General features: G+C 66.1%; 104 protein-coding genes, 1 tRNA gene, 2 pseudogenes and 1 riboswitch (1 of these 108 running past the window's edge). Of the genes and pseudogenes, 68 read left to right on the top strand and 39 right to left on the bottom strand.

The window, feature by feature from the left end; translation table 11 throughout:
* From AB4Y35_RS38745 to msrQ, 4 genes are all read left to right on the top strand, one after another.
* Nucleotides 1-1,499: the 3' portion of a cytochrome c biogenesis protein ResB gene (locus tag AB4Y35_RS38745; RefSeq protein ID WP_368708572.1), read on the top strand. The gene continues 739 nt to the left of window position 1, outside the view; 1,499 of the gene's 2,238 nt are visible here — the last part of the coding sequence; the start codon falls outside the window, past its left edge; the stop codon is at nt 1,497-1,499.
* A 46-nt stretch (nt 1,500-1,545) separates the two neighbouring features.
* On the top strand, nt 1,546-2,790 hold the full coding sequence (ccsB, locus tag AB4Y35_RS38740) for a c-type cytochrome biogenesis protein CcsB (RefSeq protein ID WP_368708571.1): 1,245 nt from the start codon (nt 1,546-1,548) through the stop codon (nt 2,788-2,790).
* 207 nt (nt 2,791-2,997) lie between these two features.
* Nucleotides 2,998-3,999 carry a protein-methionine-sulfoxide reductase catalytic subunit MsrP gene (msrP, locus tag AB4Y35_RS38735; RefSeq protein ID WP_368696492.1) on the top strand — a complete coding sequence of 334 codons (1,002 nt, stop codon included), beginning with the start codon at nt 2,998-3,000 and terminating at the stop codon, nt 3,997-3,999.
* A gap of 12 nt (nt 4,000-4,011) precedes the next feature.
* A complete protein-coding gene (msrQ, locus tag AB4Y35_RS38730; protein ID WP_368708570.1) occupies nt 4,012-4,731 on the top strand; it encodes a protein-methionine-sulfoxide reductase heme-binding subunit MsrQ in 720 nt (239 codons plus the stop codon).
* A gap of 77 nt (nt 4,732-4,808) precedes the next feature.
* Here msrQ and lysA read toward each other — a convergent pair whose 3' ends face one another.
* Both lysA and AB4Y35_RS38720 read right to left on the bottom strand, forming a co-directional pair.
* Nucleotides 4,809-6,080 (bottom strand): diaminopimelate decarboxylase, encoded by a 1,272-nt coding sequence (gene lysA / locus AB4Y35_RS38725; RefSeq protein WP_368696494.1) that lies wholly within the window; start codon nt 6,078-6,080, stop codon nt 4,809-4,811.
* Between the two features lie 9 nt (nt 6,081-6,089).
* Nucleotides 6,090-6,449 (bottom strand): lipoprotein, encoded by a 360-nt coding sequence (locus tag AB4Y35_RS38720; RefSeq protein ID WP_368691435.1) that lies wholly within the window; start codon nt 6,447-6,449, stop codon nt 6,090-6,092.
* Between the two features lie 35 nt (nt 6,450-6,484).
* Here AB4Y35_RS38720 and cyaY point away from each other — a divergent pair, with 35 nt between their 5' ends.
* Nucleotides 6,485-6,802 carry an iron donor protein CyaY gene (gene cyaY / locus AB4Y35_RS38715; RefSeq protein WP_028206540.1) on the top strand — a complete coding sequence of 106 codons (318 nt, stop codon included), beginning with the start codon at nt 6,485-6,487 and terminating at the stop codon, nt 6,800-6,802.
* An 84-nt stretch (nt 6,803-6,886) separates the two neighbouring features.
* On the opposite strand, the gene AB4Y35_RS38710 is transcribed toward cyaY, so the two are convergent.
* Nucleotides 6,887-9,322: a penicillin-binding protein 1A gene (locus AB4Y35_RS38710; RefSeq protein WP_368708569.1), complete on the bottom strand. Its 2,436-nt coding sequence runs from the start codon at nt 9,320-9,322 to the stop codon at nt 6,887-6,889.
* 289 nt (nt 9,323-9,611) lie between these two features.
* Between AB4Y35_RS38710 and pilM the strand changes: the two genes are divergently transcribed.
* From pilM to ugpQ, 8 genes are all read left to right on the top strand, one after another.
* Entirely contained in the window at nt 9,612-10,592 is a 981-nt protein-coding gene (gene pilM, locus AB4Y35_RS38705; RefSeq protein WP_368691437.1) for a type IV pilus biogenesis protein PilM, read from the top strand.
* A complete protein-coding gene (locus AB4Y35_RS38700; protein ID WP_368708568.1) occupies nt 10,589-11,278 on the top strand; it encodes a fimbrial assembly family protein in 690 nt (229 codons plus the stop codon). The genes pilM and AB4Y35_RS38700 overlap by 4 nt, the downstream gene beginning before the upstream one ends.
* Nucleotides 11,275-12,150: a hypothetical protein gene (locus AB4Y35_RS38695; protein WP_368708567.1), complete on the top strand. Its 876-nt coding sequence runs from the start codon at nt 11,275-11,277 to the stop codon at nt 12,148-12,150. Before AB4Y35_RS38700 ends, AB4Y35_RS38695 begins: the two co-directional genes overlap by 4 nt.
* Nucleotides 12,147-13,772: a type IV pilus secretin PilQ gene (locus tag AB4Y35_RS38690; protein ID WP_368708566.1), complete on the top strand. Its 1,626-nt coding sequence runs from the start codon at nt 12,147-12,149 to the stop codon at nt 13,770-13,772. The genes AB4Y35_RS38695 and AB4Y35_RS38690 overlap by 4 nt, the downstream gene beginning before the upstream one ends.
* A 131-nt stretch (nt 13,773-13,903) precedes the next feature.
* A complete protein-coding gene (gene aroK / locus AB4Y35_RS38685; protein ID WP_069268233.1) occupies nt 13,904-14,458 on the top strand; it encodes a shikimate kinase AroK in 555 nt (184 codons plus the stop codon).
* Between the two features lie 75 nt (nt 14,459-14,533).
* Nucleotides 14,534-15,616 carry a 3-dehydroquinate synthase gene (gene aroB / locus AB4Y35_RS38680; protein ID WP_368708565.1) on the top strand — a complete coding sequence of 361 codons (1,083 nt, stop codon included), beginning with the start codon at nt 14,534-14,536 and terminating at the stop codon, nt 15,614-15,616.
* A 94-nt stretch (nt 15,617-15,710) separates the two neighbouring features.
* Nucleotides 15,711-16,877 (top strand): deoxyguanosinetriphosphate triphosphohydrolase, encoded by a 1,167-nt coding sequence (locus AB4Y35_RS38675; RefSeq protein ID WP_368708579.1) that lies wholly within the window; start codon nt 15,711-15,713, stop codon nt 16,875-16,877.
* Nucleotides 16,878-16,926: 49 nt separating this feature from the next.
* Nucleotides 16,927-17,685 (top strand): glycerophosphodiester phosphodiesterase, encoded by a 759-nt coding sequence (gene ugpQ, locus AB4Y35_RS38670; RefSeq protein WP_368708564.1) that lies wholly within the window; start codon nt 16,927-16,929, stop codon nt 17,683-17,685.
* Between the two features lie 36 nt (nt 17,686-17,721).
* Here the strand turns inward: ugpQ and AB4Y35_RS38665 are convergent, their stop codons facing one another.
* Entirely contained in the window at nt 17,722-18,096 is a 375-nt protein-coding gene (locus AB4Y35_RS38665) for a YqjD family protein (protein WP_133186266.1), read from the bottom strand.
* A 375-nt stretch (nt 18,097-18,471) separates the two neighbouring features.
* Entirely contained in the window at nt 18,472-19,191 is a 720-nt protein-coding gene (locus AB4Y35_RS38660; protein WP_342949818.1) for an OmpW family outer membrane protein, read from the bottom strand.
* Nucleotides 19,192-19,380: 189 nt separating this feature from the next.
* Between AB4Y35_RS38660 and AB4Y35_RS38655 the strand changes: the two are divergent.
* From AB4Y35_RS38655 to thpR, 4 genes and pseudogenes are all read left to right on the top strand, one after another.
* Nucleotides 19,381-20,070 (top strand): annotated as a pseudogene (locus AB4Y35_RS38655) (transposase); the annotation flags it as partial.
* Between the two features lie 652 nt (nt 20,071-20,722).
* The gene (locus AB4Y35_RS38650) at nt 20,723-25,423 is read left to right on the top strand and encodes a glutamate synthase-related protein (RefSeq protein ID WP_368708563.1); all 4,701 of its coding nucleotides are present in this window, start codon (nt 20,723-20,725) and stop codon (nt 25,421-25,423) included.
* Between the two features lie 104 nt (nt 25,424-25,527).
* Nucleotides 25,528-26,994 carry a glutamate synthase subunit beta gene (locus AB4Y35_RS38645; RefSeq protein WP_368708562.1) on the top strand — a complete coding sequence of 489 codons (1,467 nt, stop codon included), beginning with the start codon at nt 25,528-25,530 and terminating at the stop codon, nt 26,992-26,994.
* A 302-nt stretch (nt 26,995-27,296) separates the two neighbouring features.
* Nucleotides 27,297-27,857 carry an RNA 2',3'-cyclic phosphodiesterase gene (gene thpR / locus AB4Y35_RS38640; protein ID WP_368691443.1) on the top strand — a complete coding sequence of 187 codons (561 nt, stop codon included), beginning with the start codon at nt 27,297-27,299 and terminating at the stop codon, nt 27,855-27,857.
* A gap of 36 nt (nt 27,858-27,893) precedes the next feature.
* Here the strand turns inward: thpR and AB4Y35_RS38635 are convergent, their stop codons facing one another.
* The 4 genes from AB4Y35_RS38635 to AB4Y35_RS38620 all read right to left on the bottom strand — a co-directional run bounded on the left by AB4Y35_RS38635 (nt 27,894) and on the right by AB4Y35_RS38620 (nt 33,422).
* Nucleotides 27,894-29,258 carry a D-amino acid dehydrogenase gene (locus AB4Y35_RS38635; RefSeq protein ID WP_368708561.1) on the bottom strand — a complete coding sequence of 455 codons (1,365 nt, stop codon included), beginning with the start codon at nt 29,256-29,258 and terminating at the stop codon, nt 27,894-27,896.
* Between the two features lie 49 nt (nt 29,259-29,307).
* Nucleotides 29,308-30,603 (bottom strand): MFS transporter, encoded by a 1,296-nt coding sequence (locus AB4Y35_RS38630; protein ID WP_368708560.1) that lies wholly within the window; start codon nt 30,601-30,603, stop codon nt 29,308-29,310.
* Nucleotides 30,604-30,891: 288 nt separating this feature from the next.
* Nucleotides 30,892-31,668: an SDR family NAD(P)-dependent oxidoreductase gene (locus AB4Y35_RS38625; protein ID WP_368708559.1), complete on the bottom strand. Its 777-nt coding sequence runs from the start codon at nt 31,666-31,668 to the stop codon at nt 30,892-30,894.
* Entirely contained in the window at nt 31,665-33,422 is a 1,758-nt protein-coding gene (locus AB4Y35_RS38620; protein ID WP_368691446.1) for an ABC transporter ATP-binding protein/permease, read from the bottom strand. The genes AB4Y35_RS38625 and AB4Y35_RS38620 overlap by 4 nt, the downstream gene beginning before the upstream one ends.
* 309 nt (nt 33,423-33,731) lie before the next feature.
* Nucleotides 33,732-33,846, top strand: a riboswitch (TPP riboswitch).
* Nucleotides 33,847-34,095: 249 nt separating this feature from the next.
* Between AB4Y35_RS38620 and AB4Y35_RS38615 the strand changes: the two genes are divergently transcribed.
* From AB4Y35_RS38615 to tatC, 28 genes are all read left to right on the top strand, one after another.
* The gene (locus tag AB4Y35_RS38615; RefSeq protein WP_368708558.1) at nt 34,096-35,244 is read left to right on the top strand and encodes an FAD-dependent oxidoreductase; all 1,149 of its coding nucleotides are present in this window, start codon (nt 34,096-34,098) and stop codon (nt 35,242-35,244) included.
* A gap of 42 nt (nt 35,245-35,286) precedes the next feature.
* Nucleotides 35,287-35,484, top strand: coding sequence for a sulfur carrier protein ThiS (thiS, locus tag AB4Y35_RS38610; RefSeq protein WP_342949827.1), 198 nt, complete (start codon nt 35,287-35,289; stop codon nt 35,482-35,484).
* An 80-nt stretch (nt 35,485-35,564) separates the two neighbouring features.
* A complete protein-coding gene (locus AB4Y35_RS38605; protein ID WP_254317701.1) occupies nt 35,565-36,380 on the top strand; it encodes a thiazole synthase in 816 nt (271 codons plus the stop codon).
* Nucleotides 36,377-37,489, top strand: coding sequence for a thiamine phosphate synthase (thiE, locus tag AB4Y35_RS38600; protein ID WP_368708557.1), 1,113 nt, complete (start codon nt 36,377-36,379; stop codon nt 37,487-37,489). The genes AB4Y35_RS38605 and thiE overlap by 4 nt, the downstream gene beginning before the upstream one ends.
* A gap of 169 nt (nt 37,490-37,658) precedes the next feature.
* Nucleotides 37,659-38,480, top strand: a complete 822-nt coding sequence (locus AB4Y35_RS38595) for an ABC transporter ATP-binding protein (protein WP_368708556.1) — start codon at nt 37,659-37,661, stop codon at nt 38,478-38,480.
* A complete protein-coding gene (mlaE, locus tag AB4Y35_RS38590) occupies nt 38,477-39,253 on the top strand; it encodes a lipid asymmetry maintenance ABC transporter permease subunit MlaE (RefSeq protein WP_368691451.1) in 777 nt (258 codons plus the stop codon). Before AB4Y35_RS38595 ends, mlaE begins: the two co-directional genes overlap by 4 nt.
* 73 nt (nt 39,254-39,326) lie before the next feature.
* Nucleotides 39,327-39,890 carry an outer membrane lipid asymmetry maintenance protein MlaD gene (gene mlaD / locus AB4Y35_RS38585; RefSeq protein ID WP_342924264.1) on the top strand — a complete coding sequence of 188 codons (564 nt, stop codon included), beginning with the start codon at nt 39,327-39,329 and terminating at the stop codon, nt 39,888-39,890.
* A gap of 14 nt (nt 39,891-39,904) precedes the next feature.
* A complete protein-coding gene (locus AB4Y35_RS38580; protein ID WP_368691453.1) occupies nt 39,905-40,915 on the top strand; it encodes a VacJ family lipoprotein in 1,011 nt (336 codons plus the stop codon).
* A gap of 177 nt (nt 40,916-41,092) precedes the next feature.
* Nucleotides 41,093-41,725: a phospholipid-binding protein MlaC gene (locus AB4Y35_RS38575; protein WP_368691454.1), complete on the top strand. Its 633-nt coding sequence runs from the start codon at nt 41,093-41,095 to the stop codon at nt 41,723-41,725.
* The gene (locus tag AB4Y35_RS38570) at nt 41,722-41,994 is read left to right on the top strand and encodes a lipid asymmetry maintenance protein MlaB (protein ID WP_368708555.1); all 273 of its coding nucleotides are present in this window, start codon (nt 41,722-41,724) and stop codon (nt 41,992-41,994) included. Before AB4Y35_RS38575 ends, AB4Y35_RS38570 begins: the two co-directional genes overlap by 4 nt.
* A gap of 277 nt (nt 41,995-42,271) precedes the next feature.
* Entirely contained in the window at nt 42,272-43,198 is a 927-nt protein-coding gene (locus AB4Y35_RS38565; protein ID WP_342924268.1) for an ABC transporter ATP-binding protein, read from the top strand.
* The gene (locus tag AB4Y35_RS38560) at nt 43,195-43,950 is read left to right on the top strand and encodes an ABC transporter permease (RefSeq protein ID WP_042269663.1); all 756 of its coding nucleotides are present in this window, start codon (nt 43,195-43,197) and stop codon (nt 43,948-43,950) included. Before AB4Y35_RS38565 ends, AB4Y35_RS38560 begins: the two co-directional genes overlap by 4 nt.
* 15 nt (nt 43,951-43,965) lie before the next feature.
* Entirely contained in the window at nt 43,966-44,205 is a 240-nt protein-coding gene (locus AB4Y35_RS38555; protein ID WP_028206568.1) for a BolA family protein, read from the top strand.
* 108 nt (nt 44,206-44,313) lie between these two features.
* The gene (murA, locus tag AB4Y35_RS38550) at nt 44,314-45,576 is read left to right on the top strand and encodes a UDP-N-acetylglucosamine 1-carboxyvinyltransferase (RefSeq protein ID WP_368708554.1); all 1,263 of its coding nucleotides are present in this window, start codon (nt 44,314-44,316) and stop codon (nt 45,574-45,576) included.
* Entirely contained in the window at nt 45,573-46,271 is a 699-nt protein-coding gene (gene hisG / locus AB4Y35_RS38545) for an ATP phosphoribosyltransferase (RefSeq protein ID WP_069268253.1), read from the top strand. Before murA ends, hisG begins: the two co-directional genes overlap by 4 nt.
* 97 nt (nt 46,272-46,368) lie before the next feature.
* A complete protein-coding gene (gene hisD / locus AB4Y35_RS38540) occupies nt 46,369-47,688 on the top strand; it encodes a histidinol dehydrogenase (RefSeq protein ID WP_368696506.1) in 1,320 nt (439 codons plus the stop codon).
* Nucleotides 47,689-47,899: 211 nt separating this feature from the next.
* The gene (hisC, locus tag AB4Y35_RS38535) at nt 47,900-48,976 is read left to right on the top strand and encodes a histidinol-phosphate transaminase (protein ID WP_368708553.1); all 1,077 of its coding nucleotides are present in this window, start codon (nt 47,900-47,902) and stop codon (nt 48,974-48,976) included.
* Between the two features lie 54 nt (nt 48,977-49,030).
* Nucleotides 49,031-49,618, top strand: coding sequence for an imidazoleglycerol-phosphate dehydratase HisB (gene hisB, locus AB4Y35_RS38530; protein ID WP_368708552.1), 588 nt, complete (start codon nt 49,031-49,033; stop codon nt 49,616-49,618).
* Nucleotides 49,619-49,872: 254 nt separating this feature from the next.
* The gene (gene hisH, locus AB4Y35_RS38525; RefSeq protein WP_254317689.1) at nt 49,873-50,514 is read left to right on the top strand and encodes an imidazole glycerol phosphate synthase subunit HisH; all 642 of its coding nucleotides are present in this window, start codon (nt 49,873-49,875) and stop codon (nt 50,512-50,514) included.
* A 174-nt stretch (nt 50,515-50,688) separates the two neighbouring features.
* Nucleotides 50,689-51,441 carry a 1-(5-phosphoribosyl)-5-[(5-phosphoribosylamino)methylideneamino]imidazole-4-carboxamide isomerase gene (gene hisA / locus AB4Y35_RS38520; protein WP_069268257.1) on the top strand — a complete coding sequence of 251 codons (753 nt, stop codon included), beginning with the start codon at nt 50,689-50,691 and terminating at the stop codon, nt 51,439-51,441.
* A 223-nt stretch (nt 51,442-51,664) separates the two neighbouring features.
* Nucleotides 51,665-52,438 carry an imidazole glycerol phosphate synthase subunit HisF gene (hisF, locus tag AB4Y35_RS38515; RefSeq protein WP_342924273.1) on the top strand — a complete coding sequence of 258 codons (774 nt, stop codon included), beginning with the start codon at nt 51,665-51,667 and terminating at the stop codon, nt 52,436-52,438.
* Between the two features lie 4 nt (nt 52,439-52,442).
* On the top strand, nt 52,443-52,880 hold the full coding sequence (gene hisI, locus AB4Y35_RS38510) for a phosphoribosyl-AMP cyclohydrolase (RefSeq protein WP_368691460.1): 438 nt from the start codon (nt 52,443-52,445) through the stop codon (nt 52,878-52,880).
* Nucleotides 52,877-53,245, top strand: coding sequence for a phosphoribosyl-ATP diphosphatase (locus tag AB4Y35_RS38505; RefSeq protein WP_110388464.1), 369 nt, complete (start codon nt 52,877-52,879; stop codon nt 53,243-53,245). Before hisI ends, AB4Y35_RS38505 begins: the two co-directional genes overlap by 4 nt.
* A 42-nt stretch (nt 53,246-53,287) precedes the next feature.
* On the top strand, nt 53,288-53,680 hold the full coding sequence (locus tag AB4Y35_RS38500) for a membrane protein (protein WP_028206579.1): 393 nt from the start codon (nt 53,288-53,290) through the stop codon (nt 53,678-53,680).
* 41 nt (nt 53,681-53,721) lie between these two features.
* Nucleotides 53,722-54,090 carry a histidine triad nucleotide-binding protein gene (locus tag AB4Y35_RS38495; protein ID WP_368691461.1) on the top strand — a complete coding sequence of 123 codons (369 nt, stop codon included), beginning with the start codon at nt 53,722-53,724 and terminating at the stop codon, nt 54,088-54,090.
* A 160-nt stretch (nt 54,091-54,250) separates the two neighbouring features.
* A complete protein-coding gene (gene tatA / locus AB4Y35_RS38490) occupies nt 54,251-54,493 on the top strand; it encodes a Sec-independent protein translocase subunit TatA (RefSeq protein ID WP_342924276.1) in 243 nt (80 codons plus the stop codon).
* 97 nt (nt 54,494-54,590) lie between these two features.
* Nucleotides 54,591-55,148 (top strand): Sec-independent protein translocase protein TatB, encoded by a 558-nt coding sequence (gene tatB / locus AB4Y35_RS38485; protein WP_368691462.1) that lies wholly within the window; start codon nt 54,591-54,593, stop codon nt 55,146-55,148.
* A 45-nt stretch (nt 55,149-55,193) separates the two neighbouring features.
* Nucleotides 55,194-55,976 carry a twin-arginine translocase subunit TatC gene (gene tatC, locus AB4Y35_RS38480; protein ID WP_110388460.1) on the top strand — a complete coding sequence of 261 codons (783 nt, stop codon included), beginning with the start codon at nt 55,194-55,196 and terminating at the stop codon, nt 55,974-55,976.
* A gap of 133 nt (nt 55,977-56,109) precedes the next feature.
* On the opposite strand, the gene AB4Y35_RS38475 is transcribed toward tatC, so the two are convergent.
* Complete coding sequence (locus tag AB4Y35_RS38475) at nt 56,110-57,324, bottom strand: Do family serine endopeptidase (RefSeq protein ID WP_110856890.1); 1,215 nt, start codon at nt 57,322-57,324, stop codon at nt 56,110-56,112.
* A 19-nt stretch (nt 57,325-57,343) separates the two neighbouring features.
* Here AB4Y35_RS38475 and AB4Y35_RS38470 point away from each other — a divergent pair, with 19 nt between their 5' ends.
* The 7 genes from AB4Y35_RS38470 (at nt 57,344) to AB4Y35_RS38440 (ending at nt 62,561) form a co-directional block, all read left to right on the top strand.
* On the top strand, nt 57,344-58,090 hold the full coding sequence (locus AB4Y35_RS38470) for a Nif3-like dinuclear metal center hexameric protein (RefSeq protein ID WP_368691465.1): 747 nt from the start codon (nt 57,344-57,346) through the stop codon (nt 58,088-58,090).
* Nucleotides 58,091-58,327: 237 nt separating this feature from the next.
* On the top strand, nt 58,328-58,948 hold the full coding sequence (gene petA / locus AB4Y35_RS38465) for a ubiquinol-cytochrome c reductase iron-sulfur subunit (protein WP_133186206.1): 621 nt from the start codon (nt 58,328-58,330) through the stop codon (nt 58,946-58,948).
* Nucleotides 58,948-60,336 carry a cytochrome bc complex cytochrome b subunit gene (locus tag AB4Y35_RS38460; protein ID WP_368708551.1) on the top strand — a complete coding sequence of 463 codons (1,389 nt, stop codon included), beginning with the start codon at nt 58,948-58,950 and terminating at the stop codon, nt 60,334-60,336. Before petA ends, AB4Y35_RS38460 begins: the two co-directional genes overlap by 1 nt.
* Before the next feature lie 18 nt (nt 60,337-60,354).
* On the top strand, nt 60,355-61,155 hold the full coding sequence (locus tag AB4Y35_RS38455) for a cytochrome c1 (RefSeq protein ID WP_368708550.1): 801 nt from the start codon (nt 60,355-60,357) through the stop codon (nt 61,153-61,155).
* 114 nt (nt 61,156-61,269) lie between these two features.
* Entirely contained in the window at nt 61,270-61,881 is a 612-nt protein-coding gene (locus tag AB4Y35_RS38450) for a glutathione S-transferase N-terminal domain-containing protein (protein WP_027797364.1), read from the top strand.
* Nucleotides 61,882-61,960: 79 nt separating this feature from the next.
* On the top strand, nt 61,961-62,467 hold the full coding sequence (locus AB4Y35_RS38445) for a ClpXP protease specificity-enhancing factor (RefSeq protein ID WP_321927846.1): 507 nt from the start codon (nt 61,961-61,963) through the stop codon (nt 62,465-62,467).
* Nucleotides 62,468-62,485: 18 nt separating this feature from the next.
* Nucleotides 62,486-62,561: transfer RNA gene (locus tag AB4Y35_RS38440), tRNA-Thr, on the top strand.
* 85 nt (nt 62,562-62,646) lie between these two features.
* Here AB4Y35_RS38440 and AB4Y35_RS38435 read toward each other — a convergent pair.
* Entirely contained in the window at nt 62,647-63,597 is a 951-nt protein-coding gene (locus AB4Y35_RS38435; protein WP_368708549.1) for a cation diffusion facilitator family transporter, read from the bottom strand.
* Nucleotides 63,598-63,671: 74 nt separating this feature from the next.
* Nucleotides 63,672-66,452 carry an N-6 DNA methylase gene (locus AB4Y35_RS38430; protein ID WP_368708548.1) on the bottom strand — a complete coding sequence of 927 codons (2,781 nt, stop codon included), beginning with the start codon at nt 66,450-66,452 and terminating at the stop codon, nt 63,672-63,674.
* A 244-nt stretch (nt 66,453-66,696) separates the two neighbouring features.
* Between AB4Y35_RS38430 and AB4Y35_RS38425 the strand changes: the two genes are divergently transcribed.
* Nucleotides 66,697-67,845 (top strand): methyltransferase, encoded by a 1,149-nt coding sequence (locus AB4Y35_RS38425; RefSeq protein WP_368708547.1) that lies wholly within the window; start codon nt 66,697-66,699, stop codon nt 67,843-67,845.
* A 126-nt stretch (nt 67,846-67,971) separates the two neighbouring features.
* Here AB4Y35_RS38425 and AB4Y35_RS38420 read toward each other — a convergent pair whose 3' ends face one another.
* On the bottom strand, nt 67,972-68,292 hold the full coding sequence (locus AB4Y35_RS38420; protein ID WP_028206633.1) for a hypothetical protein: 321 nt from the start codon (nt 68,290-68,292) through the stop codon (nt 67,972-67,974).
* A gap of 373 nt (nt 68,293-68,665) precedes the next feature.
* On the opposite strand from AB4Y35_RS38420, the gene AB4Y35_RS38415 reads away from it, so the two are divergent.
* The gene (locus AB4Y35_RS38415; RefSeq protein WP_368708546.1) at nt 68,666-69,529 is read left to right on the top strand and encodes an SAM-dependent methyltransferase; all 864 of its coding nucleotides are present in this window, start codon (nt 68,666-68,668) and stop codon (nt 69,527-69,529) included.
* A gap of 19 nt (nt 69,530-69,548) precedes the next feature.
* Here AB4Y35_RS38415 and AB4Y35_RS38410 read toward each other — a convergent pair whose 3' ends face one another.
* Both AB4Y35_RS38410 and AB4Y35_RS38405 read right to left on the bottom strand, forming a co-directional pair.
* Nucleotides 69,549-70,118: a DUF1415 domain-containing protein gene (locus AB4Y35_RS38410; protein ID WP_368708545.1), complete on the bottom strand. Its 570-nt coding sequence runs from the start codon at nt 70,116-70,118 to the stop codon at nt 69,549-69,551.
* Nucleotides 70,119-70,137: 19 nt separating this feature from the next.
* Entirely contained in the window at nt 70,138-70,779 is a 642-nt protein-coding gene (locus AB4Y35_RS38405) for a TetR/AcrR family transcriptional regulator (protein WP_368691476.1), read from the bottom strand.
* Nucleotides 70,780-70,953: 174 nt separating this feature from the next.
* On the opposite strand from AB4Y35_RS38405, the gene AB4Y35_RS38400 reads away from it, so the two are divergent.
* The 3 genes from AB4Y35_RS38400 to AB4Y35_RS38390 all read left to right on the top strand — a co-directional run bounded on the left by AB4Y35_RS38400 (nt 70,954) and on the right by AB4Y35_RS38390 (nt 74,447).
* Nucleotides 70,954-72,237, top strand: coding sequence for an MFS transporter (locus tag AB4Y35_RS38400; RefSeq protein ID WP_368708544.1), 1,284 nt, complete (start codon nt 70,954-70,956; stop codon nt 72,235-72,237).
* 157 nt (nt 72,238-72,394) lie between these two features.
* Nucleotides 72,395-72,997 (top strand): nitroreductase family protein, encoded by a 603-nt coding sequence (locus AB4Y35_RS38395; protein WP_368708543.1) that lies wholly within the window; start codon nt 72,395-72,397, stop codon nt 72,995-72,997.
* A 190-nt stretch (nt 72,998-73,187) separates the two neighbouring features.
* Nucleotides 73,188-74,447, top strand: a complete 1,260-nt coding sequence (locus AB4Y35_RS38390) for an Hsp70 family protein (protein WP_368708542.1) — start codon at nt 73,188-73,190, stop codon at nt 74,445-74,447.
* 158 nt (nt 74,448-74,605) lie between these two features.
* Here AB4Y35_RS38390 and AB4Y35_RS38385 read toward each other — a convergent pair whose 3' ends face one another.
* Nucleotides 74,606-74,809 (bottom strand): cold-shock protein, encoded by a 204-nt coding sequence (locus AB4Y35_RS38385; RefSeq protein ID WP_027797379.1) that lies wholly within the window; start codon nt 74,807-74,809, stop codon nt 74,606-74,608.
* 421 nt (nt 74,810-75,230) lie between these two features.
* Between AB4Y35_RS38385 and AB4Y35_RS38380 the strand changes: the two genes are divergently transcribed.
* Nucleotides 75,231-76,826 carry an APC family permease gene (locus AB4Y35_RS38380; protein WP_368691480.1) on the top strand — a complete coding sequence of 532 codons (1,596 nt, stop codon included), beginning with the start codon at nt 75,231-75,233 and terminating at the stop codon, nt 76,824-76,826.
* A gap of 121 nt (nt 76,827-76,947) precedes the next feature.
* Here AB4Y35_RS38380 and AB4Y35_RS38375 read toward each other — a convergent pair whose 3' ends face one another.
* From AB4Y35_RS38375 to AB4Y35_RS38345, 7 genes and pseudogenes are all read right to left on the bottom strand, one after another.
* Nucleotides 76,948-77,742: a class III extradiol ring-cleavage dioxygenase gene (locus AB4Y35_RS38375; RefSeq protein WP_368708541.1), complete on the bottom strand. Its 795-nt coding sequence runs from the start codon at nt 77,740-77,742 to the stop codon at nt 76,948-76,950.
* Between the two features lie 150 nt (nt 77,743-77,892).
* Nucleotides 77,893-78,516, bottom strand: a complete 624-nt coding sequence (locus AB4Y35_RS38370; RefSeq protein ID WP_342925179.1) for a UbiX family flavin prenyltransferase — start codon at nt 78,514-78,516, stop codon at nt 77,893-77,895.
* A 147-nt stretch (nt 78,517-78,663) separates the two neighbouring features.
* Nucleotides 78,664-78,975, bottom strand: a complete 312-nt coding sequence (grxD, locus tag AB4Y35_RS38365; protein WP_028214777.1) for a Grx4 family monothiol glutaredoxin — start codon at nt 78,973-78,975, stop codon at nt 78,664-78,666.
* Nucleotides 78,976-79,086: 111 nt separating this feature from the next.
* Nucleotides 79,087-79,929, bottom strand: coding sequence for a peptide chain release factor N(5)-glutamine methyltransferase (gene prmC, locus AB4Y35_RS38360; RefSeq protein ID WP_368708540.1), 843 nt, complete (start codon nt 79,927-79,929; stop codon nt 79,087-79,089).
* A 13-nt stretch (nt 79,930-79,942) separates the two neighbouring features.
* On the bottom strand, nt 79,943-81,025 hold the full coding sequence (gene prfA / locus AB4Y35_RS38355) for a peptide chain release factor 1 (protein WP_368708539.1): 1,083 nt from the start codon (nt 81,023-81,025) through the stop codon (nt 79,943-79,945).
* Nucleotides 81,026-81,244: 219 nt separating this feature from the next.
* A pseudogene (gene hemA / locus AB4Y35_RS38350) lies at nt 81,245-82,510 on the bottom strand (glutamyl-tRNA reductase); the annotation flags it as partial.
* 27 nt (nt 82,511-82,537) lie between these two features.
* On the bottom strand, nt 82,538-83,284 hold the full coding sequence (locus tag AB4Y35_RS38345) for a response regulator transcription factor (RefSeq protein WP_368708538.1): 747 nt from the start codon (nt 83,282-83,284) through the stop codon (nt 82,538-82,540).
* Nucleotides 83,285-83,479: 195 nt separating this feature from the next.
* Here AB4Y35_RS38345 and AB4Y35_RS38340 point away from each other — a divergent pair, with 195 nt between their 5' ends.
* From AB4Y35_RS38340 to AB4Y35_RS38330, 3 genes are all read left to right on the top strand, one after another.
* Nucleotides 83,480-83,737, top strand: coding sequence for a hypothetical protein (locus AB4Y35_RS38340; protein WP_368708537.1), 258 nt, complete (start codon nt 83,480-83,482; stop codon nt 83,735-83,737).
* Nucleotides 83,738-83,816: 79 nt separating this feature from the next.
* On the top strand, nt 83,817-85,631 hold the full coding sequence (locus AB4Y35_RS38335) for an aminopeptidase P family protein (RefSeq protein ID WP_368708536.1): 1,815 nt from the start codon (nt 83,817-83,819) through the stop codon (nt 85,629-85,631).
* A gap of 54 nt (nt 85,632-85,685) precedes the next feature.
* Nucleotides 85,686-86,309: an HAD family hydrolase gene (locus AB4Y35_RS38330; protein ID WP_368691487.1), complete on the top strand. Its 624-nt coding sequence runs from the start codon at nt 85,686-85,688 to the stop codon at nt 86,307-86,309.
* A gap of 49 nt (nt 86,310-86,358) precedes the next feature.
* Here AB4Y35_RS38330 and AB4Y35_RS38325 read toward each other — a convergent pair whose 3' ends face one another.
* The 3 genes from AB4Y35_RS38325 to ychF all read right to left on the bottom strand — a co-directional run bounded on the left by AB4Y35_RS38325 (nt 86,359) and on the right by ychF (nt 90,470).
* Nucleotides 86,359-87,516: a DUF748 domain-containing protein gene (locus tag AB4Y35_RS38325; protein ID WP_368708535.1), complete on the bottom strand. Its 1,158-nt coding sequence runs from the start codon at nt 87,514-87,516 to the stop codon at nt 86,359-86,361.
* Between the two features lie 156 nt (nt 87,517-87,672).
* Entirely contained in the window at nt 87,673-89,337 is a 1,665-nt protein-coding gene (ettA, locus tag AB4Y35_RS38320) for an energy-dependent translational throttle protein EttA (RefSeq protein ID WP_368708534.1), read from the bottom strand.
* 38 nt (nt 89,338-89,375) lie between these two features.
* Nucleotides 89,376-90,470 (bottom strand): redox-regulated ATPase YchF, encoded by a 1,095-nt coding sequence (gene ychF / locus AB4Y35_RS38315; RefSeq protein ID WP_368708533.1) that lies wholly within the window; start codon nt 90,468-90,470, stop codon nt 89,376-89,378.
* Nucleotides 90,471-90,752: 282 nt separating this feature from the next.
* Between ychF and AB4Y35_RS38310 the strand changes: the two genes are divergently transcribed.
* The 4 genes from AB4Y35_RS38310 to AB4Y35_RS38295 all read left to right on the top strand — a co-directional run bounded on the left by AB4Y35_RS38310 (nt 90,753) and on the right by AB4Y35_RS38295 (nt 95,541).
* Entirely contained in the window at nt 90,753-91,925 is a 1,173-nt protein-coding gene (locus AB4Y35_RS38310) for a UbiH/UbiF family hydroxylase (RefSeq protein WP_368708532.1), read from the top strand.
* A gap of 163 nt (nt 91,926-92,088) precedes the next feature.
* Nucleotides 92,089-92,820 carry a DsbC family protein gene (locus tag AB4Y35_RS38305; protein ID WP_324160070.1) on the top strand — a complete coding sequence of 244 codons (732 nt, stop codon included), beginning with the start codon at nt 92,089-92,091 and terminating at the stop codon, nt 92,818-92,820.
* A 136-nt stretch (nt 92,821-92,956) separates the two neighbouring features.
* Nucleotides 92,957-94,747 carry a M61 family metallopeptidase gene (locus AB4Y35_RS38300; RefSeq protein ID WP_368708531.1) on the top strand — a complete coding sequence of 597 codons (1,791 nt, stop codon included), beginning with the start codon at nt 92,957-92,959 and terminating at the stop codon, nt 94,745-94,747.
* A 197-nt stretch (nt 94,748-94,944) separates the two neighbouring features.
* Nucleotides 94,945-95,541, top strand: a complete 597-nt coding sequence (locus AB4Y35_RS38295) for an FMN-dependent NADH-azoreductase (RefSeq protein ID WP_368708530.1) — start codon at nt 94,945-94,947, stop codon at nt 95,539-95,541.
* 116 nt (nt 95,542-95,657) lie between these two features.
* Here AB4Y35_RS38295 and AB4Y35_RS38290 read toward each other — a convergent pair whose 3' ends face one another.
* From AB4Y35_RS38290 to rpe, 8 genes are all read right to left on the bottom strand, one after another.
* Complete coding sequence (locus AB4Y35_RS38290; protein WP_368708529.1) at nt 95,658-96,617, bottom strand: uracil-DNA glycosylase; 960 nt, start codon at nt 96,615-96,617, stop codon at nt 95,658-95,660.
* Nucleotides 96,618-96,786: 169 nt separating this feature from the next.
* Nucleotides 96,787-97,413: a CYTH domain-containing protein gene (locus tag AB4Y35_RS38285; protein ID WP_368708528.1), complete on the bottom strand. Its 627-nt coding sequence runs from the start codon at nt 97,411-97,413 to the stop codon at nt 96,787-96,789.
* Nucleotides 97,414-97,424: 11 nt separating this feature from the next.
* Nucleotides 97,425-98,210 (bottom strand): indole-3-glycerol phosphate synthase TrpC, encoded by a 786-nt coding sequence (gene trpC / locus AB4Y35_RS38280; protein ID WP_368708527.1) that lies wholly within the window; start codon nt 98,208-98,210, stop codon nt 97,425-97,427.
* Between the two features lie 29 nt (nt 98,211-98,239).
* Complete coding sequence (gene trpD, locus AB4Y35_RS38275; RefSeq protein ID WP_368708578.1) at nt 98,240-99,271, bottom strand: anthranilate phosphoribosyltransferase; 1,032 nt, start codon at nt 99,269-99,271, stop codon at nt 98,240-98,242.
* Between the two features lie 14 nt (nt 99,272-99,285).
* Nucleotides 99,286-99,861, bottom strand: a complete 576-nt coding sequence (locus AB4Y35_RS38270; RefSeq protein ID WP_368708526.1) for an aminodeoxychorismate/anthranilate synthase component II — start codon at nt 99,859-99,861, stop codon at nt 99,286-99,288.
* Nucleotides 99,862-99,875: 14 nt separating this feature from the next.
* Nucleotides 99,876-101,369 carry an anthranilate synthase component I gene (gene trpE, locus AB4Y35_RS38265; RefSeq protein ID WP_368708525.1) on the bottom strand — a complete coding sequence of 498 codons (1,494 nt, stop codon included), beginning with the start codon at nt 101,367-101,369 and terminating at the stop codon, nt 99,876-99,878.
* Between the two features lie 476 nt (nt 101,370-101,845).
* Nucleotides 101,846-102,553: a phosphoglycolate phosphatase gene (locus tag AB4Y35_RS38260; protein ID WP_368708524.1), complete on the bottom strand. Its 708-nt coding sequence runs from the start codon at nt 102,551-102,553 to the stop codon at nt 101,846-101,848.
* The gene (gene rpe / locus AB4Y35_RS38255) at nt 102,550-103,248 is read right to left on the bottom strand and encodes a ribulose-phosphate 3-epimerase (RefSeq protein WP_368708523.1); all 699 of its coding nucleotides are present in this window, start codon (nt 103,246-103,248) and stop codon (nt 102,550-102,552) included. The genes AB4Y35_RS38260 and rpe overlap by 4 nt, the downstream gene beginning before the upstream one ends.
* Nucleotides 103,249-103,466: 218 nt before the next feature.
* Here rpe and apaG point away from each other — a divergent pair, with 218 nt between their 5' ends.
* Entirely contained in the window at nt 103,467-103,841 is a 375-nt protein-coding gene (gene apaG, locus AB4Y35_RS38250; protein ID WP_028208771.1) for a Co2+/Mg2+ efflux protein ApaG, read from the top strand.
* Nucleotides 103,842-103,929: 88 nt separating this feature from the next.
* Nucleotides 103,930-105,255 carry a murein transglycosylase A gene (locus AB4Y35_RS38245; RefSeq protein ID WP_368708522.1) on the top strand — a complete coding sequence of 442 codons (1,326 nt, stop codon included), beginning with the start codon at nt 103,930-103,932 and terminating at the stop codon, nt 105,253-105,255.
* A gap of 85 nt (nt 105,256-105,340) precedes the next feature.
* Here AB4Y35_RS38245 and paaK read toward each other — a convergent pair whose 3' ends face one another.
* The 5 genes from paaK to paaN form a co-directional block, all read right to left on the bottom strand.
* On the bottom strand, nt 105,341-106,639 hold the full coding sequence (gene paaK, locus AB4Y35_RS38240) for a phenylacetate--CoA ligase PaaK (RefSeq protein ID WP_368708521.1): 1,299 nt from the start codon (nt 106,637-106,639) through the stop codon (nt 105,341-105,343).
* 66 nt (nt 106,640-106,705) lie between these two features.
* On the bottom strand, nt 106,706-107,176 hold the full coding sequence (gene paaI / locus AB4Y35_RS38235; RefSeq protein ID WP_368708520.1) for a hydroxyphenylacetyl-CoA thioesterase PaaI: 471 nt from the start codon (nt 107,174-107,176) through the stop codon (nt 106,706-106,708).
* Between the two features lies 1 nt (nt 107,177).
* Nucleotides 107,178-107,969, bottom strand: coding sequence for a 2-(1,2-epoxy-1,2-dihydrophenyl)acetyl-CoA isomerase PaaG (gene paaG / locus AB4Y35_RS38230; RefSeq protein WP_368708519.1), 792 nt, complete (start codon nt 107,967-107,969; stop codon nt 107,178-107,180).
* Between the two features lie 112 nt (nt 107,970-108,081).
* A complete protein-coding gene (gene pcaF, locus AB4Y35_RS38225) occupies nt 108,082-109,290 on the bottom strand; it encodes a 3-oxoadipyl-CoA thiolase (protein ID WP_368708518.1) in 1,209 nt (402 codons plus the stop codon).
* 98 nt (nt 109,291-109,388) lie between these two features.
* Nucleotides 109,389-111,089 (bottom strand): phenylacetic acid degradation protein PaaN, encoded by a 1,701-nt coding sequence (gene paaN, locus AB4Y35_RS38220; protein ID WP_368708517.1) that lies wholly within the window; start codon nt 111,087-111,089, stop codon nt 109,389-109,391.
* 138 nt (nt 111,090-111,227) lie between these two features.
* On the opposite strand from paaN, the gene AB4Y35_RS38215 reads away from it, so the two are divergent.
* Nucleotides 111,228-112,004, top strand: a complete 777-nt coding sequence (locus AB4Y35_RS38215) for an enoyl-CoA hydratase (protein ID WP_368708516.1) — start codon at nt 111,228-111,230, stop codon at nt 112,002-112,004.
* Nucleotides 112,005-112,511 lie beyond the last annotated feature (507 nt).

Genomic DNA, 112,511 nt, shown 5'->3' with positions numbered 1-112,511 from the left:
CGGCCATCCTCAACCAGCCCGACGGCTCGCTGATCCAGGACCTGCCGTTCTCCATCCAGCTCAACAAGTTCATCGTCGATTACTACTCGACCGGCATGCCCAAGCTGTTCGCGAGCGACATCGTCGTGATCGACCACAAGACGGGCCAGCGCGTTCCGGCGCGCATCGAGGTGAACGAGCCGTTCGAGTACGACGGCGTGTCGATCTATCAGTCGAGCTTCCAGGACGGCGGCTCGCAGATGTCGATGACGGCGTGGCCCATGTCGGGTGCGAGCGCGAAGCACTTCCCGTTCGGCGGCACGATCGGCAATTCGGCGCCGCTCGCGGTGCCCGCTGGCCAGACGGTGCCGGGCGTGGACGGGCAGACGATCGAATTCGCGGACTTCCGCGCGATCAACGTCGAGAACATCTCGAACGGCAGCGGCGCGAACGACGCGCGCGGCGTGGCGCACCAGTCGCTCAAGGAAGCGTTCGACGAGCGCCTCGGCTCCGGTGCGAAGAGCTCGAAGCCGCTCGACCTGCATAACGTCGGCCCCTCGGTGCAGTACAAGGTGCGCGACAAGAACGGCCAGGCGCGCGAGTACAACAACTACATGCTGCCCGTGGACGTGGGCGGCGGCGATCGCATGTTCCTCGCGGGCATGCGCGAGAATCCCGACGATCCGTTCCGCTACCTGCGTATTCCCGCCGACAGCGGCGGCACGCCGAAGGAGTGGATGATGCTGCGCGCGGCCTTCGAGGACCCCGCATTGCGCGTGCAGGCCGCGAAGCGTTTCGCCGCGCGCTCGGTCCCCGATTCGAACCGGGAGCTGCAACAACATCTCGAGGACAGCGCCGAGCGCGTCTTGACCCTGTTCGCGGGCTTGGATGCCCCGCAGGCAGGTGCTGCGGGCGCTGCAGGCGCCGCTGGCGGCTTCCAGGCCGTGGCCGCGTTCATCGACAAGTCGGTGCCGAAGGAGCAGCAGGAAAAGGCGGCGAGCCTCCTGCTGCGCATGCTCGAGGGTGCGACATGGGACCTCTGGCAGCTCGCGCGCGAGCAGGCCGGCGAGCCCGACCTGAAGCCCGATGCCGACGCCGCGCGCTTCGTGCAGGACTCGATCAACGCAATTTCCGACAGTTTCCTGTATGGATCGCCTGTCTATCTACAGCTCGATTCATTCAAGCAGGTGCAAGCTTCGGTATTTCAGTTGACGCGCGCGCCGGGCAAGAAAGTCGTGTATCTTGGCAGCCTGTTGCTCGTGCTCGGCATCTTCTCGATGTTCTACGTGCGTGAGCGGCGTCTGTGGTTCTGGCTGAAGGACCGGAAGGGTCGGGACGGTCAGGACCACGGCGTCGACGTCATCATGGCGATGTCGACCGCCCGCCGTACCCTCGACTTCGAGAAGGAGTTCGCCCGTACCCGCGACGCGGTCGGCCGTGCGCTAGGCGCGGCGCCGCAAACCGGCACCACGAACGATGCGGGCGACACGAACGGCAGCGGCACGGACCGTGCGCCCTGATCCACGCACGCGATTACAGCCACTCACGATCAACACCGGTAAGCCCATGGACTTGTCTCAGGTTTCCTCCTCCGCGAAGGCCCGCCGCGCCGAACGTGCGCAGGTGGCCAATGCCGCTGTGGCGCACGGCGCCGCGACTGCCCGCGATCCCCTCGCCGACGTCCTGTTCGACGAACGCCCTTTCCTGCGCCGCCTGACGGTGGTGGACTGGCTGTTCGCGCTGGCGCTCGTGGCGGGCGCGGGCTTCGCGCTCTCGCGCTACCACACGCACATGAATTACTACGACAAGCTGGTGCTGTGCGGCACGACGCCGGCGCTCGTCGTGCTGGGCTGGCGCTGGAAGCCGGCGCGGCTGCTCATGGCCGGTATCGCGGTGCTCGCGCTGTTCGCGATCCAGATCTATCAGGGCGACCTCGCGCGCGCGGACCAGGCGTTCTTCCTCAAGTATTTCCTCTCCAGCCAGTCGGCCATCCTGTGGATGAGCGCGCTGTTCGTGCTCGCCACGCTGTTCTACTGGATCGGCCTGCTCTCGCGTTCGCCCTCGGGCGGCTCGATCGGCTCGAAGCTCACGTGGGCGGCAGTGCTCATGGGCTTCGTCGGCCTGATGGTGCGCTGGTACGAGTCCTACCTCATCGGCGCGGACGTCGGTCACATTCCCATCTCGAACCTCTACGAAGTGTTCGTGCTGTTCAGCCTCATCACCGCGCTCTTCTATCTGTATTACGAAAGACACTACGACACGCGTGCGCTCGGCGCGTTCGTGCTGCTCGTGATCAGCGCGGCCGTGGGCTTCCTGATGTGGTACTCGATCTCGCGCGACGCGCAGCAGATCCAGCCGCTCGTGCCCGCATTGCAGAGCTGGTGGATGAAGATCCACGTGCCCGCGAACTTCATCGGCTACGGCAGCTTCGCGCTTTCGGCCATGGTGGGCGTGGCGTACATCATGAAAGAGCGCGGCGTGCTGGCGGACCGCCTGCCCGCGCTCGAGGTGCTCGACGACGTCATGTACAAGTCGATCGCCGTGGGTTTTGCGTTCTTCACCATCGCGACCATTCTCGGCGCGCTGTGGGCCGCGCAGGCCTGGGGCGGCTACTGGAGCTGGGACCCGAAGGAAACCTGGGCGCTGATCGTGTGGCTCAACTACGCCGCCTGGCTGCACATGCGCCTCATGAAGGGCCTGCGAGGCGGCGTGGCGGCCTGGTGGGCGCTCACCGGGCTGCTCGTCACGACCTTCGCGTTCCTCGGCGTGAACATGTTCCTTTCGGGCCTGCACAGCTACGGCAAGCTGTAACCGAATCGGCCCGCAAGACGAATTAACCGTCGGATGCCTCGCGCTCCGACGGTTTTTTTTTCGTCCGCCGGGAAGTTTTCTGCGAATTGCGCGTTTGCCCGCTTGAGGTCATCCAGTCGATCCACGTCGTGCACAGCACGCCAGGACGGGTCGAGATACGATCAATGTGCTGGCGGCGCACGCCACGCAAGAAGCAGGAGCAGCGATATGTGGATCAAGCGGAGCAGCAGGATCTTGCTCAACGGCGACGACATCCCCGCGAGCGAAATCACGCCGCAAAAGGTGTACGAACAGCGCCGGCGCATTCTGCGGGCCGCGGGCGCGCTCGCGCTCGGCGGCATTGCGGGGCCGTTCGGTGCAACGCAGGCGCTTGCGGAATACGCCCCCGGCGACCCGAAGGCGCAGAAGCTCGCCGCGCAGACGAACACGAAGTTCGTCGCGCTCGACAAGGTCACGCCCTACAAGGACATCACGACCTATAACAACTTCTACGAGTTCGGCACGGACAAGGGCGATCCGGCTCAAAACGCGCACACGCTGCGGCCGCGCCCGTGGAAGCTGAGCGTCGAGGGCGAGGTGAAGAACCCGAAGGTCTACGACATCGACGAGATCCTCAAGCTCGCGCCGCTCGAAGAGCGCGTGTACCGGCATCGTTGCGTCGAGGGCTGGTCGATCGTCGTGCCGTGGATCGGTGTTTCGCTTTCCGAACTGATCCGCCGCGCGCAGCCCACGGGCAACGCACGCTACGTGCAGTTCATCACGCTCGCCGACCCCTCGCAAATGCCGGGCCTCGCCGAGCCGATTCTCGACTGGCCGTATTCCGAAGGCCTGCGCATGGATGAAGCGATGAATCCGCTCACGCTGCTCACGGTCGGCCTCTACGGCCAGGTGCTGCCGAACCAGAACGGCGCGCCCGTGCGCGTGATGGTGCCGTGGAAGTACGGCTTCAAGAGCGCGAAGTCGCTGGTGAAGATCCGCTTCGTCGAGAACCAGCCGCCCACGAGCTGGAACAAGTACGCGCCGAACGAATACGGCTTTTATTCGAACGTGAATCCGAACGTCGATCACCCGCGCTGGAGCCAGGCCACGGAGCGGCGCATCGGCGAGGACGGCTTCTTCCAGCCCAAGCGCAAGACGCTCATGTACAACGGCTACGGCGACCTCGTCGCGTCGATGTATCAGGGCATGGATCTGCGCAAGAACTTCTGAGCAACGAGCTAGATGGAGCGAGAGATGGAATCGACGACGACACCACAGGCTGCCGCGCGCGTGGGGGCGGGCCAGGCGCGTCCTGCGCGAAAAGCGGGGAGCGTGACGGGTCCGCGCTGGCTGCCGTGGGCGAAGGTGGCGGTGTTCGTCGCGGCGCTGTATCCGCTCGCGCGCCTCGTGCTGTTCGGCTTCACGGACGGGCTCGGTGCGAATCCGATCGAGTTCATCACGCGCTCCACGGGCCTGTGGACGCTGGTGTTCCTCTGCATCACGCTCGCGGTCACGCCGCTGCGACGACTCACGGGCTGGAATACGCTGGTCCGCTTTCGGCGCATGCTGGGCCTCTTCGCGTTTTTCTACGCGACGCTGCACTTCACGACCTACATCTGGTTCGACAAGTGGTTCGACGTCGCCGCGATGCTCAAGGACGTGGGCAAGCGGCCGTTCATCACGGTGGGTTTCGCGGCGTTCGTGCTGCTGATTCCACTCGCCGTGACGTCCACGCGCGCGATGGCGCGCCGGCTCGGACGCCGCTGGCAGACGCTGCATCGGCTCATCTACGCGATCGGCGTGCTGGCGATCCTGCACTTCTGGTGGATGAAGGCGGGCAAGCACGACCTCGTGCTGCCCAAGCTCTACGGCGCGATCATGCTGGCGCTGCTCGGCTGGCGCGTGGCCGTGTGGCTGCTGGCGCGCTGGCGTGCCGCGCGCGCGGGGGCGGGCGCCGCGTAGGTGCATCGCGCGCAGGCAGGCAAACAAAAAGCGACGCCGTAGCGTCGCTTTTTTTTATGGGCGTGCGAACGAAAGACTCAGTCCGGCAGCACGCGTTCACTCGCGAACAACTGCGCCACGCTTTCGCGCTCGCGCGCGAGATGCACGCGTTTGCCGTCGACCATCACCTCGGCGGCGCGTGCACGCGTGTTGTAGTTCGAGCTCATCACGAAGCCGTAGGCGCCCGCGGAGCGGATCGCGAGCACGTCGCCCGGTTCGATCGCGAGCGAGCGGGCGCGGCCCAGCCAGTCGCCGCTTTCGCACACCGGGCCGACCACGTCGTAGGTCTGCGGCGCCGACTGGCGCGCAACGACCGGCTCCATCGCGTGATACGCGTCGTACATGGCGGGACGGGCGAGGTCGTTCATCGCGGCGTCGACGATCGCGAAGTTCTTTTCCGAGCCCGGCTTGAGGAACTCGACCGTAGTGAGCAGGATGCCCGCATTGCCCACGAGCGAGCGGCCCGGCTCGAAGTACACCTCGCGCGTCTTGCCCGTTTTCGCGCCATACGCCTCGATGCGGTCGAGCACCGTGCGCACGAACTCGCCGATATCGGGCGGCGTTTCGTCGTCGTAGGTGATGCCGAGGCCGCCGCCCACGTCGATGTGGCGGATGCTCACGCCGTCGGCTTCGATCTGGTCGACGAGTTCGAGCAGCTTGTCGATGGCGTCGAGATACGGCGCGATTTCGGTGATCTGCGAGCCGATGTGGCAGTCGATGCCGACCACGTCCAGGTGTGCCATGGCCGCGGCGGTGCGATAGGTCGCGCGCGCTTCCTCGAACGCCACGCCGAACTTGTTCGCCTTGAGGCCGGTGGAAATGTACGGGTGCGTTTTCGGATCGACGTCCGGGTTCACGCGCAGCGAAACCGGCGCCTTCTTGCCGAGCTGGCCCGCCACGTCGTTGAGGCGGTCGAGTTCGGGAATCGACTCGACGTTGAAGCACTTCACGCCCGCTTCGAGCGCCTCGCGCATTTCGCCAGCGGTCTTGCCGACGCCCGAGAACACCACGTCCTCTGCCTTACCGCCTGCCGCGAGGACGCGGGCGAGCTCGCCCGCCGAAACGATGTCGAAGCCCGCGCCTTCGCGCGCGAACACGTTGAGCACGGCGAGGTTGCTGTTCGCCTTGACCGCGACGTGCACCTTGGCGCGGCGGCCGGCGCAGGCGTCGGCGTAGGCGTGCCATGCGGCGGTGAGTGCCGCGCGCGAATACACATAAAGCGGCGTGCCGTACTGTGCGGCGAGATCTGCGGCCGGGACGCCTTCTACGAAGAGCGTGCCGTTATCGCGATGAAAAGCGGACTGGGTCATGCGAGTGTTTTACTGGGTTGGCGTGGCGTCGGAAGCCGGTTGTGGGCTGCCGGTGGTCGCGGGCGGGGTGCCGAGTTCGGTGTCCGGGGACAACGACAGCGGCGTGCCGGAGGTGTCCGGAATCGTGCCAACCGGTGCCGATGCCGATTCGGGCGCACTTGCGGGCGCGCCTGCAGGCGTCGCGCCGGTTTCCGGCTGCGTGGTTTCGAAATTGGGCTTGGGCGGAAGCGGCGGCACGGTGGGCATGTAGAGCGCGCCGCGCTGGCCACAGCCTGCGAGCGCGACGGCGCCGATCGCAAAAGCCGCTAGAATCGCGCGGGGCGTCCATGCGCTGGGGGCCGCTGCGCGCGTCCGGGAAATGACACGCATAATTGTCCCTGAATGAATAACCGGTGGAGTTTAGCATGCCAGACAATGACTACCTGAGCCGCGCGGAGGCCGTGCTGGCGGCCGTAGAGCGCGCCGTGGACGAGGCCGAAGCGGACATCGAACTGGAGCGCAGCGGCAACGTTCTGACGCTCGAATTCGAGAATCGCACGAAGATCATCGTGAACTTGCAGCCGCCGATGCGCGAAATCTGGATCGCGGCGAAGGCAGGCGGTTTCCACTATCGCTTCATCGATGGCGAATGGCGCGACACGCGCACGGGCACCGAATTCTTCTCGGCGCTCACGGCGTATGCAACGGAGCAGGCGGGCGAGCCGGTACGGTTCGAGCCATAAGTTCGCAAGCGTGAGTTCGTAAAAGAAACGGGCGCCAGTCGAAAGACTGGCGCCCGTTTTTCATTGCCACCGTTGCCGCGAGCCTCAGTGCCCGCGGAACAGATTCATGATGTCTTCCTTCTCCTTCGCGTTCACGTGCTCCGGGGCGGGCGCGGCGCCCGCATCGTCCGCGCCCGATGCGCCGCTCGCCGACGCCTCGAGCGCCGCCTGACTGATGCCCACGGTCGAGACGAAGCCGTGGCCCGGCGTGGCGTCGGCGTAGTAGAGCTCGTCGCCGAGCGTGACGATGCCGTCCGGCATCGCCATTCTGTACTCGGGCACGCCGTTGAGCGCCTTCTGCATGTAGTCGATCCAGACCGGCAGCGCGAGACCGCCGCCCGTTTCCTTGTCGCCGAGGCTGCGCGGATTGTCGTAGCCGATCCACGCGATCGCGGCCAGCGTGTGCTGATAGCCCGCGAACCACGCGTCGCGCGAGTCGTTGGTCGTGCCGGTCTTGCCGCCCAGGTCGGTGCGCTTGAGGGCGTTCGACTTCGCGCCCGTGCCGCGCTGCGCGACGCTCTGCAAGAGGCTGTTCATGATGTACGCGTTGCGCGGGTCGATCGCGCGCGGCGCGTTCTGCTCGGCCACGAGCGGCTGCGCCTGGGCGACCACCATGCCGCGCTGGTCGGTGACCTCGGCGATCAGATACGGATTCACGCGATACCCGCCGTTGGCGAATACCGAGTAGCCGGCGGCCATCTGCAAGGGCGTGACGAGACCCGCGCCGAGCGCCATCGGCAGGTAGGCGGGATGCCGGTCGGCGTCGAAGCCGAAGTGCGTGATGTACTGCTGCGCGTACTTCGTGCCGATGTGGTTGAGGATGCGGATCGACACGAGGTTCTTCGACTTCATGAGCGCCGTGCGCATGCTCATCGGGCCGTCGAAGCCGCCGCCATAGTTCTTCGGCTCCCACGGCTGGCCGCCCGTTTCGGCGGCGCTGAAGAAGAGCGGCGCGTCGTTGATGACAGTCGCCGGCCCGAGCCCCTTGTCGAGCGACGCCGAGTAGATGAACGGCTTGAAGCTCGAACCCGGCTGGCGCCACGCCTGGGTGACGTGGTTGAACTTGTTCTTGTTGAAGTCGAAGCCGCCGACGAGCGCGCGGATCGCGCCGTCCTGCGGCACGATCGAGATAAACGCGCCTTCGATTTGCGGCAGCTGCGTGATCGACCACTCGCCCGCGTTGTTGCGCGCGAGGCGGATGATGGCGCCGGGCCGGATCTTCTGCGACGGCTGCGCGCGCGCGGAGAGCGCGAACTGCGCGAAGCGCAGCCCGTCGCCGGTGATGCTCGTGGTGTTGCCGTCCATGAACGTGACCCGCACTTCCTTCGGGCTCGCCGCGGTCACGACCGCCGCCACGAGTTCACCGTTGTCGGGGTGCTCCACGAGCGCGTCGTCGATGGCCTGCTCGCGCTCGTCGCTGTCCGTGGGCAGGTCGATGAACGCCTCGGGCCCGCGATAGCCGTGGCGTCGCTCGTAGTCCATCAGCCCCTTGCGCAGCGCGCGATAGGCGACGTCCTGGTCGGCGGAGTCGATGGTGGTGACGACGTTCAGTCCGCGCGTGTACGCCTCCTCGTGGTACTGCGCGTACATCATCTGGCGCACCATTTCCGCGACGTACTCGGCGTGGACGCTGAATTCCTTGCCCGCGCCCTTGACGACGAGCGGCTGCGCCGCGGCCTCGTCGTACTGCTGCTGGGTGATGTAGTGCAGCTCGAGCATGCGCTGGAGAATGTACTCCTGGCGCACTTTCGCCCGCTTCGGGTTGACGACCGGGTTGTAGGCCGACGGCGCCTTGGGCAGCCCGGCCAGCATCGCGCACTCGGCGAGCGTGAGGTCCTTCAGATCCTTGCCGAAGTACACGCGCGCGGCGCTCGCGAAGCCATACGCGCGCTGGCCCAGATAGATCTGATTCATGTACACCTCGAGAATCTGATCCTTCGAGAGCTTCGACTCGATCTTGTAGGCGAGCAGCATCTCGTAAATCTTGCGCGTGTAGGTCTTTTCGCTCGAAAGGAAGAAGTTGCGCGCCACCTGCATAGTGATCGTGCTGGCGCCCTGGGTGGCGTGGCCATTGGTGAGCGCGACGAAGCCCGCGCGCGCGATGCCGGCGAGATCGACGCCGCCGTGATCGTAGAAGCGCGCGTCTTCGATGGCCAGAATGGCCTTCTTGAGGTTGTCGGGCACGTCCCTGAAATGGACGATGTCGCGCCGCTCCTCGCCGAATTCGCCGATCAGCACGTGGTCGCGCGTGTAGATGCGCAGCGGCACCTTCGGGCGATAGTCGGTGAGCGCCTCGAGCGACGGCAGGTTGGGCGTCGCCACGACGAGCGCGTAGCCGAGCACCAGCGCGACGCACACCACGCCGGCGAAGATGAGGCCGAAAAAGGCGATCAGCAGCGTGGCCCACCACGGGCGCTTGCGCCGCCGGGGCGGCTCGGGCGGCGTGGAAGGCGGTACGGACGAAGGAAGCTGATCTTGCATACGAACACCAGAAAAACGGTCCCGCGATTATAGCCGCCGCTCGCTCACGGGCTTTCGAGATGCTTACATGGACGGCGCATGCGAGCACGCAACCCGCTGTTTCTGTCGACGCGTCTGCTGACGCTTATTGCTGATATCCGCACTGTAGACGCGCCCCTCGCGCGTGGATAGCGCTGGCGGCGATCGTTGGCCGTTCGGCCGAGTATTCGTGCGCCGCCCCGCTTCGCACAATTTCTCCATCGACGCGCTGCGAACGGTTTGCGGCGCACGGACAAACGGGAGGGATGCGATGGGTTTCGGGAATCCGCTGTTGTTGGGCGCTCGCCGCTTTGCCGCGGGTGTGGATTTAAGCGCGCGCGGGGTCACGCTGGTGGTGTTGAGCCAGCGTATTGTCGGGGCGGGGCCGGTCCGCCTCGAATGGCTGGCGGGCGCGCCGCTCGCGCGCGAGGCGCTCGCCGGCGCGGAGATCGTCGACCGGGCGGCCATCGTCGCGGCGCTTCGCGGCGTGTTTGGCGAGTTGCCGCGCGCCAGCGCCGCGGCGTCGCTGCGTTGCGCCATGGCGCTGCCCACGAGCGCGACGCTCGTCGCGACCGTGCCGCTCGCGCGTCTTGCGCCGGCGGGTGCGATGGACGAGTCGGGTATTCACGCGGCGCTCGAGCCGCTCGTGCTGGCGGAGGCGGAACGCGTGGCGGGCGTGGAGCGCGGCGAGCTGGCGGTCGACTGGAGCGTGCTGCCGGCCACGCCGCGCAGCCACGAAGCGCAGGTGACGATCGCGGCGACGGCGCGGCAGCATCTCGAAGCGCGCATCGAGTGTGCGGCCATGGCGGGCATCACGTTGTGCGCCGTGGACGGCGAAGCGCACGCCGCGTTGCGCGCCATGCGGCACGCGGCGGTGTACGAGTTGCCGCCGCACGAGCCCTGGGTGGCGATCTGGGTCGGCCCGGAAGGCGTGCATGGCTGGTTGCTCGTCGACGACTCGGTCATCCGGCACATGCGCTTTCCCGCGCTCGAACATGCCGATCTCGTGGAGGCGCTGCGCGACCTCGTCGACGGCGAGCAGGCCGGCTGCGTGCAGGTCTCGGGCGAGCTTGCCATGCTGCGCGGCGCGAACTTCACGATGGCCGACATCGGCGACGCGCTGGGCGCGCCAGTGCTGCCCTTCGAATGCGCACCGCTGGCCGACATCGAGTGGCCGCTTGCGGCGACGCTGTTGCATGATCCGGCGTGTGCGGTGGCGTTCGGACTCGCGTTGCGCGGGGTGGCGGAATGACGCTCACGCGCGCCGTGCGCGAGTTACCGCGCCGGGCCGTCGGCGGATTCAATCTGCTGCCGTGGCGGCAGCGCGCCATTCGCAGGCGGCGTTGCTGGCGCCTGCTCGAATGGGGCGCCGCGGCGCTTGGCGGGTGCGCGTGTGCGCTGGGTGTCGTGCTCTGGCAGCGCGTCGAATGCAGCGCGCTCGAGGCTCGGCGCGCGGCGCTGGAGCGGCCGCTGGCGCAGTGGCGTGCACCGCTCGCCGAGGCGCAGCGCCTCACGCTGGCGAGCGAAGCGCGGCGTGTCGGCGAGCGACTCGCCCGGCAGCACGCGCGGGCTACGGCGCGCTTTTTCGCCCTCGCGGACGCGTTGGCAAGCGACGCTCTGCCGGGCGTCGGCTTGCAGCAGCTCGCGCAGTTCGCCGATGAAACCGATCTGCAGGCGAGCGCAGCGGACGAATCGGCGGCTGCGGCGTGGCTCGGGCGGCTGCGCTCGCTGCCCGATGTCGAGGCCGTGCGCGTGCGCGAACTCAAGCGCGTCGCGCCGGCCGGCGCTGCACGCGAGCGTGCGTCCGACGGCGAACCGATTCGCGTCGCGGCTCATCTCGTCTGGCAAGGCGCGAGCACCGTGCCGCGGGCCGACACGCCGCGAGCGCAAGAGGCACCGCGAGCGTCGAGCGACGCCGCAGCGAAGGAGGCGACATGAGCACGATGGCTGCGCACGCCGGACAGGAACGGGCGCCCGTTTCGGCTCGGTCTGGCGCGGGCAAGGTATTACGCGGATGGCCGCCGCTGCACGCGTGGAGCCTGCACCGCCGCCTGGCTGTCGCGTTGACGATTGCCGTGCTGGCTCTCGCCACTGCAAGCGGCGCCTGCATCGTCGGGGATCCGCTTGGCGTCCATGCAGCGCGCGCCGCGCTGGAAGCCGCTCAAAAGCGCTACGGCGATGCCCAGCAAGTCCTGGCGCGTCTGCCCGCGCTGCGCGAAGCTGCGGCGCGAATGCCTTCGCGTGCGCCGCGTGCGGGCAATTCCGCCGACGACATTCGCCGCATCTCGCAACTCGCCGCGCAATCGGGCCTCGTGCTGCATGTGCTGGAGCCAGGCGTCGCGGGCGGCGTGCAAGCCGAGGCGTTTCGGTCGATCAGGCTGGTCGCGCAAGGCAGCTTCGCGCAACTGCGCCGACTGCTCGAAGAGTTGGCGCGCGAGGCGGCGCTCACGGTGCCATTCGAGCTTGCCGTCCGGCGCACGGGAACCGGTCTGTCGGTCTCGGCAACGTTGCGCGTATACGATGCGCTTCCCGCCGTGCCGCTGGCGGTGGCGTCCGCCGCAGCGGCGGTTCGCGATCCCTTTGCGCACGCGGCTGCGGCCGGGCGGGCGGAAGACGGGTGGCGCCTTGCCGGCATCCTGCAGGATCGGCTGCGCATCCTCGCGCTCCTGGAAACGCCCGAGGGCGTCGTGACCGCGCAGGCGGGCGAGGCGATCGGCAATGCGCGCGTGCTGGCAATCGGGCCGGCGCGGGTCGTCGTCGCGGCGGGTGGGACGACGCGCGCGCTCGGCTGGGCGGAGCCGGCGAAATGAGCGCGCTCGAGCGGAGCGTTGTTGTCCTCGCCGCGTTGATGGTGAGCGTTGCCGCGTGCGCGGCATGGGCCGCGGTGCCGCCGCCTCGACCTGGGTGGGCACGTCCGCTGGCGGCGCTCGCGCGCTACGAAGTGCCGCCGTTGCCCGACGGGGCGGGGGAGCCCGCAGCGAATCAGTGGATCGCCAATCCGTTCATGGGAGGCAGCGATGCCTTTATGACCGAAGTCGCGCCCGAAGACGTTTCGCGGGCAGACGCGGACGGCGACGCTGGCGTGTCCCAACGCGCCGCCCAGCCTTCGCGCGAACCCGGCAGCGACTTACCAGCGGCCGGGCCGCTAGAAGGGCCGCCGGTACCCATGCGCGCGCCAATGCGCCTCGGCGACGCCGCGGCGGCCAACGATGGATTGCCGCCGGACCGGCCGATCACGCTCAACTTCCAGCGCGCTGAACTCACGGCCGTTCTGCATGCGTTCGCCCAGTTCACGAAGCTCAATATCGTCGCAAGCGAACGGGCGCGCGGCCAGGTGACGTTGCGCCTCCAGCGCGTGCCGTGGCGTACCGCGTTCGACCTGCTGCTGGAAGCAAACGGCCTTGCGATGTCGCGCATCGGCGACGTGATCTGGGTCGCGCCCGCCGCGGAGGTGGCGGCGCGCGAGCGGCAGCGTTACGAGGCGCACGCCCGGGCCGCGGAGCTGGAGCCGCTCGCGAGCCGCTCGTTCGAGTTGCACTACGCGCGCGCCGAGGATTTGCGCCGCTTCCTGACCGGCACGGGCGCACAGCGCGCACTCTCGAAGCGCGGCACGGCGGTGGCGGACGCGCGCACGAATGTCCTCTTCGTCACCGACCTGCCGGCGCGACTCGACCAGATCGGCGAACTCGTGTGGCGGCTCGATGCGCCCGCGCGCCAGGTGCTGATCGAGGCGCGTATCGTCGAGGGGGACGAGGGGCTGTCGCGCGAGCTGGGCGTGCGTCTTGGCGTGACGCCGGTGAGCGTGGACGCAACGGCCCCCCGCGGCCTGATCACCAAAGCCGACGGCACGGTGTACAACCTCGCGGCGGGCCCGATCGCCGGCTTCGAGCCCGCGGGGCTTGGGCTCACGCTGCTGGCCGCGCGCGCCACGCGCATGCTCGACATCCAGTTGAGCGCGCTCGAGGCAGAAGGGCGCGGACGCGTGGTGTCGAGCCCGCGCGTGGTCACCGCCGACCGCACGAAGGCCGTCGTCGAGCAGGGTACCGAGCTGCCTTATCAGGCCAAGGTCGGGCAGGGCGTTTCGGGCGTGCAATTCCGGCGCGCCAGCCTGAAACTCGAAGTCGAGCCGCAGATCACACCCGATGGCCGCGTGATACTCGACCTCGACGTGGCGAAGGACAGTGTCGGCGAGCAAACGGCCGCCGGGCCTGCGATCAACACCAAGCACGTGCAGACGCGCGTGGAAATCGAGGACGGCGGGACGGTCTCGATTGGCGGCATCGACGCGACCGATGACCGCGATGATGTGACGCGCGTGCCACTCCTGGGCAAAATACCGGTTCTGGGCGCGCTTTTTTCGCATCGCGCGCACCGGGATAAGCGCAGCGAGCTCGTGGTGTTCATCACGCCGCGCGTCGTGGAGCCGAATTGACCCTCATTGATCGGGCAAACTGGCTGCCAGCGGGCAGCCCCATGTTTACGGGGTCTGATCAACGGGGCCGCAGGCTCGACAATGCCGCCGCTTTGCCAGTAAGCTGCGGCACCAACCTTTCGTAGGAAACGCTGCAAGTGCGGGACGCAAACGCCAATGTATTTTTCGTAGGGCTCATGGGCGCCGGCAAGACGACCGTGGGCCGGGCGGTCGCGCGCCGGCTGGAGCGTCCGTTCTTCGACTCCGATCACGAGATCGAGGCGCGCACGGGCGCGCGCATCCCGGTGATCTTCGAACTCGAAGGCGAAGCGGGCTTTCGCGACCGCGAGGCCCAGATGATCGAAGAGCTCACAGGGCGCGAAGGCATCGTCCTCGCGACCGGTGGCGGCGCGGTGCTGCGGCCCGAGAATCGCGCGGCGCTCAAGGCGCGCGGCTTCGTCGTGTATCTGCGCGCGCATCCGCACGACCTGTGGCTGCGCACGCGGCGCGACAAGAATCGCCCGCTGCTGCAAACCGAAGACCCGAAGGCGCGGCTCGAAGCGCTGTACGAAGTGCGCGACCCGCTGTATCGCGAAGTCGCGGACTTCGTGATCGAAACCGGCCGGCCTTCCGTCAACGGACTCGTCAACATGGTGCTGATGCAGCTCGACATGGCCGGCGTCGTGCGGGCCACGGCGCGCGAGTAGGGCGCAGGTCGCCCGGTGAGTCGCGCAGTGAGTCGTGCAGCAGGCAGTCCATCGGAAACCCAAAAGATTCAGAGCATGATTACCGTCAACGTCGAACTGGGCGACCGCGCCTACCCCATCCATATCGGCTCCGGCCTGATCGGTCAGACGGCGCTCTTCGCGCCCCATATCGCCGGCAAGTCGGTCACGATCGTGACGAACACCGTCGTCGATCCGCTCTACGGCGAGACGCTGCGCGCCGCGCTTGCGCCGCTCGGCAAGGACGTCAACACGGTGGTGCTGCCCGACGGCGAGGCGCACAAGAACTGGGAAACGCTCAACGAGATCTTCGACGCGCTGCTCACCTCGCGCGCCGACCGCAAGACCACGCTCATCGCGCTGGGCGGCGGCGTGACGGGTGACATGACTGGCTTCGCGGCCGCCTGCTACATGCGCGGCGTGCCGTTCATCCAGGTGCCGACCACGCTGCTTTCGCAGGTCGATTCGTCGGTGGGCGGCAAGACGGGCATCAATCATCCGCTCGGCAAGAACATGATCGGCGCGTTCTACCAGCCGCAGGCCGTGATCGCCGACATCGGCGCGCTGGCCACGCTGCCGGAGCGCGAGCTGGCAGCCGGCATTGCCGAGGTCATCAAGACCGGCGCGATTGCCGACGCCGAATTCTTCGACTGGATCGAAGCCAACGTCGAATCGCTCAACCGTTGCGAGCCCGAAGCGCTCGCGCACGCGGTCAAGCGCTCGTGCGAGATCAAGGCATCGGTCGTGGCCGCCGACGAGCGCGAGGGCGGCCTGCGCGCCATCCTCAACTTCGGCCATACGTTCGGCCACGCGATCGAGGCCGGGCTCGGCTACGGCGAGTGGCTGCACGGCGAGGCGGTGGGCTGCGGCATGGTGATGGCTGCGGACCTCTCGGTACGCGTGGGCATGCTGGACGAAGCCTCGCGCACGCGCCTCGTGCGCGTGGTCGAGGCCGCGAAGCTGCCGGTGCGTGCGCCCGCGCTCGGCGCCGACCGCTACGTCGAGTTGATGCAGGTCGACAAGAAGGCCGAGGGCGGAGCGATCAAGTTCATCCTGCTCAAGCGCTTCGGCGAGACGCACATCGGCCGCGCGCCCGACGAAGCCGTGCAGGCCACGCTCGCCGCCGCGACGCGGAACTGAGGCGGCGTCGGCGACAACCCCTTGCGGAGGAACGGTGAGCGACACCCGCAGCGATAACCGTAGTGATCCCCGTAGTGTTCAGGAACGTAGCGACGTGCATGGCGGCGACGCCAGCGCCGCGCTGGTCGCGTCATTCGAGGCGGGTCTCGCGCCTTACGCGGCGCACGCCTCGCGCTCGCGCGGGCGGCGCTATCCCGAGCCGCCGCCCGCCGCGCGCAGCGAGTTCCAGCGCGACCGCGACCGCATTGTCCATTCCACGGCGTTTCGCCGCCTCGAGTACAAGACCCAGGTGTTCGTGAATCACGAGGGCGATCTCTTTCGCACACGGCTCACGCACAGCCTGGAAGTCGCGCAGATCGCCCGCTCGGTCGCCCGCAATCTGCGCGTGAACGAGGATCTGGTCGAGGCGATCTCGCTCGCCCACGACCTCGGCCATACGCCGTTCGGCCATGCGGGCCAGGACGCGCTCAACGAGTGCATGCGCGAGCACGGTGGCTTCGAGCACAATCTCCAGAGTCTCGCGGTCGTGGACGAGCTCGAAGAGCACTACGGCGCGTTCGACGGCCTGAACCTGTGCTTCGAAACGCGCGAAGGCATTCTCAAGCACTGCTCGCGCGAGCATGCGCGGCATCTGGGCGATCTGGGCGAGCGTTTTCTGCTCGGCCGGCAGCCGTCGATCGAAGCGCAGATCGCCAACATCGCCGACGAAATTGCCTACAACAACCACGACGTCGACGACGGCTTGCGCTCGGGCCTGCTCACCATCGAGCAGCTCGCCGAGGTCGAACTCTGGCAAACGCACTACGACGCCGCGCGCGCCGAATATCCGCAGATCGAGGGCCGCCGGCTGGTTCACGAGACGGTGCGGCGCATCATCAACACGCTGATCGTCGATCTGATCGGGCAGACGCGGCGCAATCTCGCCGAGTGCGCGCCGCAGTCGCTCGACGACGTGCGCGCCGCGCCCGCGCTCGTCGCGCACAGCGAGCGCGTGGCCGCGCAGGCGGCTGCGCTCAAGCGCTTCCTCTACCGCAACCTGTATCGCCACTATCGCGTGATGCGCATGGCCAACAAGGCGCGGCGCGTGGTGAAGGGGCTGTTCGAGGCGTTCAGCGAAGACTCGCGCCTGCTGCCGCCGCCGTACCAGACGCAGGACGCCGCCGTGCAGCCGCGGCTGATCGCTCATTACATCGCAGGCATGACCGACCGCTATGCCCTGAAGGAGTACCGCCGTCTCTTCGTCGTTGCCGACGACGTTTGAGGGCGCGGCTCGCCCCCTCTCACCGCCCCTGCTGATTCCGGGAGCCCATATGATCAAGTCCTGGCCGTATCCGCGCGTTGCCGCGCACCGAGGGGGCGGCACGCTCGCGCCCGAGAACACGCTGGCGGGTCTGCGCACGGGCGCGAGCCTCGGGCATACGCTGGTCGAGTTCGACGCCAAGCTGTCCGTCGACAACGTCGCGTTCCTGCTGCACGACGACACGGTGAACCGCACATCGAACGGGCACGGCGCCGCGGCACGCATGCGCTACGAGGAACTTGCGACGCTGGACGCGGGCAGCTGGCGGGATGCGCGTTTTGCGGGCGAGCCAATGCCCACGCTCGCTCAGGTCGCAGCGTGCTGTCGTGAGCTGGGGCTTGCGGCGAACGTCGAGATCAAGCCCTGCGCGGGCCGCGACGTGGAGACAGGGCGCATAGTAGGCGCCGAAACGGCTCGCCTATGGGAGAGCGAAGCGCGGGCAGGCACGCCGCCTTTGCTGTCGTCGTTCTCTTATGCAGCGCTCGAGGCGGCGCGCGAGAGCGCGCCGGAACTGCCGCGCGGTCTGCTATTCGAACGCGTGCCCGCCGACTGGCGCGAGCAGACCGCGGCGCTCGAATGTGTGTCGCTCCATGCGAGCCATCGCCATCTGGACGAGGCGCTCGTCGAGCGCATCAAGGCGGCGGGGCTTTTCATCCTCGCCTATACGGTGAACGACCTCGACCGCGCTCGCCAGCTCGTGAGCTGGGGCGTCGATACGGTCTGCACAGACCGTATCGACCTGATCGGGCCGCACGCGCTCGACGCCTGAGGCCCCAGGCCGGGCGGCCGGTGCCCGGCTCCTCCTTCAGCGGCGCGAGAGCAGCGCGCCCACTACCAGCGCCACGCCGCCGGCAATCGCGACGGCCTGCCAGGGATTGCGGTGCACGTAGTCGTCAGCGCCGGCGATGGCCGCGTCAGTGTGGTCGCGCGCGGCGGCACGCGCGACTTCGAGCCGCTCGCGGGCGGCGTCGAGACGCTTGCGGATGTCGGCGCGCAGCGCAGCCGCATCGGCCTGGGTTCCTTCACCCAGCGTGTTTTCCAGCTCGGCGAGCAGATCACGCAACTCGTCGGTGATATCGGCGGCGGCGCTGCGGCCGCGGCGCGCGATGCGCCGCGCATGTCGGCTCGTGCGCGTCCAGGAATCTCCGAGGGCTTCTCGCGTGTTCGGAAAGGCGCTCATTTATGGCTCCGTCGTTGAAAAGTCACAGGTAAAAGGCTCGCCGCGGGGCGCACGAAAAAGGGCGCGGGAGGGCGAGGACCGGAGTGCCAGTATTGCGCAATTCCAGTGCCCAAGCCTTGAACGAGCGCAGCGAGCCGGGCGCAAATGCCCGCCAGGCGGGGCTCCGATCTCTGGTGACAAAACAGGTGATTACGGGGACAGCACGCTTTTTCGCAGAGGCATAGAATCAGGATAAGCCCATGCGAAGGCGGGGAAAAATCGATGGAGACGCGAAGACAGGAAGGGCACGGCCGGGCGGGAAACGCCGCCCTCCGCCAGACGCCGCAAGGGCGAGGCGAAGGGCCGGCGCGAGGTGGTGCGTGGCGCCGCAGCGCGTTAGAAGTTGTAGCCGACCTTCAGGTACGTCACGAGCGGGTTCAGGTGAATCTTCGATTCCGCGACTCGCTGGGTGCCGAACTGGTTGTTCAGCGTCGTGTGGTACGTGGCCGTCACGTTGATCGGAATGTACGAGAGCGAGAAACCGGCGAACCAGTGCTTCGTGAAGTTGTAGTTGAAGCCCAGGTTAAACACGGGGGCCCAGGAACGATCCGTCGAAACGCTGGTCGGACCCCCAAGCCTCTCTTGTTCGAAGGCTCCGTTGGTGATCTTCGCGTCGGTGAACCAGGCGTAGGTCACGCCGACGCCGAGGTAAGGACGGAATTTTGCTTCCGGGCTGTTGAAGTAGTACTTGAACAGCAGCGCGGGGCTCCACAGTTTCGCCGAGCCGACCTTGCCGTAGCTGCTGAAGCTGCCGCCGCCGGAAATATCGAACTTCGGCGGAATGCCCAGTTCGGCTTCGGTAGCGAAGTGGTCGGTGATGTAGTAGCCGAGGGAGAAACCCACGGTGTCGGCCGAGCCGACGCTGGCGCCCGTATTCGGAATGGCCATGTTGACGGGCGTGCCGCCGACGCTGTCGATCTTGAGCGGATCGCTGGTGTCCTGCGGCATGAAGCGGAACCAGCCGGTGGTGACGTAGAACGTGTTTGCGGATTGTGCGTGTGCTGCCGTGAAACTGGCGAGCGCGGCGACCCCTGCCAGCGCCTGTTTTAATTTCATATTAATTGCTCCTCCATGAAAGGCCCGCTCATTATGAACACAACGTTTGCAACAAACCAGACGCGACCGTTAGAGCTTTTTTACTAAGCGCCGCGAGCTTTCCGCCGAAGCCGCATGCCAGCGAGAACTAGCGCTGGTGGGGCCTGGCGGGTCTGCGGGTATTCACCAACGGAACCAGGAAAATCGAGCATGGCACGGCTTGCACGTCTTTATGTTCCCGATCAGCCACAGCATGTGATCCTGCGCGGACTCGATCAGCAGCCCGCGTTCGTCGATGACCAGGACTACGAACTGTTCATCGACTGCCTGAAGGCCGCGGCGCGCGATCATCATCTGGCGGTGCATGCGTGGGTTTTGATGCCCGGCGCGGTGCAACTGCTCGTCACGCCTTCCGACGAATCCAGCCTGCCCAAGGCAATGCAGGCGGTCGGCCGGCGCTACGTGGCGCATTTCAACCGGCGCTATGCGCGTCGCGGCACGCTCTGGGAGGGGCGCTACCGCGCGACGGTCATCGAGGGCGAGCGCTTCTTCCTGCTGGCGAGCCGCGTCGTCGAGCTCGCACCGGTGCGCAGCCACCTCGTGACGGCGCCTGAAGACTATCGATGGTCGAGCTACCGGCATCACATCGGCCTGACCGTCGACAGCCTCATCACCGACCATCCGCTGTACTGGGCGCTCGGCAACACGCCGTTCGAGCGTCAGCGCGCGTATCGCGAACTCTGCGAGCAGGTGCTCGACGAACGCGAAACGACGCAGCTCATGCAGGCCACGCTCAAGGGCTGGGTGCTCGGCAGCGACACGTACCGCGATTGGGCGTCGCGCACGGCGAACCGGCGCGTCTCGCCGCTGCCGCGCGGGCGCCCGCGCAAGGTGCGCGAAGCGCCGGGCACGCCAGCGGCAACGCCGGGCGCCATTGGCGCCGCGGCCACCGCGAGCCCGGCTTCGACGCCTGCGGCCGGATCGGGCGGGGCGGGCGGTCAGCCGGCGGGCCATGGCGCCGTTCAATCTGGCCCCCATTCGACTTCGCATCCCGGCGCCAATCCGGCCGGCTCGACCTCGACGCATGGAGGCGGCCACGCGGGTAGTGGTTCGGCTACAACATCGGGTGTAAATCCGGGTGGCTCGAACGGCCATTCCGGTGGTTCGCAGGGTTCCGGTGACGGCGGCTCCTCCGGTTCGAGTTCGGAACGCGACGAGCGCAAGCCGGGCACTGGCACTCACTGATTGCTTTTTGGATCAACTGTTTACGAGATAAAACGGCATCTCCGGATGCCGTTTTCTTTTGCCCGAATCTAATATGGCCCCAATAAAAAAATGTGCGAATGCACCAACTCGATAATTGGGGTTCGAACATCACGTTTTATTTGCATCCCCTTGATTCGTCGCGTATATTCGCCTTTCGGCTCTCCTGGGCGCATAACGCGGGAAGCACGTAGTACCCGCGCAACGCCGTACAGCGGTCACGTAAGCGGCGTAAATCAAGAAAACGGATTCAACGGCTGGCAACGGCCCCCACTCTGACGGTGTCCCCATGAACGATCACCAGCAGCGCGCCGCGGTGCCCGCCGCGCAAGGTCTCTATGACCCGCAAAACGAACACGACGCCTGTGGCGTCGGCTTCGTCGCCCATATCAAGGGCAAGAAGAGCCACGAAATCATTCAGCAAGGCCTGAAGATTCTCGAGAACCTCGACCACCGGGGCGCCGTGGGCGCCGATCCGCTGATGGGCGACGGCGCGGGCATCCTGATCCAGATTCCGGACGCGTTCTACCGCGAAGAGATGGCCAAGCAGGGCGTGACGCTGCCGCCGTTCGGCGAGTACGGCGTCGGCATGATCTTCCTGCCGAAGGAACACGCCTCGCGTCTCGCCTGCGAGCAGGAACTCGAGCGCACGGTGCGTGCCGAAGGCCAGGTCGTGCTGGGCTGGCGCGACGTGCCGGTCGATCACGCCATGCCGATTTCGCCCACGGTGAAGGCGAGCGAGCCGCTGATCCGCCAGATCTTCATCGGCCGCGGCAAGGACGTGATGGTTACGGACGCGCTCGAGCGCAAGCTGTACATCATCCGCAAGACCGCGAGCCACCGCATCCAGGCGCTCAAGCTCAAGCACGGCAAGGAATACTTCGTGCCGTCGTGCTCGGCGCGCACGGTCGTCTACAAGGGCCTGCTGCTGGCCGGCCAGGTCGGCGTGTACTACCGCGACCTGCAGGACGAGCGCGTGGTGTCGGCACTGGCGCTCGTGCACCAGCGCTTCTCGACCAACACGTTCCCGGCGTGGGAACTGGCTCACCCGTACCGCATGATCGCCCACAACGGTGAAATCAACACCGTGAAGGGCAACGTGAACTGGCTGAACGCCCGTACCGGCGCGATCGCCTCGCACGTGCTCGGCGACGACCTGCCGAAGCTCTGGCCGCTGATCTATCCGGGCCAGTCCGACACGGCATCGTTCGACAACTGTCTCGAACTGCTGGTGATGGCGGGGTACCCGCTCGTCCACGCGATGATGATGATGATCCCGGAAGCCTGGGAACAGCACACGCTGATGGACGAGAACCGCAAGGCGTTCTACGAATACCACGCTGCGATGATGGAGCCGTGGGACGGCCCCGCCGCGATCGCGTTCACCGACGGCCGCCAGATCGGCGCGACGCTTGACCGTAACGGTCTGCGTCCGGCGCGCTACATCGTCACGGACGACGACCTGGTCATCATGGCGTCGGAAGCCGGCACGCTGCCGATCCCCGAGTCGAAGATCGTCAAGAAGTGGCGTCTGCAGCCGGGCAAGATGTTCCTGATCGACATGGAACACGGCCGCATCATCGACGACAAGGAACTCAAGGACAACCTCGCCAACGCCAAGCCGTACAAGAGCTGGATCGACGCCGTGCGCATCAAGCTCGACGAGATCGAGCCGAAGGCGGAAGACGTCGCGACTGCGCGCGCCGAAGCCGCCGCGCTGCTCGACCGTCAGCAGGCGTTCGGCTATACGCAGGAAGACCTCAAGTTCCTGATGGCGCCGATGGCGATGTCGGGCGAAGAGGCGGTCGGTTCGATGGGCAACGACTCGCCGCTGGCGGTCATGTCCAACAAGAACAAGACGCTCTACAACTACTTCAAGCAGCTGTTCGCGCAGGTCACGAACCCGCCGATCGACCCGATCCGTGAAAACATGGTGATGTCGCTCGTGTCGTTCATCGGCCCGAAGCCGAACCTGCTCGACACCAACAACATCAACCCGCCGATGCGTCTCGAAGTGTCGCAGCCGGTGCTCGACTTCAAGGACATCGCGAAGATCCGCGCGATCGAGCAGTACACGGGCGGCAAGTTCAGCAGCTACGAGCTGAACATCTGCTATCCGGTGGCCTGGGGCAAGGAAGGCATCGAAGCGCGCCTCGCGTCGCTGTGCGCGGAAGCCGTCGATGCGGTCAAGTCGGGCTACAACATCCTGATCGTGTCGGACCGCCGCGCGGACCGCGACAACGTCGCGATCCCGGCGCTGCTCGCCACCTCGGCGATCCACTCGCACCTCGTGCAGCACGGTCTGCGCACGAGCACGGGTCTCGTCGTGGAAACGGGCTCGGCGCGTGAAACGCACCACTTCGCGCTGCTCGCCGGTTTCGGCGCGGAAGCCGTGCACCCGTACCTCGCGATGGAAACGCTCGCGCAGATGGCGCAGGGCCTGAAGGGCGACCTGTCGGGCGAGAAGGCCGTCTACAACTTCACCAAGGCAGTGGGCAAGGGCCTGCTCAAGGTGATGTCGAAGATGGGCATCTCCACGTACATGTCGTACACGGGCGCGCAGATTTTCGAAGCCGTCGGTCTGGCTGACGATCTCATCGCCAAGTACTTCAAGGGGACGGCCTCGAAGGTGGGCGGCATCGGCCTGTTCGAAGTGGCCGAAGAAGCGATCCGTCTGCACCGCGACGCCTTCGGCGACAACCCGGTTCTCGCCAACATGCTCGACGCGGGCGGCGAGTACGCCTACCGTGTGCGCGGCGAAGACCACATGTGGACGCCGGACGCGATCGCCAAGCTCCAGCACTCGGCGCGCAGCAACTCGTACCAGACGTACAAGGAATACGCGCACCTGATCAACGATCAGACCAAGCGCCACATGACCTTCCGCGGTCTGTTCGAATTCCGCCTCGACCCGGCGCGCGCGATCTCGATCGACGACGTCGAGCCGGCCAAGGAAATCGTCAAGCGCTTTGCGACTGGCGCGATGTCGCTCGGCTCGATCTCGACCGAAGCGCACGCTACGCTCGCCGTCGCGATGAACCGCATCGGCGGCAAGTCGAACACGGGTGAAGGCGGCGAAGACGAGAAGCGCTACCGCAACGAACTGCGCGGCATTCCGATCAAGAACGGCGACACGATGCAGTCGATCATCGGGCCGGAAGTCGTCAAGGACATCCCGCTCAAGGATGGCGATTCGCTGCGCTCGAAGATCAAGCAGGTCGCGTCGGGCCGCTTCGGCGTGTCGGCGGAGTACCTGTCGTCGGCGGACCAGATCCAGATCAAGATGGCGCAGGGCGCGAAGCCGGGCGAAGGCGGTCAGCTGCCGGGCCACAAGGTTTCGGAATACATCGGCAAGCTGCGTTATTCGGTGCCGGGCGTGGGCCTCATTTCGCCGCCGCCGCACCACGACATCTACTCGATCGAAGACCTGGCGCAGCTGATTCACGATCTGAAGAACGTGAATCCGGTTTCGTCGATCTCGGTGAAGCTGGTGTCGGAAGTGGGCGTGGGCACGGTGGCAGCGGGCGTGGCGAAGGCCAAGGCCGACCACGTCGTGATCGCCGGTCACGACGGCGGCACGGGCGCCTCGCCGCTCTCGTCGCTCAAGCACGCCGGCACGCCGTGGGAACTCGGTCTGGCGGAAACGCAGCAGACCCTGGTGCTGAACCAGCTGCGCGGCCGTATCCGCGTGCAGGCCGACGGTCAGATGAAGACGGGCCGCGACGTGGTGATCGGCGCGCTGCTCGGCGCGGATGAATTCGGCTTTGCGACGGCGCCGCTCGTCGTGCAGGGCTGCATCATGATGCGCAAGTGCCACCTGAACACCTGCCCGGTCGGCGTTGCGACGCAAGATCCGGTGCTGCGCGCGAAGTTCTCGGGCCAGCCCGAGCACGTCGTCAACTTCTTCTTCTTCATCGCTGAAGAAGTGCGCGAAATCATGGCGCAACTGGGTATCCGCAAGTTCGACGATCTGGTCGGCCGCGCGGATCTGCTCGACACGCGCCGTGGCGTGGAGCACTGGAAGGCGAAGGGTCTCGACTTCTCGCGCGTGTTCTACCAGCCGTCGGTGGGCGCTGAAGTCGCGAAGAAGCACGTCGACACGCAAGACCACGGTCTGGACCGCGCGCTCGATCACACGCTGATCGAGAAGGCGAAGGCTGCGATCGAAACGGGCGAGCACGTCTCGTTCATCCAGCCGGTGCGCAACGTGAACCGCACGGTCGGCGCGATGCTCTCGGGCGTCGTCGCGAAGAAGTACGGCCACGACGGTCTGCCGGAAGACACGATCCACATCCAGTTGAAGGGCACGGCGGGTCAGAGCTTCGGCGCGTTCCTCGCACGCGGCATCACGCTGGACCTCGTGGGCGACGGCAACGACTACGTCGGCAAGGGCCTCTCGGGCGGCCGCATCATCATCCGTCCGACCAACGACTTCCGCGGCAAGTCCGAAGAAAACATCATCTGCGGCAACACGGTGATGTACGGCGCACTCGAAGGCGAAGCCTTCCTGCGCGGCGTGGCGGGCGAGCGTTTCGCGGTGCGTAACTCGGGCGCGACGGCGATCGTCGAAGGCACGGGCGACCACGGCTGCGAATACATGACGGGCGGCACGGTGGTCGTGCTCGGCGAAACGGGCCGTAACTTCGCGGCGGGCATGTCGGGCGGTATCGCCTACGTGTACGACCCGGACGGCACCTTCGCCGGCAAGTGCAACAAGTCGATGGTCGCGCTCGACCCGGTCCTGCAACAGGCGGAACAGGAGCGCACCGTGGACCGCGCACTGTGGCACACGGGCCAGACCGACGAAGCGCTGCTCAAGGGACTCGTCGAGCGTCACTTCCAGTTCACGGGCTCGCCGCGCGCCAAGGCGCTGCTCGAAAACTGGGATGCGGCGCGCCGCCAGTTCGTGAAGGTGTTCCCGACGGAATACAAGCGCGCACTGAGCGAACTCGGCGCGAAGAAGGCGAGCCAGGAAGAACTGGCCGCCTGATCCGCAAGACGACGACTGAACGAAGACGAAGCGCCCGCCGCGCTCACTGAAGCGGCGGCGGGCGCGGTCCCCTCACCGAATAGATAGAGATAGACGAGAACCCTATGGGTAAGGCAACCGGTTTTCTCGAGTTCGAGCGCCAACATGAGGCGTACGAAGCACCGCTCACGCGCGTGAAGCACTACAAGGAATTCGTGGCGGCGCTCTCCGACGCCGACGCGAAGATCCAGGGCGCACGCTGCATGGACTGCGGCATCCCGTTCTGCAATAACGGCTGCCCGGTCAACAACATCATTCCGGACTTCAACGACCTCGTGTTCCGCCAGGACTGGAAGAGCGCGATCGACGTCCTGCATTCCACGAACAATTTCCCCGAGTTCACGGGCCGCATCTGCCCGGCGCCCTGCGAAGCGGCGTGCACGCTCGGCATCAACGACGACCCGGTCGGCATCAAGTCGATCGAGCACGCGATCATCGACAAGGCCTGGACCGAAGGCTGGGTCGCGCCGCAAGTCGCGAAGCACAAGACGGGCAAGAAGGTTGCCGTGGTCGGTTCGGGCCCCGCGGGCCTCGCCGCCGCACAGCAGCTTGCGCGCGCCGGTCACGACGTGACGGTGTTCGAGAAGAACGACCGCATCGGCGGCCTGCTGCGCTACGGCATCCCCGACTTCAAGCTGGAGAAGTGGCTGATCGACCGCCGCATGCGCCAGATGGAAGCCGAAGGCGTGACGTTCCGCACCAACGTGTTCATCGGCCGCGGCGAGTTGCCTGCGTACATCGGCAACACGGCGAAGGAAACGATCTCGCCGGACGAGTTGAAGGACCAGTTCGACGCCGTGGTGATCGCAGGCGGTTCGGAAACGCCGCGTGACCTGCCGGTGCCGGGCCGCGAACTCGAAGGCATCTACTACGCCATGGAGTTCCTGCCGCAGCAGAACAAGGTCAACGCCGGCGACAAGCTGCCGAACCAGCTGCTCGCCAAGGGCAAGCACGTGGTCGTGATCGGCGGCGGCGATACGGGTTCCGACTGCGTGGGCACCTCGAACCGTCACGGCGCGAAGAGCGTCACGCAGTTCGAACTGCTGCCGCAGCCGCCCGAGGAAGAGAACAAGCCGCTCGTGTGGCCGTACTGGCCGATCAAGCTGCGCACGTCGTCGTCGCACGACGAAGGCTGCTCGCGCGACTGGTCGGTCGCCACCAAGCGCCTCGAAGGCAAGAACGGCAAGATCGAGAAGCTGGTCGCCGCGCGCGTGGAGTGGAAGGACGGCAAGATGGTCGAAGTGCCGGGCTCGGAATTCGAAATGAAGGCCGATCTCGTGCTGCTCGCCATGGGCTTCACGCAGCCGGTGTCGCCGGTGCTCGAGGCATTCGGCGTCGAGAAGGACGCGCGCGGCAACGTGCGTGCCTCGACCGAAGGCGAGAAGGCGTACTACACGTCGGTCGACAAGGTCTTCACCGCCGGCGACATGCGCCGCGGCCAGTCGCTCGTGGTGTGGGCGATCCGCGAGGGCCGTCAATGCGCGCGCTCCGTCGATGCGTACCTGATGGGCAGCTCGGAGTTGCCGCGTTAAACCGCGGATTGGGACCAGAGTAAGCGCTAAAGCGCTAACTCTGGTCGACACGCGAAGGTCGTCAATGCGCACGTTCCGTCGATGCGTATTTGATGGGCAGCTCGGAGTTGCCGCGATAAATCCGGTGTGTCCCGCAATTCGCCGGGACGCACGGGAGACGGCAGGAGACGCAACGACAGAAGCCGGGCACCCGCAAGGGTGACCCGGCTTTTTACTTTCGTGCTGCGGGTTTGCATGGGCGCGCGCCTCGCGCGAGAGGATTACCATGACGCGATTGCCCGACCGAACGAGGCCCGCCGATCATGTCCGAAGCCCGCGAGACCGATCGTGACACGCAGCAATGGCGGCGCTGCTTCATCGCGCTTTCGCCCACTGCGGCGTCGCGCGATGCGCTCGCCGCGCTCGACGTGCCGCCCAATGCGCGGCGCGTGCCCTATGCGCAACTCCATCTGACAGTGACGTTCATCGGTGCGATGTCGTTCGACCAGGGACACGTGCTCTCGCGGCGGCTCGCCGAGCACGCGCCGCTCCTCCCGCCGGCACAGGTCACGCATATCGAATGCTGGCCGGGCCGCGTGCATCCGCGCCTCATGGTGGCCGTGCTCGCGATGTCGGATGCGTTCACGGCGCTCGACTGGCACGTGCGTTCACTCATGGGAGACGTGGGGTTGCCGCTCGACGCGCGAGCGTTTCGCCCGCATGTGACGCTCGCGCGCTTCGCGCGCGACGCCGTGGGCGCGCCGGCGGCGAGCGGCGGGGAAGCGCTGCCGCCGTTGCGCTTCGAGTCGCTGGTGCTGTATTCGAGCACGCTGGCGAGGCAGGGCGCGCGCTACGAGGCACTGGCGAGTGTCGCGCTCGATTGAGGCGTCGGCGCCACACAGTGGAGTTTCGACCGACGCTCAGTAGCGATACCGCGCCAGCGTCAATCCATCGAGATCGATTTCCGGCGAGCGCTGTGTGACGAGATCCGCGAGCACGCGGCCAGAACCCATCGACATCGCCCAGCCCGTCGAGCCGTGTCCGACGTTCAGCCACAGGCCATCCACGCCCGACGTGCCGAGCAGCGGCGCGCCGTCCGGCACCATCGGCCGGCGCCCCACCCAGAATTGCGCCGACGAAGGCGTGGCGGCGTGCGGGAACCAGTCGTCGAGCACCTTCATGAGCGTTTGCAGCGCCTGCTCGCGCAGCGTCGCGCGATGGTCGCCCAGCTCGGCCGTCCCCGCCACACGCAGATACGGGCCGAAGCGCGTGATCGCCGTCTTGAGCGACTCGTCCATGAGCGCGGCACGCGGGGCTTTCTGCTCGTCGACCACGGGCAGCGTGGCCGAATAGCCTTTCACCGGATACAGCGGCACGCGCACGCCAAGCGGCGCGACGAGCGCCGCGCTCTCCACGCCCAGTGCGACCACCACGGCGTCGGCGGCGAGCGTATGGGGCGTGTCGTCGGCGGGCTCGCTGCGCTCGGCCGGGCGCAGCACCTCGGCCGGTGCGCGGCGCTGCTCGCGCCGGTCCCGGCGGTTGTTCGCCTTGCGCCGTCCGGGCACCGCGCGCACGCGCACGCCGCTTACCTTGCCGCCCGCGGCTTCGAGCGCGAGCACTTCGGTATCGAACATAAACGCGACGCCGCGTGCTTCGCAGACGGAGCGCAGCTCGCGCGTGAAGCGTGCGCAGTCGCCGGCCTCGTCCTCGGGCAGATAGACGCCCGCCACCGGTTTCACACGTGACCAGGCGAGCCCCGGCTCGACCTGCGCGCAGGCGGCGGCATCGAGTTCGCGATAGACGATGCCCGCATCGCGCAGCACGCCGAGCGCCGGTTGCGCGAGTTCGAGGTCGTAGTCGCTGCGAAAGAGCTGCAGATAGCCCTGGCTGCGCCCGTACTCGAACGCGTGCGCGGCGCGAAACGCGTGCAGGCATTCGCGGCTGTAATAGGCAATGCGCTGCATGCGCTGCTTGTTCACGCGAAAGCGCGCGAGATCGCATTCACGCAGCCAGCGCGCGATCCAGCGCCACTGCGCGGCGTCGAGCGTGGGCCGGAAGATGAGCGGCGAGGTGGGCTTGAGCAGATACTTGATGAGCTTCGCGGGCATGCCGGGCGCGGCCCACGGCGTGACATAGCCCGGCGCGATGACGCCGGCGTTGCCGAAGCTCGTGCCGAGCGCGACCCCCGGTTCCCGTTCGACGACCGTGACGTCGCAGCCTCGTTCGCTCAGATAGTACGCAGTAGCGACGCCGATCACACCGGCGCCGAGGACGATCGTTTTCATGCCGGTCGCACAACAGGGAGGGACGGTCGGTATTGCAGCATGTTCGCGCTCATCGTGCAGTGGACTCCGCAGACGCTCTTTCGCTACCTGCAGCAGGCACTTCCTCGGTCAGCGCCTTGCCCTTCGTTTCCGGCAGGCACAGCGCCGCGACGATCACGAGCAGATAGCCCGCGCCGGCCACCACGCCGATCGACTTCACGAGCGAGGTGGTTTGCGCGAACGTGCCTACGAGAATGGGGAAAAACGAGCCGAGCCCGCGTCCGAGGTTGTAGCAGAAGCCCTGGCCCGAGCCGCGGATCGCGTTGGGGTAGAGCTCCGAGAGATACGCACCCACGCCCGCGAAAATGCCTTGCACGACGATGCCGAGCGGAAAGCCGAGCAGGAGCATGGCGGTGTCGGTGATGGGCAGCATGGTGTACGCCATGCCGAGCGCAAACGAGCCGATGGCGAACAGGATGAACGAGGCGCGCCGGCCGATCTTGTCGCACAGGATCGCGCCGACGATGTAGCCCGTGAACGAGCCGACGATCAGCACGATCAGATAGCCGCTCGTGTTGAACACCGAAAGGTGGCGCACCGTCTTGAGGTAGGTGGGCAGCCAGGTGGTGATCGCGTAGTAGCCGCCGAGCATGCCGGTGCACAGCGCGCTGCCGAGCAGGGTGGTGGCCAGATGCGCGGGCGCGAAGATCTGCATGAAGTGGCTTTGGATCGCGCCGCTTTCGCGCGCGCGGCGCGTGGCGACGAACACGTCGGGGTCGCTCACGTTGCGGCGCACGTAGAGAATCCAGAGCGCAGGCACGATGCCGATCCAGAAGCACGCGCGCCACGCGTATTCCTCGGGCAGCAGGGCGAAGAAGGCCCAGTACAGGATGGCGGCCGCGCCCCAGCCGAACGACCAGCTGCTCTGCACCGTGCCCACGGCCTTGGCGCGATGCTGCGGCGAGCGGATCGTTTCGGCCATCATCATCGTGACGACCGTCCATTCGCCGCCAAAGCCGATGCCCTGCAGCGTGCGCGTGGCGAGCAGTTGCCAGAACGAATGCGTGAAGCCGGAGAGGCAGGTGAAGAGCGCGAAGGTGGCGATGGTCCACTGCAGCACGCGCACGCGGCCGTAGCGGTCGGCGAGGATGCCGGCGAGCCAGCCGCCGATCGCCGACGAGATCAGCGAGCTGGTCGCGATCATGCCGGCCTCGCTCTTGCTCATGCCCCAGGTCGCGATGAGCGTCGGGATCAGGAACGAGTAGATCATGAAGTCGAACGCATCGACGGCGTAGCCGCCGAATCCCGCGTAGAGCGTGCGCCGCTCGCGCGCGTTCAACTCGGTGAACCAGTGAAAGTAGCCCATCGCGTGTCTTCCCCCATATTCGTTGTGCGCGCAACGAACCGGGCGAGCGGCGCGTGCGGCGCTTGCGACCCGGCCGGCGCAGCACGCATTGGGTGGCGTGTGCGCTTGACGCTGGCGGGCTGCGCGGTGCGACGCCGCCCGTCTCCGGTGTGCTGGAGGGGTATTTTACGGTGCGAAACCGCGCTGAGGCGAGGGGCAATTTGGGGGCGCCCGCTATCGTTGTATTCCGATGTTTAGTTCGGGTTTAGTTCGATAGCGAGCGAACGATGGCGCGGGGACCGCACGGCGCTAGAGCGTAAGCCCGCCATCGACATGAATCACCTGGCCGGTGATGTGGCGTGCGGCGTCCGAGAGCAGGAAGGCGATGAGTTCGGCGACATCGGCGGGATCGGCCACGTGGCCGAGCGGCGTTTCCTGCGCCGCGCGCTCCCACACCGGCGCGTTTTCCGGCGTGGGGCCCTTGTCCTTGCGCGTATAGCCTGGCGCGACGCAGTTGACGGTCACGCCGTGCGGCGCCAGCTCCGCCGCGGCGGTTTTCGCCAGCGATTCGAGCGCGGCCTTCGCGGCGGCGGTGGCCGCGAACGGCGCGCCGGCGCGGTAGCGGTGCGCGACGAACGAACTCAGCGCGACCACGCGGGCGCGCGCCGAGCGTTCCAGCGCTAGCCGCGCGCGTTGCACGAGCGCAGCGAATGCGGCGGGCATGGCCGCGAATGCGCCTTTGAGCGACGCGGCGTCGAGCGCGGCGAGCGTCTGGCGCTGCGCATGCCCGGCGTTGGCGACGAGCTGGTCGAGCGCGCCGAAGTGCGCGAGCGTGGCGTCCACGAGCGCGCTCGCCTGGCCGGCCTGCGCGAGATCGCCGTACGCGGTGGCGCAGGCCGAGCCGCGCTGCTCGCACCCGGCGGCGACGGCGGCGAGCCGCGCGCGCGACGCCTCATCCGCGCCGCGCGCGTGCAGCATCAACGCCGCACCCGGCGCCGCGATGCGCCGCGCGAGCGCCGCGCCGATCCCCGAGCCCGCGCCCGTGATCAGCACGACGCGTTCAGGGCGCTCGGCGCTTGCACTCACGCGGCAACCCGCTCTTCGGGCATGCGCTCGATCTCGAGCGTGTCGTGGTGGTACGCCGCGAGCGACTCGCGGTGCGCGACGCTCACGATCGCCGCCTTGGGCAGGCGCTCCATGAACAGCTTGTAGAGCCGGCTTTCGTTGTCGGGGTCGAGCGCGCTCGTCGCTTCGTCGAGGAACAGATAGTCGGGCTTGTGCAGCAGCACGCGCGCGCCCGCAAGGCGTTGCTGCTCGCCCGGCGAGAGCACGCGCGTCCAGTGCGCCGATTCGCCGAGACGATCCACGTACTCTTCGAGGCGGCAGGCGCGCAGCGCTTCGCGGCAGTCTTCGTCGCTGTAGTCGTCGGCGGGCGAGGGGTAGGTGAGCGCCGCCTTGAGCGTGCCGATGGGCAGATAGCTCTGCTGCGGGATGAACATCATGCGCGCATCGACAGGCGCGTCGATCGAGCCTTCGCCGAACGGCCAGAGGCCCGCGAGCGCGCGCATCAGCGTGCTCTTGCCCGCGCCCGAGGGGCCGCGCACGAGCCAGCGCGAGCCCGGCTTGATGGCGATGTCGCGCACTTCCGAGAGCGGCGTGCCGTTGGGCAGCGAGAGCTTGAGGTGCTCGGTGGCGAGCTCGTTGTTGTCGATGAAGTGCAGGTTGATGCCGCCGTGCTCGGTGGCGGGCGAGACCGATTCCTTCAGACGCGGCGAGTGCACCACACGCACGAATTCGCGCAGACGATTCACGGTAGCGCGCCATTCGACCAGCGTGGAGTAACTGTTGATGAACCACGAGAACGAGTCGCTCACGGTGCCGAACGCCTGCGAGATCTGCATCAGCACGCCGAACGTGAAGGCGCCCGCGAAGTAGCGCGGCGCGGCCACCACGAGCGGGAAGATGATGGCGATCTGGCCGTAGAAGCTCAGCACGAAGGTGAGGCGCTTCGTGTACTTCATCACGCGCCACCAGTTGTCCTTGATGTGTGCGAAGAGGCCTTGCGCGTTGCCGCGCTCGGTGTCCATGCCGTCGTAGAGGGCGATCTGCTCGGCGTTTTCGCGCAGGCGGATCAGGCCGAAGCGGAAGTCCGCTTCCACCTTTTGTTGTTGATAGTTGATCGACACGAGCGGGTGGCCGACCTTCTGGATCACGAGCGAGCCGAACACGGCATAGAGCGCGGCGGCCCAGACCATGTAGCCCGGAATCGCGAGCGGCTGCCCGCCCAGCGTGACGGTGAGCGCGCCCGCGAGCGTCCACAGGATCGTGATGAACGAGATCAGCGTGACGACCGTCGAGAGCAGGTCGAGCGTGAGCGACAGGGTGGTCGTGGCGAACGACTGGAGGTCGTCGCTGATACGCTGGTCGGGGTTGTCGGCGAGGCGGTCGCGCTCGATGCGGTAGAAGGCGCCCTTGCCGAGCCACTCGTTCAGGAACCGCGTGGTGAGCCACTGACGCCAGCGAAAGCCGAGCATCTGGCGCAGATACCGGCCATACACCGCGAGGATGATGAAGCCGAACGCCAGTTCGGTGAAGGTCATCAACAGCGGCGGGAAGCGCTTGACGTCCTTGGCCTGCAATGCGTTGTAGAACTCCGCGCTCCAGCCGTTCAGGCGCACGTTGATCCACACGACGAGCAGGTTCATCACGATGATCGCGACGAGCAGGCCCCAGGCGATCCAGCGTTCCTCGGAGACCCAGTAGGGCTTGATCAGGCTCCACGCGGTGATCTTCTGATGCTCGTTCTGATCGGGCGTGGCGCGGGCAGGTTGGTTGGTCATGTGCGTCCTGAAGGTGTGGCGGCCCGCTGGGGGCATGCGCCGCGCGCCGCACGGCGGCAGCGTTGCAGCGATTTTTGCAGCGATTCTGTCGTCGGGCGCTTAAGTGAGTCTTAACGGGTCACAGGCGGAGCCAAAACCGGCGCCAGGCGTGGACAAAAGCGCACGCCGGCGCCGCCGTAGCGTGGCGCCCATTGTCTCACCGCGCGGGCTTGCGAGGCGAAAGAGGCGGGTTCAGGGCATTGTGCCAGACCACGTCCCCCGGTTCCGTCGAGGTTTGCGGGCCGCGCGCGTTTTGTGGTCTAATCGTCGTTGACGAAACAGGGGTGCTTCACCGGTATGCCGGGCATGCCGCCAGTGAGGCTGAGAGAAACCCTTTGCACCCGATCCGGGTAATACCGGCGCGGGAAGTTTCCAGAAAGTCTTACCGGAGCGCCCAGCCTGGGTTTTGAAAAGGCGGGGGCGCCAGGTTTCCCGCCGGGCTGCGCTTTGGGCGCATGGGTTCGTACGCATTCCGTACGGGCCGTCTGCGCCGCATAGCCTCCACGGTCGGCCTTGCCAGCCGGTTTCGTCCTTGGGTACGTCTGCTGCTGCCGTACGGAAAGGATACGATGACCGCCTATTCTCTTTGTTCCCCGATTCTTATCGCGTTCGCCTTGCGTGACGGAGCATCGTCATGAGCCGCGCCCGCAACCATAACGTGGGCAGCGTGCCCGACTTCGCCGTGCTCGGCGGCGGCCTGAGCGGCCGGCTCGTCGCATGGCGTCTGGCCGGCGAGGGCCATCGCGTCGCGCTTTACGAGCGTGGCGGGCCCGAAGGCGGCGAAGCCGCCGCCTGGGTCGCGGCGGCCATGCTTGCGCCGCTCGCCGAGGCCGCTGTCGCCGAACTGCTCATCACCGAGCTTGGCGTGGCGTCGCTCGAAACCTGGCCGCGCATCCTGGCCGAGCTGCCAGAGCCCGTGTTCTTCCAGCGCAACGGCACGCTCGTGGTCTGGCATAGCGCCGATCGCACCGAAGCCCCGCTCTTCGAGCGCCGCGTGCGCGCGAATGCGCCGCGCTCGCTCGCCGATGCCAACTTCGTCGCGCTCGCCGGTGCGCAGCTCGACGCCGCCGAACCGGCGCTCGCCGGGCGCTTCGCGCGCGGCTGGCTGCTCGAAGGCGAGGGCCAGCTCGACAACCGCCAGGCCCTGGCCGCGCTGGCGGCGGGGCTCGCCGCGCGCGGCGTGGATACCCACTGGCACACCACGGTCGACGAGGCCAATCCGCCGCCCGCGCGCGTGACGATCGACTGCCGCGGGCTGGGCGCCAAACCTTCGCTGCCGGGTTTGCGCGGCATTCGCGGCGAAGTCGCGCGCGTGCACGCGCCCGGCATCACGCTCACGCGCCCGGTGCGGCTCCTGCATCCGCGCTATCCGCTCTATATCGCGCCCAAGGAACACGATGTCTTCGTGATCGGCGCGACCGAGATCGAAGGCGAGGACCGTTCGCCCGTGAGCGTGCGCTCGGCGCTCGAACTGCTGAGCGCGGCGTTTGCGGTGCATCCGGCGTTCGGCGAGGCGCGCATCCTCGAGTTGAATACGCAGTGCCGCCCGACGCTGCCCGACCACCGCCCGGCGCTCATCTGGGACGGCAAGACCACGCTGCGCGTGAACGGCCTCTATCGGCACGGCTTCATGATCGCGCCGGAAGTCGCCGACGAAGCCGCGCGCGTCGCCCAGGCGCTGCTCGACGCCCGCGTGAGCGATGCCGATTCCTTCGAGTCGCTGCGCCGCGCGTCGCGCTGGGGCGAGATGCTGCACGCGCAGGGCGCGCACGAGCCGGCCTGACGCCTCACCAGAAACAATCCGCAGTTTGAGAACGTATTTGCCATGGACATTCATATCAACCAGAAGCCGATCACGCTGCCCGAGGGCGCGACTGTCGCCGATGCGCTCACCGCATTCGGTGCGCGTCCGCCGTTCGCCGTCGCCCTGAACGGCGATTTCGTGGCGCGCACCCAGCATGGCGCGCGCTCGCTCCAGGCGGGCGACCGCCTCGACGTCGTGAGCCCCGTGGCCGGCGGCTGAGCCTCGCTCGCCCAAGCCTCCGGTCGCGCGCATCGCATACACGGCGAGCGCGTTCACGACACCGCCAAGGATTCCAACCCATGACCACCACCTCCACCGCCGACGCGCTCACGCTCTACGGCGAAACCTTCGCGAGCCGCGTGCTGCTCGGCACGTCGCGCTATCCGTCGCTGCAGTCGCTCGCCGACTCGATGGCCGCCGCGCGCCCCGGCATGATCACCGTCGCGCTGCGCCGCCAGATGAACGAGGGCACCGCCGAGGCCGGCTTCTTCGACCTGCTCAAGCGCCACGGCGTGCCGCTCCTGCCGAACACGGCCGGCTGCCTCACCGTCAACGAGGCGGTGACGACGGCGCACATGGCGCGCGAAGTCTTCGAAACCGACTGGATCAAGCTCGAACTGATCGGTGACGACTACACGCTGCAGCCCGACCCGGTCGGCCTGATCGAGGCCGCGTCGCGCCTCGTGAAGGATGGCTTCAAGGTGCTGCCGTATTGCACCGAGGATCTCGTGATTGGCCGGCGTCTGCTCGACGCGGGCTGCGAGGCGCTCATGCCGTGGGGCGCGCCGATCGGCACCGGCAAGGGCGTGATCAACCCCTACGGCTTGCGCGTGCTGCGCGAGCGCTTGCCCGATGTGCCGCTGATCGTCGATGCGGGCCTGGGCGTGCCTTCGCACGCGTGCCAGGTGATGGAGTGGGGTTTCGACGGCGTGCTGCTCAACACGGCCGTTTCGCAGGCCACGCATCCCGCGGCGATGGCGCGCGCGTTCGCGCAGGGCGTCGAGGCGGGACGCGCCGCGTTTCTCGCCGGACCGATGGCCGAGCGCGAAGCGGCGGTCGCGAGCACGCCCGTGGTGGGCATGCCTTTCTGGCACCAGGATGGAGACAAGCGATGACTGAAACGCTGCGCCTGCAGGACCGCGAACTGTTCTGGCCGCCCGCCGACGAACTCACCGAAACGGCGGAGCGCATCCGCGCGTGCCTGGGCGACTGGCAGCCCACGCATGCGCCGTGGCGCATCTGTCTCACGCCGCCCGACGCGCCCAACGGCGGCGATCTGATCATCGTGACCGACGCGGCGCCGCATCTGGCCAACATCGCGCGCTGGATGACCGACGGCGCGGGCGTGATCGAAGCCGCGGGCGAACACCCGAAGGCGGCGCGCGCCACGCTGCATCTGGGCGGCGAGCGTTACGCGCTCGAGGGCGAGCTGGCGGAAGACTGGATCCCGGCGCTGGCGGCGTTCCTCGACTGCGGCTTCGATCCGCACGACGCGCTCGTGCTCGCGCTCGCCTGGCGCGACGGCGACGAGCAGCAGGCCGACGCCTGGCCCGTCGACATCGAGCGTTTTCCGCGCGTGCTGGGCCTGCCCGCCGCGCCCGCGCAGCCGTTCGCGCCGTGTCCCGCGAAGCTCGGCCTGTATCCGGTGCTGCCCACGGCCGAGTGGGTCGAGCGCGTGCTCGACTTCGGCGTCGAGACGGTGCAGCTGCGCAGCAAGCAGCCGAAGTCGCCGGCGCTCACGAGCGAAATCGAGCGCTGCGTCGCGGCGGGCCGCAAGCACGACGCGCAGCTCTTCATCAACGATCACTGGCAGGAGGCCGTCGCGGCCGGCGCTTATGGCGTGCACCTCGGCCAGGAAGACCTGCGCGAAGCCGACCTCGGCGCGATCGCGGCGGCCGGCGTGCGCCTTGGCCTCTCGACGCACGGCTACTTCGAGATGCTCACGGCGCTGCATTTCCGTCCGAGCTACCTCGCCTGCGGCGCCGTCTTCGCCACCACGACCAAGGCCATGCCGACGGCCCCCCAGGGACTCGCGCGTCTGGCCCGCTACGTGAAGCTGCTGGACGGTGTCGTGCCGATGGTGGCGATCGGCGGCATCGACGGCAACGTGCTGCCCGAAGTGCTCGCCACGGGCGCCGGCAGCGCAGCGGTAGTGCGCGCCGTGACCGAGGCGGCCGACCCGGCTGCCGCGGTTGCTGCATTGCGCAACGCGTTTACGCAATAATGGTCCGCCCTGGCATCGGGCTGCGCCGCGTGCGCGGCCAGGTGCCGAGGGGGCCGCAACCCGCAGCAGCGGGCGTTTGCGGCTTACATCAACGGGTCCAGGGGCGTCACGGCAGGTTTTCCACGATGGCCCTATAATCCCGCCTTCGTGTAAATGGACTGTCTGCCACGTGCCCTCAACCTCTGAGACCCTGCTGGAGCTGCGCGACGTCGACTTCGGATACGGCGACCGGCTCGTCCTGTCCGGCCTGAACATGCGCTTCCCGCGCGGTCAGGTAGTGGCAGTCATGGGCGGCTCCGGTGGCGGAAAAACGACAGTGCTGCGTCTGATCGGCGGCCTCGTTCGCGCCCAGCGCGGCCAGGTGCTGTTCGGCGGCCAAGACGTCGGCGCGCAATCGCGCGACGGCCTCTACGCCCTGCGCCGCAAGATGGGCATGCTCTTCCAGTTCGGCGCGCTCTTCACCGACATGTCGGTGTTCGAGAACGTCGCCTTCGCCCTGCGCGAGCACACCGATCTGCCTGAAGCGCTGATCCGCGACCTCGTGCTCATGAAGCTCAACGCCGTCGGCCTGCGTGGCGCGCGCGACCTCGCGCCTTCGGAGATTTCCGGCGGCATGGCGCGTCGCGTGGCGCTCGCGCGCGCCATCGCGCTCGACCCCGAACTCATGATGTACGACGAGCCGTTCGCGGGTCTCGACCCGATTTCGCTCGGCATCACCGCGAACCTCATCCGCACGCTCAACGACGCGCTCGGCGCAACCTCGATCCTCGTCACGCACGACGTGCCCGAGTCGTTCGCGATCGCCGACTACGTGTACTTCATGGCGAACGGCCGGGTGCAGGCGCAGGGCACGCCCGACGAGCTGCGCGCCTCGACCGACCCGATCGTGCGCCAGTTCATCGACGGCGCGCCGGACGGCCCGTTCCGGTTCCATTACCCGTCGAACCTGCCGCTCGAAGCGGACTTCGGCATTGGCGGAGGCCGCTCATGATCGGCGCCATCAGCTCGATCGGGCGCACCGTGCTCGACACGATCGCGCGCGCGGGGCATGCGACGCGCTTTTTCGTGCGCCTCGTGCTCGAATTCTTCCCGCTGCTGCGCCGGCCGCGTCTTGTCACGAAGCAGATCCACTTCGTCGGCAATTATTCGCTCTTGATCATTGCCGTGTCGGGCCTGTTCGTGGGCTTCGTGCTCGGGCTGCAGGGCTATTACACGCTCAACCGCTACGGCTCCGAGCAGGCGCTCGGGCTGCTGGTCGCGCTGTCGCTCGTGCGTGAGCTCGGGCCCGTTGTCACCGCGCTCTTGTTCGCGGGCCGCGCGGGCACCTCGCTCACGGCCGAGATCGGCCTCATGAAGGCGGGCGAGCAACTCACGGCCATGGAGATGATGGCGGTGGACCCCGTGCGCGTGGTGGTCGCGCCGCGCATGTGGGCGGGCGTGATCGCCATGCCGATCCTCGCGGCCATCTTCAGCGCGGTCGGCATTCTGGGCGGCTACGTGGTGGGCGTGGTGCTGATCGGCGTGGACGCCGGCGCGTTCTGGTCGCAAATGCAGGGCGGCGTGGACGTCTGGACCGACGTGGGCAACGGCGTTGTGAAGAGCATCGTGTTCGGCTTCGCCGTGACCTTCACCGCGCTCTATCAGGGCTATGAGGCGAAGCCCACGCCCGAGGGCGTGTCGCGCGCGACCACCAAGACGGTCGTGTACGCGTCGCTCGCGGTGCTCGGCCTCGACTTCCTGCTCACCGCGCTGATGTTCAGCTAAAGACGCCGGGCAGCGACCCGGCGGCGCGGCGCGCATGTGAGCGACGCCGCAACGGATTCTCATTGGGATGACGATGAAAAAGAATGCTCTCGACTTCTGGGTCGGTCTGTTTGTGGTGCTGGGCTTTATCGCGCTGCTGTTTCTCGCGCTGAAGGCCGGCAACATGAGTTCGCTGTCGTTCCAGTCCACCTACCCGGTGAAGCTCAAGTTCGACAATATCGGCGGCCTCAAGCCGCGCGCACCGGTGAAGAGCGCGGGCGTGACCGTGGGCCGGGTGGCCTCGATCGGCTTCGACTCCAACACCTATCAGGCGCTGGTGACGATCAACCTCGACCAGCAGTACCAGTTTCCGAAGGACACGTCGGCGAAGATCCTGACGTCGGGTCTGCTCGGCGAGCAGTACATCGGCCTCGAGCCGGGCGGCGACTCGGAAATGCTCAAGGCCGGCGACACCATTTCGATGACGCAGTCGGCCATCGTGCTCGAAAACCTGATCGGCCAGTTCCTCTATAGCAAGGCGGCGGATTCGGGCGCCACGAAGGCGTCCAGCGGCGCGAGCACGGATGCGGCGCCTGCTGCCGCGCCCGCACCGGCGCCGGCCCCAGCGCCTGCACCGGCGGCTTCGGCGGCCCAATAAGAAGGAGAAAAAGAATGACGACCATACGCATGCGCGCCATTACGCTTGGCGTCGCAGCGCTTGCACTCGGGGGTTGTTCGACGGTGCAGACGCCGTCGAAGGAAGATCCATGGGAAGGGTTCAACCGCACGGTGTACACGTTCAACGACAAGGTTGACACGTACGCGCTCAAGCCGGTGGCGCAGGGCTACGTGAAGGTGACGCCGCAACCCGTGCGCGACAGCGTGACGAACTTCTTCGCGAACATCGGCGACGTGTACAACGCCGCGAACAACTTCCTGCAGCTGAGGATCACCGATGGTGTCGAGGACATCATGCGGATCGTGATCAACACGGTCTTCGGCCTCGGTGGCCTGTTCGACGTCGCGACGCTCGCAAAGCTGCCCAAGCACAACCAGGACTTCGGTCTCACGCTCGGCCACTATGGCGTGCCGCCCGGTCCGTACCTCGTGCTGCCGCTGTTCGGGCCGAGCACGGTGCGTGACGGCGTCGGCCTCGTGCCCAACTACTTCATCAACCCGCTCACCTATGTGGATCCGGCCGCGCTGTCGTGGGGCCTCTACGGCCTGAACGTGGTGAGCACGCGCGCCAACCTGCTGGGCGCGAGCGACCTGCTCGAAGGCGCGGCGATCGACAAGTACTCGTTCATCCGCAACGCCTATCTGCAGCGCCGCCGCTACCTGTTGTCGGATGGCCGCGCGTCGTCGGACAACAGCAACCTGCCGGACTACGGCGATGGCGCGCCGCTGCCGAAGTACGACGATACCGACGAGGGCGCGGCGGCCCCCGCTTCGGGTGCGGCTGCCGGTGCGGCCGTGCCCGCTTCGGGCACTGCGCCTGCGGCCACGCCGAATGCGGCCAGCATGGTGCCCGCCAACCCGAACGGCGCAACGACCGCCCCGGCCACGCTGGAAGGCCCGGCCGGCGCCGCGGCACCCGTGGGTGCGTCGGAAACCACGGTACCGGGCGACCAGATGATCCCGCCCGCGCGCATCGGCTTCCCGAGCATGCTGCGGCTGCACTGAGCGCTGCGCTCCGGCGTGCTGGAACGCCTCGCCGGAGCGTTCGTCTGACCTATACGTCTGACGTAACAAGCAGAAACGCTTGTCGCACTTTGCTGGCGGTTTTGACACAGCGCGATAGATCTCGCGTGATATCGTTGGTTCCAACGGGGCGATGTCCCCCAACTAGCAGGACTCGATATGAAAAAATTCTTTCTGTACCCGTTTTTCGCCATGTTTCTTTCGTTTGCCGGCGGCGCGTTCGCTCAGACGGTAGACACCAGCAATCCCGACGCGATGGTCCAGACGGTCACGCAGCAGGTCATGAGCCAGATCAAGGGTGACAAGTCCATCCAGTCCGGCGACATCAGCAGGATCACGCAGCTCGTGAACGAAAAGATCCTGCCGTACACCGACTTCCGCCGCACCACGCAGCTCGCGATGGGCCGCAACTGGCGCACGGCCACGCCGGAGCAGCAGCAACAGGTCATCGAGCAGTTCAAGACGCTGCTGATCCGCACGTACTCGGGCGCGCTCGCCCAGGTGCGCGACCAGCAGATCCAGTACAAGCCGTTCCGCGCCAACCCGGACGACACCGACGTTGTGGTCCGTTCGACGGTCATGAACGGCGGCCAGCCGATCGAGCTCGACTATCGCCTCTACAAGACGGCGCAAGGCTGGCGCGTGTATGACATCAACGTGCTCGGCGCGTGGCTCATCCAGGCGTATCAGCAGCAGTTCCAGGAAAAGATCCAGCAAGGCGGCGTGGACGGCCTGATCCAGTTCCTCACGCAGCGTAACCAGCAACTCGCATCGGGCAAGGCGACCTCGTGAGCGAGCGTTTCGCCACCGGTGCCAACCTGACCCACGAAAGCGCGAAGGCCGCGCTCTCGGCCGGGTTCGCGCAGATCTCGGCGGGCGCCACCGCCGTGGACTGCGCAGCGCTCACCCAGTTCGATTCATCGGCGCTCGCCGTGCTGATCGCCTGGCAGCGTGCCGCGCGCGAGCGCGGCGCTTCCCTTGCCGTACTCAACATGCCCCCCGCGCTCGCCTCTCTCGCGCGCGCCTACGGCGTCGATTCGCTTCTCGACGAGCGACATTGATCCGCGTCGCCTGGCCGGACGCTAGCGTCCGAGCGGTATCACACCGCACTGCCGGGCCGACGCCGTTCCCCTCCAGGGCCAGGCCGCGCTTTCCGACTTGGCCTATAATCAACCGTTTTTTGGGCGCTGCCTCGGCGCAAAAAGTACCGCTTGGTATGTAATAAGCGTGCACTGAGACAGCAAAGCCGGCCTCATAAGCCGTCCCCAATTCCGGTCTTCCCCGCAGCATTGATGCACTCTTGAGCCGCGCCGTTCGCAAACGGGCGGCGTATTAGTCATGCCAGCCATAGAAATCCGTAACGTCAAGAAGCGCTACAAGTCGCTTCAGGCGCTCAAGGGCGTCAGCTTCACGGTCGAAGACGGCGAGTTCTTCGGGCTGCTCGGCCCGAACGGCGCGGGCAAGACGACGCTCATCAGCATTCTTGCCGGCCTCGCGCGCGCGGACGAGGGCTCGATCGCCGTCCGCGGCCACGATGTCGTCGCCGACTACCGCAACGCGCGCCGCAACCTGGGCGTCGTGCCGCAGGAACTGGTGTTCGATCCGTTCTTCACCGTGCGCGAGACGCTGCGCATCCAGTCCGGCTACTTCGGCCTGCGCAACAACGACGCGTGGATCGACGAAGTCATGGCCAATCTCGATCTCACCGAGAAAGCCGACGTGAACATGCGCGCGCTGTCCGGCGGCATGAAGCGCCGCGTGCTCGTGGCGCAGGCGCTCGTGCACCGGCCGCCTGTGATCGTGCTCGACGAACCCACCGCCGGCGTGGACGTGGAACTGCGCCAGACGCTCTGGAAGTTCATCGCGCGCCTGAACCGCGAAGGGCACACCATCGTCCTTACCACGCACTATCTCGAAGAAGCCGAGCAGTTGTGCGACCGCATCGCCATGCTCCGGCGCGGCGAGATGGTCGCGCTCGAGCGCACGAGTGCGCTGCTGCAGCGCTTTGCGGGCACGCAACTCTTTTTGCGTTTCTCGGAAGGCGTGTTGCCGAGCGATCTGCGCGCGCTCGAAGTCGATCCTTCCAACGCCAGCGCGCACCAGCATCTGCTGCGCCTCGCGAGCTACGACGACGTGGAGCGCATTCTGGCGAAGTGCCGCGCGAACGGCTGCAAACTCGAAGAAGTGGAAGTGCGCAAGGCCGATCTGGAGGATGTCTTCGTGCAGGTGATGAACGGTCCTGAAGTGGTCGAGGGTCTCGCATGAGCGGTTTCCGTACGCTGTTCTACAAGGAAGTGCTGCGTTTCTGGAAGGTCGCTTTCCAGACCGTGCTCGCGCCCGTCATCACCGCGCTGCTCTATCTCACGATCTTCGGCCATGCGCTGCGCGGCCACGTCGAGGTGTATCCGGGCGTGGAGTACACGAGCTTCCTGATTCCCGGCCTCGTGATGATGAGCGTGCTGCAAAATGCCTTTGCGAACAGCTCGTCGTCGTTGATCCAGTCGAAGATCACGGGCAATCTCGTCTTCGTGCTGTTGCCGCCGCTCGCTGCATGGGAGATGTTCGGCGCCTACGTGCTCGCCTCGATCGTGCGTGGCCTCGCCGTTGGCGCGGGCGTGTTCGTCGTGACGATCTGGTTCATTCCGATGAGCTTCGCCGCGCCGTTCTACATCCTCGCTTTCGCGGTGCTCGGTTCGGCGATCCTCGGCACGCTCGGCCTGATCGCCGGGATCTGGGCGGAGAAGTTCGACCAGCTCGCGGCGTTTCAGAACTTTCTCATCATGCCGCTCACGTTCCTTTCGGGCGTGTTTTACTCGACGCATACGCTGCCGCCCCTGTGGCGCGAAGTGTCGCGGCTCAATCCGTTCTTCTACATGATCGATGGTTTTCGCTTCGGGTTCTTCGGCCTGTCCGACATCAACCCGCTCGTGAGCCTGTCGATCGTTTTCGTGTTTTTCGTGGCGCTGGCCACGCTCGCCATGCGTTTGCTCGCGAGCGGGTACAAGCTGCGTCACTAAGCAGGAGCCATACTCATGTTGCCGACTCCGGAACAGATCAAGCAGTACATCTCGGCAGGGCTCGCGTGCGAGCACCTCGAAGTCGAAGGCGATGGCCAGCACTTCTTCGCGACGATCGTCTCCTCAGCCTTCGACGGCAAGCGCCTGATCCAGCGCCATCAGCTCGTCTACGCGGCGCTCGGCGACCGCATGCGCGAGGAAATCCACGCGCTCAGCATGAAGACGCTCACGCCCGCCGAATGGCAGAACGCATAATCTGGAATCTCAGTGCGAATCACCCAGGACAAAGACGCCGCCGCGAGCGGCGCAGCTCAACATCAAGCGACCCCGCAAACCGGCCGCACCGATCAGGAAACCTCAGGCATGGATAAACTCGTCATCGTCGGCGGGCAGAAGCTCGCAGGGGAAGTGGCTGTTTCCGGTGCAAAGAATGCGGCGCTGCCCATTCTCTGTGCAGGCCTTCTGAGCGCGGAACCCGTTCATCTCGACAACGTGCCCGACCTTCAGGACGTGCGCACCACGCTCAAGCTGCTCGGCCAGATGGGCGTGCGTACCGAGCAGCACGGCGCGCGCGTGCAGCTCGACGCCTCGAAGGTCAACAATCTCGTCGCGCCGTACGAGCTCGTGAAGACCATGCGCGCGTCGATCCTCGTGCTCGGGCCGCTCGTCGCGCGCTTCGGCGAGGCGAAGGTGTCGCTGCCGGGCGGCTGCGCGATCGGCGCGCGCCCCGTGGATCAGCACATCAAGGGCCTGCAGGCGATGGGCGCCGAGATCAACATCGAGCACGGCTTCATCGAGGCGCGCGCGAAGCGCCTGAAGGGCGCGCGCATCGTCACCGACATGATCACGGTCACCGGCACGGAAAACCTGCTGATGGCCGCCGTGCTCGCCGATGGCGAAACGGTGATCGAGAACGCCGCGCGCGAGCCCGAAGTGGGCGACCTCGCGCACCTGCTCGTGGCGATGGGCGCGAAGATCGAAGGCATCGGCACCGACCGCCTCGTCATTCAAGGCGTGGACAAGCTCCACGGCGCGCACCACACCGTCATTCCGGACCGTATCGAAGCGGGTACGTTCCTGTGCGCGGTCGCGGCCGCGGGCGGCGACGTCACGCTGCGCCACGTGCGCCCGCACATCCTCGACGCCGTTACCGACAAACTGCGCGAAGCGGGCGTGACGATCGAAGAGGGCGACGACTGGATGCGCGTGCGCATGCACGAGCGCGCGCGCGCCGTGAACGTGCGCACCTCCGAATACCCGGCGTTCCCGACCGACATGCAGGCGCAGTTCATGGCGCTCAACACGATCGCGGACGGCACCTCGCAAGTGGTCGAAAACATCTTCGAAAACCGCTTCATGCACGTGCAGGAACTCAATCGCCTGGGCGCCCACATCACGATCGACGGCAAGACGGCGCTCGTCGCCGGTGTCGAGAAGCTCTCGGGCGCGAAGGTGATGGCAACCGACCTGCGCGCCTCGGCGAGCCTCGTGATCGCGGGCCTGTGCGCCGACGGCGAAACGCTGATCGACCGCATCTATCACCTCGACCGCGGCTACGACCGCATGGAAGCGAAGCTCACGAAGATCGGCGCGAACGTGAAGCGGATCAAGGGGAGCGCGCAATGAGCACGGTCGAGTCCAGGCCCACGCCGGCGGCCGCGGCCAGCGCGCCGCTCACGCTTGCGCTCTCGAAGGGCCGCATCTTCGAGGAGACGATGCCGCTGCTCGCCGCGGCCGGCGTGCATGTGACCGAAGACCCGGAAACCTCGCGCAAGCTGATCCTGCCGACCACCGACCCGAACCTGCGCGTGATCATCGTGCGCGCGACCGACGTGCCCACCTATGTGGAGTACGGCGCGGCCGACTTCGGCGTGGCGGGCAAGGACGTGCTCAACGAGCATGGCGGCGGCGGCCTGTATCAGCCGATCGACCTCGACATCGCGCGCTGCCGTCTTTCGGTGGCCGTGAAGGGTGGCTTCGACTACGCGAACGCGGTGCGCCAGGGCGCGCGCCTGCGCGTGGCGACCAAGTACACGGAAGCCGCGCGCCAGCACTTCGCGGCCAAGGGCGTGCACGTCGACCTCATCAAGCTGTACGGCTCGATGGAACTCGCGCCGCTCGTCGGCCTCGCCGACGCGATCGTCGACCTCGTCAGCACGGGCGGCACGCTGCGCGCGAACAATCTGGTCGAGGTCGAGGAGATCATGGAGATCTCCTCGCGCCTCGTCGTGAATCAGGCGGCGCTCAAGCTCAAGCGCGCCGCGCTGCGGCCGATCATCGACGCGTTCGAACGCGCGTCGCGCGGCACGCAGGCGAGCTGACAGAGCAGGAGCGAAGGGCAGGCGCAATCACGCGCCGCCTCGCGCGCAGTGCGCCTCGAACGGCGCGGCGCGCACAACGTAACGGATGGATACCAGCATGGCTATCACGATGCGCAAACTCGATTCCGGCGCCGAAGGCTTCAAAAAGGCGCTGCACGCGGTGCTCGCCTTCGAGGCGAGCGAGGACGAGGCCATCGAGCGCTCCGTGGCGCAGATTCTCGCCGACGTGAAGGCGCGCGGCGACGCCGCCGTGCTCGACTACACGAACCGCTTCGACCGCCTGGCCGCCCCGAGCGTCGCGGCGCTCGAGCTGCCGTTCAGCGAACTCGAAGCGGCGCTGGAAAGCCTCGAGCCCAAGCAGCGCGCGGCGCTCGAAGCGGCGGCGGCGCGCGTGCGCGGCTACCACGAGAAGCAGCGCATCGAGTGCGGCTCGCATAGCTGGCAGTACACCGAATCCGACGGCACGGTGCTTGGCCAGAAGGTCACGCCGCTCGACCGCGTGGGCCTCTATGTGCCCGGCGGCAAGGCCGCGTATCCGTCGTCCGTGCTGATGAACGCCATTCCCGCGCGGGTCGCGGGCGTGCGCGAAATCATCATGGTCGTGCCCACGCCCGACGGCGTGAAGAACCCGCTCGTGCTGGCGGCGGCGCTGCTCGGCGGCGTCGATCGCGTGTTCACGATCGGCGGCGCGCAGGCCGTGGCGGCGCTCGCGTACGGCACGGATACGATCCCGGCCGTCGACAAGATCTGCGGTCCGGGCAACGCCTATGTCGCTTCGGCCAAGCGCCGCGTGTTCGGCACGGTCGGCATCGACATGATCGCGGGCCCCTCGGAAATCCTCGTGATTTGCGACGGCACGACCGATCCGCGCTGGGTGGCCATGGACCTGTTCTCGCAGGCCGAGCACGACGAGCTCGCGCAATCCATCCTGCTGTGCCCGGACGAGGGCTTCATCAAGCGCGTGGAAGACGCCATCGACGAACTGCTGCCCGCCATGCCGCGCGCCGAAGTCATCGCCACGTCGCTCACGAACCGTGGCGCGCTCGTGAAAGTGCGCGACATGGCCGAGGCCTGCGCCATCGCCAACGAGATCGCGCCGGAGCACCTCGAGATCTCGGCGCTGGAGCCGCAGAAGTGGGGCGCCGAAATCCGCCACGCGGGCGCGATCTTCCTTGGCCGCTACACGAGCGAAAGCCTCGGCGACTACTGCGCGGGGCCGAATCACGTGCTGCCTACGTCTCGTACCGCACGTTTCTCGTCGCCGCTTGGCGTCTATGATTTCATCAAGCGCTCGAGCCTCATCGAGGTGAGCGCGGAAGGCGCGCAAACGCTCGGCGAGATCGCGGCCGAGCTGGCCTACGGCGAGGGCCTGCAGGCCCACGCGCGCAGCGCCGAATTCCGCATGAAGCAGGTGTAAGGCACGCCTCGCAACCGGCAGAAACCGGTTGAATGCGCCGCCGCGCGGCATGGAGACGCCGCGCGATGGCCAGCCCCGCGAGTGCGCGGGGCGTAGCAGTTTGACCTTCAGTTTGACCCGCACGCAGCAGAGACCACGACGATAACCAGGGCAGCCGGCTCGACGAGCTGCCCGTGCCGGCGGCCCCGCTTTTCGCGAGCCGCCTTTCGACATGACGACACCACAAGACATCATCCGTCGCGACGTGCTCGCGATGACGAGTTACCCCGTGCCCGACGCTTCCGGTTTCGTGAAGCTCGACGCCATGGAGAACCCGTTTGCCCTGCCCGCCGACCTTGCAGCGCAACTGGGCGAACGCCTCGCGGCGGTCGCGCTCAACCGCTATCCCGCGCCGCGCCCCGAGGCGCTGATCGCGAAGCTCAAAGAGACGATGCGCGTGCCCGCCGACTGCGACGTGCTGCTCGGCAACGGCTCGGACGAGATCATCAGCATGATCACCATGGCGTGCGCGAAGCCGGGCGCGAAGGTGCTCGCGCCGGTGCCGGGCTTCGTCATGTACGCGATGTCGGCGAAGTTCGCGCAGCTGGAGTTCGTCGGCGTGCCGCTCAAGACCGACTTCACGCTCGACCTCGAAGCGACGCTCGCGGCCATCGCCGAACACACGCCCGCCGTGATCTGGCTGGCCTACCCGAACAATCCCACGGGCACGCTGTTCGACGACGCCGACATCGAGCGCGTGATCGCGGCGGCGCAAGCGGCGAAGAGCCTCGTGGTGATCGACGAGGCCTACCAGCCGTTCGCGATGCAAAGCTGGATGCCGCGCGCGGGCGAGTTCGACAACGTGGTCGTGATGCGCACGATGTCGAAGCTCGGGCTCGCGGGCATCCGCCTCGGCTATCTGGCCGGGCGTCCGTCGTGGCTCAACGAGTTCGACAAGGTGCGCCCGCCCTACAACGTGAACGTCCTCACGCAAGCGGCGGCCGATCTGCTGCTCGACCATGTCGACGTGCTCGATGCGCAGGCCGCCGAATTGCGCGCGCAACGTGCGACGCTGGCCGCCGAAGTGGCGAAGCTGCCGGGCGCCCAGGTGTTCGAAAGTGCGGGCAATTTCCTGCTCGTGCGCGTGCCCGACGCGGCGGCGGTTTTTGACACGCTGCTGTCTGCCCGGATTCTGATCAAAAACGTGGGTAAAATGCACCCATTGCTTGCGAACTGCGTGCGCCTGACCGTTGGCACCCCCGACGAAAACGCGCAACTGCTCGCTGCCCTGAAGCTCGTGCTCCGTTAGGCCGATGCTTCGTTCTCCCACTCTCCTGTTACGGGCTGTTTGAAGGAAATTGCCATGCGCGTCGCGCAAGTCGTTCGCAACACCAGCGAAACGCAAATCAGCGTGAAACTCAATCTGGACGGCACCGGTGAGCAAAAACTCAAGACCGGCGTGCCGTTTCTCGACCACATGCTCGACCAGATCGCACGACACGGTCTGATCGATCTCGAGATCGAGGCGCATGGCGACACGCATATCGACGACCACCATACGGTGGAAGACGTCGGCATCACGCTCGGCCAGGCGGTGGCGCAGGCCATCGGCGACAAGAAGGGCATTCGCCGCTACGGCCACGCCTATGTGCCGCTCGACGAGGCGCTCTCGCGCGTCGTGATCGACTTCTCGGGCCGTCCGGGCCTCGAATTCCACGTGCCGTTCACGCGTGCGCGCATCGGCACGTTCGACGTCGACCTGTCGATCGAGTTTTTCCGCGGCTTCGTGAACCACGCCGGCGTGACGCTGCACATCGACAATCTGCGCGGCCTCAACGCGCACCATCAGATGGAAACCGTGTTCAAGGCATTCGGCCGCGCGCTGCGCCAGGCCGCCGAACTGGACGAACGTCAGGCGGGCAAGATTCCGTCGACGAAGGGCAGCCTCTAAGCGACGCCTTTCACCGACCAGAAGGCGGGCCGCGTTGCGCGCAACCGTGCCGGCGCGTGCCGGAGCAGGACTTCGAGCGCGCCGCGCCGGGGCCGGCCTCCCCATGCGGCGTGCGCGCCACATTAGCCGTTTGGCTTATGGGCTCGCACGCGCCGACTGGCGTACATTGACGGCTTCGAGCAGATCAGGGCACATCGCGGCGCACATGCGCCACATAGCCAAGGGCAAGGCCTTTTGAGCAGGCCGGATTCGAGATGAAAACTTCAATTGCGATTGTGGATTATGGAATGGGCAACCTGCGTTCGGTGGCCCAGGCGCTGAGGCAGGCCGCGCCGGAAGCCGACGTGGCCATCGTCGAGCGTCCCGAGGCGATCCGTGCTGCCGACCGCGTGGTGCTGCCGGGGCAGGGCGCGATGCCCGACTGCATGCGCAGCCTCGCCGAATCGGGCCTGCAGGACGCCGTGCTCGAAGCCTCGCGCACGAAGCCGCTCATGGGCGTGTGCGTGGGCGAGCAAATGCTGTTCGACTGGAGCGCGGAAGGCGACACGAAGGGCCTGGGCCTGCTGCCCGGCAAGGTCGTGCGCTTCGACCTGGAAGGCCAGCTGCAGGACGACGGCTCGCGCTTCAAGGTCCCCCAAATGGGCTGGAACCGCGTGCGCCAGGCGCGCGCGCACGCCCTGTGGGACGGCGTGCCCGACGAAAGCTTCTTCTACTTCGTGCACAGCTACTATGTGGTTCCGGCGGATGCATCGCACACCGTGGGCGAAACGCCGTACGGCGCGGCCTTTACCTCGGCAGTGGCGCGGGATAACATCTTCGCCACCCAATTCCACCCGGAAAAGAGCGCCGCTGCGGGCTTGCGCGTCTATCGCAACTTCGTCCACTGGAACCCCTGATTTCCTGCGGCGCTGACGCTCGCAGCCGCCTTCGCGCACGAGCGCCGCGGCATTAGATTTGCGTCAGCAAGGCCGCCGAAAGAGTTGTACTAAACTAGCGAAACGGCGTCGGATCGGGCCTTTTTTCCGCCGGCGCCGCAGACTTCAACCCCATTCCCAGACACACCCGAAGCTATGCTGCTGATTCCGGCCATCGATCTCAAAGACGGTCACTGCGTGCGCCTCAAACAAGGCGATATGGACCAGGCGACGATTTTCTCCGAGGAACCGGCGGCCATGGCCCGACACTGGGTCGAGCGCGGCGCGCGGCGCCTGCACCTCGTCGACCTCAACGGCGCGTTCGCCGGCAAGCCGAAGAACGAAGACGCGATTCGCGAGATCATCCGCGAAGTCGGCGACGAGATCCCCGTGCAGCTCGGCGGCGGCATCCGCGACCTCGACACCATCGAGCGTTATCTCGACGACGGCCTGTCCTACGTGATCATCGGCACCGCCGCCGTGAAGAATCCGGGCTTCCTCCAGGAAGCGTGCACCGCATTCGGGGGCCATATCATCGTGGGCCTCGACGCGAAAGACGGCAAGGTCGCGACCGACGGCTGGAGCAAGCTCACGGGCCACGAAGTCGTGGACCTCGCGCGCAAGTTCGAGGACTACGGCGTCGAATCGATCATCTATACCGACATAGGCCGGGACGGCATGCTTCAGGGCATCAACATCGAAGCGACGGTGCGCCTCGCGCGCGCGGTGAAGATTCCGATCATCGCGAGCGGCGGGCTTTCCAACCTCGGCGATATCGACGCACTGTGCGAAGTCGAGGACGAAGGCGTGGAAGGCGTGATCTGCGGCCGCGCGATCTACTCGGGCGACCTCGATTTCGCCGCCGCGCAAACGCGCGCAGACAGCCTGCGCGAATCGGACGACGCGTAAGGCGTCGCATGCCGGCCTCCGTCACTGGAGGCCGTTTGTTTTTGGCGCTGCGCCGCCATCTCCATGGGGACCGGCGCTCGCGCGGGATAATTTCGCCTCAGGGCGCAAGGCACGGCGCAAAGCGCGCGACAATGGGCTGCGCGCCGCGCCCGAAGCGGGGCCGGCAGCCTTCTCGCGAAAGGTGCTCGCCGCACACACACCGACTGGCAACTTCGGCAAGATCATGGCTCTACCCAAACGCATCATCCCCTGCCTCGACGTGACCGCCGGGCGCGTCGTCAAGGGCGTCAATTTCGTCGAGCTGCGCGACGCGGGCGACCCCGTCGAAATCGCGCGCCGCTACGACGATCAGGGCGCCGACGAACTCACGTTCCTCGACATCACCGCGACCTCCGACCAGCGCGACCTGATCCTGCCGATCATCGAGGCGGTGGCTTCGCAGGTCTTCATTCCGCTCACCGTGGGCGGCGGCGTGCGCGCCGTGGCGGACGTGCGGCGCCTGCTCAACGCCGGCGCCGACAAGGTCAGCATGAACTCGTCGGCGGTCGCCAATCCGCAGCTCGTGCGCGATTCCGCCGACAAATACGGCTCGCAGTGCATCGTCGTCGCCATCGACGCGAAGCGGACGTCGGCGCCGGGCGAACCCGCGCGCTGGGAAGTGTTCACGCACGGCGGGCGCAAGGCCACGGGCATCGACGCCGTGGAGTGGGCGCGCAAGATGGCCGAGCTGGGCGCGGGCGAAATCCTGCTCACGAGCATGGACCGCGACGGCACGAAGAGCGGCTTCGACCTCGACCTCACGTGCGCGGTGTCCGACGCGGTGCCGATTCCCGTGATCGCCTCGGGCGGCGTGGGCGGCCTGCAGGATCTCGCGGACGGCATCGTCAAGGGCCGTGCCGACGCCGTGCTGGCGGCGAGCATCTTCCACTATGGCGAACACACGGTGGGCGAGGCGAAGCGCTTCATGGCCGACCAGGGCATTTCGGTGAGGATGTAACGCGATGAGCAATACTCAAACCGGCAAAGCCGACAACGACCTCGCCAACGCCAACTGGCTCGACAAGGTCAACTGGGACGCCAACGGCCTCGTGCCTGTGATCGCGCAGGAAGCCACCACCGGCGACGTGCTGATGTTCGCGTGGATGAACCGCGAAGCGCTCGCGAAGACGGTCGAGCTGCGCCGCGCCGTGTACTTCTCGCGCTCGCGCCAGCGCCTGTGGTTCAAGGGCGAGGAGTCGGGCCACGTGCAGCACGTGAGCGACATCCGCCTCGACTGCGACGAAGACGTCGTGCTGCTCAAGATCGAGCAGGTCTCGGGCATCGCGTGCCACACGGGCCGCCACTCGTGCTTTTTCCAGCAATTCGAAGGCACCGTCGACGAAGGCCGCTGGGTCGCAGTCGACCCGGTGCTGAAAGACCCCGAACACATCTACAAATGACGCAACTGAACACCAACGACACCTTGCTGCGCCTCGCGGCGGTGATCGACAGCCGCAAGGGCGGCGACCCGGACGCCTCCTACGTCGCGCGCCTGTTTCACAAGGGCGACGACGCGGTGCTCAAGAAGGTCGGCGAAGAGGCGACCGAAGTCGTGCTGGCCGCGAAGGACGTGCGCCAGGGCGGCGCGCCGAAGGCGCTGGTCGGCGAGATGGCCGACCTGTGGTTCCATTGCCTCGTGACGCTCTCGCACTTCGATCTGAGTCCCGCCGACGTGCTAGCGGAACTCGAACGCCGCGAAGGCCTTTCGGGTCTCGAGGAAAAGGCGCTGCGCAAGAGCCGCGAGCGCGAAGAGAACGGCGACTGAGGCTCTACGCTGCACAGCGCTCCACAGAGGGAGATGAACGACATGTCCACGTCCGGCGACTACCCGCCCCCTTCGTACCGCAACGGCGTCGACGCGGACCGTTTGCGCAGCCTGCGGACGTTCACGCACGTGCTGTACGCGCTCTATGCGGTCTATTGGCTGACCGGCGGCATTTCGGTGCTGGTGGCCATCATCCTGAATTACCTCAAACGCGACGAAGCGCTCGGCACGCCATATGAGCAGCACTTCACGTGGCAAATCCGCACGTTCTGGCTCGGGCTGGCCGGCCATCTGATCGGCGGCGTGCTCATCTTCGTGCTGGTCGGCATTCCAATATTGTGGGCTGTCGCAATCTGGACGTTGTACCGTATCATCAAAGGCTGGCTGTACTTGTACGACAACAAGCCGCTGCACAACCCGCGCGCCTGGTTCTGAGGGCTCCCGGAGGGCGCGCGGCTTTGCTCACCAGGAGCACCATGAGTCACGATCGCAGCACCTGTCTCTTCTGCAAGATCGCCGATGGCCATATTCCCAGCACGCGGGTGTACGAGGACGACGAGTTCGTCGCCTTCCGCGACATCCGGCCTGCAGCCGAAACCCACGTCCTCGTGATTCCGCGCCAGCATATTCCCACCCTTGCCGATTGCAGTGAAAACGACGCACTGCTGCTTGGTAGAATGTTTGTATTGGTCGCACGACTCGCCAAAGAGCTGGGCGTCTCGTACACGGGCGGCGAAACCGGGTTTCGCACGGTGGTGAATACGGGGCCGGGCGGCGGGCAGGAGGTCTACCATCTGCACGCGCATTTGCTGGCCGGGCCGCGTCCGTGGCACCGCATGGGCTGAGTGCCGGCGGCGGTGAAAGTCGGTATAAATGACGCATGGCGTGGGTCACACTAAAGCGTCGCGCTAAAGGGTCGCACGCCACGACCATGCAACATCGAACAGGCACAATTTATCGCGTCGCGCACCTCGCGCGGCGGCGGGGTTAAGGAGAGAGTCAATCATGGGTTCGTTGAGCATCTGGCACTGGCTGATCGTCTTGTTGATCGTTGCGCTCGTCTTCGGCACCAAGAAGCTGCGCAATATCGGTAGCGATCTGGGCGGTGCGGTGAAGGGTTTCAAGGAAGGCATGCGCGAGAACGAAGGCGCCGGCGCCGACACGCAAAAGCGCGAACTCCCGGCCGACGGCGGTGCAGTCGACGTCGAAGCCAAGGACAAGACGCAGCGCTCGAACGACTACCGCTAAAACGCGTGGCGGCCTTTTTTTCCGCCGCCACAGGTTTTTCCGCATGTTTCCCGTTCGTTTCCACTAAGGCAGCCAAGGCTGACGGAAAACTCCATTCATGCTCGATCTCGGTTTAACCAAGATGGCGCTGATCGGCGTCGTCGCGCTGGTCGTTCTCGGGCCGGAGCGGCTGCCGCGGGTCGCTCGCACGGCCGGCGCGCTGTTCGGTCGCGCGCAGCGCTATATCAACGACGTCAAGGCGGAAGTCACGCGCGAGATCGAACTCGACGAGTTGCGCCGCATGAAGACCGAGTTCGAAGCGGCGGCGCAGAACGTCGAGAAGAACGTTCAGGACAATCTGCGCAAGCATGAAACCGAGTTGAACGACGCGTGGAACGCGGGCACCTCGGTGTCGCCGAGCATCGCAGGCGGCGCGGATCCTGCCAGCCTGGAAGGCGCCGCCGCCAATGCGGACGGCGTCGCCACGCAATCGGGATGGCGCTCCGGCAACGCGGGCGCAAGCGGCGCGAAGCGCAAGAACTGGCGCGTGAAGCAGGGCGCCGCGCCGGTCTGGTACAAACGCGCCACGCTGCGCCGCACGCGGGTGCAATCGGGCGCTGCGCGCGTGGCGCAGCACACGCCGGCGAGCCTGCGCCGGCCCACGCGGTTCTTCTGAGGCGGATCCGCCTTTGCGCACGACCATTTCCAATAGAGGGCCGGTGTGAGCGACCCCCAGCAAAAACTGGAAGAAGGCTCCGAAGAGACCTTCATTTCCCATCTCGTCGAACTGCGCGACCGCATCATTCGCGCAGGCATCGCTGTGATCGTCGTGTTCGTCGGGCTCGTCTACTGGGCGCCCGACATATTCCGGCTGCTCGCGCGTCCGCTCATGCAGAACCTGCCGCGCGACGGCAAGATGATCGTCACCGACGTGACCGGCTCGTTCTTCGTGCCCATGAAGGTCACGATGCTCGTGGCCTTCGTGATCGCGCTGCCGGTCGTGCTCTACCAGATCTGGGCGTTCGTGGCCCCTGGCCTCTACCAGCACGAAAAGAAGCTCGTCGCGCCGCTCGTGGCGAGCAGCTACACGCTCTTCCTGTGCGGCATGGCGTTCGCGTATTTCGTGGTGTTCCCGACCATCTTCCGCGTGATGGCGCACTACAACGCGCCGCTCGGCGCGGAGATGACGACTGACATCGACAATTACCTGAGCTTCGTGCTCACCATGTTCATCGCGTTCGGCGTGACCTTCGAGGTGCCGATCATCGTCGTGCTGCTCGTGCGCATGGGCGTGGTCACCGTGAAGAAGCTCAAGCAGATCCGCCCCTACGTGATCGTCGGCGCGTTCATCGTCGCGGCCGTGGTGACGCCGCCGGACGTGTTCTCGCAACTCATTCTCGCGCTGCCGCTCATCCTCCTCTACGAGGCGGGCATCATTGCGGCGCGTATCTTCATCGGCACGGGCGAGAAGAAGCCCGCGGACGAGAGCCAGGCGGCGAGCTAGTCGCTAGCCCCGCTGGCTTGGCGGAGAACAGCCGCAGGAAAGCAAAAGGCCGCGAACCAGGGTTCGCGGCCTTTTGCTTTTCCGGTTGTGAGTGCGGACGCGGGCAGGGCGCGATGCCCCGCCTGCGGTGACATCAACCGCCGTCGTCGCCTTCGCCGTCTTCCTGAGCCGGCTGCTTCGGCGGCGGCGGGCGCTTGCCGATCAGCACGTCGAGATCCATGTCCTTGTTCTTGCGCACGAGGTGGATCTTCGCGTCGGTGCCCGGCTTGATCTGCGCGATGACGTTCAAAAGACGCGTGGTGTCGGTGATGGCCTCACCATTCACCGAGGTCAGGACGTCGCCCGGCTTGATGCCGGCCTTGTCGGCGGGGCCGCCCTGCAGCACGCCCGCGACGATCGCACCCGACTTCTCCTTCAGCCCGAACGAGTCGGCGATCTCCGGCGTCACGTCCTGTGGCTCCACGCCGATCCAGCCGCGCGTGACCGAGCCCGAGGTGATGATGCTCTCCAGCACGCTGCGCGCCGTGGAGACGGGAATCGCGAAGCCGATGCCGAGCGAGCCGCCCGAGCGCGAGTAGATGGCCGTGTTGATGCCGAGCAGGTTGCCGTTCACGTCGACGAGCGCGCCGCCGGAGTTGCCCGGATTGATCGGCGCATCGGTCTGGATGAAATTCTCGAACGTGTTGATGCCGAGGTGATTGCGGCCCAGCGCGCTGATGATGCCCATCGTGACCGTCTGGCCCACGCCGAACGGGTTGCCGATGGCGAGCACGACGTCGCCCACGCGCGTCTGGTCCATGCGGCCGAGCGTGATGGTGGGCAGGTTCGGCAGATTGATCTTGAGCACCGCGAGATCGGTTTCCGGGTCGATGCCGATCACCTTGGCGTTGGTGGTGCGGCCGTCGGAAAGCGCGATTTCGATCTGGTCCGCGCCGTCGATTACGTGCTGGTTCGTTAGAATGTAACCGTCCGGACTGACAATGACGCCCGAACCGAGGTTGGCGGCAGGCTGCTCCTGCTGCTTCTGGTTTTTGTTGCGATCGCCGAAGAAGTAGCGAAATAGCGGATCGTTCTGGCGAGGATCGGGCGGCAGCGACCCATCCTTGCTCGAGAACACGTTGACGACCGCGGGCATGGCCTTCTGGGCGGCGTCCGCATAGGAGCCCTGGGCGGCGCCTCCACCGATGCCTGGCGCCACTTCCCGCAGTGCGACGATCGGTTCGGCAAGCTGCTTGCCGAACTGCCCCTGGTGCTGCAGCCACTGCGGTTTGAGCGTGGCGATGATGAACATCAACGCCAGCAGGACCGTCACCGCCTGGGCGAAGAACAGCCAAAAGCGTCTAAGCATCTGAAGATTAGAGGATTATATGGATCGGATCGAACTGGAATTGTATCTGAACAATCTTCTGGAATCCGCGCGGTTCAAGGACTACTGCCCCAATGGCCTGCAGGTCGAAGGGCGGCGGCGCGTGGAGAAGATTGCCACGGGCGTGACGGCCTCGCTCGCCTTCCTCGAAGCCGCGCTCGAATGGGGCGCCGACGCGGTGCTCGTGCATCACGGTTACTTCTGGAAGAACGAAGCACCGCAAATTACGGGCCGCAAGTACCGGCGCCTGAAGACGCTGCTCGCGAACGATATCAACCTGTTCGCCTACCATCTGCCGCTCGACTGCCATCCCGAACTGGGCAATAACGCGCAGTTGGGCGCCAGGTTCGGCTGGATCGGCGAACAGCGCTTCGGCGACCAGGATCTTGGCTGGATGGCGACGCTGCCCATGCCGATCACGCTCGCGCACTTTACGGCCGAGGTCGAACAGACGCTCGGCCGCACGCCGCTCGTGCTCGGCGACCCCGACTGGCAGTTGCGCCGCGTGGCCTGGTGCACGGGCGCGGCGCAAAGTCTCTTCGACGCCGCGATCGAAGCCGGCGCCGACGTCTTCCTCACCGGCGAGATCTCCGAGCCGATCACGCACACGTCCGCGGAAAGCGGCGTGGCGTTCCTCGCCGCGGGCCACCACGCGACCGAGCGCTTCGGTGTGCAGGCGGTGGGCGCGCACCTCTCGGAAGCCTTCAATATCGAGCATCTTTTCATCGATATCGACAATCCCGTCTGATTGCGTATTCGGCGCAAATTGTCGTGGCGCAGCATCGTTTTATTCATGAGGCATTTACAAACTGAAAAGAAAGTGGCCCTCTTTTCTGCGGGAAAACCCCGAGATATCAAGGACTTCCGAGGCTTTTTCGAGAACGCCCCTTGTAAATGCCAACTCCATTCGAGCAAACTAGCGTTCGGCAGCACCGCGGGTAAGCTGGCGTGACGGAAAAATCCAACTCAGAAGTGGGGCGATGTGATGCGAGACAACGAGAATGACCGCGTCGATGGCAGCCGCCGAACCTGGCTGATTGCGACGTCCGTAGCAGGTGGCATTGGAGGCGTGGCCACTGTCGTACCTTTCGTAGGGTCCTTTGCACCATCCGAAAAAGCCCGCGCCGCTGGCGCGCCCGTCGAAGCCGATATCACGAATCTGCAGCCCGGCTCGATGATGACCGTGGCCTGGCGCGGCAAGCCCGTGTGGATCCTGAACCGCACGGATCGCATGATGGCCGACGTGAAGAAGGCCGATCCCGATCTGGCCGACCCGAACTCCGAGCACCCGTTCTCGATGCCGATGCCGGAGTACTGCATGAACGAATTCCGTTCGCGCGCCGAGCATCAGAACATTCTCGTGGCGGTTGCCGTTTGCACCCATCTGGGCTGCACGCCGACGCCGCGCTTCCAGGAAGGGCCGCAGCCGAACCTGCCCGACAGCTGGCCGGGCGGCTTCCTGTGCCCGTGCCACGGCTCCACCTACGATCTCTCCGGCCGCGTGTTCAAGAACAAGCCGGCGCCGCAAAACCTCGACATTCCCCGCTACATGTTCGCGTCCCCGACGCAGATCGTGATCGGCAAGGACGAAAAAGGAGAAGCGTGATGGCGACGGGAACCGAAAAGGACGTGGTGGAAACGAGCGGGCTGCAAGGCTGGATCGACAAGCGCTTCCCGATGACCGCGAGCTGGCGCGCGCACGCTTCCGAGTACTACGCGCCGAAGAACTTCAACTTCTGGTACTTCTTCGGCTCGCTCGCGCTGCTCGTGCTGGTGAACCAGATCGTCACCGGCATTTTCCTCACCATGAACTACAAGCCCGATGCGACGCTCGCGTTCGCATCGGTCGAGTACATCATGCGCGAGGTGCCGTGGGGCTGGCTCATCCGCTACATGCACTCCACGGGCGCTTCGATGTTCTTCGTGGTCGTGTATCTGCACATGTTCCGCGGGCTGCTGTACGGTTCGTACCGCAAGCCGCGTGAGCTCGTGTGGATCTTCGGCTGCGCGATCTTCCTGTGCCTGATGGCGGAGGCGTTCTTCGGCTACCTGCTGCCCTGGGGCCAGATGTCGTTCTGGGGCGCCCAGGTGATCGTGAACCTGTTCTCGGCGATTCCCTTCATCGGCCCGGACCTCTCGCTGTGGATTCGCGGCGACTACGTGGTGTCGGACGTCACGCTGAACCGCTTCTTCGCGTTCCACGTGATCGCCATTCCGCTGGTGCTGGTCGGGCTCGTGATCTGTCACATCATCGCGCTGCACGAAGTGGGCTCGAACAATCCGGACGGCATCGAGATCAAGGCGAAGAAGGACGCGAACGGCGTGCCGCTCGACGGCATCCCGTTCCATCCGTACTACTCGGTGCACGACTTCATGGGCGTGTGCATCTTCCTGATGATCTTCGCGGCGATCGTGTTCTTCGCGCCGGAGATGGGCGGCTACTTCCTCGAGGCGAACAACTTCGTGCCGGCCAACCCGCTGCAGACGCCGCCCGAGATCGCGCCGGTCTGGTACTTCACGGCGTTCTACGCGATGCTGCGCGCCACCACCGACCCGTTCAAGATCGTGCTGATGATCGTGATCGCGCTGCTCGGGCTGCTCGCGCTCGTGCGTGCCCGCGGCAAATGGCGCGCCGGGCTGCCGGTGCTGGCAGTGCTCGTGATCCTCGCGATGTACTTCACCGAGTCGAAGTTCTGGGGCGTGGTGGTGATGGGCACGGCGGTGATCTCGCTCTTCTTCCTGCCGTGGCTCGACCGCTCACCGGTGAAGTCGATCCGCTACCGGCCGTTCTTCCACAAGGTGTTTCTCGGCATCTTCGTGGTGGCGTTCCTGACACTCGCGTTCCTCGGCACGAAGCCGCCATCGCCGGCGGCCACGCTGATCGCCCAGATCTGCGCGCTCGTCTATTTCGCTTTCTTCCTCGGCATGCCGTTCTGGACGCCGCTTGGCACTTTCAAGCAGCCGCCTGAGCGCGTGCGGTTCAAGCCCCATTAATTGACGAGCGAGGAAGATATGACGAAACGTTCTCTTTTTTCGACGCTCGCGAAGGTGAGCATACGGGCTGCCGGCGTCAGGGCCGGCTTGGCTGCGCTGGCGCTTTCATGCGCTTTTGGGGTTGGATCAGCGGTGGCGCAGGAAAACATTCCGCTCGACCGCGCTCCCGATAACGGCGAAAATCTTGCTTCGCTGCAACACGGCGCCAAATTGTTTGTAAACTATTGTCTGAATTGCCATAGTGCGAACTTGATGCGCTACAGCCGGTTGCAGGTTCTCGGCATTCCGCAGAAGCAAATCGAAGATAATCTGTTGTTTACGACCGACAAGGTCGGCAACACGATGTCCATCGCGATGCGCCCGGACGACGCCAAGTCGTGGTTCGGCGTGGCGCCGCCGGACCTCTCCGTGGAAGCGCGGGCGAAAGGGCGCGACTGGCTGTACACGTACCTGCGCAGCTTCTACCGCGACGACACGCGGCCGACCGGCTGGAACAATCTGGTGTTCGAAAACGTGAGCATGCCGCACGTGCTGTGGCAGTTGCAGGGCATCCGCACGGCGAAGTTCGAGGACACGACGGACGAGGAAACCGGGGAAAAGGTCCGTCGCTTTGCGGGGTTCCAGCAGGTCACGCCCGGAACGCTCTCGCCGGTGGATTATGATGCCGACGTGGCCGACCTGGTGGCGTACCTCGGCTGGATGGCCGAACCCGAGCAGAAAACCCGCAGGCAGCTTGGTGTGTGGGTGCTCCTGTTCCTCGGCGTCTTGAGCTTTTTCGCGTGGCGATTGAACGCTGCGTACTGGAAAGATATCAAATAGGCACGTCCTGACCGACGTGGGGCCGGTGCGACGAGATGCCGTCTGACGGTTCAGGGACCGTCAGGCGGTTTTTTCGCCCGCTGGCCTTTTGGGTTTATTGAGGAAATGTAAATCATGATGGTTCTGTACTCCGGCACTACCTGCCCGTTCTCCCAGCGCTGCCGGCTGGTGTTGTTCGAAAAGGGCATGGACTTCGAAATCCGCGACGTCGACCTGTTCAACAAACCGGAAGACATCGCCGTGATGAATCCGTACGGTCAGGTGCCGATTCTGGTCGAGCGCGACCTGATTCTGTACGAGTCGAACATCATCAACGAGTACATCGACGAGCGCTTCCCGCATCCGCAGCTGATGCCGGCCGACCCGGTTCAGCGCGCCCGCGCGCGTCTGTTCCTGCTCAACTTCGAGAAGGAACTGTTCGTGCACGTGAGCACGCTCGAAAACGAGAAGGGCAAGGCCGCCGAGAAGAACCACGAGAAGGCGCGCCTCGCGATCCGCGACCGCCTCACGCAGCTCGCGCCGATCTTCCTGAAGAACAAGTACATGCTGGGCGAAGAGTTTTCGATGCTCGACGTCGCCATCGCGCCGCTGCTGTGGCGCCTCGACCACTACGGCATCGAGCTGTCGAAGAATGCCGCGCCGCTCATGAAGTACGCCGAGCGCATTTTCAGCCGTCCGGCGTACATCGAAGCGCTGACGCCGTCTGAAAAGGTCATGCGTCGTTAAGCAGTATCCTGGCGGTTGCAGGTAACAGAGGCGGCGTGCACAGCGTGGGTGTGGATGCCGCCTCGTGAAAGGATTGTTGATGCAAGAGATTTCCACCAAGCCGTATCTGCTGCGCGCGCTGTACGAGTGGTGCACCGACAACGGCTTCACGCCGCATATCGCGGTGCGGGTCGACAACCGCACGCGGGTGCCGCGCCAGTTCGTGCGTGATGGCGAGATCGTGCTGAACATCAGCTTCGAGGCGACGAGCCAGCTGCAGATGGGCAACGAGATGATCGAATTCCACGCGCGCTTCTCGGGCAAGTCGCACAAGATCGAGGTGCCGGTATCGAACGTGCTCGCGATCTACGCGCGCGAGAACGGCCAGGGCATGGCGTTCCCCGTCGAGTCTCCGCCCGGCGACGCCGACGACGTGCTGTCCTCCGAGGACCACGAAGAAGCCGAAGCGCATGAGGCGCACGCAGTGCGCGACGAGCCCGCCGAGGAACCCGCTGCGCCGCTCGCACCGGTTGCGACGCGCGCCGCCGACAAGGATGACGAAGGCGGCAACAAGGGCGGCAAGGGCCACCTCAAGATCGTTAAATGAAGTAGAATAGCGGGCTACGCCGGCTTAGCTCATCTGGTAGAGCAGTTGATTTGTAATCATCAGGTGGCGGGTTCGAGTCCTGCAGCCGGCACCATATTCGAAGCAATGCGTCAAGACAAAGGGTTACGTGAATCTCACGTAACCCTTTGTGCTTTCTGCGCCCCTTCCCCCCAGATTCCTCACTCCGCCCATTCCGGGTCGCTCGTGAACATGATCGTAAGCCAGCGGTGCGACTCGTCGCCGCCGATGGCCCGGCCGATTTCATCGCGGATCGCATCCCATTCGGCGATGCGCTTTGCCGGCATGTCGGGCGGCACGACGAAATACAGCTCGATCTCGCGGGAGCGGCCCACTTTCGCGACATAAGCGCGGTAATACTCGAAGGCGTAGCGCTCGACGAAGCGTTTCGCGACGGCATCGACATGCTGCTTGAGATCCGCGGGCGCCACGAGCAAGACGTCCAGCAACGCCTGGCGGATTTCCGCGAGCGGAATCGGAATGATCACGACGCACACCACCACGAGCGCGGCCGGGTCGACGTAGGGGGCGAAGCGCTCCCACGCCGTTCCCTGAATCGCATAGCCGACGCTGAAGGCGACGAGGAGCGCCGCGGTGATGCCCGCGGACATGATCCACGACTTGATGTCGAGGCGGAGGAAATCCGAGTGGATCCGGCGGTTCGCGCGCGATTCGAACACCGCCATCGCCACACAGGCGCTAACGGTGAGCACGGCGTAGACGAGTGCAGGACCGAAGTGCAGCTCGTGGCCGCCGGAGAGCAGGTTGGTGACGCCGTTGATCAGCGCGTAGACGGCCACGCCCACTAGCAGCGTGCTGTTGAGCCCGAGCACCATGGGTTCGAGATGCCAGAAGCCCATGGTGAAGCGCTCGCGCCATTTGCGCGGCAGGTCGACGTTGACCGCGTAGGAAGTGATCAGGCGCACGACGGCGAGCGCGAGCGCGCTCATGCTCGCGTCGACGAGCGAATAGACGCCGTCGAACACGATGGAAAACGAGCCGGAAATCAAGCCGAACAGAATGCCGATGAGGGCGATCACCAACGTCGTGGCGATCGATAGCGTCAGCACGCTGCTCTCGTCGGAAGCACTGAAGAAGCGAAGCCGTTCCATGATGTCTGCCCTGCGCGAGGATGAGCAAGACTAGCCGACTCGCCGGGACGCCGTCGCTGCGTTGCGCTGCGCGCTCAGCTTGCCTCGCGCGCCAGCGAGCCGCGGCGGCCTTCCACGAGGTCGATCTCCTGTGGCGACAGGCCAAATGCCGCGTAGAGGCGTCGATCGATCTCGCGCGCGATGTCGTCCAGTTCAGCGGCGTCGCTGCCGGACTGCCCGGCGCGCAGCAAGCGGGTCACGCAGTCGGCCACTTCGCTGCGCACCGAAGCGCCGCCCGGCACGGGCAAGGCGTCGATCATCGCTGTCGTGAACGCCACGCCGCCGTTGTAGCTCGACGCGCCGTACTTCGCGCGGATCAGGAACACCGAGAGCGGGCAATTGAGCAACGCCGCCGCGAACTTCAGCAGATTCTCGTCGTCCGCGCGCAGGATCAGCGTGGTCTTGCCGGGGATCGTGTCGCCTGCGAGATCGAGCGTCGCGTCGAGCCGTGTGAGGCCTTTCACGATCACCTTTTTCGCCCTGGCTTTCGCGCCGTAGCCGTTCGTGAACGTCGACGCGAAACGCTCGCGCTCGACCACGGGCGCCGCGTAGCGCCGTCCGAGATAGGTCATCGGTTTGCTGCCCCAGCGCGAGACATAGCGCCCGAGCGTGCCGGTGTTCACCACACGGTAGTGACGGCCCGGCTGGAAACGGCCATCGGCCGCCTCGACGAGGGGCGCGAGCCGGTAGGCGTCCGATGTCGCACAGGCGTTTTCGCAGGGCAGCAGCGAACCGAGTGTCGCGTGCGCACGGGCGAATCGCTGCACGAACGCGGCGTGCGGCGAGAGCAAGGCGTCGAGCGGCCATGGCGTCGCGAGCGTGCGCTTGTCGGTTTGCGCCAGCTCGGTGAGCGTCTCGCCGTCGATGCGCGCGGTCGCGATGGCGGGCGTGCCGGACTCGCGAAAGAGCGTGATGATCGAATCCACGCGCGCCTGCTCGAACACGTCGCGCCCGAGCCTGACGATGCGTTCGATCTTGTCCAGATGCCGTGCGCGCAACGCATTGCCGAAGGGCTTCGAGAGCCACTTGTCGGGCGTGAGATACGCCATCGCGCCGCCGGGCTTCAGGAGCGCGAGGCCCAGTTCCATGAACACGATGTAGAGATCCCAGTTGCCCCGCGCGCTCGGCCAGCGCCGCGCCAGCCGCTCGCGCAGCGCGCGCTGGCCCTGGTTGATCATGCGCTCGGAGTCGATATAGGGCGGGTTCGCGATGACGGCGTCGAAGCGCTCGAAGTCGCCTTCGTCGGTGAGGAGTTCGGCGAATTCGATGCGCCATTCGAACGCCTCGGCTTCTTCGGCCGGCGTGTCGGCCTGGTGGTTCGCGAGGGCGTCGTGCAACGTGTCGCGCAGTTGCGCGCATCGGGCGATTTCGGCGCGCCTCGCCGCGGCTGTAGCCGTCGCCCGCAGTCTAGCCGTGCTTGCGCGATAGTTCGCCACGGGCTCAGCGCAGCCGCGCAGCGGCGTATCGAAGTCGAAACGGCTGAGCGTCGCATTGCCTGCTTTGAGGTTGGTCTCGAGGTTCGGCAGCGTAGCGGTGAAATCCGCGTGTTCGAGCAGTTCGATCCACAGCCGCAGGCGCGCCATGCCGACCGAATCCGGCTTGATATCCACACCGAAAAGCGAGTGCTCGACGATCTCCCGCTTGACGCGAAAGAGCGCGGCTTCGATCTTGCGGATGGTCGTGCCATCGCGCTCGCGGGTGAGCGGTTCGCCGTTCGCATGCGTGACGCACAGCCGGTCCGCGGTGACGTCGATGCGGCAAGCGCCGAGCGCTTCGCGGTCCTGCGCGTTCAGCAAGCCGAGGCGCACTTTCAGCGCGAGCAACTCGTTGAGCGCCGAAACGAGCAGATGCCCCGAGCCCACGGCGGGATCGCAGATGCGCAGCGAGTCCAGAATCGCGCGCGCTTCGTCGCGGTTTTCGATCGAGTCGCCGAACAGTTCGGATAGCTGATCGATGTTCGTGCAGTGCCAGCCCCTGGCGCGATTCAGGCGATTGAGCGCCGCTTCGGTGATGGCGGGACGGGCGAGCTGCATCGCGACGCTGCCCGGCGTGTACCAGGCGCCGTCGCGGTAGCCGTTGAGCTTTTCGAAGACGAGCCCGAGCGAGGAGGCGTCGAGGCAAGGCCTGTTCGCCGCGCCTGGTTCTCGCGCGATTAAACCGGCGGAGAAGTCGAACGCCGCGAGAAAATCGAGCAGATACGCAAGCGTGTGCCGCTCTCCGTTCGAATCGCGGAGCACGGTCGCCGTGAAAAGCGGCAGCGTGGCGCGATCGTCGAGCGCGCTCATGCCGAGCAGGCTACGGTCCAGGTCTTGCGGCGCGAAAAGCGCACCGTCGAAGCGGGGAAGGTGAGCGAAGCGAGCCGGCGGCGTGTCGTCACCGGCGCCGAGTACGGCGTCGCACAGCGCGTCGAGATCGCTGAACGAGCGGATCTGCTGGGCGTTCAGGAACGCGTAGGCCGCATCGCCGCCATGGAGCATCAGCAGACGCGTTTCGAGCACCTTGAGAAAAACGAGGCGGCTGATCCATGCGATGCAAAGCCGAAGCGCGAGTTCGAAGTGGTCGGCCTCCGGCGCCTCGCTCTGGCGCTCTCCATCGCGGGCGGCGAGGCGCGACAGCGCGAGTTCGAGCAGCGCGCCGGGCAAACGATCGTGCGGCGCGAGTCGCGCGACGGTGCGTCTCACGCCGGAAACGCTCTCCCGCAACCCGACGATATGCAGCAGTTCGGCGTAAAAGCCTTCGTCGAGCCCACCTCCGGCACCGGCGCGGCGCGTGCGCGGTTTGCGCGCGCGGCGGGTCTGCTGGGTGGTTTGTGGCATGGTCTCGAGCGGGTGGGCGTGGCCTGGCGGGGCGCAGTCGGCGCACATTTTACTGCCGGGCGCGTGCGTTTCGTCCTACACCGTCTGGCCGAGTCGACGCGTCCGCCCGTCTGAGCGATCATCGTTGCGATGGCGAAACGGCGGAACGCGCCGCATCGCTCTGCTATATGATGGCGCCCCGCGGCGCCCACCCGCGGGCCCGGTACGAATCGACGAACTGGCCCGCCGCACCGAATATCCGACTATGACTGAACATCCCACTCTCACCTGGCCCGATACCGAAGGCCCGCGCACGGTGCGCTGGCGCTCCGAGGCTGGCGTGCCGGCGCCCAAACGCGTGGTCATCGCCGACGATCGCACGACTGCGGACGCAGCGTACCGCCTTGCCTGCGAAGGCACCGCGCTGCTGTGGCACGGCGACTATCAGAACGCGCGTCAACTGCTGCAGGCCATGGCGCGCCGTGCCGAGCGCAAACCGCGCAAGGGTGCGCCGCCCAAGGCGCCAGCCGCACCGCTCGAAGCGTTTCATCTGCATCGCCAGGCGCAGGCGCAGCGCGCCCGCACGCTTGGCATGGTGCTGATTCCACTCGAAGGCGACTACGGCATCAACCTGCGCCGCGCACCCGACGTCCGGCTCGCGTGCGAAGAGGCGTGGGGCGCGGCCGATGGCGAAGCGTCCGCGGTGTCGCTGCGTGAAATTCTCGGCCTGGTCGGCGCACACGAATGGCGCAAGAAGGGCGTCGAGATCGCGGCGCTGAACGGGGCGCGCATTCATCCGTACTACGGCGTGTTCTCGCCGGTGCGCGGCGAATACGTCGATCTCGTCGCGCGCACGCCGCTGCCGTCGCTCGAAAAGGCCTTCGACATCGGCACGGGCACGGGCGTGCTCGCCGCCGTGCTCGCCTCGCGCGGCGTGAAGCGTGTGGTCGCGACCGATCAGGACTTCCGCGCGCTGGCCTGCGCGAACGAGAACCTTGATCGCCTCGGCTACGCCGCTCAGGTCGAGGTCGTCGAGGCGGATCTGTTCCCGCCGGGGCGCGCGCCGCTCATTGTCTGCAATCCGCCGTGGGTGCCGGCGCGGCCCGCGTCGCCCATCGAGTACGCTGTGTTCGATCCCGAGAACCGCATGCTGCTCGGCTTTCTCGGCGGCCTCAAGGATCATCTCGAACCGGGCGGCGAGGGGTGGCTGATTCTGTCCGACTTCGCGGAGCATCTCGGGCTGCGCACGCGCGAATCGCTCATCGAGATGATCGTGCAGGCAGGACTCGAAGTAGTGGGTCGGGAGGACATTCGGCCGCGGCACCCGAAAGCGTCGGATCCCACCGATCCGCTCTATCGTGCGCGCGCAGCCGAACTGACGTCGCTGTGGCGCCTCAAGGTGCGCGCAGCGTGAACCGGCGGCGGGAAAAAGCGTTGGCAAAAAAGAAGAAGCCGGGCCGCTAACGGCCCGTGTGGGTGTCGAGTATCGGCGTCGGCGGCATGGCTGCCACGCCGGGTGCGCGTCAGATTTACATCGGCTTCACCCCGGATAGGCCTCGTCGACCTTCAGGCCTGCCAGCTTGAAAATCACGCGCAGCGTTTGTGGCTTGATATCGCGGCGCGACGCCAGCGCCGACATCACGAAATCGAGCACCTTCGCGTACTTCAGCAGAATCAGACAGGTCTCGAGATCCGAAGGGCCGTCGCGCATGCTTTCCGCGACCCGCAGCATCTCCACCGAGATGTCGCGCGCCATTTCCAGCTCCAGTTGCTGCTTTTCCGTCCAGTCGGGAACCGTGACGAGTTTCGTAAGCAGTTCCTGGAATTTTTGCTCTGCGTTTCCGTCAGGTATCGTATTCATTGCATGCCCCATGCAAGGCCGTACAGCGTCGAGCGCTCTTCGCGCAGCGAGGACTGCGCCAGCCTGATTCATCGCAACCGGCACTCCCGGTGCGACCTCCCAATGCGCGCCTGTCGATTCGTTGCCGGCCGGTCGCGCTGCGTTTTGGTCCTTTTTGGGCATCGGGGACGAAAATCCTCGTGTCTCTTCTATTCAACCCCTCCCTCCTGTCCGCACGTGGGTCAGCGTGCCTGGACGCTATTACGACACTGGCCGCTCTTATGGGTTCGGCAGCCTGGACTCGCTTTTTTCGTAAAATGACAGAATTACTGCAACCCGTCTGTCGCCTGTCGCACGTTTCGCGACATACCACGCCTTTCATCCGATCACGCCGATGTCCAGCAAGACTTACGAAGTCCGTCCGAACCAGTCTGTCGAACTCCTCAAGGAGCTCCACATCCTGACGCGCGACGGCAAGATGAACCAGGACAGCCGCCGCAAGCTGAAGCAGGTCTATCACCTGTTCCAGTTCATCGAGCCGCTGCTCAAGGACCTCAAGCAGGATGGCCGCGACGTGACGCTCGTCGATCACGGTGCGGGCAAGTCCTATCTGGGCTTTATTCTCTACGACCTGTTCTTCAAGGATCAGCGCGACAGGTCACACATCTATGGCATTGAGACGCGCGACGAGCTTGTGCAGCACTCGCAGGAGCTGGCCAAACGGCTGGGCTTTGGCGGGATGTCGTTCCTGAACCTGTCGGTAGCCGATTCGATCACCTCGCCGCAACTGCCGCCGACCGTCGATATGGTGACCGCGCTGCATGCCTGCGACACCGCCACCGACGACGCCCTGCGCTTCGCACTCAAGAAGCACGCGCGCTACATCGTGGTCGTGCCGTGCTGCCAGGCCGAAGTGGCGGGGGTGCTGCGTCGCAACAAGGGCAAGTCGCTCGGCCAGGCGCTCACGGAGATCTGGCGCCATCCGCTGCATACGCGCGAATTCGGCAGCCAGATCACCAACGTGCTGCGCTGCCTGCAACTCGAGGCGCACGGCTATCAGGTGAGCGTGACGGAACTGGTGGGCTGGGAGCATTCGATGAAGAACGAACTCATCATCGCCCAGTACAAGGATTTGCCGCGGCGCCGTCCGGCGGCGCGGCTCAACGAGATTCTCGAAACGTTCGGGCTGGCGGACCTGCGCGAGCGCTTCTTCGCCGACGAGGGCGAGGCGGCCTCCGACGCGGCAACCGAAAGCTGAATTTGTGGGCCGCGCGGCGTCAGTCGCGCTTGCTCATCCAGTCTTGCCAACCGTCGAAGCCGAGCTTGCGCAGCGTTTCCTGGTTGCGTTCGTAGATGTCGGCGGCGTCGGGGAATGCCTCGACTGCACGCTCGATGCTCGCTTCCCGCAGCAGATGCAGGATCGGATATGGCGCGCGGTTCGTGTAGTTCTCGATGTCGTCGGGCTCGGTGCCCTCGAACTGGAATTGCGGGTGAAAGCTCGCGACCTGAAGCGTGCCTTCCAGCCGCAGTTGCTGCACGAGGCGCTCGGCAAACCAGCTCGCGTCATTGAAATCGGCAAAGTCGGCCAGCGCGCGGGGCAGGATCAGGAGCGTCGTGTCGATATCCGCGGCATCGGCCTGAGCCAGCGTTTGCAATTCGCGTTCGAGATCGGTGAGGACACCTTCCAGATCAGTCGCCTCGCTGATCACGTAGCGAATCTGGTCCTTCACGTGCACGCTTTTCGCGAACGGGCAGAGGTTCAGGCCGATTACGGCGCGCGTGAGCCAGTGGCGGGTCGCTTCGAGAATGGCGGCGTGGTCGGGGGACAGAGCAGCGGTTTCGTTCATCGTGTCATTTTACGGGCGGCTAGCGCCCGGGGCATGCCGCCTCGATCAACAGCTTCGCCATGCGCGGCGCCGCGAGAATCGCGCCGCATCCCGGGCCGTAAGTCTGGCTTGCGGCATAGACGCCTTCGACTAGCAGCGCGAGTTCCTCGGCGAGCGCGACCGCATCGTTGGCTCCCGCTTCCTGTGCGAGCGCGGTGAGCCGCGCCATGAGGCGCGTCTTGTTGTTGTCGACGCTGCGCCGCGCGGGGTGGGTGGCGTCGGGAAATTCGGTTGCGACGTTGACGAACGGACAGCCGCGATAGTCCGGCACCGAGGCGCGGCGCGCGAGGTCCTCGAAATACTGCACCAACTGCTTTGCCGGCTCGCCCGGATGCTTCGCGAGACTTTCGTCGAAGCGCTCGAAAAAGCGCACGTCGCAGCGCTGCAGGTAGGCGACGACGAGATCGTCCTTCGACGAAAACTGCCGGTACAGGCTCATCTTGTTGACGCCGGCGCGCTCGACCACCGCCTCGATGCCGACCGCGCGCACGCCCTCGCGGTAAAACAGCTCGTCGGCGGCGCGCAGCAGGTGCTCTTGCGCGCGTGCGCCAGCCGTCTGCGCGCGGGGGCGGGGCGTGCGGGCAGCGGCGGTGGCGGTTTCGTCGTGGCCTTCGTGTTTCATGAGGGCATCTCGCGATCAGGGTGATTGCTTGACATGTTACCGAGCGGTAACTACTATCGCAACACACTTGTGACCGATCGGTAACAATCGAGCGATGGCGAATCGTCGCAGCGAGCGGTCATGCCAACGAAAACATCGGCGTGTCGAACCCGACGCGCCGTGACAGGAGCACCAATGGACTGGGCAGCGAGGCGAATAGGCGGACGTTTCCACTACGGATGGCTCGTCGTGGCGGTGGTCTTTCTGGTGCTGCTGGCGGCCGCCGGCACGCGTGCGACGCCCAGCGTGATGATGGTGCCGCTCGAGCATCAGTTCGGTTGGAGCCGGGCGACGATCTCGCTCGCCATCTCGGTGAATATCGCGCTCTACGGCCTCATGGGCCCGTTTGCGGCGGCGGCCATGCAGCGCTTCGGCGTGCGTCCCACGCTGCTCGCGGCGCTCGGCACCATGGCGGCGGGCGTGGCGCTTTCCGCGCTGATGACGCATCCGTGGCAGATGATCCTGATCTGGGGCGTGATGGTGGGCGGCGCCACCGGCGTCGCGGCGCTCTCGCTCTCGGCCACCGTTGTCACGCGCTGGTTCCACTCGCATCGCGGGCTCGCCATGGGCATCCTAACCGCGAGTTCGGCCACGGGCCAGCTCGTGTTCCTGCCGCTCCTCGCGGCGATCGTGGAGAAGCACGGCTGGCAGTCGGTGGTGCTCGTGGTTGCGGTGGCCGCCGCCGCGGTGCTGCCGCTTGTGCTGTTCCTGCTGCCCGAGCAGCCCGCGAGCGTGAATCTGCGTCCGTTCGGCGAGGACGAGAGCACCCCCGTCGCGCCGCCCGCGCCGCATCAGAATCCGCTGAAGATCGCGTTCGACGCGCTTTTCTCCGCGAGCCGCACGCGCGACTTCTGGCTGCTGTTCTTCAGCTTCTTCATTTGCGGCGCGAGCACGAACGGCTATGTGGGCACGCACCTCATCGCCATGTGCGGCGACTACGGCATGACCGAAGTACAGGGCGCCTCGCTGCTCGCGACGATGGGCATTTTCGACCTGTTCGGCACGACGCTCTCGGGCTGGCTCTCGGACCGTTTCAATAGCCGCTTGCTGCTGTTCTGGTACTACGGGCTGCGCGGACTGTCGCTGATCTATTTGCCGCACGCGTTCGGCATCGACTTCTTCGGGTTGCCGATTTTCGCGGTGTTCTACGGCCTCGACTGGATCGCGACGGTGCCGCCGACCGTGCGGCTCGCCACCGATGTCTTCGGCAAGGAGCGCGCGCCGATCGTGTTCGGCTGGGTGGTGGCGGGGCATCAGCTCGGCGCGGCATTCGCGGCGTTCGGCGCGGGCCTGCTGCGCTCGAGCCTCGGCACCTATACGGTGGCGTCGATGATCTCGGGCGGCCTGTGCCTCGTGGCGTCGTTCCTCGTGCTGCGCATCAACCGCGGGCCGCGCGCCGTGGGCGTGCAAACGGCCTGACGGGGCCACCGCGACTTCACAGCGCCGGTTCGCACTGCGGCGCACCCCGACGGGCGATGCGTCAGCGTCGCCCGTTGCGTTTGAGCGTATTTCACGCGCTGCGGTTATTCTAGTGACCCCCGGGCAAGCCGCCCGCCACCCCAAGGACACACAAGGCATGACGAAGCACAAACCCGCACCGACAGCCGTGCCCATTCACGAACTCATCGCCGGCCGCTGGAGCCCGCGCGCCTATTCGAGCGAGCCGGTGAGCCGCGAGGCGCTGCACGCGGTGATCGAGGCGGCGCGCTGGGCGCCCTCGGGCTACAACCTGCAGCCGTGGCGCTTTATCGTGTTCGACCGCAGCACCGACGAAATCGCCTTCAAGCGCGCGTTCGCGACGCTCGTGCCGTTCAACCAGCAGTGGAACGCGCCGGCATCGGTGCTGATCGCGGTGACGGCACACACGCTCAACGCCAAGGGCGAAGTGAATCGCACGGCGCAATACGATGCGGGCGCCGCGGCCATGTCGCTCGTGCTCCAGGCGCATGCGCTGGGTCTCGCGGCGCACCAGATGAGTGGCTTCGACGTGCAGGCGTTCCGCAGGGAATTCGCGCTGCCGAACGACGTCGAGCCGCTCTCGATCATCTCGATCGGCCACTATGGCGAAACCGAGAAGCTGGAGCCCGTGCTGCGCGACCGTGAAAAGGCGGAACGCACGCGCTCGGCGATGGGCGAGATCGCCTACGCGAACGCCTGGAAGCAGCCGTTCAAGGGCTGAGTCGGGAGAAACCCCGCGCTCATCAGGGGTTGCGAGCTTGAGCGAAAACGCGCGGGATGGCCCGCGCGTTTTTTCTTGCGGGGCCGCATCGTGGGCCCGCGGTTGCCCCGCGCGGCGCTTTCGTGCTACAAAGCCGATCCCCCCGACCTTTCCTCTCTTGCGCGCGCATTCGCTGCGGCGCGCTCTTGCCATGACCAGCTTCTGCGCGATTGACTTCGGAACCTCCAATTCGGCGGTGGCGCTCCCGGCAGCGGCCGACGGCGCGATGCGCCTCGCGCCGGTGGAAGGCGCACACACCACGCTGCCCACGGCGGTGTTCTTCAACGTCGACGAGCACACCCGCGAATTCGGCCGTGCGGCGCTCGCGTCCTATATCGACGGCTTCGACGGCCGGCTGATGCGCTCGATGAAGAGCATCCTCGGCTCGCCGCTCGCCGAGAGCACGACCGACCTCGGCGACGGCAGCGCGATGCCCTATACCGAGATCATCACGATCTTTCTGGAGCACCTGAAGCGCAGCGCCGAGCGTTGCTCGGGTACGCCGATCACGCGCGCGGTGCTGGGCCGTCCGGTGTTCTTCGTCGATGAAGACCCGCGCGCCGACCAGCTCGCCCAGGACCAGCTCGAAGCCGCGGCGCGCCGGGTGGGGTTTCGCGAGATCGAGTTCCAGTACGAGCCGATCGCGGCGGCGTTCGACTACGAGTCGCGCCTCGCGCAAGAGGGGCTCGTGCTCGTCGCCGACATTGGCGGCGGCACGTCGGACTTCTCGCTCGTGCGCGTGGGGCCAGATCGGATGGAGCGGCTCGAACGCAAGGACGACGTGCTCGCGCACCACGGCGTGCACGTGGCGGGCACCGACTTCGACCGCCGCGTCGAACTCGCGACCATCCTGCGCGAACTGGGCTACCAGTCGCTCGACCCCGAAGGCCGCGAGGTGCCGAACCGCATCTACTTCGATCTGGCGACGTGGCACCTCATCAACACGATCTACACGCCGAGGCGCGCGACCGAGCTGAAGCTCATGCGCCATCTGTACACCGAGACGCGCCATCACGACCGGCTGATGCGAGTGGTCGACGAGCGTCTGGGTCACGCACTCACGGCGCGCGCCGAGGAGGCGAAGATCGGCGTTTCGGCGGGTGGGGAGACCATGATCGACCTCGAAGCCGTCGAGGCGGACTTGCGTCTGGCGTTCGGCGACACGCAACTCGTCGAGGCGGGGCGCGAGGAGACGCGGCGCATCGTGCAGGCCGCGCGTGAAACCGTGCAGGCAGCGGGCGTCGCGCCGGCTCAGGTGAGCGCGCTTTACTTCACGGGCGGCTCGACCGGCCTCTTGTTCCTGACGCAGGCGCTGGCGGAGGCGTTTCCGCAGTCGCAGGCCGTGTTCGGCGACCGTCTCGCCAGCGTGGCGACGGGCCTCGGCATTCACGCGCAGCGCCTGTTCGGCTAAACGCGCGGGGCGCCTAAACCTCGCGCTAAAGCGCCAGACGAGAAAAAACCCCACCTTCCGGAAGAAGCGTGGGGTTTTTCGGTAAGCTTGCTAGTCAGGCACTACGCAGAAGCTGCGTTCAGGTCCTGTAAGCCGTAGCAGACCAATGAGCGCAGTACTTAGACCGGCTTGATGTTGGCAGCTTGCTTGCCCTTCGGGCCCGTGCGGACTTCGAATTGAACCTTTTGGTTCTCTTGCAGCGTCTTGAAGCCGTCAACCTTGATTTCCGAGAAGTGCGCGAACAGATCTTCGCCGCCGCCGTCCGGAGTGATGAAGCCAAAGCCCTTTGCGTCATTGAACCACTTGACGGTACCGGTTTCCATATTACTTTCCTAAAAATGAATGAGAGAGGTGCACGAAAATCAAGGAAGGGGTATGGGACCAGCCGGAGTACCGTTGATGGGCGAACTACGAAAGACCTATTCACACTCGCCGCTTGAAATCCTGCCCGAACTTTATACGGCTAATTGGCAGGAAGGTCAACTAGGTCTCCGGGAAAGTGCGTATTTTTTTGCGACAGGGTCGAAACGAACCCTTACAAACCTTGATAAGCAAATGACTTTTTTGTATTAGGCGGTCGTTTTTGACGCCCTTCCGTGGTGCAACCGGTTAAACTACGCGCCGCGCAGGAGTTGCGCCTACAGGCGCAATCTTTTGTGTGGAGGTACGACAACCGCAGCAAACCCGCCCGCACAACAGACGGGATAAAAGCGTTGTCGATCTGCTCTTGAAACAGGAGAAGACGTGAAAAGTTCTATTCAACGGAACATCGGCCCGTTCGCGCTGATGTTCACCGGCCTCGGGTCGATCATCGGTTCGGGCTGGCTGTTCGGCGCGTGGAAGGCGGCGAAAATTGCAGGTCCGGCGGCGGTTTGCGCCTGGATCATCGGCGCCGTGGTCATTCTGGCCATCGCGCTCACCTACGCCGAACTCGGTGCGATGTTCCCGGAGTCGGGCGGTATGGTCCGCTACGCCCGCTACTCGCATGGCGCACTGGTGGGCTTCATCAGCGCGTGGGCAAACTGGATCGCCATTGTCTCGGTGATCCCGATCGAAGCCGAAGCCTCGATCCAGTACATGAGCACCTGGCCCTATGAGTGGGCGCATGCGCTCTTCGTCGACGGGTCGCTGACGCATTCAGGGCTCGGGCTCTCCGCGATTCTCGTGATCATCTACTTCATGCTCAACTATTGGGGCGTGAAGCTGTTCGCGCGTGCCAACAGCGCGATCACGATCTTCAAGTTCATCATCCCGGGTCTGACGATCATCGGCCTGATGGCGGGTAGCTTCCACCAGGAAAACTTCGGCCAGACGACCTCGTTCGCCCCCTATGGCTGGTCGGCGGTGTTCACGGCGGTTGCCACGAGCGGCATCGTGTTCGCGTTCAACGGCTTCCAGAGCCCGATCAACCTCGCGGGTGAAGCGCGCAATCCGGCCAAGAGCGTGCCGTTCGCAGTGATCGGCTCGATCCTCTGCGCACTCGTGATCTACGTGCTGCTGCAGGTCGCCTATATCGGCGCGGTCAATCCGGCCGACGTTGCGAAGGGCTGGAACACGTTCAACTTCAAGTCGCCGTTCGCGGAACTCGCGATCGCGCTGAACCTGAACTGGCTCGCGATCCTGCTGTACGTCGACGCATTCGTGAGCCCGAGCGGCACCGGTACGACCTACATGGCGACGACCTCGCGCATGATCTACGCGATGGAGCGCAACAACACGATGCCGAAGATGTTCGGCAACGTGCACCCGTTCTACGGCGTGCCGCGCAACGCGATGTGGTTCAACCTGCTCGTCTCGTTCATCTTCATGTTCTTCTTCCGCGGCTGGAGTTCGCTCGCGGCGGTGATCTCGGTGGCGACGGTGATTTCGTACCTCACGGGTCCGATCAGCCTGATGGCGCTCAAGCGCGCTGCCACGGACATCGAGCGCCCGCTCTCCGTGCCGTTCATGAAGGTGATCGCGCCGTTCGCATTCGTCTGCGCATCGATGATCCTGTACTGGGCGAAGTGGCCGCTGACCGGCGAAATCATTCTGCTGATGGTCGTCGCGCTGCCGGTGTACTTCTACTTCCAGAGCAAGCAGGGTTTTGAAGGCTGGGGCCAGGATCTGAAGGCCGCATGGTGGCTGTGCGCGTACCTGCCGATCATGGCGCTCCTCTCGCTCGTCGGCAGCAAGCAGTTCGGCGGCGCCGGTCTGCTTCCGTACGGCTGGGACATGCTGGTCGTCGCGCTGGTCTCGCTGGTGTTCTATTACTGGGGCGTGAATTCGGGCTACCGCTCGCCGTACCTCGCGGAACGCCAGGAGCACGACGAAGTCCTCGAAGGCATCGGCGCGCACTAAGTGTCGAACCTGCGTGTCGAACCAATCGATGCGCAATACAAAAAGCCCGCCTGAAGCGATTCAGGCGGGTTTTTTTGTTTTTGGAGCGCAAGCGAAGCCGGCGTGGCGGCCCGCGGCGGCTCTATTGCACGGCGCTGCCGAACACGTAATTCGTCATCGCGAGCGCGCGCTGGTAGGTGCCTAGCGACTGCACGCCGAGCGTGTAGTCGTCGTCGGCTGCGCCGAGCGCCGCGAAGACGGGCAGCAGATGCTCGTCGGTGGGGTGCATGAGCACCGCGTGCGGGGCGCGCTGGCGGTAGTCGAGCAACGCGTCGATGTCGCGCGCGGCGAGGTGATTCTCGAACCATTGCGTGAACTCGGCCACGCGCGGATCGGCGTCTTCCGGCCGCGCCGAGAAGTCCGCCTCGCGCAGGTTATGGGTGATCTGGCCCGAACCGATCACCATCACGCCTTCATCGCGCAGCGAGCGCAGCGCACGGCCGAGTGCGAAGTGATGCGCGGCGTCGGCGCGCGGCTGGATCGAAAGCTGGGCGACGGGCACGTTCGCGTCGGGGAACATCAGCAGCATGGGCACCCACGCGCCATGGTCGAGGCCGTGCGCTTCCTCATCGACGGGAACGCCTTGCTCGCGCAGCAGCGCCGCCGCGCGCTGCGCCATCTCGGGCGCGCCCGGCGCCGGATACTGGATCTCGTAGAGCGCACGCGGAAAGCCGTAGAAGTCGTGGATCGTCTCAGGCTGTGTGGCCGTGCTGACCACGGGGCGCATCGTGCCCCAATGCGCCGAGAGCATGAGCACCGACTGCGGACGCGGCAAATGCTCCGAGAGCACGCTGAAGCCGCCGGAAGGCAGCGACGGGTCGATCGGCAGCGTCGGAGCGCCGTGCGAGAGGAAGAGGCTAGGCGTGCGGGTGGTCATGATCGTGGGCTGACCGCGCCAGGGCGGTCCGAAAGTATCGTATTGCGATCAATATAAGATCCAACCGTCGCGAATTAAACGTGGGGAAACGGATTTGATTGTGTCGCCGATATTGATAATCGGCGCTGCCTGCGAGGATGCGCCCGGCGCTTATTCGTCGGTGCCGCGCAGCCCCGGCCAGGCGGGCGAGAGCGCGGGCCCGAGCGCGAACAGGTCGAGCACGCGTGCGACCGTGTGATCGACCATCTCGTCGATCGAAGCCGGCTGGTTGTAGAAGGCCGGCAATGGCGGGAAGATCACGCCGCCCATTTCGGTCACGGCCGTCATGTTGCGCAGATGCGCGAGGTTGAACGGCGTTTCGCGCACGAGCAGCACGAGACGGCGGCGTTCCTTGAGCGTGACGTCGGCGGCGCGTGCGATCAGGTTGTCGGAGAGACCGTGGGCGACGCTCGCGAGCGTCTTCATCGAGCAGGGCGCGACGATCATGCCGTCGGTCGCGAACGAGCCCGAAGCGATGGTCGCGCCGACGTCGCGCACGGAATGCACGACATCGGCGCGCGCGTGCAGATCGTCCTTGCTGAGCTGCAGCTCGTGCTGGATGTTGAGCCAGCCGGCCGCCGAAACGAGCAGATGCGTTTCGACGCCGCCCAGACGCCGCAGCATGTCGAGCATGCGCACGCCGTAGATCGCGCCCGTGGCCCCCGTGATCGCGACGATCAGCCGGCGTTGCGGCACTTGTGCGATAGCGGACGAGGCAGGAAGGGCGGTATTCACGTCAGGCGGGAGTCGAAGCGAAGGCGAGGCGAGGTCGAGGCGAATGCGCCTCTTGAAAAAGCGCCGGTGTTGCGTACCGGGCGCTCGGGGCGCAACAGGCGCAACAGGCGCAACGTCGTGCGCCCGATGCGGCCCCGTGGCTGGCGATTACGCCGCGGCGAAGAGCTGCTGCAGCTCGCCGTTCTGGTACATCTCCATCATGATGTCCGAGCCGCCGATGAACTCGCCCTTCACGTAGAGCTGCGGGATGGTCGGCCAGTTCGAGAATTCCTTGATGCCCTGACGGACTTCGTCGTCCTCGAGCACGTTGACGGTCTTGAACTGATCGACGCCGCAGGCTTTCAGGATCTGCACCGCGCGACCGGAGAAGCCGCACATCGGGAACTGCGCGTTGCCCTTCATGAAGAGGACGACGGCGTTTTCGTCGACGATCTGCTTGATGCGTTGTTGGGTGTCCATGACTGACCTTGCGATTGAATTGATGCTGAATACGTTGGAATGCAGGATGAAATGATAGCGGATTTCGCCCGTGCAAGCCCGGCGTTGCCGGGAGCGTGCCTGGCCGGCGGGCTACGGTAGACGGCCCCCGCTGATGCGTTCGATGCCGGCCAGATCGCGCTCGGAGCGCACGTCCCCAAAACCGGCGCTTTCCAGCAACGCCCGGACGGCGGCCGCCTGGTCGTAGCCGTGCTCCATCCAGAGCACGCCGCCCGGCGCGAGCCGGGCCAGTGCGCCCGCGACGATCGCGCGCAGGGCGGTGAGGCCGTCGGCTTCGTCGGTGAGTGCGCCGCGCGGCTCGAAGCGCAGGTCGCCTTGTTCGAGATGCGGATCGCCGCTGGCGATATACGGCGGATTGCTCACGATCGCCTCGAATCGCAGCGCCGCATCGAGCGGGTCGTACCAGTTGCCCGCCACGAACGCGAGCGGGCCGCCAGGACGCTGGGCGTCGAGCAGCTTCGCGGCGTTGCGCGCCGCCACCTCGAGCGCGGCCGCCGAGCGATCGACGGCCCAGACGCGTGCATCGGGGCGTGCCGCGGCGAGCGCCACGGCAATCGCGCCGCTGCCGGTGCCGAGGTCGAGCACGCGCGGCTGTGCGACGCCTTCGAGCGCCGCGAGCGCCGTTTCCACCAGCAGTTCGGTATCGGGGCGCGGAATCAGCACGTCGGGCGTCACGTCGAAGTCGAGGCCGTAGAATTCGCGCGCGCCCACGAGCTGCGCGATCGGCTCGCCACGCACGCGGCGCGCTTCGAGCGCGCGGTAGGCGTCCACGCGGGCCGCGTCGAGCGCCTGATCGCCGCGCGTGATGAGTTCGGTGCGGCGCCAGCCGAGCACGTGCATCAGCAGAATGCGCGCTTCGAGCGCGGGCAGCGGCGTGGCGCGCAGCAGCGCCTCGGCGGTAACGGCTTCGCTCATGGTTCTTGCGCGCTCAATCGGCGTCGCCGAGCGAGGCGAGCTGCTCGGCCTGATGCTCGGAGACGAGCGCGCCGATCAGTTCGTCGAGGTCGCCGTCCATGATGCCTTCGAGGCGATAGAGCGTGAGATTGATGCGGTGATCGGTGAGCCGCCCCTGCGGGAAGTTGTAGGTGCGGATGCGCTCCGAGCGGTCGCCCGAGCCCACGAGGCTCTTGCGCGTCGCCGCTTCCTTGGCGTGCTGCTCCTGGTACTGCTTGTCCTTGATGCGCGCGGCGAGCACCTTGAGCGCGCGGTCCTTGTTCTTGTGCTGCGAGCGGTCGTCCTGGCACTCCACGACGATGCCGGTCGGCAGGTGCGTCACACGCACGGCCGAATCGGTCTTGTTGATGTGCTGGCCGCCCGCGCCCGAGGCACGGAAGGTATCGATGCGCAGGTCGGCGGGATTGATCTCCACTTCGCCGATTTCGTCGGCTTCCGGCATCACCGCGACCGTGCACGCCGACGTATGGATGCGGCCCTGCGTTTCGGTGGCGGGCACGCGCTGCACGCGATGGCCGCCCGACTCGAACTTGAGCTTCGAGTACGCCGCTTCGCCCGCAATGCGCACGATCACTTCCTTGTAACCGCCCAGGTCCGACTCGCTCGCCGACATCATCTCGATCTGCCAGCGGTTGCGCTCCGCGTAGCGCAGATACATGCGCAGCAGGTCACCCGCGAACAGGGCCGACTCGTCGCCGCCCGTGCCCGCGCGGATTTCGAGGAACACGTTGCGGTCGTCATTGGGGTCCTTTGGCAGCAGCATCCTCTGCAATTCGTGCTGGAGCTGCGCCATGCGCTCGCGCGACGCTTTCACCTCTTCTTCGGCGAAGTCGCGCATCGAGGCATCGGAGAGCAGGTCTTTCGCCGCGGCCTCGTCGTCCTTGGCCTGACGCCACTGTCCGTAGTGCTCGACCACGGGCCCCAGTTCCGAGTGCTCGCGCGTGAGCTTGCGGTACTGGTCGCGGTTCGAGGTCACGTCGGGACGGCTCAACAGGTCGTTCAGCTCGGCCAGGCGCGTAGTCAGCTGGTCGAGCTTCGATTGCATGCTCGTTTTCATCGGGCGGTGCGGAGCGGGCTCCGGATAGGACTGCGAGAGAGAAGAGGCGGGCGTGCGGCCCGGTCGTGCAGGGCACGCATGGCGCGCGCCCGACCGCGAACGTCGCTAACGGTCCGAGCTACCGGACGAGTTGGACGAATCAGAAGAGCCGGCGGAACGCGGCGAGGTGCTGACGTCTACCGCGGGCTGCGCGGCGTCGTCTGTCCTGGCCGGCTGGCCGTGGCGGTAAAAGCCGCCCATCAGTTCGATGAGCGAATCGCGCTGATCGCCGCTCGACGTGTTGAGCGCATGCGTCGGACCGTGGATCAGCTTGTTGGTGAGCGACTGCGAGAGCGCTTCGAGCACGGCCGACGGGTCGTCGCCGCGCGCCAGCATTTTGCGGGCGCGTTCGAGCTCGGCGCGACGCAGCGCGTCGGCCTGGGTGTGCATGTGGCGGATGACCGGCACGATGCTGCGCGAGTCGAGCCACTGCATGAAGTTCGCCACGCGCGACTCGATGATCGTTTCGGCCTGCGCGACGGCGGCCTGGCGCGAGGCATTGCCTTCGCGCACGATCGTGCCGAGATCGTCGACGGTGTAGAGGAACACGTCTTCGAGCTGGGCGACTTCGGGCTCGATGTCGCGGGGCACCGCGAGGTCGACCATGAAAATGGGGCGGTGACGGCGCGCCTTCACTGCGCGCTCCACCGCGCCGAGCCCGATGATGGGCAGCGTGGACGCCGTGCACGAGACGATGATGTCGAACTCGTGCATGCGCGCGGGCAGGTCGGAGAGCGGAATGGAGCGGCCGCCGAAGCGTTCCGCAACGTAGCGCCCGCGCTCGGCGGTGCGGTTGGCGACCACGAGTTCGCGCGGCTGCTGCGCGGCGAAGTGCGCGGCGCACAGTTCGATCATCTCGCCCGCGCCGATGAAGAGCACGCGCTGGTTGGCGATCTTGTCGAAGATGCGCTGCGCGAGGCGCACGGCAGCGGCGGCCATCGACACCGACTGCGCGCCGATTTCGGTCGTGCTGCGCACTTCCTTCGCCACGGCGAAGGTGCGCTGGAACAACTGGTTCAAATAGGTGCCGAGTGCGCCGGCCTCGGTCGCGGTGCGTACCGCCGTCTTCATCTGGCCGACGATCTGCGTCTCGCCCAGCACCATCGAATCGAGCCCCGAAGCCACCCGGAACGCATGACGCACCGCTTCGGACTGCGGCAGCGTATAGACGTGCGGCGCAAGTTCCTCTTCGCGGATGCCGTGATAGTGCGAGAGCCAGCTCACGGCGGCGTCGCGCGAGCTTTGCGCGTCGGTCGCGCAGTAGAGCTCGGTGCGGTTGCAGGTGGAGAGAATGGCGGCTTCCGGCGCGCTCAGCGAACGCTTGGCGGACCACGCTTCCTTGAACAGGGCGAGCGCGGGCTTGATCTGTTCGAGCGGAAACGCCACGCGTTCGCGCAAGGCGACGGGCGCGGTGTGGTGATTGATTCCGATCGTTAGAAGCTGCATACCATGGGGGCGAGATTTAGGCGGATATTATAACTTTTCCTCGCTTCCGACATTCGCGCCGACAGAGTCCGAGACTCCGGCAGGTGATATGGGGAGCCGTTCGAGCTGGTAGCCATAGCCATACAACGTGGTCAAACGCCAGCCGTGCTCGGGCCCGAGCTGCAATTTGCTGCGCAGCCGGGAGGCGTGGGTATCGAGCGTGCGCGACCGAACGTCGCGGTTCAGATTCCACACGGTTTCGAGAATGCGCGCCCGTGAAACGGGGCGCGATGCATTGGTGAAGAGCAGCAGCGCGAAACGGTATTCCTTGGGCGTGAGCGTGACGGTTTGACCCCGAAACGACACTTCGTAGCGGCCGGAATCGAAGAGGTAGTCGCCGAAGCCATGGCGGGCGCGGTTGCGCGGCCGGCGCACGCCGGCGCGGCGCAGGAGCGCGTCGATGCGCGCGAGCATTTCGGGGCCGCGCACGGGCTTGGCGATGCAGTCGTCCGCCCCGGCTTGCAGGCTCGCGACGATTTCGCTTTCATGGGGCGCGAGCATCAGCGCGATTGCGGGCAGACCCGGCAGCAGCTTGCGCGCCTGGGGGATGAGGTCGTCGGCGCCGACGTCGCCGCACCACCACGCTGTGATCAGCAGGTCGAAGGTTTCCTGTTCGAGGGTTTCGAAGAGTTGTGCGCCAAGCGGGAAGTGGTGGCACGCGTGCCCGCCCGCAATGAGCAGGCGGACGAGGGTTTCGGCCTGACGGGTGTCCGGTTCGACAAGGGCGATTCGCATACGAGAGAGTGCGGCTGGGGCGGCCCGGACGCGCTTGCCTTGCGCAATCCCGCCCCCTACACTCAACCGCTACGCGGGAAGCGCCGAGCCGACCGTTTTCCAGTTTTAATAGAGACTAATCAGGCTACAAATGCTAGCTCTCGTGCTTCGGCGGTCCTATCGGACTTATCCGAAAACCTATAGGACAAGTCCCTAATGGGCTGGCCCGGTATCGTCATTCTTGGTCTGGCGGTGGGCTGTGCGGGGTGGTGGCTCCATCCCCTGCGCCGCGCCGCACGTCACGGACTCGCGCTGGCGGCCGTGGCCGGCGTGCTCGGCGCGGCGCTCGCGAACGCGGCGGGCAGTGCAACCGGCCTTTTCTACGATGGCGAGTTGCTCCAGTGGCCGCTTTGCACGGCGCTCGCGCTCATTTTCGTGGGCGTGTGCGTGGCGCTGCGCGCGCGGCGCAGCTAGTCACTTACAGCCGGTCCTCCCAGACGCAGCCTTTGGCCGAACCCCGATCTTCCGCTTCGAATTCCTTGCAGGTGAAAACATGAACGCCCGACTCCCCGAAACTTCCTCGATTCCCGAACGCATTGCCGCCCTGCGCGCCGCGATGACGCGCGCCGGCGTGGATGCCGCCCTCGTGCCCTCCGCCGATCCCCATCTGTCCGAATACCTGCCGCGCCGCTGGCAGGGGCGCGAGTGGCTTTCGGGCTTCACCGGCTCGGTGGGCACGCTCGTCGTGACGAAGGACTTCGCGGGCGTGTGGGTGGACAGCCGCTACTGGGTGCAGGCCGAGCAGCAACTGGCCGGCACCGGCATCGCGCTCATGAAGATGATGGGCGGCCAGCAGAGCGCGCCGCACATCGACTGGCTCGCGCAGAACGTGAGTGCGGGCGGCGCGGTGGCCGTGGACGGCGCGGTGCTCGGCGTCGCCTCGGCGCGCGCGCTGGCCGAGGCGCTCGAGGCGCGCGATGTCGCGCTGCGCACGGACCTCGATCTGCTCGACGATGTCTGGCAAGGCCGCCCGTCGCTGCCGCTCGAGCCCGTCTACGAGCACGTCGCGCCGCACGCCGACACGAGCCGCGCCGGCAAGCTCGACCAGCTGCGCCGCGCGATGCAGGAGAAGGGCGCGCAGTGGCACTTCATCTCCACGCTCGACGACCTCGCCTGGCTCTTCAACCTGCGCGGCGCGGACGTGAACTACAACCCGGTGTTCGTCGCGCACGCGCTGATCGGACCCGACGACGCGACGCTCTTCGTCGCCGACGGCAAGGTGAGCGAGGCGCTCGTGCAGTCGCTCGCGAAGGACCAGGTGCGCGTCGCGCCGTATGCCGAGGCCGCCGCCGCGCTCGCGGCGCTGCCCGCGAAAGCCGCGCTGCTCGTCGATCCGCGTCGCGTGACCTATGGCTTGCTGCAGGCGGTGTCGTCGGCGGTCAAGCTCGTGGAGTCGGTCAATCCGAGCACGTTCTTCAAGTCGCGCAAAACCGCCGCCGAAGCCGACCACGTGCGCGCGACCATGGAGCAGGACGGGGCGGCGCTCGCCGAGTTCTTCGCGTGGTTCGAGGCGGCGCTCGGCCGCGAGGCCATCACGGAGCTGACCATCGACGAAAAGCTTTCGGCCGCGCGTGCGCGCCGTGCGGGCTTCAAGTCGCTGTCGTTCGCGACCATCGCGGGCTTCAACGCGAACGGCGCGATGCCGCACTACCGCGCCACGCCCGAGTCGCATAGCGTGATCGAAGGCAATGGCCTGCTGCTGATCGACTCGGGCGGCCAGTACCTCGACGGCACCACCGACATCACGCGCGTCGTGCCCGTGGGCACGCCGGGTGCGGAGCAAAAGCGCGATTTCACGCTCGTGCTCAAGGGCATGATGGCGCTCTCGCGCGCGAAGTTCCCGCGCGGCATCCGCTCGCCGATGCTCGACGCCATTGCGCGCGCGCCGATCTGGGAAGCGGGCGCGGATTACGGCCACGGCACGGGCCACGGCGTGGGCTACTTCCTGAACGTGCACGAAGGTCCGCAGGTCATTTCGCACTACGCGCCGGCCGAGCCCTGGACCGCGATGGAAGAAGGCATGATCACCTCGGTCGAGCCGGGCATCTACCGGCCGGGCAAGTGGGGCGTGCGTATCGAGAATCTCGTGCTCAACCAGCGCGCCGAAAGCACCGAATTCGGCGAGTTCCTCAGCTTCGAGACGCTCACGCTCTGCCCGATCGACACGCGCTGCATCGATCTCGCGCTCCTGCGTGCCGACGAGCGCGAGTGGCTCAATGCGTACCACCAGACGGTGCGTGTGCGCGTGGCGCCGCACGTGAGCGGCGATGCGCTCGCGTGGCTCGAAAAGCGCACGCAGCCGATCTGATTCTCCCGTCATCCCGATAGCGATCTGATAACGATCAAGCAGAGCGAGAAACGCATGGCGATCAAGGCAGTGGTGTTCGATTTCGGCGGGGTGCTCGTGGACTGGAGTCCCGAGTATCTCTATCGCAAGCTGATTCCCAACGACGACGAGCGCCGCTGGTTTCTCGCGCACGTCTGCAAGATGGACTGGGTGGTCCGCCAGGACGGTGGCGAGCCCATTGCCGTGGGCACGGAGGAACTGGTCGCCGCGTTTCCCGAGCACGAAGCGCTCATTCGCGCGTTCTACGAGCGCTGGCACGAGATGATCGGCGGCTTGCTCGCCGGGGGCGTCGCGACATTCGAGCGCCTGGAGGCGGCCGGCATGCCGATCTTCGGTCTCACGAACTGGTCGGCCGAGACGTTTCCGTGGGCGTGGGAGCGCTTCGGCATCCTGCGGCGCTGCCGCGATATCGTCGTATCGGGCCACGTGAAGCTCGTGAAGCCCGATCCGGCGATCTTCCACGAGATGTTCCGCCGCATCGAGGCACAGTTGCCGGGCGTGAAGCCCGAGGAACTCGTTTTCATCGACGACAACGCGCACAACGCCGCAGCGGCCACGGCGCTCGGCTGGCACGGCGTGCACCACACGAGCAACGCCACCACCGACGCGAAGCTGCGCGAACTCGGCTTGCCCGTCTAAGCGGGCTCAACCAGGCTCAAACCAGGCAGGCTCAAGCCGGCGGCCCGCGCTATTTCGAAGCGGGCGCCGGCGCCACCGGCTGCAGCAGACTGCGCAGCGCGTCGGCGATACCCTTCGCGGTTTGCCCGGCGCCCTTCGCCACCCCTTCCGCGCTCACCCCGAGCGCCTGCGCGAATCCCGCGCGCAACTCCGTCATCAGGTTTTCGTTGAGCTTGAACGTCGGGTCGCGCAGGTTGCCGTCGAGCACGAAATGCAGCGTGATCTCACCCTTGTGCGCCTTCAATGCGGCCACGGCGGCGCGCGTCGGGATCGACAGGAAGGTGTCCACCGCATCGCCGCTTTCCGAGAGTTGCAGGTTGTGCAGCGTGACCATGCCCGGCGCGTGCAGGTGATAGCCGCGCACCGTCGAGGTGAGATCGAGGTCGAGCGTGCCGCCCGTCACGTTGGCCTTCGCGCCGGCCTTTCTGAGCAGATAGGGATCGATCGTGCGCACATCCACGCCGCGCAGCGTCGTGTGCAGTTGCGAGTCCTTGCTCGCGATCTGGATCCAGCCGTCGAACGTGACGCGTCCGGTGTGCTCCGGACCGACGACGTTGCCCACGACCGAAACGCGCGTCGGCTCCGTCAGCGCCGGCAACTGGATATTGTCGACGCTCGCCTGCGCGCGGTTCACCGTGACGCGCCACGGCGGATTGCTCACCGACCGGTCGTAGAAGTCGAATGTACCGTTCTCGAAGCCGATATGGTCGATGACCTTTTGCTGCGGCAGACCGCTTCCTCCTTGCGCGCCGCTCGAGGGTGTGGCGCTTTGCGCCATCTCTTCGCGCAGATTCGGCAGGAGCAGGATCGAGCCGCTTTCCCGGCGCAGCACCGTCATCGTGAAATCGCTCACGGTGACGTCGCGGATATGCACGCGGTGCGAGATCAGCGCGCGCAGGTCGGGCGTGATCGTGATGCGCGCGGCGCGCAGCGTGTCGGCGGTGGGCCAGTTGGGCGGCGGCTTCAGGCGCACGTCGGTGAGTTCGACCGATGAGAGATTGAACGCCACGTTCACGCTCGCGGCCGTGCCGACCGGCGCGAGCGCGCGCTCCACGTACGCCTTCGCCTCGCGCTGCAGCGCGTACAGCGTGCCCAGCGCCGCGAGCACGAGCAGCGCGACGACGATCGCCACGATGAGGACAACACGATTGCGCAGCGGCATCGCCATACGAAATTCCTCGCGGGAGCTGGGCTTGATCAAGCCCCAGGTGAACCTAAGCGTAGCGGCTTTCGAGCAACCGCCATGCCGTGCGTGCTTGCAGAACCTGTCAGAACGACAACGGCGGCCCGCGGGCCGCCGTTGTTTGCTATCGATCCCGCCCGCTTAGCGGCTGATCGGCTTGTAGCGCAGACGCTTCGGACGTGCGGCTTCTTCACCGAGACGCTTGATCTTGTCGGCCTCGTACTCCTGATAGTTGCCGTCGAAGAACGTGACCTGCGAGTCGCCTTCGAACGCGAGGATGTGCGTGGCGATACGGTCGAGGAACCAGCGATCGTGCGAAATCACCATCACCGAGCCCGCGAATTCGAGCAGGGCGTCTTCGAGCGCGCGCAGCGTTTCGACGTCCAGATCGTTCGACGGTTCGTCGAGCAGCAGGACGTTGCCGCCCGAGATCAGCGTCTTGGCCAGATGCAGACGGCCACGCTCACCACCCGAGAGGTTGCCGACGATCTTCTGCTGATCGCCGCCCTTGAAGTTGAAGCGGCCGATGTACGCGCGCGAAGGCGTTTCGTACTTGCCCACCGTGAGCACGTCCGCGCCGCCCGAGATCTCTTCGAACACGGTCTTGTTGGCGGCCAGCGCGTCGCGGCTCTGGTCGACGTAGGCGAGCTTGACGGTCGGACCCTGGACGATTTCGCCCGAATCCGGCTGCTCCTTGCCCGTGAGCATGCGGAACAGCGTCGACTTGCCGGCGCCGTTCGGCCCGATGATGCCGACGATCGCGCCCGCGGGAATCTTGAAGCTCAGGTCGTCGATGAGCAGACGGTCGCCATAAGACTTGCTGACGTTCTTGAACTCGATGACTTCGTTGCCCAGACGCTCGCCCGCCGGAATGAAGATTTCCTGCGTTTCGTTGCGCTTCTGGTAATCGGCGCTCGACAGTTCCTCGAAACGCGCGATACGCGCCTTCGACTTCGCCTGGCGGCCCTTCGGGTTCTGGCGCACCCACTCCAGTTCCTTCTTGATCGCCTTCTGGCGCGCCGATTCCGACGCTTCTTCCTGCTTCAGGCGCTCTTCCTTCTGGTCGAGCCAGCTGGAGTAGTTGCCCTTCCAGGGAATGCCGTGGCCGCGGTCGAGTTCGAGAATCCACTCGGCGGCGTTGTCGAGGAAGTAGCGGTCGTGGGTCACGGCGACGACGGTGCCCGGGAAGCGCGTGAGGAACTGCTCGAGCCACTCGACCGATTCGGCGTCGAGGTGGTTGGTCGGCTCGTCGAGCAGCAGCATGTCGGGTTTTTCGAGCAGCAGCTTGCACAGCGCGACGCGGCGCTTTTCACCGCCCGAGAGGTTGCCGATCTTCGCGTCCCAGGCCGGCAGGCGCAGTGCGTCGGCGGCGATTTCGATCTGCTGTTCCGCGCTGCCGTCGGTCGTCGCGAGGATCGCTTCGTACTTCGCCTGCTCGGCGGCCAGTGCGTCGAAGTCGGCGTCCGGTTCGGCGTAGGCGGCATAGATCTCGTCGAGCTTCTTCTGCGCGTTGAACACGTCGCCCAGACCTTCCTCGACCGCTTCGCGCACGGTCTTTTCCGGATCGAGCTTCGGCTCCTGCGGCAGGTAGCCGATGTTCAGGTTCGGCATCGGCGTGGCTTCGCCTTCGATGTCCTTGTCGACGCCGGCCATGATCTTGATGAGCGTGGACTTGCCCGAGCCGTTCAGGCCGAGCAGGCCGATTTTCGCGCCGGGGAAGAACGACAGCGAGATGTCCTTCAGGATCTGGCGCTTGGGCGGCACGATCTTGCCGACCCGGTTCATGGTGAAGACGTATTGGGCCATGAGAGTGTCTTTTGAAAACGGAAAGAAAAAGGTGTCGCTTACACGTTGAACAGGAAGTTCATCACGTCGCCGTCGTGCACGACATATTCCTTGCCTTCGGCGCGCATCTTGCCGGCTTCCTTCGCGCCGGATTCGCCCTTGTACTGGATGTAGTCGTCGAACGCGATGGTCTGCGCGCGGATGAAGCCGCGCTCGAAGTCGGTGTGGATCACGCCGGCGGCTTGCGGGGCCGTATCGCCGACATGGATCGTCCACGCGCGCACTTCCTTCACGCCCGCCGTGAAGTAGGTCTGCAGGCCGAGCAGCTTGAAGCCTGCGCGGATCACACGGTCGAGGCCCGGCTCGTCCATGCCCATGTCGGCGAGGAAGGCGATCTTGTCTTCGTCTTCGAGGTCGGCGATTTCGGCTTCGATCGCGGCGCACACGGCCACGACCGGCGAATTCTCGCCTTCAGCGTACTTGCGCACGGCTTCCAGATGCGGGTTGTTCTCGAAGCCGTCTTCCTTCACGTTCGCGACGTACATGGTCTTCTTCGCGGTGATGAGGCAGAAGGGCTTGATCAGCGCCTGCTCGTCCTCGCTCAGCGCGAGCCCGCGCACGGGCTTTGCCTGATCGAGTTGCGCGCGCACCTTTTCCAGCACGGCCACGAGCTTCGCGGCTTCCTTGTCGTTGCCCGATTTCGCGGCCTTCGAGTAGCGCGTGAGCGCCTTCTCGACGGTGGCGAGGTCGGCGAGCGCCAGTTCGGTGTTGATGACTTCGATGTCGGAGAGCGGATCGATCTTGCCTGCCACGTGGATCACGTTTTCATCTTCGAAGCAGCGCACGACGTGCGTGATGGCATCGGTTTCGCGGATGTTCGCGAGGAACTGGTTGCCGAGGCCTTCGCCCTTGCTCGCGCCCGCGACCAGACCCGCGATGTCGACGAATTCGACCACGGCCGGCACGACGCGCTCGGGCTTGACGATTTCGGCGAGCGCCTTCAGGCGCTGATCCGGCACTTCTACCACGCCGACGTTGGGCTCGATCGTGCAGAACGGATAGTTTTCGGCCGCGATGCCCGCCTTGGTCAGCGCGTTGAAGAGGGTGGACTTGCCGACGTTAGGCAAGCCGACGATGCCGCATTGGAGGCTCATGTAAATCTCTGCATGTCAGGGTGGTGACGTGCGGCTCGCCGCGCGCGAAGCGCCCGGGGCCGGGCGTCTCGCGAAAGCGGGAGCGGCGGGCGGGGCGGCGCAGGTGGCACGTCGGGGGACGTGACGGGGAGTCACGAAAACCGTAATTGTAACCTCGTCCGCGTGAGGGTTAGCCGCGGGTGTCGCCGCGCCGCCGGGCCGTATTCCTGCAACGCCTTGCTGCGCCGCAACACCGCGCCCGTCCGGGCCGGCCACACAGGCCCCCGCGGCTATAATGCGCGCATGACTGCAAGCAACCAGACCTTTGATGTCGCCGTGATCGGCGGCGGGCTCGTCGGCAAGTCGGCGGCGCTCGCGCTGAGCCAGAGCGGCCTGCGCGTGGCGCTGCTCGCGCAGCCGTGCGCGCCGCTGCCCGCGGGGGCCGTGTTCGACGCGCGCGTGTACGCCTTTTCGCGCAGCTCGCAGGCGCTGTTCGAGCGGCTGCGGGTCTGGCAGGCCGCCGACGCCGCGCGCCTCACGCCCGTCTACGACATGCGCGTGTTCGGCGACGCCGCGGCGGAGCTGCACTTCTCGGCTTATCAGGCGTCGGTTGCGCAGCTGGCCTGGATTGCCGAGTCGTCGGTCGTCGAGCGCGCGCTCGACGCCGCGCTGCACTTCCAGCCCAATCTCGCGTGGATCGACACGCGTGCTGAGACGCTCGACGTGAAACCCGACGCGGCCGTGATCGGCCTCGCCAACGGCCGCACGATCGAAGCCGACCTCGCGATCGGCGCGGACGGCGCGCATTCGTGGGTGCGCGCGCAGATCGGCTCGACGGTCGAGCGGCGCGATTACCGGCAAACCGGCGTGGTCGCCAACTTCCGGGCGGAAAAGCCGCACGGCGAAACGGCCTACCAGTGGTTCCGCGAGGGCGAGATCGTCGCCTTGCTGCCGCTGCCCGATCGGCACGTGTCGCTCGTCTGGTCGGCGCAGAGCGAACATGCCGACGAACTGCTCAGGCTCGAACCGGCGCAGCTTGCCGCCGAAGTCGAGCGCGTCTCGCAAAGCCAGCTGGGCGCGCTCGAATGCGTGACGCCCGCGCGCGGCTTTCCGCTGTCGCTGCAAACCGTCGACCGGCTCGTGGCGCCGCGCGTCGCGCTGGTCGGCGACGCCGCGCATCTGATTCACCCGCTGGCGGGCCAGGGCGTCAATCTCGGCTTGCGCGACGTGGCCGCGCTCGTCGACGTGGTCACGAAGAAAGAGGCGTTTCGCGATCTCGGCGACATCGTGCTGCTGCGCCGCTACGAACGCGGGCGCCGTGAGGACATCCAGAAGCTCGTCGTCGCCACCGACGGTCTGCAGCGGCTCTTCGCGTTGCCCGGCACGCTCGCGCGCGCGGTACGCAATACGGGTATGGCGTTCGTGGGCGCGCAGCCGCTGCTCAAGCGCTGGCTCGTGGCTTCGGCGCTCGGCTAATATCAACGGGCTCGCCTGCGCAAGCAGGCATTTCGGTGGCTTGAGGCCAGGGCGGCTTAGAATGGACGTATTGGCCGCGCCCGCAGCGCTTACCGCTCCGGCCATTCAACGGAACTCTGTGCGCGTCGCCCTGCGCGGCGCGCCTGAATCAGGAATGCATCCCATGCAAACGCGTATTCGATTTGCCGCGCTCGTGATCGCGGTAGCCACTTCGGCGCTCGGCTGCTCGGCCCAGGCCGACCAGACCACCGACAAGATCAGGTCGGCGCTGCAGACGCGCCTCGGCATCGACGCCAGCGACATCAAGGGCATCACCAAGGCGCCCATGCCGGGCCTTTACGAGATCAACCTCGGCACGCAGATCGTCTACAGCGACGCCAGCGGCGACTACGTGCTCAACGGCGAACTCATCGACACCAAGGCGCACCGCAATCTCACCGAGGCGCGCCTGAACGAAATCAACAAGGTCGATTTCTCGAAGCTGCCGCTCGAGAACGCGGTCAAGGTCGTGAAGGGCGACGGCAAGCGCAAGATGGCCGTGTTTTCCGACCCGAACTGCCCGTACTGCCATCAGCTCGAAAGCACGCTCAGGTCCATCGACAACGTGACGGTCTACACCTTCCTGTATCCGGTGCTCTCGCCGGATTCGACGGCGAAGGCCAAGCAGATCTGGTGCTCGGCCGACCGCGGCAAGGCGTGGGAATCGTGGATGGTGGACCGCAAGGCGCCTACGGCAGCCGGCACGTGCGACACGGCGGCCATCGACAGCAATCTCGCGCTCGGCCAGAAGATGAACGTGACCGGCACGCCCACCGTGATCCTCGCCGATGGTACGCGGCTGCCCGGTGCCGTCAGCGGCGACCGGCTCGAAAAGGCGCTGAGCGCCGCCCACTGAAGCAACGCCCGAACCCGCCGGCCGCTTTCGCGGCCGGTGCTTTTTTTGCCCGGCGCTTTTTGTCCGTTTTTGTCTGCCGGGCATACTGAATGTGCACTGCAGCGTCTGCTGACCGAATCTCTCACCGATCCCGCCGATGAAGCCGATCCGATACACCATCGTCCCGAAGAATCCCGCCGCGCATCTGTTCGAGGTGACGCTCACCGTGGAAGCCCCCGCGCCGGACGGCCAATGCTTCATGCTGCCCGTGTGGATCCCGGGCAGCTACATGGTGCGCGAGTTCGCGCGCAACATCGTCACGCTGCGCGCCTTCAACGACGCGGGCCGCAAGGTGCGCGTGACGAAGACCGACAAGCACTCGTGGCAGGCCGCGCCCGTGAAGGGCGCGCTCACGCTGCGCTACGAGGTCTACGCGTGGGACCTGTCGGTGCGCGCGGCGCATCTCGACGACACGGTGGGCTTCTTCAACGGCACGAGCGTGTTTCTCGCGGCGCTCGGCCATGAGGAGGCGCAGCACGCGGTCGATATTCAGCGTCCGGACGGGCACGCCTACCGCCACTGGCGCGTGGGCACGGCGCTCACGGAAGCGCGCGGCACCAAGCGTTACGGCTTCGGCGAGTACACGGCCACGAATTACGACGAACTGATCGATCATCCGGTCACGCTCGGCGAGTTCACGCTCGCGAGCTTCAAGGCGCACGGCGTGCCGCACGACATCGTGATCGCGGGCCGCGTGGTCGCGCTCGATACCGAGCGTCTCGCCGCCGACCTGAAGAAGATCTGTGAGGCGCAAATCGCGCTGTTCGAGCCGCGCACGAAGCGCGCGCCGATGGAGCGCTACATGTTCATGACGCAGGCCGTGAGCGACGGTTACGGCGGCCTCGAGCATCGCGCATCGACGGCGCTGATCTGCAATCGCACCGACCTGCCGGTGAAGGGCAAGCCGGAGACGTCGGACGGCTATCGCACCTATCTCGGCCTGTGCAGCCACGAATATTTCCACACGTGGAACGTGAAGCGCATCAAGCCCGCGGCGTTCGTGCCGTACGACCTCACGCGCGAGGACTACACGTCGCTGCTGTGGCTGTTCGAGGGCTTCACGTCGTACTACGACGACCTCATGCTCGTGCGCAGCGGGCTGATTTCCACAGACGAATACTTCGGCCTGCTCGGCAAGACGATCGCCGGCGTGCTGCGCGGGGCGGGGCGGCTCAAGCAGAGCGTCGCGGAAAGCTCGTTCGACGCATGGGTGAAGTACTACCGCCAGGACGAGAACGCCTCGAACGCGATCGTGAGCTACTACACCAAAGGCTCGCTCGTGGCGCTGTCGTTCGATCTCGCGATTCGCGCGCAGACGAACGGCCGCAAATCGCTCGACGACGTCATGCGCCTGTTGTGGCAGCGCTATGGGCGCGACTTCTATCGCGGCAAGCCGGTGGGCGTGGGCGAGGACGATGTCGAGGCGCTGATCGCCGAGGCGACGGGCGTGGAGCTGGGCGCGCTCTTTAGCGACGCCGTGCGCGGCACGCGCGACCTGCCGCTCGCGGCGCTGTTCGAGCCGTTCGGCGTGACGCTCGAAGGGGAGCCCGAGCGCGGCGCGAAGCCGTCGCTCGGCGCGCGGCTGCGCGGCGGTGCCGAAGCAACGCTTGCCGTGGTCTACGAAGGCGGCGCGGCCCAGAAGGCGGGGCTTTCGGCTGGCGACGCGCTCGTTGCGCTCGACGGTCTGCGCGTGACGGGTTCGAATCTCGACGCGCTGCTCTCGCGCTACCAGCCGGGCACGAAGGTGGACATCCACGCGTTCCGCCGCGACGAGCTTCGCGTCGCGCGTCTGACCCTCGATGCGCCCGAAGTCGCGCGCTACAAGCTCGCCGCCTCCGACAAGCGTACGCCCGCGCGCGCATTGCGCGAGCGCTGGCTGGCGGCATAAGCCGCCGGGCGGGGCGCGGCGGCACGGGGCACCCTAAGCGGCGTGGGGTAACGGATCCCACGCCGTTTTTTCATGCCGGGGATTGTTCTATCGCTGCAACAATCCGTCGTCGGCGGACTACTTTTTCGGGGCGCGGTAAAAAAACACAATGCCTTCACTCGCGCAACGTTGCGCAACTGAGACCCGAAGGAGCCACCATGACCACGATCCTGCAAATCAATTCCGCCGCCCGCTCGCAAGGCGCCCAGTCGACGCTGCTCGTCAACGAATTGACGGCCAGGCTGCAACAATCGAATCCGGGCGCGCAAGTCGTCATGCGCAACCTGCAAGCCGATCCGCTGCCGCACCTCGACGACGCCGTGCTCGGCGCGTTCTTCACGCCGGCCGAGCAGCGCACGCCGGAGCAGCAGGCCATCGCCGCACGCAGCGAAGCGCTGATCGCGGAACTGCAGGCAGCGGACATCATCGTGATCGGTGCGCCGATGTACAACTTCGGCGTCTCGTCGCAGCTCAAGACGTACTTCGACTGGATCGCGCGCGCCGGCATCACGTTCCGCTACACCGCGAACGGTCCCGAAGGCCTCGTGAACGGCAAGAAGGTCCATGTCGTTTCGGCACGCGGCGGCAAGTATCAAGGCACCGCGCACGACAGCCAGACGCCGTACCTGAAGTCGTTCCTCGGCTTCCTCGGCATGACCGACGTGAACTTCATCTTCGCCGAAGGCCTGAACATGGGCCCGGACGCAGCAAGCGCCGCGCTCGCAGGCGCGCGTGAGGCGATCGCTGCAGCGTAAAGCGCAGCACGATCGACGGCGGTAAAAACAAAAACGCCACGAGAGTGATCTCGTGGCGTTTTTTTTGCGCGTCGCGCGCGTCGCGAGGCTCAAGCGGCTCAGGCGGCTCAAGCGGCTCAGGCGAGCACGAGGCCTTCCTCCGGCAAACGCCAGTCGATCGGCTGGCGGCCGTGCGCCTGCAGATAGTCGTTGGCCTGCGCGAAATGCCCGCAGCCGAGAAAGCCGCGATGCGCGGAAAGCGGCGACGGATGCGGCGCTTCGAGCACGCAATGCGCACCCGGGAGCAGGGCGCGCTTGTTCTGCGCGTGCGCGCCCCACAGCATGAACACGAGGTGCTGGTGGCGCGCGGCGAGTTGCTCGATCAGCGTGTCGGTGCAGCGCTCCCAGCCGCGCTTCGCGTGGCTCGCGGCGCTCGCGCGCTCGACGGTCAGCACCGTGTTCAGCAGCAGCACGCCCTGGCGCGCCCAGGCGTCGAGGCAGCCGTGCGTCGGCGCCTGAATGCCGAGGCTCGCCGCGATCTCCTTGAAGATGTTGCGCAGCGAAGGCGGCGGGCGCACCGAGGGCGGCACCGAGAACGCCAGGCCGTGCGCCTGCGGCGTGCCGCGATCTTCGCCGTGGTACGGGTCCTGGCCGAGGATCACGACTTTCACGTCGTCGGGCGAGGTCAAGCGCAGCGCGCGGAATACGTCGGCGGGATAGACGGTCTTGCCGGCCGCCCGCTCGTCGTCGACGAAGCGGCACAGCGGCGCGTAGGCGTCGCTCGCGATGAACGGCGCGAGCAGCTCGCGCCAGGCGGGGGGCAGCGCGTCGAACTGGTCTTCGAGGCGCGTGGTGTCGATGGCGGCCTGCGGCATGGCGGGTTCGTGGGGCATGGCGGGGGCGGGCATAACGGCGTGCGTGCGCTCGGGCGGCGGGAATTCGTCGGCGTCGAACAGCGAGAAGATCGTGATCTGGCGCGGGTCGATTTCGGGCAGCGGCGGCTCGTCGAGCGTGCCTTGCGCCGTGTCGGACAGAAAGTCGTCGAACAGCGAGGCCTGCACCGGCATCGCGACGCGCGGGCGTTTCGTGGAGGTCATGGGCGGCAAGTGTCGCAGCAATTGCGCGGCGATTCAATCCGGCGCGAGCGCGGCAGGGCGGCCTTTTGCGGCATCGGCGCCGATGTTGCAACTAACAGCACCTTTTTCACACTTTCCTCGAGTGATCGGGCGCGTTCGCGCGGCGCGCCGAGGCCGCGCCGCGTCGTCCTCAGCCTTCGCGCAGCTTGTATCCGCGCTGGGCCTTGCTGATGTCGTCCGGCGCGAGGCCTGGCAGTGCCTGCGCGAGTTCTGCCGCGAGCGTGTGCAATGCCGCTTCGTCGCCCGACTTCAGTTCGAGTTCGATTTCGCAGATCGGCGTGCGCCGCGTTTCGCCATTCACTTCCGCGGTGACTTCGCCCTGATCGATGGCCGCTTCCACTTGCGCGCCGTCGACTTCGAGCGTCCACAGCGTGCGCTGGAAGTCGGTGCGAAAGAGCGGGATCAGGTTCGCGGCGGCCGCCGAAAGTGCCGTCGAAACCCCGGCTTCATCGCACTCGTGCAGCAGCCGGTCGATTTCGAGCGCTTCGCCCGCCACCGGCATTTCCCACTCGTGCCGCGCGTGCAGCCCGTTTTGCGCCACACCTACAGTCTTGAACGTCTGCAGCCAGCCTTCGGGCGCGCGGCGCAGGCGCAGCGCGCTCTTTGCGCGCGCGAGCGCAAGCGCCGGCGTGTCGAAGTAGATGTTTTCGAGCCGGATGGCGCGACCCGGCTTGCCGGCGCGCGTCTCGAAGAGACGCCGCGCCGCGTCCACCTGGTCGCGCGGCAGTGCGAGCTTGATTTCGCGTTCGATACCCATGATGCGCGCGATCAGAAGAACATGCGGGCGAGTTCCGCGCCCGGCTGCTCGGCGCGCATGAACGCCTCGCCCACGAGGAACGTGTGCACGGAAAGCGCGCGCATCTTCTCGACATCGGCACGCGAGAGGATGCCCGACTCGGTCACGACGATGCGGTCTTCGGGCACGTCGTCGAGCATGCCGATGGTCGTCTCCAGCGTCGTTTCGAACGTGCGCAGATTGCGATTGTTGATGCCGATGAGCGGCGTCTTCAGCGTGAGCGCGTGCGTGAGTTCGGCGCGGTCGTGCACTTCGACGAGCACCGCGAGACCGAGCGAATGCGCGAGCGCTTCGAGATCGCGCATTTCACCTGGCTGGAGCGCGGCGGCGATCAGCAGGATCGCGTCGGCGCCCATCGCGCGGGCTTCGACGACCTGATACGGATCGACGATGAAGTCCTTGCGCAGCACCGGCAGGTTGCACGCGGCACGCGCGGCTTCGAGGTAAGCGGCGCTGCCCTGGAAGAACTGCACGTCGGTCAGCACGGAGAGGCAGGCCGCGCCGCCCTCGGCGTACGAGCGCGCGATTTCGGCGGGCTGGAAGTTTTCGCGCAGCACGCCCTTCGACGGACTGGCCTTCTTCACTTCGGCGATCACGGCGGCCTGGCCGTTGTCGTGCTTCGCGCGCAAGGCGCCGACGAAATCGCGCAGGTCGCGCGTGCCCGCCTGCAGACGCAATTCTTCGAGCGGGGCGCTCTGCTCGGCGGCGCGCACTTCTTCGCGCTTGACCGCGATGATCTTTTCGAGGATGTCACTCATGATGTTCGGAGGCAAAAAACGGTGCTGGATCAGCGTTTGAACTGTTGCGTGAAGCGTACCAGTTCGTCGACTTTGGCGCGCGCGCGGCCGCTGGCGAGGGTCTCGCGCGCGAGCGCGATGCCTTCTGCGATCGAGTCCACCACGTTCGCCGAGTAGAGCGCCGTGCCCGCGTTCAGGGCGACGATCTCGCGCGCGGTGCCCGCCTCGTTCGAGAGTGCGCCGAGCAGCATCGTCTTCGACTCTTCGGCGTTTTCGACCTTGAGCGAACGGTTCGAGACCATCTGCATGCCGAAGTCTTCGGGGTGGATCTCGTATTCGCGAATCTGGCCGTCCTTCAGTTCGCCGACGAGCGTGGCCGCACCGAGCGAGACTTCGTCCATGCCGTCCTTGCCGTACACGACGCACACGTGCTTTGCGCCAAGCCGCTCCATCACGCGCACCTGAATGCCGACGAGGTCCGGATGAAACACGCCCATCAGCTGATTGGGCGCGCCGGCCGGATTCGTGAGCGGCCCGAGGATGTTGAAGATCGTGCGCACGCCCAGTTCGCGGCGCACGGCGGCGATGTTCTTCATCGCGGGATGGTGGTTGGGCGCGAACATGAAGCCCATGCCCGTTTCGGCGATTGAGGCGGCCACCTGGTCCGGCTGCAGGTCGATGTTTACGCCGAGCGCTTCGAGCACGTCCGCGCTGCCCGACTTGCTGGAGACGCCCCGGTTGCCGTGCTTCGCGACCTTCGCGCCGGCAGCCGCGACCACGAACATCGAAGCCGTGGAGATGTTGAACGTGTGCGAGCCGTCGCCGCCGGTGCCGACGATGTCGATGAAGTTCGAGTTGTCCTTCACCTCGACGTGATTCGCGAATTCGCGCATCACGGTCGCGGCGGCCGTGATTTCGCCGATGGTTTCCTTCTTCACGCGCAGGCCGGTGAGGATGGCCGCCGATTGCACGGGCGAAAGCTCGCCGCGCATGATGAGGCGCATGAGGTGGAGCATCTCGTCGTGAAAAATCTCGCGATGCTCGATCGTGCGCTGGAGCGCTTCCTGCGGGGTAATCATAATTTGTCGCCTCCGGGTCAAGCGCTCTTGGTTTGCTTCAGGAAATTCTCGAAGAGGGCGTGGCCGTGCTCCGAGAGAATCGATTCCGGATGGAACTGCACGCCTTCGACAGCAAGCTCGCGGTGACGCACGCCCATGATTTCGCCGTCGTCGGTCCAGGCCGACACTTCGAGGCAGTCGGGCAGCGACTCGCGCTCGATGGCGAGCGAGTGATAACGCGTGACGTTGAAGTGCTTCGGCAGGTCGGCGAACACGCCTTTGCAGTCGGTTTCGATCTGGCTCACCTTGCCGTGCATGATGGTCTTCGCGCGCACGACGCGCCCGCCGAACGCTTCGCCGATCGCCTGATGGCCGAGGCACACGCCGAGAATCGGCGTCTTGCCTGCGAATTCGCGCAGCACGTCGAGCGTAATGCCCGCGTGCTGCGGGTTGCTCGGCCCGGGTGACAGGCAGATCCGCGCGGGGTTGAGCTTCGCGATTTCGTCGAGGGTGATTTCGTCGTTGCGGTACGTGTGAACGTCTTCGCCGAGCTCGCCGAAGTACTGGACGATGTTGTAGGTAAACGAATCGTAGTTGTCGATCATGAGCAACATGGTCTTTTCTCCGCTCAGAAGTCGCTGTCGAGGCCGTCCTGCACCTGCTCGGCGGCGCGCAGCACGGCGCGCGCCTTGTTCTCGGTTTCCTGCCATTCGGACTCGGGCACCGAATCCGCAACCACGCCCGCGGCGGCCTGCACATACAGATTGCCGTTGTGGATGAGGCCGGTGCGGATCGCGATGGCCAGGTCCATCTCGCCGTTGAACGAGAGATAGCCGACCGCGCCGCCGTAGAGCCCGCGCTTCACCGGCTCCAGTTCGTCGATCAGTTCCATCGCGCGAACCTTCGGCGCGCCCGAGAGCGTGCCGGCCGGGAAGGTGGCGCGCAGGACGTCGAAATTGTTCATGCCGGGCTTGAGCTTGCCTTCCACCGAACTCACGATGTGCTGCACGTGCGAGTACTTCTCGATGATCATCTTGTCGGTGACGGCCACCGAACCGATCTCGGCGATGCGGCCCACGTCGTTGCGCGCGAGGTCGATCAGCATGACGTGCTCGGCGATTTCCTTCGGGTCGTTGAGCAGTTCGGTCGCGAGTTCGGCGTCGCGCTCGGGCGTGTTGCCGCGCGGCCGCGTGCCCGCGAGCGGACGAATCGTCACGATGCGGTCCTCGCCGCGCTTTTCCTGGCGCACGAGAATTTCCGGCGACGCGCCCACCACGTGGAATTCGCCGAAGTTGTAGTAGTACATGTACGGCGACGGGTTCAGCGAGCGCAGCGCACGGTACAGCGACAGCGGATTGTCGCGATACGGCTTGGTGAGGCGCTGGCCGACCTGCACCTGCATCAACTCGCCCGCGGCGATGTATTCCTTCGCCTTGCGCACGGCGGCGAGGTAATCGTCCTTCTTGAATTCGCGGAACGTTTCAGTGCGCACGCTCGCCGAGGTCACCGGCGGCTGCACCGTGGTGCGCAGGCGCTGCTTGAGTTCGCGCAGGCGGTGCTTCGCCTTGGTGTAGGCCTCGGGCGTTTGCGGATCGGCGTAGACAATGAGATACAGCTTGCCCGCGAGATTGTCGATGACCGCGACTTCTTCGGTCAGCAGCAACTGGATGTCGGGCAGGCCGAGGTCGTCGGTCGGGCAGGTCTCGGCGAGCTTCTTCTCGATGTAGCGCACCGCGTCGTAGCCGAAGTAGCCCGCGAGACCGCCGCAGAAGCGCGGCAGGCCCGGACGCTGAGCGACCTTGAAGCGCGCCTGGTACTGCGCGATGAATTCGAGCGGATCGCTGTCGTGCGTCTCGATCACCTGGCCGTCGCGCACGACCTCCGAAACGCCGTTGCGCGTGCGGATCAGCGAGCGCGCCGGCAGGCCGATGAACGAGTAGCGCCCGAAGCGCTCGCCGCCCACCACGGACTCCAGCAGGAAAGAATTGGCGCCGCCGCGCTCGGGCTGTGCGAGCTTCAGATACAGCGAGAGCGGCGTTTCGAGATCGGCGAGCGCTTCGGCGATCAGCGGGATGCGGTTGTAGCCCTCGTTGGCGAGGGACTGAAATTCGAGTTCGGTCATGTTCCGATCCTGTTCGTGCTGCCAATCGCGGCGGGTGCGGGCCCAGTGCGGCTCAAAACGGGGCGCGCGGTGAGCGCGAGGCGTTTGTTTTTGAGTGCTTGATGGCCGCTGGCGCTCGCTCGTGCGGCCCAGGATCGCGCTGATGAGGCAGCGCTTGCCGGGCCGGCGTGCGGTACATCGACGGAAGGTAGGGCGTAGCCGCTCGCGCCTGGCGCACCTCGCCGCGAACGGCGAAACGACACGCAAGGACCACGAAAGCCAACGGCCAGACCAGCCGACGGGTTACCGCAACAGTTTAGAGTCGAGACACGCGCGAGTGCGCAGCGAAGTAAAAAACGGTGCTGAAGAAAGACTTCAGCGAACCTCAGGCGAGGTTAGCGCGACCAGCGACGCCAGGGCCAGGCTCCCCGGTCGATCGTGCTCAGACTCCGTTTTTTATTCAGAAACATGAGGATAGTTGACGTTCAGTTGAGAACTTAAGTCAGATCATTGTGCGCTGCGACCACCTTGGCGGCGTCGAGCAGCGAGGCAACTATACCATCCGATTCAATTTTTTGTACAGGTTGGCCGTGGTTATAGCCATAGGGCACCGTGAGCGTGGCCATGCCGGCCGCGCGGCCCGCAATCGCGTCGTTCTCCGAATCGCCGATCGCCACCGCCGCCGCGGGCTTGACGCCCAGGCGCTCGCACGCGGTGAGCATCGGCAGTGGGTCGGGCTTTTTCTTCGCCAGGCTGTCGCCGCCGAGCACCACTTCGAAGTACTGCGCGAGACCGTATTGCTGCAAGAGCTCGGCGGCGAAGCGGTGCGGCTTGTTGGTCACGCACGCGAGCTTGATGCCCTGGTCGCGCAGCGCGGCGAGGCCCGCCTCGACGTCCGGGTACAGATGCGTGTGGCGGCCGTTGATCTTCGCGTACTCGTCCTGGTAGAGCGCGAGCGCTTCGTCGAAGCGCGCCTCGACGTTGTCCGCGGCAAAGCGCGGCGCGAGCACGCTGCGGATCAGGTGCTCCGAGCCCTTGCCCACGTAACCCATCACTTCCTCGCGCGTGGTTTCCTCGGCGTCGAGCTGCGCGAGCATGCCGTTCAGGCCGGCAGCGAAGTCGTCGGCGGTGTCGACCATCGTGCCGTCGAGGTCGATCAGCGCCGCTTCGATGCGCGGCGCGGTGAACTGGATGGGGGCGTTCATTTTGCGTTCGCGCTGTTGGCGACGCTGGCGAGCTGCGCGCGCATCTCGTCGATCACGGTCTTGTAGTCGGGCTTGCCGAAGATCGCCGAGCCCGCCACGAAAGTGTCCGCGCCAGCCGCCGCGATTTCGGCGATGTTGTCGACCTTCACGCCGCCATCCACCTCGAGGTGGATTTCGCGGCCCGTGCGGGCCGTGTAGGCGTCGATCTTCGCGCGCGCCTCGCGCAGCTTGTTGAGCGCCTCGGGAATGAACGACTGGCCGCCGAAGCCCGGATTCACCGACATGATCAGCACGAGATCGAGCTTGTCCATCACGTGGTCGAGGTAGTTCAGCGGCGTGGCCGGGTTGAACACGAGGCCCGCCCTGCAGCCGTGGTCGCGGATCAGCGAGAGCGTGCGGTCGATGTGGTCCGAGCCTTCCGGGTGGAAGCTGATGAGGTTCGCGCCGGCCTTGGCGAAGTCGGGCACGATGCGGTCGACCGGGCGCACCATCAAATGCACGTCGATGGGCACGCTCACGTGCGGGCGGATCGCCTCGCACACCAGCGGGCCGATGGTGAGGTTCGGCACGTAATGGTTATCCATCACGTCGAAGTGGATCCAGTCGGCGCCGGCAGCGACGACGTTGCGGACTTCCTCGCCAAGACGCGCGAAGTCGGCGGAGAGGATGCTGGGGGCGATGCGGAATTGCGTCATGGCGGCAATCGGAAAACTGTCGGAAAAACCGTATTTTACCGTCAGTAGGAGAGCCTTTCGCGGCGGCCGCCGCGGGCCGCGCCGGGTTGCGGGTGCCCGTTGCATCAAGCAGAATGCCAAACCATGTGCCGCGCCTCGCGGCGCGCCCGCGAGCGCCTTGCCGCGCGGGCGTCTCAGTCAACCGACTCAGCAGCCGCGCCTAAGCGAATGGAACAGGGATGAGCCAGTACGAATTCAGCGTGACGTCGCAGGTGCGCTACCTGCCCGAAGAATCGGACCCGGAGCGCCGGCAATATGCCTTCGCGTACACGCTGACCATTCGCAATACCGGTCAGGTGAGCGCCCAGCTGATCGCGCGCCACTGGGTGATCACCGACAGCGAAAATCACGTGCAGGAAGTGAAGGGGCTGGGCGTGGTCGGCCATCAGCCGCTTCTGAAGCCGGGCGAGCAGTTCGAGTACACGAGCTGGGCCGTGATCGCGACCCCGGTGGGCACCATGCGCGGCGAGTACTTCTGTGTGGCCGAGGACGCCGAGCGCTTCGAGGCGCCCGTGCCCGAGTTCGTGCTGCGCATGCCGCGCACGCTGCATTGAACCGCCGCGAGAAATCGGGGTCTGCTAGTCCTGACGCCGATCGTCGCGCGAGGCTTGCTTCTTCCTGCCCGACGCGGTCCACACAACGATGAAAACCAGCAGGAACAGCGCAAGGAGCGCTTCCAGACCAAACATGAGCATCGGGTATTCGTCGAGCAGTTCTGACATGGCGGCATCCATCGAGAGCCAATATTGTAGGCGTGATTTTGACGTCGATTCCGGTCTCGATGCCCCGGTGATGCCGGGATTCACAAAGGTGCGATATTGCGTGCGGTCCGCGCTTCGACGTGGGGGAAGCCGCCTGGGCTTGCGGTTAGGCGGCTGGTTGGGCGCGGCTTCGCTGGCGGCTTTGCTTGCCGCATGCGGCGGCCCGGGCTACGTGCACAACGTGCCGCCCAAAGGCACGCCCACGCTGCCCTCGCAGCTCGCCGCGCAACGCCTCACGGCGGTCGCCTGGCAGCAGGTGCCGGGCTGGCAGGATGACTCGCTGATCGGCGTGACCGCGGCGCTGCGCGCGAACTGCACGCGCCTCGCGCGCGATCCCCGCTGGCAGCGCGCGTGCTCGGCGGCCTCGCAGCTCGACGACCTGGACGCCGCGAGCGCACGTGTATTCTTCGAAACGTATTTCACGCCCTATCAGTTCGCCAACAACGACGGCACGCTCGACGGCCTCGTGACCGGCTACTACGAACCGCTGCTGCACGGTTCGCGCACGCGTCACGGCATCTATCAGACCGCGCTGTACCGCTGGCCATCCGGCTATCGTCCGGGGGGCGCGCTGCCGCCGCGCGCGCAGCTCGAACGTTCGGGCGCGCTCAACGGTAACGAACTCGTGTGGGTGGACGATCCGATCGAAGCGTTCTTCCTGCAGGTGCAGGGCTCCGGGCGCGTCGTGATGGAAGACGGCAGCGTGATGCGGGTGGGCTTCGGCGGCACCAACAACCAGCCGTACAAGTCGATCGGACGCTGGCTGCTCGACCACGGCGAACTCACGCCCGCGCAGGCGACCATGCAGGGCATCAAGGCATGGGCGCGCGCGAACCCGACGCGCGTAGACGCGCTCCTCGACACCAATCCGCGCTTCGTGTTCTTCCGCGAGATGGGAGGCTCCGAGGGCGACGCGCAGGGCGGCGCGGACGGCCCGATCGGCGCGCTCGGCGTGCCGCTCACGCCGGAACGCTCGATTGCCGTCGATCCGTCGTCGATTCCGCTTGGCACGCCAGTGTTTCTCCAGACCACGCGCCCGCTCACGAATACGCCGCTCAACCGGCTCGTGTTCGCGCAAGACACGGGCACGGCGATCAAGGGCGGCGTGCGCGCCGACTACTTCTGGGGCCTCGGCGACGACGCCGGCGATCTGGCCGGCAAGATGAAGCAGGGCGGCCGCATGTGGCTGCTGTTCCCGAACTCGTGATCGCGGTGGCGCTTGCGCTGCACACGAGAAGCGAAAAAGCCGGCGTTTGCCGGCTTTTTCTTTTACTGCGCGTTGCGGGCCGCGGTTACTTCGGCCGCTTGTCGATGACTCGCCGGGCCTTGCCCACCGAGCGCTCGATGCCGTTCACTTCGAGCACGTTCACCTTGCACGTCACGCCGATCAGCGCCTTGATGTCGTAAGCGAGCGCCTTGCTGGCCGCGTCGAGCGCGCCGTAGTCGGGCGCGGTTTCCGGGCACGGTTCGCAGTTGAGCGACATCACGTCCATCGGACCTTCCTTCGTCAGGATGATCTGATAGTGCGGTGCGAGCGCCGGCTGCTTGAGCAGCAGTTCCTCGATCTGCGTGGGGAACACGTTCACGCCGCGGATGATCAACATGTCGTCCGAGCGGCCCGTGATCTTTTCCATGCGGCGCATGGTGCGCGCCGTACCGGGCAACAGACGCGTGAGGTCGCGCGTGCGGTAACGGACGATGGGCAGCGCTTCCTTCGTGAGCGAGGTGAAGACGAGCTCGCCCAGTTCGCCGTCGGGCAGCACTTCGCCGGTTTCCGGGTCGATGATCTCGGGGTAGAAGTGGTCTTCCCAGATCGTCGGGCCGTCTTTCGTCTCCGCGCACTCCGAGGCGACGCCGGGGCCCATCACTTCCGAAAGACCGTAGATGTCGACGGCCGTGATGCCCATGCGCTGCTCGATGGCCCGGCGCATGTCGTTGGTCCACGGCTCCGCGCCGAAGATGCCGATGCGCAGCGAACAGGTGGCCGGATCGATGCCCTGGCGCTCCATCTCGTCGGCGATCGCGAGCATGTAGCTCGGCGTGACCATGATGATGTCGGGACGGAAATCCTGGATCAGCTGGACCTGCTTCTCGGTCTGGCCGCCGCCGAACGGAATGACGGTGAGACCCGCGCGTTCCGCGCCGTAGTGCGCGCCAAGGCCGCCCGTAAAGAGTCCGTAGCCGTAGCTGATGTGCACCTTGTCGCCGCGCCTCGCGCCCGCTGCGCGCACCGAACGCGCGACGAGGTTCGCCCAGGTGTCGATGTCGCGCGCCGTGTAGGCCACCACGGTCGGCTTGCCCGTCGTGCCCGACGATGCATGGATGCGCGAAATCTGGTCTTGCGGCACCGCGAACATGCCGAACGGATAGTTGTCGCGCAGATCCTTCTTCGTGGTGAACGGGAAGCGCGCGAGATCGGCGAGCGACTGCACCTGGGACGGATGCACGCCGGCTTCGTCGAATTTGCGGCGATAGACCGGCGAATTCTCGTAAGCGTGGTTCAGCGACCATTTCAGGCGCTCGAGCTGCAGCGCAGCAAGCTCGTCGCGGCTCGCCTTTTCGATGGGTTCGAGCGGCAGCGTGGTACTCATGGGTGTCTCCTGGATCTTAAGAACTTTACTCGTGACGCGTAGGGAATCGAGAGGGGGAAACCCGCTTCACGTTGCGACTGGAATGACATTGCCGCGAATCTGCGCGGACTTGCCTCGGAAAAGCGCGACGGTTTCGCCTGCCCGGTTCGTCACGCGGATGTCGTAGACCCCGTTGCGTCCCGATAGCACCTGTTCGACGGCTTCGGCGGTCAACACCTCGTCGCGCAGGACCGGACGCAGGAACTCGATCGAGCAGCCGGCCGCGACGGTGTTGATGTTGTACGAATTGCACGCGAAGGCGAACGCCGAATCCGCGAGCGAGAAAATCATCCCGCCGTGGCAGGTCTGATGGCCGTTGAGGAACTCGGGCCGCACGGCCATGGAGAGGCGCGCGTAGCCGGCGCGCACTTCGAGGAGCTCCATGCCGAGCGCGCGCGTGCAGCTGTCGGCTTCGTACATCGCCTGCGCGGCCGCGCGAGCGAGTTCGTCGGGCGACAGGCTGTCGTCCTCTGGCAGTTGCGAGACTTGCGTGGACATCTCAGCGGCCCTCGAAGTGCGGTGCGCGTTTTTCGATGAAGGCTTGCACGCCTTCTGCGTAGTCGTGCGACGCGCCGAGTTCGCGCTGCAGGTCGCGTTCGAGATCGAGTTGCTGGTCGAGCGTGTTCGTGGCCGATGCGCGCAGCGCCTCGCGCGTGGCGACGAGGGCGCGCGTGGGTTGCTGCGCGAGGCGTGCGGCGAGCGCGCCGGCCGTTTGCGCGAGCTCCGCGTCGTCGGTCACTTGCCAGACGACGCCCCAGCTTTCCGCCTTTTCCGCGCTGAGCTTTTCGCCGGTCATGGCGAGTCCGAGCGCGCGCGCCATGCCCACGCGTTTGGGCAGGAACCACGTGCCGCCGGAATCGGGCACGAGGCCGATCTTCACGAACGCCTGGATGAAGCTTGCCGAGCGTGCGGCGAGCACGAGGTCGCAGGCGAGGGCGAGATTGGCGCCCGCGCCGGCCGCGGTGCCGTTGACGGCGGCGATCACGGGCATCGGCAGCGCCTGCAGACGCTTGATCAGCGGATTGAAATGCTCGTCGATGAGGTCGCCGAGATCGGTCATCGCGCCCGGCGTGAAGTCGAGGTCGGCGAGATCCTGGCCCGCGCAGAAGCCGCGGCCCGCGCCCGTCAGCACAAGGGCGCGCGCGCCGGCTGCGGCGACCTCGTCGAGCGCGGCGACGAGCTCGCGGTGCATGGCGCGCGTGAAGCTGTTGAGCTTGTCCGGGCGGTTCAGCGTGATCGTGGCCACGCGGGTGGATGCGTCGATTTCGACGCGGATCGCATCGTAGGGCATCGGTTGTCTCCTTGTCGACCAGAGTTAGCGCTTCAGTGCTTGCTCTGGTCCCATGCAAAGCTGCCTGAGACCGCCGAACGCATCGCCCGGCGGCCGGTCGATACTGTGCGCGTTATGCCTCGATGCGTTCGATCGCGAGGGCGATGCCCTGGCCGACGCCGATGCACATCGTACAAAGTGCGAAGCGTCCGTTCGTGCGCTCGAGCTGATGGAGCGCCGTCGTCACGAGACGCGCGCCCGAAGCGCCGAGCGGGTGGCCCAGTGCAATCGCGCCGCCATTCGGGTTCACGCGCGGATCGTCGTCGGCAATGCCGAGTGCGCGCAGCACGGCGAGACCTTGCGAGGCGAACGCCTCATTGAGTTCGATCACGTCGAACTGATCCAGCGTCATACCGAGTTGCTTGAGCAGCTTTTGCGTAGCGGGCGCCGGGCCGATGCCCATGATGCGCGGCGCCACGCCGGCGGTCGCCATGCCCAGCACGCGCGCGCGGCGACGCAGGCCAAACTGCCTGGCAGCCTCCTCGTTGGCGAGCAGCAGGGCGCAGGCGCCGTCGTTGACGCCCGAGGCGTTGCCCGCCGTGACCGTGCCGTCCGGCTTCACGACGCCCTTGAGCTTGCCGAGCGATTCGAGCGAAGTCTCGCGAGGGTGCTCGTCGAGCGTCACGCGCACGGGGTCACCCTTCTTTTGGGCGATCTCGACCGCGACGATTTCCTGCGCAAGCGTGCCGTCCTTCTGCGCGCGGGCCGCTTTCTGCTGGCTGCGCAGCGCGAACGCGTCCTGATCGGCGCGATTGATGCCGAATTCTTCCGCGACGTTTTCCGCCGTTTCCGGCATCGAATCGACACCGTACTGCTGCTTCATCAGCTTGTTGACGAAACGCCAGCCGATGGTCGTGTCGTAGATGGCCGCTTCGCGCGAAAACGCCGAAGCCGCCTTGCCCATGACGAACGGCGCGCGCGTCATGCTTTCCACGCCGCCTGCGATCATGAGGCGCGCTTCGCCCGCCTTGATCGCGCGCGCCGCGCTGCCGACGGCGTCGAGGCCCGAGCCGCACAGGCGGTTGAGCGTGCCGCCCGGCGCGTCGGTCGGCAGGCCCGCGAGCAGCGCGGCCATGCGCGCGACGTTGCGGTTGTCTTCGCCGGCCTGGTTGGCGCAGCCGTAGAGCACGTCGTCGAGCGCGCTCCAGTCCACGCCGGGATTGCGCTCGACGAGCGCGCGGATCGGCACCGCGGCGAGGTCGTCCGCGCGGACGTCCTTGAGGGCGCCGCCGTAGCGGCCGAACGGGGTGCGAATCGCGTCGCAGATATAGGCTTCGGTCATCTCGGATTCCTGGGGGCGCGAGCGCAGAAGTGCGCTCACGCCTTGCATGCTAGAGGGATGGGCAATCGGGCGCCATTTGGCTGAGCGGTGTGGGCCGATCAGCTGGCGACGGCGGGGGCCGCTTTCGGTTCGACGTGAATGCGGCTCTGAACCACGCGGAAGCGGTTCGCCACGAAGGCGGCGTCGGCGAGCGCGGCGTTCGCCGCGGGGTTCGCGCCGGTGCCGTGGAAGTCCGAGAATGCAGCCGACTGGTTCACGAACACGCCGCCCGTGAGGTTGATCGAGAGCGCTACGCCGCCGGTGATGGCGGCTTCGTGTGCGGCTTCGATCACGGCGTCGTCCGTGCTGTAGACGGAAAGCGTGAGCGCGCCGTGGTCGCGCGCGGTCTCGCCGGCCAGCTTGAGCGATTGCGCAGTCGAATCCGTGGCGATCACGAACGAGATCGGGCCGAACCATTCGCGCGTGAACTGGGCGGCGTCGCGGGCTGCGTCGAGCGAGAGCACGAGCGGCGTGCGCACGCGTGCACCGGCGAACTGCGGGTGTTCGAGCGTCTGGCTGTCGGCGAGCACGGTGCCGAGCTTGCGGGCTTCGTCGATGCGAGCCGTCACGCCTTCGTTCTGGATCGCGCCGAGCACTTCGACGGCGCGCGCCGGATCGGCGACGAACTTCTGCACGGCGCCGGCAATCGCCTGGGCGACGGCCTCGAAGCTCGCCTGGCCTTCAGCGGTGCGGATGCCGTCGCGCGGCACATAGATGTTCTGCGGGGCCGTGCACATCTGGCCCGAGTAAAGGGAGAGCGAGAACGCGATGTTGCGGGCGACGGCCTTCAGGCCGTCCGCGGAGTCGATCACGATCTGGTTCACGCCAGCCTTTTCCGTATAGACCTGCGCCTGATGCGCATTGCGCTCGAGCCAGTCGCCGTTTTGCGTGCTGCCCGTGAAGTCGATCAGCTTGATCTCGGGGCGCAGTGCGAGCTGCTGCACGAGTGCGCCGTCGTTGGGGTCGGTGGCGAGCAGCGTCACGACGTTCGGATCGAAGCCGGCTTCGCGCAGCACGTCGCGCGCAATGCGCACGGTGATCGCGAGCGGCAGGATCGCGCCCGGGTGCGGCTTGACGATGACCGTGTTGCCCGTCGCCAGATCGGCGAAAAGGCCGGGGTAGCCGTTCCAGGTCGGGAACGTGCAGCAGCCGAGCACGAGGCCGGTGCCGCGCGGCACGATGGTGAAGCGCTTTTGCATCGCGAGGGGCGGGTTCTTGCCCTGCGGCTTTTCCCAGTGCGCGTCGGCGGGAATGCGGCGCAGCTGGTCGTAGGCGTAGGTGACGGCTTCGAGCGCGCGGTCCTGCGCGTGCGGGCCGCCGGCCTGGAAGGCCATCATGAACGCCTGGCCGGTCGTGTGCATCACGCTGAAGGCGATCTCGAAGCTCGCGCGGTTCAGACGCTCGAGGATCTCGAGGCTCACGCCTGCCCACGCCTGCGGGCCGGCGGCGCGCCAGTCGCGCTGAGCCTGCTGCGCAGCTTCGATCAACTGGTCGGGCGTCGATTTCGGATAGCGCGCTCCGAGCGCGAAGCCGAACGGCGAGGCCTCGCTGCCGACGGTTTCGCCTGTCGACGGCTGGTCGAGTTCGAAGGCGCGATTCAGGTGGGCCTTGAACGCGGCTTCGCCATCTGCGCTAGCGGTTTCCCCGTACACTTTGGGGCTGGGCATTTCGGCGAACGGGCTCCAGTAGCCGCGGGTCTCGATGGCGGCAAGCGCTTTTTGAAGCGCGCCCTCATGCTTGGCAAACAGCGAATGTGTCATGGCTCAACATTGATTGAGAGGTTGGACAGGGCCCGTGCCAATTAATTGACCGACCGGTTGGTTGGCCAATGTTAGCATTAGTCAAAGTTCGGCGTAAAAAATTTTTTTGGGGACTTTCTTTTGATGGAAGGAGGAGTTATGGGGTACGAAAACATCCTGGTCGAGACGCGTGGCAAGGTCGGACTGATCACGCTGAACCGGCCGAAGGCGCTCAACGCGCTAAACGATGCGCTCATGGACGAACTGGGCGCGGCACTCAAGGCGTTCGAGGCCGATGAGGGCGTTGGCGCGATCGTCATCACGGGTAGCGAAAAGGCGTTCGCCGCGGGCGCCGACATCGGGATGATGGCGAGCTACACCTTCATGGATGTGTACAAAGGCGACTACATCACGCGCAACTGGGAAACGATCCGCTCGATTCGCAAGCCGATCATCGCGGCGGTCGCGGGCTTCGCGCTCGGTGGTGGCTGCGAGCTGGCCATGATGTGCGACATGATCTTCGCCGCCGATACGGCGAAGTTCGGCCAGCCCGAGATCAAGCTGGGCGTGATTCCGGGTGCGGGCGGCACGCAGCGTCTGCCGCGCGCGGTGTCGAAAGCGAAGGCGATGGACCTGTGCCTGACCGCGCGGATGATGGGCGCGGAAGAGGCGGAGCGCGCCGGACTCGTGTCGCGGGTGATTCCCGCGGCAGAGCTGCTGAACGAAACGCTGGCCGCGGCGGCGACCATCTGCGAATTCTCGTTGCCCGCGGTGATGATGGCGAAGGAGTCGGTGAATCGCGCCTACGAGACGACGCTGGCTGAAGGCGTGCACTTCGAGCGCCGCCTGTTCCATTCGCTCTTCGCTTCGGAAGATCAGAAGGAAGGGATGGCGGCCTTCGTCGAGAAGCGCAAGCCCGCGTTCAAGAACAAGTAATTGGCTGGGAGATTCGATCGCCGGGAACGGCGATCGAAATTATTTTCGCCACCCCCTTGCACAGTGCCGGCGGGGGCGCTAAGATTCGCCCCCTTCGCAGTTCGATGTCTCTGACGTCAGGGCAGCGAGGGCCGCCGCGGAAACCGGTGGGCGCAGGAGTCGGCAGCTTTTTTAAGCGGTGAGCGAAAAAAAGGGGTTGACGAAGCGAAAAGGATTCTTCATAATCTCGTTTCTCTGCTGCTGACGCAGCAACGCAGAAAGAAGCCGGTAGTTGAGCAGTTTTAACGGCGCTTTCGCGATCGATCTTTAAAAATTTACAGCCGATAAGTGTGGGCGCTTGATGCGGTGGCGACCTGACTTCGTTCTTCGGAATGAAGCCGGGAGCAGCAAAAGTATCAAGAGTCTCACACTAAAGTAAGTCAGGTTTTTGAAGCAATTCAAATTCCTGTCAGCTTTGAGTGAGCGACCGGTTCTTAACCGAACCGAAAACAGTAACAGGTATTGAAC

The organism is Paraburkholderia sp. EG286A (assembly GCF_040965375.1).
Lineage (GTDB): Bacteria > Pseudomonadota > Gammaproteobacteria > Burkholderiales > Burkholderiaceae > Paraburkholderia.
The sequence above is the reverse complement of the archived record's forward strand: the minus strand, read 5'-3'. Positions and strand labels throughout refer to the sequence as shown.

Coding starts and splice junctions, on each gene's coding strand:
- ccsB (WP_368708571.1), top strand. CDS start 1,546: ATGGACTTGTCTCAGGTTTCCTCCTCCGCGAAGGCCCGCCGCGCCGAA.
- msrP (WP_368696492.1), top strand. CDS start 2,998: ATGTGGATCAAGCGGAGCAGCAGGATCTTGCTCAACGGCGACGACATC.
- msrQ (WP_368708570.1), top strand. CDS start 4,012: ATGGAGCGAGAGATGGAATCGACGACGACACCACAGGCTGCCGCGCGC.
- lysA (WP_368696494.1), bottom strand. CDS start 6,080: ATGACCCAGTCCGCTTTTCATCGCGATAACGGCACGCTCTTCGTAGAA.
- AB4Y35_RS38720 (WP_368691435.1), bottom strand. CDS start 6,449: ATGCGTGTCATTTCCCGGACGCGCGCAGCGGCCCCCAGCGCATGGACG.
- cyaY (WP_028206540.1), top strand. CDS start 6,485: ATGCCAGACAATGACTACCTGAGCCGCGCGGAGGCCGTGCTGGCGGCC.
- AB4Y35_RS38710 (WP_368708569.1), bottom strand. CDS start 9,322: ATGCAAGATCAGCTTCCTTCGTCCGTACCGCCTTCCACGCCGCCCGAG.
- pilM (WP_368691437.1), top strand. CDS start 9,612: ATGGGTTTCGGGAATCCGCTGTTGTTGGGCGCTCGCCGCTTTGCCGCG.
- AB4Y35_RS38700 (WP_368708568.1), top strand. CDS start 10,589: ATGACGCTCACGCGCGCCGTGCGCGAGTTACCGCGCCGGGCCGTCGGC.
- AB4Y35_RS38695 (WP_368708567.1), top strand. CDS start 11,275: ATGAGCACGATGGCTGCGCACGCCGGACAGGAACGGGCGCCCGTTTCG.
- AB4Y35_RS38690 (WP_368708566.1), top strand. CDS start 12,147: ATGAGCGCGCTCGAGCGGAGCGTTGTTGTCCTCGCCGCGTTGATGGTG.
- aroB (WP_368708565.1), top strand. CDS start 14,534: ATGATTACCGTCAACGTCGAACTGGGCGACCGCGCCTACCCCATCCAT.
- ugpQ (WP_368708564.1), top strand. CDS start 16,927: ATGATCAAGTCCTGGCCGTATCCGCGCGTTGCCGCGCACCGAGGGGGC.
- AB4Y35_RS38665 (WP_133186266.1), bottom strand. CDS start 18,096: ATGAGCGCCTTTCCGAACACGCGAGAAGCCCTCGGAGATTCCTGGACG.
- AB4Y35_RS38660 (WP_342949818.1), bottom strand. CDS start 19,191: ATGAAATTAAAACAGGCGCTGGCAGGGGTCGCCGCGCTCGCCAGTTTC.
- AB4Y35_RS38650 (WP_368708563.1), top strand. CDS start 20,723: ATGAACGATCACCAGCAGCGCGCCGCGGTGCCCGCCGCGCAAGGTCTC.
- AB4Y35_RS38645 (WP_368708562.1), top strand. CDS start 25,528: ATGGGTAAGGCAACCGGTTTTCTCGAGTTCGAGCGCCAACATGAGGCG.
- thpR (WP_368691443.1), top strand. CDS start 27,297: ATGTCCGAAGCCCGCGAGACCGATCGTGACACGCAGCAATGGCGGCGC.
- AB4Y35_RS38635 (WP_368708561.1), bottom strand. CDS start 29,258: ATGAAAACGATCGTCCTCGGCGCCGGTGTGATCGGCGTCGCTACTGCG.
- AB4Y35_RS38630 (WP_368708560.1), bottom strand. CDS start 30,603: ATGGGCTACTTTCACTGGTTCACCGAGTTGAACGCGCGCGAGCGGCGC.
- AB4Y35_RS38620 (WP_368691446.1), bottom strand. CDS start 33,422: ATGACCAACCAACCTGCCCGCGCCACGCCCGATCAGAACGAGCATCAG.
- AB4Y35_RS38615 (WP_368708558.1), top strand. CDS start 34,096: ATGAGCCGCGCCCGCAACCATAACGTGGGCAGCGTGCCCGACTTCGCC.
- thiS (WP_342949827.1), top strand. CDS start 35,287: ATGGACATTCATATCAACCAGAAGCCGATCACGCTGCCCGAGGGCGCG.
- AB4Y35_RS38605 (WP_254317701.1), top strand. CDS start 35,565: ATGACCACCACCTCCACCGCCGACGCGCTCACGCTCTACGGCGAAACC.
- thiE (WP_368708557.1), top strand. CDS start 36,377: ATGACTGAAACGCTGCGCCTGCAGGACCGCGAACTGTTCTGGCCGCCC.
- mlaE (WP_368691451.1), top strand. CDS start 38,477: ATGATCGGCGCCATCAGCTCGATCGGGCGCACCGTGCTCGACACGATC.
- mlaD (WP_342924264.1), top strand. CDS start 39,327: ATGAAAAAGAATGCTCTCGACTTCTGGGTCGGTCTGTTTGTGGTGCTG.
- AB4Y35_RS38580 (WP_368691453.1), top strand. CDS start 39,905: ATGACGACCATACGCATGCGCGCCATTACGCTTGGCGTCGCAGCGCTT.
- AB4Y35_RS38575 (WP_368691454.1), top strand. CDS start 41,093: ATGAAAAAATTCTTTCTGTACCCGTTTTTCGCCATGTTTCTTTCGTTT.
- AB4Y35_RS38565 (WP_342924268.1), top strand. CDS start 42,272: ATGCCAGCCATAGAAATCCGTAACGTCAAGAAGCGCTACAAGTCGCTT.
- AB4Y35_RS38560 (WP_042269663.1), top strand. CDS start 43,195: ATGAGCGGTTTCCGTACGCTGTTCTACAAGGAAGTGCTGCGTTTCTGG.
- AB4Y35_RS38555 (WP_028206568.1), top strand. CDS start 43,966: ATGTTGCCGACTCCGGAACAGATCAAGCAGTACATCTCGGCAGGGCTC.
- murA (WP_368708554.1), top strand. CDS start 44,314: ATGGATAAACTCGTCATCGTCGGCGGGCAGAAGCTCGCAGGGGAAGTG.
- hisG (WP_069268253.1), top strand. CDS start 45,573: ATGAGCACGGTCGAGTCCAGGCCCACGCCGGCGGCCGCGGCCAGCGCG.
- hisD (WP_368696506.1), top strand. CDS start 46,369: ATGGCTATCACGATGCGCAAACTCGATTCCGGCGCCGAAGGCTTCAAA.
- hisC (WP_368708553.1), top strand. CDS start 47,900: ATGACGACACCACAAGACATCATCCGTCGCGACGTGCTCGCGATGACG.
- hisB (WP_368708552.1), top strand. CDS start 49,031: ATGCGCGTCGCGCAAGTCGTTCGCAACACCAGCGAAACGCAAATCAGC.
- hisH (WP_254317689.1), top strand. CDS start 49,873: ATGAAAACTTCAATTGCGATTGTGGATTATGGAATGGGCAACCTGCGT.
- hisA (WP_069268257.1), top strand. CDS start 50,689: ATGCTGCTGATTCCGGCCATCGATCTCAAAGACGGTCACTGCGTGCGC.
- hisF (WP_342924273.1), top strand. CDS start 51,665: ATGGCTCTACCCAAACGCATCATCCCCTGCCTCGACGTGACCGCCGGG.
- hisI (WP_368691460.1), top strand. CDS start 52,443: ATGAGCAATACTCAAACCGGCAAAGCCGACAACGACCTCGCCAACGCC.
- AB4Y35_RS38505 (WP_110388464.1), top strand. CDS start 52,877: ATGACGCAACTGAACACCAACGACACCTTGCTGCGCCTCGCGGCGGTG.
- AB4Y35_RS38500 (WP_028206579.1), top strand. CDS start 53,288: ATGTCCACGTCCGGCGACTACCCGCCCCCTTCGTACCGCAACGGCGTC.
- AB4Y35_RS38495 (WP_368691461.1), top strand. CDS start 53,722: ATGAGTCACGATCGCAGCACCTGTCTCTTCTGCAAGATCGCCGATGGC.
- tatA (WP_342924276.1), top strand. CDS start 54,251: ATGGGTTCGTTGAGCATCTGGCACTGGCTGATCGTCTTGTTGATCGTT.
- tatB (WP_368691462.1), top strand. CDS start 54,591: ATGCTCGATCTCGGTTTAACCAAGATGGCGCTGATCGGCGTCGTCGCG.
- AB4Y35_RS38475 (WP_110856890.1), bottom strand. CDS start 57,324: ATGCTTAGACGCTTTTGGCTGTTCTTCGCCCAGGCGGTGACGGTCCTG.
- AB4Y35_RS38470 (WP_368691465.1), top strand. CDS start 57,344: ATGGATCGGATCGAACTGGAATTGTATCTGAACAATCTTCTGGAATCC.
- petA (WP_133186206.1), top strand. CDS start 58,328: ATGCGAGACAACGAGAATGACCGCGTCGATGGCAGCCGCCGAACCTGG.
- AB4Y35_RS38460 (WP_368708551.1), top strand. CDS start 58,948: ATGGCGACGGGAACCGAAAAGGACGTGGTGGAAACGAGCGGGCTGCAA.
- AB4Y35_RS38455 (WP_368708550.1), top strand. CDS start 60,355: ATGACGAAACGTTCTCTTTTTTCGACGCTCGCGAAGGTGAGCATACGG.
- AB4Y35_RS38450 (WP_027797364.1), top strand. CDS start 61,270: ATGATGGTTCTGTACTCCGGCACTACCTGCCCGTTCTCCCAGCGCTGC.
- AB4Y35_RS38445 (WP_321927846.1), top strand. CDS start 61,961: ATGCAAGAGATTTCCACCAAGCCGTATCTGCTGCGCGCGCTGTACGAG.
- AB4Y35_RS38435 (WP_368708549.1), bottom strand. CDS start 63,597: ATGGAACGGCTTCGCTTCTTCAGTGCTTCCGACGAGAGCAGCGTGCTG.
- AB4Y35_RS38430 (WP_368708548.1), bottom strand. CDS start 66,452: ATGCCACAAACCACCCAGCAGACCCGCCGCGCGCGCAAACCGCGCACG.
- AB4Y35_RS38425 (WP_368708547.1), top strand. CDS start 66,697: ATGACTGAACATCCCACTCTCACCTGGCCCGATACCGAAGGCCCGCGC.
- AB4Y35_RS38420 (WP_028206633.1), bottom strand. CDS start 68,292: ATGAATACGATACCTGACGGAAACGCAGAGCAAAAATTCCAGGAACTG.
- AB4Y35_RS38415 (WP_368708546.1), top strand. CDS start 68,666: ATGTCCAGCAAGACTTACGAAGTCCGTCCGAACCAGTCTGTCGAACTC.
- AB4Y35_RS38410 (WP_368708545.1), bottom strand. CDS start 70,118: ATGAACGAAACCGCTGCTCTGTCCCCCGACCACGCCGCCATTCTCGAA.
- AB4Y35_RS38405 (WP_368691476.1), bottom strand. CDS start 70,779: ATGAAACACGAAGGCCACGACGAAACCGCCACCGCCGCTGCCCGCACG.
- AB4Y35_RS38400 (WP_368708544.1), top strand. CDS start 70,954: ATGGACTGGGCAGCGAGGCGAATAGGCGGACGTTTCCACTACGGATGG.
- AB4Y35_RS38395 (WP_368708543.1), top strand. CDS start 72,395: ATGACGAAGCACAAACCCGCACCGACAGCCGTGCCCATTCACGAACTC.
- AB4Y35_RS38390 (WP_368708542.1), top strand. CDS start 73,188: ATGACCAGCTTCTGCGCGATTGACTTCGGAACCTCCAATTCGGCGGTG.
- AB4Y35_RS38385 (WP_027797379.1), bottom strand. CDS start 74,809: ATGGAAACCGGTACCGTCAAGTGGTTCAATGACGCAAAGGGCTTTGGC.
- AB4Y35_RS38375 (WP_368708541.1), bottom strand. CDS start 77,742: ATGACCACCCGCACGCCTAGCCTCTTCCTCTCGCACGGCGCTCCGACG.
- grxD (WP_028214777.1), bottom strand. CDS start 78,975: ATGGACACCCAACAACGCATCAAGCAGATCGTCGACGAAAACGCCGTC.
- prmC (WP_368708540.1), bottom strand. CDS start 79,929: ATGAGCGAAGCCGTTACCGCCGAGGCGCTGCTGCGCGCCACGCCGCTG.
- prfA (WP_368708539.1), bottom strand. CDS start 81,025: ATGAAAACGAGCATGCAATCGAAGCTCGACCAGCTGACTACGCGCCTG.
- AB4Y35_RS38345 (WP_368708538.1), bottom strand. CDS start 83,284: ATGCGAATCGCCCTTGTCGAACCGGACACCCGTCAGGCCGAAACCCTC.
- AB4Y35_RS38340 (WP_368708537.1), top strand. CDS start 83,480: ATGGGCTGGCCCGGTATCGTCATTCTTGGTCTGGCGGTGGGCTGTGCG.
- AB4Y35_RS38335 (WP_368708536.1), top strand. CDS start 83,817: ATGAACGCCCGACTCCCCGAAACTTCCTCGATTCCCGAACGCATTGCC.
- AB4Y35_RS38330 (WP_368691487.1), top strand. CDS start 85,686: ATGGCGATCAAGGCAGTGGTGTTCGATTTCGGCGGGGTGCTCGTGGAC.
- AB4Y35_RS38325 (WP_368708535.1), bottom strand. CDS start 87,516: ATGGCGATGCCGCTGCGCAATCGTGTTGTCCTCATCGTGGCGATCGTC.
- ettA (WP_368708534.1), bottom strand. CDS start 89,337: ATGGCCCAATACGTCTTCACCATGAACCGGGTCGGCAAGATCGTGCCG.
- ychF (WP_368708533.1), bottom strand. CDS start 90,470: ATGAGCCTCCAATGCGGCATCGTCGGCTTGCCTAACGTCGGCAAGTCC.
- AB4Y35_RS38310 (WP_368708532.1), top strand. CDS start 90,753: ATGACTGCAAGCAACCAGACCTTTGATGTCGCCGTGATCGGCGGCGGG.
- AB4Y35_RS38305 (WP_324160070.1), top strand. CDS start 92,089: ATGCAAACGCGTATTCGATTTGCCGCGCTCGTGATCGCGGTAGCCACT.
- AB4Y35_RS38300 (WP_368708531.1), top strand. CDS start 92,957: ATGAAGCCGATCCGATACACCATCGTCCCGAAGAATCCCGCCGCGCAT.
- AB4Y35_RS38295 (WP_368708530.1), top strand. CDS start 94,945: ATGACCACGATCCTGCAAATCAATTCCGCCGCCCGCTCGCAAGGCGCC.
- AB4Y35_RS38290 (WP_368708529.1), bottom strand. CDS start 96,617: ATGACCTCCACGAAACGCCCGCGCGTCGCGATGCCGGTGCAGGCCTCG.
- AB4Y35_RS38285 (WP_368708528.1), bottom strand. CDS start 97,413: ATGGGTATCGAACGCGAAATCAAGCTCGCACTGCCGCGCGACCAGGTG.
- trpC (WP_368708527.1), bottom strand. CDS start 98,210: ATGAGTGACATCCTCGAAAAGATCATCGCGGTCAAGCGCGAAGAAGTG.
- AB4Y35_RS38270 (WP_368708526.1), bottom strand. CDS start 99,861: ATGTTGCTCATGATCGACAACTACGATTCGTTTACCTACAACATCGTC.
- trpE (WP_368708525.1), bottom strand. CDS start 101,369: ATGACCGAACTCGAATTTCAGTCCCTCGCCAACGAGGGCTACAACCGC.
- AB4Y35_RS38260 (WP_368708524.1), bottom strand. CDS start 102,553: ATGAACGCCCCCATCCAGTTCACCGCGCCGCGCATCGAAGCGGCGCTG.
- rpe (WP_368708523.1), bottom strand. CDS start 103,248: ATGACGCAATTCCGCATCGCCCCCAGCATCCTCTCCGCCGACTTCGCG.
- apaG (WP_028208771.1), top strand. CDS start 103,467: ATGAGCCAGTACGAATTCAGCGTGACGTCGCAGGTGCGCTACCTGCCC.
- AB4Y35_RS38245 (WP_368708522.1), top strand. CDS start 103,930: ATGAAAACCAGCAGGAACAGCGCAAGGAGCGCTTCCAGACCAAACATG.
- paaK (WP_368708521.1), bottom strand. CDS start 106,639: ATGAGTACCACGCTGCCGCTCGAACCCATCGAAAAGGCGAGCCGCGAC.
- paaI (WP_368708520.1), bottom strand. CDS start 107,176: ATGTCCACGCAAGTCTCGCAACTGCCAGAGGACGACAGCCTGTCGCCC.
- paaG (WP_368708519.1), bottom strand. CDS start 107,969: ATGCCCTACGATGCGATCCGCGTCGAAATCGACGCATCCACCCGCGTG.
- pcaF (WP_368708518.1), bottom strand. CDS start 109,290: ATGACCGAAGCCTATATCTGCGACGCGATTCGCACCCCGTTCGGCCGC.
- paaN (WP_368708517.1), bottom strand. CDS start 111,089: ATGACACATTCGCTGTTTGCCAAGCATGAGGGCGCGCTTCAAAAAGCG.
- AB4Y35_RS38215 (WP_368708516.1), top strand. CDS start 111,228: ATGGGGTACGAAAACATCCTGGTCGAGACGCGTGGCAAGGTCGGACTG.